At 37.0% G+C, this 96,157-nt stretch carries 90 protein-coding genes, 1 tRNA gene and 4 pseudogenes; 49 read left to right on the forward strand and 46 right to left on the reverse strand.

Annotated features, from left to right (window positions below; all coding sequences use genetic code 11):
- A pseudogene (locus H6F47_RS03265) lies at window positions 1–546 on the reverse strand (hypothetical protein); the annotation flags it as partial.
- Between the two features lie 81 nt (window positions 547–627).
- Between H6F47_RS03265 and H6F47_RS03270 the strand changes: the two are divergent.
- Window positions 628–1,383 carry a SprT family zinc-dependent metalloprotease gene (locus tag H6F47_RS03270; protein WP_190647661.1) on the forward strand — a complete coding sequence of 252 codons (756 nt, stop codon included), beginning with the start codon at window positions 628–630 and terminating at the stop codon, window positions 1,381–1,383.
- A gap of 159 nt (window positions 1,384–1,542) precedes the next feature.
- On the forward strand, window positions 1,543–2,289 hold the full coding sequence (locus H6F47_RS03275; RefSeq protein ID WP_096568019.1) for an SIMPL domain-containing protein: 747 nt from the start codon (window positions 1,543–1,545) through the stop codon (window positions 2,287–2,289).
- 156 nt (window positions 2,290–2,445) lie between these two features.
- Here H6F47_RS03275 and H6F47_RS03280 read toward each other — a convergent pair whose 3' ends face one another.
- On the reverse strand, window positions 2,446–2,808 hold the full coding sequence (locus H6F47_RS03280) for a single-stranded DNA-binding protein (RefSeq protein ID WP_096568017.1): 363 nt from the start codon (window positions 2,806–2,808) through the stop codon (window positions 2,446–2,448).
- A 405-nt stretch (window positions 2,809–3,213) separates the two neighbouring features.
- Here H6F47_RS03280 and H6F47_RS03285 point away from each other — a divergent pair, with 405 nt between their 5' ends.
- The 4 genes from H6F47_RS03285 (at window position 3,214) to ribD (ending at window position 7,489) form a co-directional block, all read left to right on the forward strand.
- Entirely contained in the window at window positions 3,214–4,218 is a 1,005-nt protein-coding gene (locus H6F47_RS03285) for a rod shape-determining protein (RefSeq protein ID WP_096568015.1), read from the forward strand.
- A gap of 402 nt (window positions 4,219–4,620) precedes the next feature.
- Entirely contained in the window at window positions 4,621–5,400 is a 780-nt protein-coding gene (gene mreC / locus H6F47_RS03290) for a rod shape-determining protein MreC (RefSeq protein ID WP_190347465.1), read from the forward strand.
- 77 nt (window positions 5,401–5,477) lie between these two features.
- Entirely contained in the window at window positions 5,478–6,116 is a 639-nt protein-coding gene (gene mreD / locus H6F47_RS03295) for a rod shape-determining protein MreD (RefSeq protein ID WP_190347464.1), read from the forward strand.
- A 263-nt stretch (window positions 6,117–6,379) separates the two neighbouring features.
- The gene (ribD, locus tag H6F47_RS03300; RefSeq protein ID WP_190347462.1) at window positions 6,380–7,489 is read left to right on the forward strand and encodes a bifunctional diaminohydroxyphosphoribosylaminopyrimidine deaminase/5-amino-6-(5-phosphoribosylamino)uracil reductase RibD; all 1,110 of its coding nucleotides are present in this window, start codon (window positions 6,380–6,382) and stop codon (window positions 7,487–7,489) included.
- A 108-nt stretch (window positions 7,490–7,597) separates the two neighbouring features.
- On the opposite strand, the gene H6F47_RS03305 is transcribed toward ribD, so the two are convergent.
- A complete protein-coding gene (locus H6F47_RS03305) occupies window positions 7,598–7,816 on the reverse strand; it encodes a hypothetical protein (RefSeq protein WP_096568007.1) in 219 nt (72 codons plus the stop codon).
- Window positions 7,817–8,361: 545 nt separating this feature from the next.
- Between H6F47_RS03305 and H6F47_RS03310 the strand changes: the two genes are divergently transcribed.
- The 4 genes from H6F47_RS03310 to H6F47_RS03325 all read left to right on the forward strand — a co-directional run bounded on the left by H6F47_RS03310 (window position 8,362) and on the right by H6F47_RS03325 (window position 10,546).
- Window positions 8,362–8,844, forward strand: coding sequence for a hypothetical protein (locus H6F47_RS03310; RefSeq protein ID WP_096568005.1), 483 nt, complete (start codon window positions 8,362–8,364; stop codon window positions 8,842–8,844).
- Window positions 8,845–8,882: 38 nt separating this feature from the next.
- A complete protein-coding gene (locus H6F47_RS03315) occupies window positions 8,883–9,038 on the forward strand; it encodes a hypothetical protein (protein ID WP_190347461.1) in 156 nt (51 codons plus the stop codon).
- 256 nt (window positions 9,039–9,294) lie between these two features.
- Window positions 9,295–9,906: a cupin gene (locus tag H6F47_RS03320; RefSeq protein WP_096568003.1), complete on the forward strand. Its 612-nt coding sequence runs from the start codon at window positions 9,295–9,297 to the stop codon at window positions 9,904–9,906.
- 163 nt (window positions 9,907–10,069) lie between these two features.
- Window positions 10,070–10,546: an ArsC/Spx/MgsR family protein gene (locus H6F47_RS03325; RefSeq protein WP_137668413.1), complete on the forward strand. Its 477-nt coding sequence runs from the start codon at window positions 10,070–10,072 to the stop codon at window positions 10,544–10,546.
- 165 nt (window positions 10,547–10,711) lie between these two features.
- Here H6F47_RS03325 and H6F47_RS03330 read toward each other — a convergent pair whose 3' ends face one another.
- From H6F47_RS03330 to bchB, 4 genes are all read right to left on the reverse strand, one after another.
- The gene (locus tag H6F47_RS03330) at window positions 10,712–11,017 is read right to left on the reverse strand and encodes a DUF4926 domain-containing protein (RefSeq protein ID WP_190647663.1); all 306 of its coding nucleotides are present in this window, start codon (window positions 11,015–11,017) and stop codon (window positions 10,712–10,714) included.
- Window positions 11,018–11,043: 26 nt separating this feature from the next.
- Window positions 11,044–11,400 (reverse strand): hypothetical protein, encoded by a 357-nt coding sequence (locus tag H6F47_RS03335; RefSeq protein WP_190647665.1) that lies wholly within the window; start codon window positions 11,398–11,400, stop codon window positions 11,044–11,046.
- 131 nt (window positions 11,401–11,531) lie between these two features.
- Complete coding sequence (locus H6F47_RS03340; protein ID WP_190647667.1) at window positions 11,532–11,936, reverse strand: hypothetical protein; 405 nt, start codon at window positions 11,934–11,936, stop codon at window positions 11,532–11,534.
- A gap of 137 nt (window positions 11,937–12,073) precedes the next feature.
- Entirely contained in the window at window positions 12,074–13,624 is a 1,551-nt protein-coding gene (bchB, locus tag H6F47_RS03345) for a ferredoxin:protochlorophyllide reductase (ATP-dependent) subunit B (RefSeq protein ID WP_096567996.1), read from the reverse strand.
- Between the two features lie 334 nt (window positions 13,625–13,958).
- Between bchB and H6F47_RS03350 the strand changes: the two genes are divergently transcribed.
- Window positions 13,959–14,648, forward strand: a complete 690-nt coding sequence (locus tag H6F47_RS03350; protein WP_190347460.1) for a Uma2 family endonuclease — start codon at window positions 13,959–13,961, stop codon at window positions 14,646–14,648.
- Here H6F47_RS03350 and H6F47_RS03355 read toward each other — a convergent pair.
- From H6F47_RS03355 to rpmI, 7 genes are all read right to left on the reverse strand, one after another.
- On the reverse strand, window positions 14,626–16,614 hold the full coding sequence (locus H6F47_RS03355; protein WP_190647677.1) for an Eco57I restriction-modification methylase domain-containing protein: 1,989 nt from the start codon (window positions 16,612–16,614) through the stop codon (window positions 14,626–14,628). The genes H6F47_RS03350 and H6F47_RS03355 overlap by 23 nt on opposite strands.
- 104 nt (window positions 16,615–16,718) lie before the next feature.
- Window positions 16,719–17,288, reverse strand: a complete 570-nt coding sequence (locus H6F47_RS03360; RefSeq protein WP_096567990.1) for a peptidylprolyl isomerase — start codon at window positions 17,286–17,288, stop codon at window positions 16,719–16,721.
- Window positions 17,289–17,553: 265 nt separating this feature from the next.
- The gene (locus H6F47_RS03365) at window positions 17,554–19,497 is read right to left on the reverse strand and encodes a primary-amine oxidase (RefSeq protein ID WP_190647732.1); all 1,944 of its coding nucleotides are present in this window, start codon (window positions 19,495–19,497) and stop codon (window positions 17,554–17,556) included.
- Between the two features lie 331 nt (window positions 19,498–19,828).
- Window positions 19,829–20,353 carry a tetratricopeptide repeat protein gene (locus tag H6F47_RS03370; protein ID WP_096567988.1) on the reverse strand — a complete coding sequence of 175 codons (525 nt, stop codon included), beginning with the start codon at window positions 20,351–20,353 and terminating at the stop codon, window positions 19,829–19,831.
- A 132-nt stretch (window positions 20,354–20,485) separates the two neighbouring features.
- Window positions 20,486–21,271: a transporter substrate-binding domain-containing protein gene (locus tag H6F47_RS03375; protein ID WP_137668409.1), complete on the reverse strand. Its 786-nt coding sequence runs from the start codon at window positions 21,269–21,271 to the stop codon at window positions 20,486–20,488.
- Between the two features lie 152 nt (window positions 21,272–21,423).
- Complete coding sequence (gene rplT, locus H6F47_RS03380; RefSeq protein ID WP_096567984.1) at window positions 21,424–21,780, reverse strand: 50S ribosomal protein L20; 357 nt, start codon at window positions 21,778–21,780, stop codon at window positions 21,424–21,426.
- 21 nt (window positions 21,781–21,801) lie between these two features.
- The gene (gene rpmI / locus H6F47_RS03385) at window positions 21,802–21,999 is read right to left on the reverse strand and encodes a 50S ribosomal protein L35 (protein WP_096567982.1); all 198 of its coding nucleotides are present in this window, start codon (window positions 21,997–21,999) and stop codon (window positions 21,802–21,804) included.
- Between the two features lie 109 nt (window positions 22,000–22,108).
- Here rpmI and H6F47_RS03390 point away from each other — a divergent pair, with 109 nt between their 5' ends.
- Window positions 22,109–22,249 carry a hypothetical protein gene (locus H6F47_RS03390; protein ID WP_190647738.1) on the forward strand — a complete coding sequence of 47 codons (141 nt, stop codon included), beginning with the start codon at window positions 22,109–22,111 and terminating at the stop codon, window positions 22,247–22,249.
- On the opposite strand, the gene H6F47_RS03395 is transcribed toward H6F47_RS03390, so the two are convergent.
- Together H6F47_RS03395 and H6F47_RS03400 are read right to left on the reverse strand one after the other, a co-directional pair.
- A complete protein-coding gene (locus H6F47_RS03395; RefSeq protein WP_137668738.1) occupies window positions 22,220–23,188 on the reverse strand; it encodes a hypothetical protein in 969 nt (322 codons plus the stop codon). The genes H6F47_RS03390 and H6F47_RS03395 overlap by 30 nt on opposite strands.
- A gap of 148 nt (window positions 23,189–23,336) precedes the next feature.
- Entirely contained in the window at window positions 23,337–25,694 is a 2,358-nt protein-coding gene (locus H6F47_RS03400) for an ATP-dependent helicase (RefSeq protein WP_096567976.1), read from the reverse strand.
- A 110-nt stretch (window positions 25,695–25,804) separates the two neighbouring features.
- Here H6F47_RS03400 and H6F47_RS03405 point away from each other — a divergent pair, with 110 nt between their 5' ends.
- The gene (locus H6F47_RS03405) at window positions 25,805–25,999 is read left to right on the forward strand and encodes a hypothetical protein (RefSeq protein ID WP_190647740.1); all 195 of its coding nucleotides are present in this window, start codon (window positions 25,805–25,807) and stop codon (window positions 25,997–25,999) included.
- Here H6F47_RS03405 and H6F47_RS03410 read toward each other — a convergent pair.
- Window positions 25,937–27,022, reverse strand: coding sequence for a RuBisCO accumulation factor 1 (locus H6F47_RS03410; protein WP_096567974.1), 1,086 nt, complete (start codon window positions 27,020–27,022; stop codon window positions 25,937–25,939). The two genes, H6F47_RS03405 and H6F47_RS03410, sit on opposite strands and share 63 nt — an antisense overlap.
- A gap of 213 nt (window positions 27,023–27,235) precedes the next feature.
- On the opposite strand from H6F47_RS03410, the gene H6F47_RS03415 reads away from it, so the two are divergent.
- The 3 genes from H6F47_RS03415 to H6F47_RS03425 all read left to right on the forward strand — a co-directional run bounded on the left by H6F47_RS03415 (window position 27,236) and on the right by H6F47_RS03425 (window position 30,388).
- Entirely contained in the window at window positions 27,236–28,180 is a 945-nt protein-coding gene (locus H6F47_RS03415) for a response regulator (protein WP_137668740.1), read from the forward strand.
- A 118-nt stretch (window positions 28,181–28,298) separates the two neighbouring features.
- Complete coding sequence (gene ubiE, locus H6F47_RS03420; RefSeq protein WP_137668743.1) at window positions 28,299–28,988, forward strand: bifunctional demethylmenaquinone methyltransferase/2-methoxy-6-polyprenyl-1,4-benzoquinol methylase UbiE; 690 nt, start codon at window positions 28,299–28,301, stop codon at window positions 28,986–28,988.
- A gap of 164 nt (window positions 28,989–29,152) precedes the next feature.
- Window positions 29,153–30,388, forward strand: a complete 1,236-nt coding sequence (locus H6F47_RS03425) for a DUF445 family protein (protein ID WP_190347456.1) — start codon at window positions 29,153–29,155, stop codon at window positions 30,386–30,388.
- Window positions 30,389–31,264: 876 nt separating this feature from the next.
- Here H6F47_RS03425 and H6F47_RS03430 read toward each other — a convergent pair.
- Window positions 31,265–31,477: a hypothetical protein gene (locus tag H6F47_RS03430; protein WP_096567966.1), complete on the reverse strand. Its 213-nt coding sequence runs from the start codon at window positions 31,475–31,477 to the stop codon at window positions 31,265–31,267.
- A gap of 233 nt (window positions 31,478–31,710) precedes the next feature.
- On the opposite strand from H6F47_RS03430, the gene H6F47_RS03435 reads away from it, so the two are divergent.
- Window positions 31,711–32,850: an SGNH/GDSL hydrolase family protein gene (locus H6F47_RS03435; protein ID WP_190647679.1), complete on the forward strand. Its 1,140-nt coding sequence runs from the start codon at window positions 31,711–31,713 to the stop codon at window positions 32,848–32,850.
- 98 nt (window positions 32,851–32,948) lie between these two features.
- Here the strand turns inward: H6F47_RS03435 and larE are convergent, their stop codons facing one another.
- Entirely contained in the window at window positions 32,949–33,782 is an 834-nt protein-coding gene (larE, locus tag H6F47_RS03440) for an ATP-dependent sacrificial sulfur transferase LarE (protein WP_096567962.1), read from the reverse strand.
- Window positions 33,783–33,938: 156 nt separating this feature from the next.
- Here larE and H6F47_RS03445 point away from each other — a divergent pair, with 156 nt between their 5' ends.
- From H6F47_RS03445 to recJ, 3 genes are all read left to right on the forward strand, one after another.
- Entirely contained in the window at window positions 33,939–34,307 is a 369-nt protein-coding gene (locus tag H6F47_RS03445; protein ID WP_236104142.1) for a hypothetical protein, read from the forward strand.
- A 155-nt stretch (window positions 34,308–34,462) separates the two neighbouring features.
- Entirely contained in the window at window positions 34,463–35,197 is a 735-nt protein-coding gene (locus H6F47_RS03450; protein WP_199291046.1) for a ribonuclease T2, read from the forward strand.
- Between the two features lie 447 nt (window positions 35,198–35,644).
- Window positions 35,645–37,717, forward strand: a complete 2,073-nt coding sequence (recJ, locus tag H6F47_RS03455) for a single-stranded-DNA-specific exonuclease RecJ (RefSeq protein ID WP_190647681.1) — start codon at window positions 35,645–35,647, stop codon at window positions 37,715–37,717.
- 113 nt (window positions 37,718–37,830) lie between these two features.
- On the opposite strand, the gene H6F47_RS03460 is transcribed toward recJ, so the two are convergent.
- Window positions 37,831–37,950, reverse strand: a complete 120-nt coding sequence (locus H6F47_RS03460; protein ID WP_009342523.1) for a photosystem II reaction center protein Ycf12 — start codon at window positions 37,948–37,950, stop codon at window positions 37,831–37,833.
- Between the two features lie 255 nt (window positions 37,951–38,205).
- Between H6F47_RS03460 and H6F47_RS03465 the strand changes: the two genes are divergently transcribed.
- The 3 genes from H6F47_RS03465 (at window position 38,206) to H6F47_RS03475 (ending at window position 39,342) form a co-directional block, all read left to right on the forward strand.
- Window positions 38,206–38,562, forward strand: coding sequence for a YkgJ family cysteine cluster protein (locus H6F47_RS03465; protein ID WP_190647683.1), 357 nt, complete (start codon window positions 38,206–38,208; stop codon window positions 38,560–38,562).
- An 86-nt stretch (window positions 38,563–38,648) separates the two neighbouring features.
- Entirely contained in the window at window positions 38,649–39,023 is a 375-nt protein-coding gene (locus H6F47_RS03470; RefSeq protein ID WP_096572676.1) for a TMEM165/GDT1 family protein, read from the forward strand.
- A gap of 31 nt (window positions 39,024–39,054) precedes the next feature.
- Window positions 39,055–39,342, forward strand: coding sequence for a TMEM165/GDT1 family protein (locus H6F47_RS03475; RefSeq protein ID WP_096572675.1), 288 nt, complete (start codon window positions 39,055–39,057; stop codon window positions 39,340–39,342).
- Between the two features lie 46 nt (window positions 39,343–39,388).
- On the opposite strand, the gene H6F47_RS03480 is transcribed toward H6F47_RS03475, so the two are convergent.
- On the reverse strand, window positions 39,389–40,615 hold the full coding sequence (locus tag H6F47_RS03480; RefSeq protein WP_137666950.1) for a DUF4336 domain-containing protein: 1,227 nt from the start codon (window positions 40,613–40,615) through the stop codon (window positions 39,389–39,391).
- A gap of 142 nt (window positions 40,616–40,757) precedes the next feature.
- On the opposite strand from H6F47_RS03480, the gene H6F47_RS03485 reads away from it, so the two are divergent.
- A complete protein-coding gene (locus tag H6F47_RS03485) occupies window positions 40,758–41,312 on the forward strand; it encodes a Uma2 family endonuclease (RefSeq protein ID WP_190647685.1) in 555 nt (184 codons plus the stop codon).
- A gap of 31 nt (window positions 41,313–41,343) precedes the next feature.
- Here the strand turns inward: H6F47_RS03485 and H6F47_RS28365 are convergent, their stop codons facing one another.
- Window positions 41,344–41,466, reverse strand: coding sequence for a hypothetical protein (locus H6F47_RS28365; protein ID WP_277877124.1), 123 nt, complete (start codon window positions 41,464–41,466; stop codon window positions 41,344–41,346).
- 53 nt (window positions 41,467–41,519) lie between these two features.
- Between H6F47_RS28365 and H6F47_RS03490 the strand changes: the two genes are divergently transcribed.
- Together H6F47_RS03490 and H6F47_RS03495 are read left to right on the forward strand one after the other, a co-directional pair.
- Complete coding sequence (locus tag H6F47_RS03490) at window positions 41,520–41,705, forward strand: hypothetical protein (RefSeq protein WP_190647687.1); 186 nt, start codon at window positions 41,520–41,522, stop codon at window positions 41,703–41,705.
- On the forward strand, window positions 41,705–41,866 hold the full coding sequence (locus H6F47_RS03495) for a hypothetical protein (protein WP_236104025.1): 162 nt from the start codon (window positions 41,705–41,707) through the stop codon (window positions 41,864–41,866). Before H6F47_RS03490 ends, H6F47_RS03495 begins: the two co-directional genes overlap by 1 nt.
- 32 nt (window positions 41,867–41,898) lie before the next feature.
- Here the strand turns inward: H6F47_RS03495 and H6F47_RS03500 are convergent, their stop codons facing one another.
- Window positions 41,899–42,879, reverse strand: coding sequence for an aldo/keto reductase (locus H6F47_RS03500; protein ID WP_190647689.1), 981 nt, complete (start codon window positions 42,877–42,879; stop codon window positions 41,899–41,901).
- Window positions 42,880–43,246: 367 nt separating this feature from the next.
- Here H6F47_RS03500 and H6F47_RS03505 point away from each other — a divergent pair, with 367 nt between their 5' ends.
- The 4 genes and pseudogenes from H6F47_RS03505 (at window position 43,247) to H6F47_RS03515 (ending at window position 46,311) form a co-directional block, all read left to right on the forward strand.
- Window positions 43,247–44,932, forward strand: a complete 1,686-nt coding sequence (locus tag H6F47_RS03505) for a Mu transposase C-terminal domain-containing protein (RefSeq protein ID WP_190647690.1) — start codon at window positions 43,247–43,249, stop codon at window positions 44,930–44,932.
- 3 nt (window positions 44,933–44,935) lie between these two features.
- Complete coding sequence (locus H6F47_RS27735) at window positions 44,936–45,184, forward strand: hypothetical protein (protein ID WP_242027324.1); 249 nt, start codon at window positions 44,936–44,938, stop codon at window positions 45,182–45,184.
- A gap of 27 nt (window positions 45,185–45,211) precedes the next feature.
- Window positions 45,212–45,772: pseudogene (locus H6F47_RS27740) on the forward strand (TniB family NTP-binding protein); the annotation flags it as partial.
- Window positions 45,772–46,311 carry a TniQ family protein gene (locus H6F47_RS03515; protein ID WP_190647692.1) on the forward strand — a complete coding sequence of 180 codons (540 nt, stop codon included), beginning with the start codon at window positions 45,772–45,774 and terminating at the stop codon, window positions 46,309–46,311. The pseudogene H6F47_RS27740 and the gene H6F47_RS03515, both read left to right, overlap by 1 nt.
- A 48-nt stretch (window positions 46,312–46,359) precedes the next feature.
- Here the strand turns inward: H6F47_RS03515 and H6F47_RS03520 are convergent, their stop codons facing one another.
- Together H6F47_RS03520 and H6F47_RS03525 are read right to left on the reverse strand one after the other, a co-directional pair.
- Window positions 46,360–50,196, reverse strand: coding sequence for an N-6 DNA methylase (locus tag H6F47_RS03520; RefSeq protein ID WP_190647694.1), 3,837 nt, complete (start codon window positions 50,194–50,196; stop codon window positions 46,360–46,362).
- 128 nt (window positions 50,197–50,324) lie between these two features.
- On the reverse strand, window positions 50,325–50,747 hold the full coding sequence (locus H6F47_RS03525; RefSeq protein WP_190647696.1) for a MerR family transcriptional regulator: 423 nt from the start codon (window positions 50,745–50,747) through the stop codon (window positions 50,325–50,327).
- Window positions 50,748–50,816: 69 nt separating this feature from the next.
- Here H6F47_RS03525 and cas12k point away from each other — a divergent pair.
- Window positions 50,817–52,731 (forward strand): annotated as a pseudogene (gene cas12k, locus H6F47_RS03530) (type V CRISPR-associated protein Cas12k).
- Window positions 52,732–53,532: 801 nt separating this feature from the next.
- Here cas12k and H6F47_RS03535 read toward each other — a convergent pair.
- Window positions 53,533–53,604, reverse strand: a tRNA-Thr gene (locus H6F47_RS03535).
- A 281-nt stretch (window positions 53,605–53,885) separates the two neighbouring features.
- On the opposite strand from H6F47_RS03535, the gene argF reads away from it, so the two are divergent.
- The 3 genes from argF to H6F47_RS03550 all read left to right on the forward strand — a co-directional run bounded on the left by argF (window position 53,886) and on the right by H6F47_RS03550 (window position 57,356).
- Window positions 53,886–54,806 (forward strand): ornithine carbamoyltransferase, encoded by a 921-nt coding sequence (gene argF, locus H6F47_RS03540; protein WP_096567943.1) that lies wholly within the window; start codon window positions 53,886–53,888, stop codon window positions 54,804–54,806.
- A gap of 343 nt (window positions 54,807–55,149) precedes the next feature.
- Entirely contained in the window at window positions 55,150–55,761 is a 612-nt protein-coding gene (gene lexA, locus H6F47_RS03545; protein WP_096567941.1) for a transcriptional repressor LexA, read from the forward strand.
- 107 nt (window positions 55,762–55,868) lie between these two features.
- Window positions 55,869–57,356, forward strand: coding sequence for a DNA phosphorothioation system restriction enzyme (locus H6F47_RS03550; protein ID WP_096567939.1), 1,488 nt, complete (start codon window positions 55,869–55,871; stop codon window positions 57,354–57,356).
- Window positions 57,357–57,746: 390 nt separating this feature from the next.
- Here the strand turns inward: H6F47_RS03550 and wecB (H6F47_RS03555) are convergent, their stop codons facing one another.
- From wecB (H6F47_RS03555) to H6F47_RS03575, 5 genes are all read right to left on the reverse strand, one after another.
- Complete coding sequence (gene wecB, locus H6F47_RS03555; RefSeq protein WP_190647698.1) at window positions 57,747–58,835, reverse strand: UDP-N-acetylglucosamine 2-epimerase (non-hydrolyzing); 1,089 nt, start codon at window positions 58,833–58,835, stop codon at window positions 57,747–57,749.
- 100 nt (window positions 58,836–58,935) lie between these two features.
- Window positions 58,936–59,694 (reverse strand): class I SAM-dependent methyltransferase, encoded by a 759-nt coding sequence (locus H6F47_RS03560; protein WP_199291048.1) that lies wholly within the window; start codon window positions 59,692–59,694, stop codon window positions 58,936–58,938.
- A 111-nt stretch (window positions 59,695–59,805) separates the two neighbouring features.
- Window positions 59,806–61,002, reverse strand: a complete 1,197-nt coding sequence (locus tag H6F47_RS03565) for a glycosyltransferase family 4 protein (RefSeq protein WP_190647701.1) — start codon at window positions 61,000–61,002, stop codon at window positions 59,806–59,808.
- 27 nt (window positions 61,003–61,029) lie between these two features.
- A complete protein-coding gene (asnB, locus tag H6F47_RS03570; protein WP_190647702.1) occupies window positions 61,030–62,952 on the reverse strand; it encodes an asparagine synthase (glutamine-hydrolyzing) in 1,923 nt (640 codons plus the stop codon).
- Window positions 62,952–64,094 carry a hypothetical protein gene (locus tag H6F47_RS03575; RefSeq protein ID WP_190647704.1) on the reverse strand — a complete coding sequence of 381 codons (1,143 nt, stop codon included), beginning with the start codon at window positions 64,092–64,094 and terminating at the stop codon, window positions 62,952–62,954. Before H6F47_RS03575 ends, asnB (H6F47_RS03570) begins: the two co-directional genes overlap by 1 nt.
- 213 nt (window positions 64,095–64,307) lie before the next feature.
- Between H6F47_RS03575 and H6F47_RS03580 the strand changes: the two genes are divergently transcribed.
- The 5 genes from H6F47_RS03580 to H6F47_RS03600 all read left to right on the forward strand — a co-directional run bounded on the left by H6F47_RS03580 (window position 64,308) and on the right by H6F47_RS03600 (window position 71,675).
- Window positions 64,308–66,236, forward strand: a complete 1,929-nt coding sequence (locus H6F47_RS03580) for an ABC transporter ATP-binding protein (protein ID WP_190647706.1) — start codon at window positions 64,308–64,310, stop codon at window positions 66,234–66,236.
- Between the two features lie 34 nt (window positions 66,237–66,270).
- A complete protein-coding gene (locus H6F47_RS03585) occupies window positions 66,271–68,031 on the forward strand; it encodes a class I SAM-dependent methyltransferase (RefSeq protein ID WP_190647708.1) in 1,761 nt (586 codons plus the stop codon).
- Window positions 68,032–68,159: 128 nt separating this feature from the next.
- Window positions 68,160–69,242: a UDP-N-acetylglucosamine 2-epimerase (non-hydrolyzing) gene (wecB, locus tag H6F47_RS03590; RefSeq protein WP_190647711.1), complete on the forward strand. Its 1,083-nt coding sequence runs from the start codon at window positions 68,160–68,162 to the stop codon at window positions 69,240–69,242.
- Entirely contained in the window at window positions 69,239–70,255 is a 1,017-nt protein-coding gene (locus tag H6F47_RS03595; RefSeq protein ID WP_190647713.1) for a glycosyltransferase, read from the forward strand. The genes wecB (H6F47_RS03590) and H6F47_RS03595 overlap by 4 nt, the downstream gene beginning before the upstream one ends.
- Window positions 70,245–71,675 carry a glycosyltransferase gene (locus H6F47_RS03600; protein ID WP_190647715.1) on the forward strand — a complete coding sequence of 477 codons (1,431 nt, stop codon included), beginning with the start codon at window positions 70,245–70,247 and terminating at the stop codon, window positions 71,673–71,675. The genes H6F47_RS03595 and H6F47_RS03600 overlap by 11 nt, the downstream gene beginning before the upstream one ends.
- A gap of 263 nt (window positions 71,676–71,938) precedes the next feature.
- Here the strand turns inward: H6F47_RS03600 and asnB (H6F47_RS03605) are convergent, their stop codons facing one another.
- The 9 genes and pseudogenes from asnB (H6F47_RS03605) to H6F47_RS03645 form a co-directional block, all read right to left on the reverse strand.
- A complete protein-coding gene (gene asnB, locus H6F47_RS03605) occupies window positions 71,939–73,843 on the reverse strand; it encodes an asparagine synthase (glutamine-hydrolyzing) (protein WP_190647717.1) in 1,905 nt (634 codons plus the stop codon).
- Window positions 73,844–73,909: 66 nt separating this feature from the next.
- The gene (locus tag H6F47_RS03610) at window positions 73,910–74,659 is read right to left on the reverse strand and encodes an ABC transporter permease (protein WP_242027325.1); all 750 of its coding nucleotides are present in this window, start codon (window positions 74,657–74,659) and stop codon (window positions 73,910–73,912) included.
- 174 nt (window positions 74,660–74,833) lie between these two features.
- On the reverse strand, window positions 74,834–76,003 hold the full coding sequence (locus H6F47_RS03615) for a DegT/DnrJ/EryC1/StrS family aminotransferase (RefSeq protein WP_190647721.1): 1,170 nt from the start codon (window positions 76,001–76,003) through the stop codon (window positions 74,834–74,836).
- Window positions 76,000–76,755 (reverse strand): DapH/DapD/GlmU-related protein, encoded by a 756-nt coding sequence (locus H6F47_RS28370; RefSeq protein WP_190647723.1) that lies wholly within the window; start codon window positions 76,753–76,755, stop codon window positions 76,000–76,002. Before H6F47_RS28370 ends, H6F47_RS03615 begins: the two co-directional genes overlap by 4 nt.
- A gap of 116 nt (window positions 76,756–76,871) precedes the next feature.
- A complete protein-coding gene (locus H6F47_RS03625) occupies window positions 76,872–77,663 on the reverse strand; it encodes a Uma2 family endonuclease (RefSeq protein ID WP_190647724.1) in 792 nt (263 codons plus the stop codon).
- A 278-nt stretch (window positions 77,664–77,941) separates the two neighbouring features.
- Window positions 77,942–78,461: pseudogene (locus tag H6F47_RS03630) on the reverse strand (hypothetical protein).
- Between the two features lie 269 nt (window positions 78,462–78,730).
- Complete coding sequence (locus H6F47_RS03635) at window positions 78,731–79,477, reverse strand: Uma2 family endonuclease (protein ID WP_137667685.1); 747 nt, start codon at window positions 79,475–79,477, stop codon at window positions 78,731–78,733.
- A gap of 35 nt (window positions 79,478–79,512) precedes the next feature.
- Window positions 79,513–80,184, reverse strand: coding sequence for a Uma2 family endonuclease (locus tag H6F47_RS03640; RefSeq protein ID WP_190647726.1), 672 nt, complete (start codon window positions 80,182–80,184; stop codon window positions 79,513–79,515).
- Window positions 80,185–80,476: 292 nt separating this feature from the next.
- The gene (locus H6F47_RS03645; RefSeq protein WP_228051718.1) at window positions 80,477–80,653 is read right to left on the reverse strand and encodes an Rpn family recombination-promoting nuclease/putative transposase; all 177 of its coding nucleotides are present in this window, start codon (window positions 80,651–80,653) and stop codon (window positions 80,477–80,479) included.
- Window positions 80,654–80,843: 190 nt separating this feature from the next.
- On the opposite strand from H6F47_RS03645, the gene H6F47_RS03650 reads away from it, so the two are divergent.
- From H6F47_RS03650 to H6F47_RS27745, 6 genes are all read left to right on the forward strand, one after another.
- Window positions 80,844–81,035: a DUF2862 domain-containing protein gene (locus tag H6F47_RS03650; RefSeq protein ID WP_096567904.1), complete on the forward strand. Its 192-nt coding sequence runs from the start codon at window positions 80,844–80,846 to the stop codon at window positions 81,033–81,035.
- 69 nt (window positions 81,036–81,104) lie between these two features.
- A complete protein-coding gene (locus tag H6F47_RS03655) occupies window positions 81,105–82,205 on the forward strand; it encodes an ArsA family ATPase (RefSeq protein ID WP_096567902.1) in 1,101 nt (366 codons plus the stop codon).
- Between the two features lie 20 nt (window positions 82,206–82,225).
- Entirely contained in the window at window positions 82,226–82,357 is a 132-nt protein-coding gene (locus H6F47_RS28375; protein WP_277877125.1) for a hypothetical protein, read from the forward strand.
- Window positions 82,336–83,370, forward strand: coding sequence for a chlorophyll synthase ChlG (chlG, locus tag H6F47_RS03660; protein ID WP_096567900.1), 1,035 nt, complete (start codon window positions 82,336–82,338; stop codon window positions 83,368–83,370). Before H6F47_RS28375 ends, chlG begins: the two co-directional genes overlap by 22 nt.
- A gap of 181 nt (window positions 83,371–83,551) precedes the next feature.
- On the forward strand, window positions 83,552–83,845 hold the full coding sequence (locus H6F47_RS03665) for a hypothetical protein (RefSeq protein WP_096567898.1): 294 nt from the start codon (window positions 83,552–83,554) through the stop codon (window positions 83,843–83,845).
- Window positions 83,846–84,109: 264 nt separating this feature from the next.
- On the forward strand, window positions 84,110–84,235 hold the full coding sequence (locus H6F47_RS27745) for a hypothetical protein (protein WP_307722522.1): 126 nt from the start codon (window positions 84,110–84,112) through the stop codon (window positions 84,233–84,235).
- Window positions 84,236–84,427: 192 nt separating this feature from the next.
- On the opposite strand, the gene H6F47_RS03670 is transcribed toward H6F47_RS27745, so the two are convergent.
- The 4 genes from H6F47_RS03670 to H6F47_RS03685 form a co-directional block, all read right to left on the reverse strand.
- The gene (locus H6F47_RS03670) at window positions 84,428–85,381 is read right to left on the reverse strand and encodes an alcohol dehydrogenase catalytic domain-containing protein (RefSeq protein ID WP_190347433.1); all 954 of its coding nucleotides are present in this window, start codon (window positions 85,379–85,381) and stop codon (window positions 84,428–84,430) included.
- A gap of 45 nt (window positions 85,382–85,426) precedes the next feature.
- Complete coding sequence (locus H6F47_RS03675; RefSeq protein ID WP_137667689.1) at window positions 85,427–86,044, reverse strand: hypothetical protein; 618 nt, start codon at window positions 86,042–86,044, stop codon at window positions 85,427–85,429.
- Between the two features lie 181 nt (window positions 86,045–86,225).
- Window positions 86,226–87,032 carry an inositol monophosphatase family protein gene (locus H6F47_RS03680; protein ID WP_190647728.1) on the reverse strand — a complete coding sequence of 269 codons (807 nt, stop codon included), beginning with the start codon at window positions 87,030–87,032 and terminating at the stop codon, window positions 86,226–86,228.
- An 84-nt stretch (window positions 87,033–87,116) separates the two neighbouring features.
- Window positions 87,117–88,544, reverse strand: coding sequence for a BCD family MFS transporter (locus H6F47_RS03685; RefSeq protein ID WP_190347432.1), 1,428 nt, complete (start codon window positions 88,542–88,544; stop codon window positions 87,117–87,119).
- A gap of 247 nt (window positions 88,545–88,791) precedes the next feature.
- Between H6F47_RS03685 and H6F47_RS03690 the strand changes: the two genes are divergently transcribed.
- Window positions 88,792–89,736: an aldo/keto reductase gene (locus tag H6F47_RS03690; protein WP_096567890.1), complete on the forward strand. Its 945-nt coding sequence runs from the start codon at window positions 88,792–88,794 to the stop codon at window positions 89,734–89,736.
- 113 nt (window positions 89,737–89,849) lie between these two features.
- Here the strand turns inward: H6F47_RS03690 and H6F47_RS03695 are convergent, their stop codons facing one another.
- Window positions 89,850–91,412 carry a DEAD/DEAH box helicase gene (locus tag H6F47_RS03695; protein ID WP_096572669.1) on the reverse strand — a complete coding sequence of 521 codons (1,563 nt, stop codon included), beginning with the start codon at window positions 91,410–91,412 and terminating at the stop codon, window positions 89,850–89,852.
- A gap of 290 nt (window positions 91,413–91,702) precedes the next feature.
- Complete coding sequence (gene rimO, locus H6F47_RS03700) at window positions 91,703–93,028, reverse strand: 30S ribosomal protein S12 methylthiotransferase RimO (protein ID WP_187038296.1); 1,326 nt, start codon at window positions 93,026–93,028, stop codon at window positions 91,703–91,705.
- 822 nt (window positions 93,029–93,850) lie between these two features.
- Between rimO and btpA the strand changes: the two genes are divergently transcribed.
- The 3 genes from btpA to H6F47_RS03715 all read left to right on the forward strand — a co-directional run.
- Window positions 93,851–94,699 (forward strand): photosystem I biogenesis protein BtpA, encoded by an 849-nt coding sequence (gene btpA / locus H6F47_RS03705; RefSeq protein WP_096567886.1) that lies wholly within the window; start codon window positions 93,851–93,853, stop codon window positions 94,697–94,699.
- A 150-nt stretch (window positions 94,700–94,849) separates the two neighbouring features.
- Window positions 94,850–95,842: a vitamin K epoxide reductase family protein gene (locus tag H6F47_RS03710; protein WP_190647736.1), complete on the forward strand. Its 993-nt coding sequence runs from the start codon at window positions 94,850–94,852 to the stop codon at window positions 95,840–95,842.
- 166 nt (window positions 95,843–96,008) lie between these two features.
- Window positions 96,009–96,157 (forward strand): helix-turn-helix domain-containing protein (locus H6F47_RS03715; RefSeq protein ID WP_190647730.1); only part of this gene is annotated, 149 nt, incomplete at its 3' end.

The following is a 96,157-nucleotide window of genomic DNA, read 5'->3' on the forward strand; positions in this document are numbered from 1 at the left end:
GATTATTTCCTGTAGGGGCGAAGCATTCGGGCGATCAATTCTCAATTTGACGACAAGATTATTTTCCGAATGCTTCGCCCTATGACTATTGATTCCTGTACAGGTGTTCAGCATTCTGGGGATTGATGATAAATTTGATGACAAGGTTATTTCCTGTAGGGGCGAAGCATTCGGGCGATCAATTCTCAATTTTATTACAAGATTATTTTCCGAATGCTTCGCCCTATGACTATTGATTCCTGTACAGGTGTTCAGCATTCGGGGGATTGATGATAAATTTGACGACAAGATTATTTCCTGTAGGGGCGAAGCATTCGGGCGATCAATTCTCAATTTGACGACAAGATTATTTTCCGAATGCTTCGCCCTATGACTATTGATTCCTGTAAGGGTGTTCAGCATTCGGGGGATTGATGATAAATTTGACGACAAGATTATTTCCTGTAGGGGCGAAGCATTCGGGCGATCAATTATTAATTTGATGACAAGGTTATTTTCCGAATGCTTCGCCCTATGACTATTGATTCCTGTAAGGGTGTTCAGCATTCGGGCGATCAATTATTAATTTGATGACAAGGTTATTTTCCGAATGCTTCGCCCCTACGACTCCTTACTCCTTTAAAAACTATGCAAACCTATCAAATAACTATCGGAGAATTAACTATAGATGTCGTCAGAAAAGACATTAAAAATCTACATCTAGCAGTTTATCCCCCAGATGGAAGAGTAAGAATTGCCACACCTTTACATATTAATGATGAATCCTTGCGATTATTTGTAATTGAAAAATTAGCATGGATTAAAAAACATCAAATTAAGTTTCAATCTAATAATCAATCTAATAAATCTAATAATCAACCTAATAATCAACCTAATAATCAATTTTCCAACCTACCGGAAAAAATAGCATATTTATCAGGAGAAAATCACTACTTTCAAGGTAAAAGCTATATATTAAACGTGATTGAAAAACCTGGTAATGCACAAATAGAAATTAGAAATAACACATATATTGATTTATATATTAAAACAGGAAGTAATACAGAACAACGGCAAAAAGTCTTAAATAATTGGTATCGTCAACAATTAAAAATACAAATTCCCCCATTAATAGCTAAATGGGAAAAAATCATAGGTGTAAATATTAACGAATGGGGAATAAAAACCATGAAAACAAAATGGGGAACTTGCAATGTACAAGCTAAACGCATTTGGTTAAATTTAGAACTCGCAAAAAAACCTATTCATTGTTTAGAATATGTAGTAGTGCATGAAATTACCCATCTGTTAGAACGCACCCATAACGCTAAATTTCAAGCTTTAATGGATCAATTTATGCCAAAGTGGCGAGAATATAAAAAAGAATTGAATAACAATAACTAACTAACTAATTTGTTACCAAAAACGTAACCAACCCAAACTTGTATTTAGACAATGCCAAACTATCAATAGGAGTTAAATCTCCCAGATGTTTTAGTAACTGTTAACTGTTAAAAGTTGACAGTAGATAATTGATTGATTTTTTTGAGGAGTGTGCATTTTATGTCTAGAAATACCTTATCAATTTCTTCCCTTCATATCAAGAACCTGGGAAAAATTCTTTATTCCACCTTATTAATATGTATGATATTTGCCCTACCAGCATCAGCCGAAGAAAAAGCCAAATTATGGCGCACCTTAACCGTTAGCGGAAGTGGAGTAGAAAGAATTGCTACCACCTTATCACAAGTTAGTTTAGGTGTAGAAGTGCAAGGAAAAACAGCCGAAGAAGTACAAAAAGAAGCCGCCCGCAAGTCATCTGCCGTAGTCGCCTTACTTAAAAGCCGCAATGTCGAGAAATTAGAAACCACAGGAGTGCGGCTAAACCCAGTTTATAGTTATACCAACAACGTCCAAAGAATTACAGGTTATGCAGCCAGCAACACCGTGAGTTTTCGCTTTCCCACCGATAAAGTCGGTACATTATTAGATGAAGCAGTCAAAACCGGAGCAACCCAAATTAATGGTATTAGTTTTGTCGCCACAGATGAAGCTATTAGCAACGCCCAAAAACAAGCATTAAAAAAAGCTACCCAGGATGCCCAACAACAAGCCGATGCAGTTCTTGACACCTTGGGTTTTCAACCAAAAGAAATAGTGAGTATTCAAATTAATGGGGCAAGTGCGCCCCCACCACCAATGTTACAACGGGTTGAAATTGCTAAAGCAAACCTCGCCGATGCTTCCACCCCCATAGTCGGCGGTGAACAAGAAGTACAAGCATCTGTTACTTTGCAAATTAGTTATTAGGAACAGGGAATAGGGAACAGGGAACAGGGAACTCTTAACAGGGAACAGGAAATATTTATCTTTATTCTGACTCCTGACTCCTGACTCCTGACTCCTGACTCCTGACTCCTGACTCCTGACTCCTGACTCCTGACTCCTGACTCCTGACTCCTGCACCTAAAAATTCTCTGGAGACATATCCCCCATAGCCGCCTCAGCATCACGCTTAGAACCGAGTAATTCTAGTTGGTCTACATAAATGACTGGCTTTGAACGATTAACACCTGTTTGGCGATCGCTCCAACTATCAAATTTCAGAGAACCTTTAACCCCAATTAAACTTCCTTTACGTACATAATTACCTGCTACTTCCGCAGTTTTTCCCCACAGTTCCAAATTAAACCAGTCTGGTTGATCACTATTTTTTGTTTTTCTATTAACCGCTAAAGTTAACTCACATTTAACCTTTCCCGACTCAAAATACCTGATATTTGGATCGCCACCTACACGTCCAACAAGAGTGACAACATTAATGCTCATGGGTCTTACCTTAGTCTTCAATTACTGTTAAACTTGAGTACGATTGTACTGATTAATTTTTGATCTTATAATAACCAATTGTAAAAACCTGGAAAATATGTTAAGTAATTAACAATCATATATGTTAATTGTCCCAGATGCTTTAAAAGTTACTGGTAATTATTGCCATTATACGGTTAAGTTCAGTAAATATGAGAAGAGAGAAAATAAGATGACTGCTACAGCCATCAACATTGACAAAAATTATAGAAAAAAATAGTCTGATTTACTGGAGTCAGGCAAAGAAATATCATAAAATCCAGGGAAATTAAATCTCACTCTTATCAATTAACACTCACAAATTAGCGCATATAGGGGGCATAGATACGCGTGGGTCTTTTTCGTAACTTTCGCTCATCATGGGATATGGGTATCGACCTCGGTACAGCCAACACCCTAGTTTATGTATCTGGTAAAGGAATTGTACTACAAGAACCGTCAGTAGTTGCCATTGATCAAAATGAAAAAATAGCACTAGCAGTAGGAGAAGATGCCAAAAAAATGCTCGGACGGACACCGGGTAATGTAATAGCGGTTCGCCCCCTGCGTGATGGTGTCATTGCTGATTTTGAGACGGCCGCACTGATGCTAAAAAGCTTTATCCAGCGAGTAAATGAAGGTAAGTCACTGATTTTACCACGGATAGTCATTGGTATTCCCAGCGGTGTTACAGGGGTAGAAAGACAAGCTGTAATGACTGCCGCTTCTCACGGAGCCAGGGAAGTATATTTAATTGATGAACCAATAGCAGCAGCCATTGGTGCTGGTTTACCAGTCGCCGAACCCACCGGTAACATGATCATTGATATTGGAGGAGGAACAACAGAAGTAGCTGTACTCAGTTTACAAGGAACAGTCATCAGCGAATCAGTACGTATTGCCGGAGATGAATTAACAGACTCAATTATTCAGTATATGAAAAAAGTTCATAACCTGGTAATTGGTGAAAGAACAGCAGAAGACATCAAAATTCGCATTGGTTCTGCCTATCCTACCGACGATGATCACGATGCTATTATGGAGGTTCGCGGTTTGCACCTGCTTTCTGGATTACCAAGAACTGTTATAATCAAAAGCCCAGAAATTCGAGAAAGTATGTTGGAAGCATTATCAGTAATTATAGAAGCTGTCAAACGCACACTAGAACGGACACCACCAGAACTAGCAGCAGATATTATTGACAGAGGAATTATGTTAGCAGGTGGGGGCGCATTACTTAAAGGGATAGATACCTTAATTAGTCATGAAACAGGTATAGTCACTCATATTGCAGCAGATCCTTTAAGTTGTGTTGTCCTGGGTACAGGTCGTGTGCTAGAAAACTTCAAGCAGCTAGAAAGGGTATTCAGCGGACACTCTCGCAATATGTAGGCAAAAGCGAAAACAAGATAATGGATTCTGTAGCTATAGCTATAAAATAATATAGCCACCACTATTTTAATATAGCAGTTAGCAGTTAGCAGTCAGCAGTCAGCTTTTAAAACTCCTATCTGTCATACAGCAGATTACAGAACAATGAGGTACAAAATCTAAATTGAAACCTATACACTTTCACCAGTCTTACTCCTGACTCCTGACTCCTGCAAGGGCGAAGCATTCGGGCAATCAATGATCAATTTTTCTCACAGCTTATTTTCCTGCAAGGGCGAAGCATTCGGGCAATCAATGATCAATTTTTCTCACAGCTTATTTTCCGAATGCTTCGCCCCTACGACTCCTGACTTCTTAATTCTGCTCTATCTTAAATAATTTATCAAATATAAACAGGCATAAATGTTTACGGCACGCCGTTGGTGGGAAAATAAAGGATTACAAATCGTTTTGTTAGCACTAGTCTTTGGTAGTGCTTGGACACTACGACAGACTCAAGGGGCGCTAGTGATGGAGATATATCTAGGTATTGCCACTCCATTAAAGACGTTGCAGCCAGGAAACACTCCTGAAAATCGCATCCGTGAAGCCAAGTTATTGGAATTGCAAACCCGGATAGTAGAGCTAGAAAGCCAAAATCAAAAACTACAAAGTTTATTGGGATACGTAGAGAAAGAACCACTTGCAAAACGCCCAATAGTAGCCAGGGTAATAGGACGCAGTGCTGGCCATTGGTGGCAGCAAGTAACCTTAAATAGTGGCACAAAAGCAGGTATTCAGAAAGGTTTTGTGGTCAAAGCAGAAGGCGGTTTAGTGGGTTTAGTAGAAAGCGTCACTCCCAATACTAGCCGTGTATTATTAGTTAGCGATCTGAAAAGTCAAGTAGGTGTCACTATTAGCCGTACATCTGCTAAAGGAGTTTTACGAGGTGATTCTTCCGGCGAAGGAGTGCTAGAGTTTTATGAAAAAGTCCCCAATGTCAAAGTTGGAGATTTAGTTTCTACCTCTACTTACAGTCAGAAATTTCCCGCTGGTGTACCAGTAGGCAGAATCAAATCTTTAGATTTAAAGAAACTCCCCACCTCAGTAGCCAAAGTTGAATTATTCCCACCAATACGCTATTTAGATTGGGTAACAGTATATCCAGGTTCAGAAAATACAGATCCGGAACAACCAAACTAAGAGGTGACTGGGGACTGGGAAAGAAAATTGTATCACCAATCACCGATCACCAATTACCTGAAAAATTGAGCAAAACCATGAAAATTCCTGGATTTCCTGGCAGCACAAGCAATAAAGCAAGAAAGCCAGTCCGCAAATCCAAATCCTTAATTCCCCAACTAACAGATTGGCATCCCTGGCTACGTCAAGTCATGGATTGGACAGTGACATCTGGCTCAGTGCTGTTATGTTTATTGATGTTGCCAACTCGATTCCCAGGCATGGAATTATTGGGTATTGGACCTAACTGGTTACTGATTTGGGTAGTAGCGTGGAGTGTGAAACGCTCTATATTTGCAGGTGCATTGGCAGGTATCATTTTAGGTCTACTGCAAGATGCTTTGACAGCGCCTCACCCGTCCCATGCCATCAGTTTAGGAATTGTAGGAATGCTGACCAGCCTAATTCAAAAGCAACGTTTTATTCAAGAAGACTTTATTTCTATTGCTTTAATTGTCTTTGGCATGGCGGTGGTGTCAAATACTATTTTGGCATTGCAATTTTCTTTGATGGGTGGTAGCTGTGGTGCAGAATGTTTCCGCAAAGCGGAAGACATCTGGATATATTACCAACGTGTGGCCTTAGCTTCTGCTATTCTTAGTAGTCTATGGGCTCCTGTGTTTTATTACCCTCTCAATCGTTGGTGGCAAAAAATGAAATTAATTCATAATTCATAAAACAGGGAACAGGAGGCAGGAGGCAGGAGGCAGGAGGCAGGAGGCAGGAGGCAGGAGCAAAATAAATATTTCTTGCTCCCTGTTCCCTGTTCCCTATTTTTTGACTTTTGACTTTTAATTTTCTTCCCCACTCACCAGTCACCAGTCACCAGTCACCAATCCCCAGTCCCCAGTCCCCAATCCCCAATCCCCAGTCACCAATCCCCAATCCCCAGTCCCCAGTCCCCAATCCCCAATCCCCAATCACCTCTTCCCCAGTCACAATGTCCTCAAATATGGTAAGTAGTGAATTTGATTCCCTGATGATGCAACGGTGTTTGCAATTAGCCCGGCGTGCTTTGGGACGCACTTCACCAAATCCATTGGTGGGGGCGGTGGTTGTCAAAGATGGGGAAATTGTCGGGGAAGGTTTTCATCCCCGTGCAGGTGAACCTCATGCCGAAGTTTTTGCCCTCCGAGCCGCAGGAGAAAAAGCTCGTGGCGCTACAATTTATGTCAGCCTCGAACCCTGTAACCATTACGGACGCACTCCTCCCTGTTCCGAAGGCTTAATCAAAGCAGGTGTATCTAAGGTAGTTGTGGGTATGGTCGATCCTAACCCTTTGGTAGCAGGAGGTGGTATTGCTCGTTTACGTGATGCGGGAATAGAAGTAGTCGTAGGGGTGGAAGAAGAAGCTTGTCAAAAACTAAATGAAGGTTTTATCCATCGCATTCTCTACAAACGTCCTTTAGGCATTTTGAAATATGCTATGACCCTGGATGGCAAAATTGCTACTAATTCTGGTCATAGTGCTTGGATCACAAATCCCGATGCCCGCAGCGAAGTACATCAACTCAGGGCAGCTTGTGATGCTGTCATTGTCGGTGGTAATACCGTTAGACAGGATAATCCTTATTTAACAACTCATCAGCAAGAAGGACATAATCCTTTGCGGGTGGTGATGAGTCGCAGTTTGAATTTGCCAGAAAATGCCCGTCTGTGGGAAGTGGCGGAAGCTCATACTTTGGTGTTAACAGCAGTGGGCAGTTCCCCAGATTTTCAACAGATGTTGCTTAACAGGGGTGTGGAAGTGGTGGAATTTCCCTTGCTCACACCAGATCATGTTATGGCTTATCTATATGGGCGTGGTTTTTGCAGCGTATTATGGGAATGCGGAGGAACTTTAGCCGCAAGTGCGATCGCTCAAAATGCAGTCCAAAAAATTCTGGCTTTTATCGCTCCTAAAATCATTGGTGGTCGTCATGCTCCTACACCCGTAGGTGATTTAGGTTTTACTTCTATGACAGAAGCTATACCCCTAGAAAGAGTTAATTGGCGTGTCGTCGGTTCTGACTGTTTAGTTGAAGGTTATTTACCACAAAAAAGTCAGTAGTTATTAGTTATTAGTCATTAGTTATTAGTCATTAGTTATTAGTCATTAGTTATTAGTCATTAGTTATTAGTCATTGGTTATTTTTCCCAATCACCAATCACCAATACCCTATGACTGTTGACGTTCATAAGCAAGATCACGGATAAGACTGAGCCGAGCGCGGATGTAGTCACAAAGAAAATCTATTTCATGGGGATCTAATAGGGCTTGTTTTGTGGTCTGTTTGACTAACCACTGTACCAAGCTGGCATCGTCCAGCTGCAAAAGAGTTACAGTTTGAGCAGCTTCAACTATAGACCAAAGCTGACGCATAATTGTAGGAGTCATTAGACCTCTATTTAATTATTTAGCTTAGTTTTTTCCAGATTACACAATTTCGATATTAGCTGACTGAATAAATGTACAAGTTGAGATAACTATTATTAAAGGCTTAACAAACTGATTTATATCTTGATAAAGTTTAAAAAATATTAATTATCAAAAATTAACTTTACAATAGTTTACCTAACTTAGATAAACTTTATAGCAGAAGTGTTGAATGTTAAGATTTTGAGGATATTGTCCAATTTGTGCATTGGTATCAGTGATACCAAATTTGAGCAATTAATGACTCTATTCTCAATAGACAATAGGTTTTACCTGGGTAAAACGCCAAGATTGTAAAGTTGTATTCCAGGATTCAACACTTGTGATATTTAGATAATATAAAATTTTACATAATTACTTCTAGTCCATGCTATAAAATAAATTAGAGTGGGAATTGGTAATTGGTAATTGGTAATTGGTAATTGGTAATTGGTAAATTTAATCCTGAAAATCCTCACATCCTGAAAATCCTGATTCTGACAATCAATTTATATTTTTGAGTTCTTATGCAAACCAAAAACAAATTCTCCTGGTTTGATGTATCTGATGAAGTCAAAGAACTATTAATATTAGCCGCCAAAACATGGGAAAATACAGAAGAATCAGCCAAATATATGCAGCAAGCTTTAGCTAAAACCGGAGAAAATACAGATGTTTTAGTTGCAGCTTACAGATATTTTTATTACAAAAATAATTATAGTTTAGCACTGACAACAGCCGAAAAAATAATTGCTAAAATCAAAGAAATAGAGAATTTACCTCATAATTGGGAAGAACTGCAACCAATCCTACAGCAAAGAAAAGAAGAACCCAATATCAGATTATTCTTAAATGCTTATGCTGCTTCTGGTTTAGTTGTAGCTAAACTAGGAAAGTTAGAACAAGCTAAAGAAATCAGTACCAAAATTCAAGGTATTGATAATAAAAATGATTTTGGTGCTAGTATTCTTTTCGATATTTTAACCCGTCCCCCAGAAGAAGACGAATAATTCTTAATTCGTAATTACAGATCACAAAATTACTAATCATGAAAAATTGGTTTTCTCTCAACCCAATATCTTATCAATTTTTGTCATTATCTACACCTAATACCATTATTTTACCAGGACAACCGGAAAAGCCTCCAATTCCTGAAATTAGAAATCCTCAAGCTAATCCTCCTATGGTTTTTTTACCTAAATAGGGTTTGCTGAATAAACCTAAAACCTTGATATATCAAAGGTTAGAGGCTGATAAACACAGAAATTAGTGCAAGGGTTTTGAAGGGTATACCGGAAAAAGTGTGCATTTTTTGGGATTTCAAGAGATGGCAAAGAAATTTTCAAATCTTCTCCTGACTCCTGACTCCTGACTCCTGACTCCTATGCCCTCACGGAAAGACTTTCTCAGCAACCCCTAAATATTCACAGTTTACACTCTAGATTGATACGATATAAATTATGCAAGGTCAGGATTGGTTTATCTCTGGAGATGGAAAACATCAAATTTGTAAATCCGCGAGAGACTGGGATTTATTACGTGATAATTATCGCCTTTATCGCTTTCTTACGGAAGTAGAAGATGTTCTCAATCAAGTTGAGGATGAATCAACTTTTCTTCCTCAACTGAGAATGTTAGTGAGGCGATTAATTATTAATTCCTATTGGGTACAAAGTCAAGTTTTAGAACCAGATCCGAAAACCGGAACATCAGTTTTATTATTATACGATGAATTGGGTTTTCCCTTAACAGTGCAAACAGTCACATTTGCACCAGGAACAACTTCTAATATTCATAATCATGGAACTTGGGGAATAGTCGCAATATTAAAAGGTCAGGAGAAAAACACATTTTGGCGACGTAATCCCACAGATGAATTTCCTGATAAAATTGAAAAAGTGGGAGAACTAAATTTACAACCTGGTGATTTAATTAGTTTTACACCTGAGACAATACATCAAGTTCAAGCTGTGGGTAATGAACCTACGGTTACATTTAATATTTATGGTGAAACCGATCCTAAAGAAAGATTTGAATTTTATGTAACTAATCACATTGCTAAAAAATTCTAATTTTTTTAAATTGTAGTGGCAAAAAGAGAAATAACACATTATTTTGATAAATATAGAATCCTAAATGAATGATTTATTTTTTCATCTGCGTTTATCTGTGTTCATCTGCGTTTAATGATTTCCCATCCAAAAATCAAACTTGAAACCTATAGGAGAAACAACAATGGCCAGAGTAATTTTCTATGAAAAACCAGGTTGTAAAAACAACACCAGACAGAAAGTATTACTCACAGCAGCAGGTCATCAAGTGATAGCATATAGCTTATTAACAGAACCTTGGACAAAAGAAAGATTAAAATCATTTTTTGGCGATCGCCCCGTAATTGAATGGTTCAACAAAGCTGCACCTAGCATCAAATCAGGAGAGGTAAACCCGGAAAAAATTGACGCAGAAACCGCTTTAATGATGATGTTGAGAGATCCCCTATTGATCCGTCGTCCTTTATTAGAGGTAGGGGAGCAAAGAGAAGTAGGTTTTGATGTCGAAAAAATTGACGCATGGATAGGTTTAAAACCCGTGGATGAGTCTTTTAAAGCAATGAGTGAAAATTTAATGCAGCAAGACTTACAAGGTTGCGCTCATGGAAATAATCACGAACACCAACATCATGGGGAAGGTAGTTGTAAAAATCACGGTTAGAGGTTGTTTGAAAACTTTTTCGTGTGGGATTTGACACCCGCAGATCCCCCTAAATCCCCCTTAAAAAGGGGGACTTTGAGGAATTGAGTTGTTTGGTTGGACAGACAATTTCATTTGTCACTAACCATACACTACGATTATTTGCTTCTGCTTTACGAATTAATTCTAAAGATGCTGATATCTCATTAGTACAGAGCGATGAGTTTGATTTTTTTGGCTTGAAGCTGTTTGTCTTGTTTCATGTTCAATACTTCCCCAAGTTTCAGGAAGAGGGTTAACCCAGGAAATAGGAACAGATACTACATCTAGAGTTTCACCATCTTCAAAGACTTCTAAAATATATCCTGGTTCTGGCTGGGTTGTAGTAGGATTGAGATGATCCAAAACAACCCCCCTATTACCAGCTTTTACAGGGCTGTTAGGAACATCTTGTTTTAGTTCTACCCATTGGAATAAGGTGGCTGTTGTCATCGGTTACTTTTTTTATTGACTATCAGTTAAGCATAGATAGCAAGCAAAGAGTCTAATTCATTCATGTCAGTAACAACTTTACCTAATAACTCACTGAAATAAATAACTTCATAATTAGGTGCGAGTTCTTTTTGCAGTTGTTTCCATAAACTAATACCTTCTTTTTCAAAAGTGGCTTCTTCTTCTGGACTTAAATCTGGTGAATTACCAGGATCTTGCCAATTTAATGTTGCATTATAATCAGTCGCCCATTTTTTCAAATGGTTAATGGTTTCTTGGCTGAGGGGCAATCTTGCTGGGTCAATGTTACCAACTTTATCAGCATCTGCCCACCATAAAGGATCACATCCATAATCAGCCATTAGTTTGATTTTTATTGCCATAGCTATACTCAACAAGGTTGGGACATGAATTTTTGCATTACGAAAACCTAGATTTTTAGGGTTTTAGCAGTGCTAAACCCCTACGTAATAGAATCAAATGATCAAGCTGTTTTGATTATTCTCAGGTGGAATCATGGTAAAGAGGCAGGATTCGCTCCAACTATATAACCATTATCACCTACCGTCACTGCTATAAGTTGCTTTTTTCCATTAAAAATTAGTTCATATATTTCTCGTCGAGGTTCTACTGTTCCTTGATAACCAAGAAAAGTTCCACTGGTTACAGCAGCGATTACAGCATCCGGGATTTCCTCCTCAGAAATTCCACGTCTAGCAAAATCCTCTTTATGCTCCTTCAAAATGTGTGCTAGTCCACTTGCCCTTTTAGTAACTTTACCTTTTTCTAAAAATACGATTTTACCATCTGCTTGTTTGGCAATCTTCACTATTTTGTCTGGGGTATGTTTAATGCCAGCCTCAGTGAGTTCTGCTAACAATGCTAGTCTGTCTTGTGGTGTATTCAGTTTTTCTTTCATTATAGTTTTTTTAATAGTTTTTTTATAATAACCCTATTATACCATCAGTATTTTTCAATTCTTTTGACTGACAAAATTAAGAGGTAAAGATTATCAGTTAATCCTTACCCCTTAATATTATTAATTCAACCCCAAACCTAAGCCCCTACAGCCTCCTTAGCTGCATATAAAACTTCAGCAGAAATATCCTTAACTCCCCGTTCACGGGCAAACTTTTCCGTATTTCGCTTTACTTTCCCCCGCACAAAACCAGGAATTTTATTCAATTCTGCTAACCCATCTTTTGTCCAATGCAAATCAGATTCCGCAGAAATTCCTTTAGTAATTACCTCTTTTGTATCGTGTCCACCAAAGATTTCTAACAGATGATCTTCCATTCCCAAAGTGAAGGAATTGTAGATTAAATCGGTGATTTGATTTGTACCTTCATAACCCATAAATGGTTTGTAACCTATGGGGAAATTTTGCACATGAATAGGTGCTGCAATGACTCCGCAGGGAATATCTAAACGTTTACCTACATGGCGTTCCATTTGTGTTCCGAAAATGGCAGATGGTTCAACACGAGCGATCGCATCACCAATTTCTCCATGATCTTCGGTAATTAAAACCTCATCGCAATATTCGCTTACCTGTTCTCTAAACCAGTCAGCATCATATTTACAATAAGTACCCGCCCAAACTACATGAATTCCCATTTCTCTGGATAAGATTTTAGTAATAGCCGCAGCATGGGTACTATCACCAAAAACCACCGCTTTTTTACCTGTTAAATTCTGACAGTCAATAGAACGGGAAAACCAAGCAGCTTGGGAAACATATAAAGTTTGTTCGTTGATAAATTCCTCATAGTCAACATTTGCACCTTTTGTATTGAGCGAAGTCGAAATATGTTGATTAATTACTTGTTGAATTTTGCGGATACATCTAGCAGTTTCCACCACTCCCATCGGGGTAATATCTACAAAAGGTGTACCAAATTCTGCTTGTAAATAATTAGCAGTTAATAACCCCAATTCCCGATAAGGAACTAAATTAAACCATGCTTTTGGTAAATTCTTTAACTCATGAACAGAAGCACCTTCAGGAATCACAGCATTAACTTCAATTCCTAAATCAGCCATTAATTTTTTCAGTTCTGTGCAATCATGATTATTATGAAAACCCAAGGTGGAAATACCAATAATATTTACTGAAGGATTTTCAGTTTTTGAAGTTGGTAATTCGTCTTTTTTCCGCGCTTTTTCAATGTAATATTTGACAATTTGATGTAAAGTTCTATCTGCTGCTTGCAGTTCATTCACACGATAATGATTGACATCTGCTAACAACACATCACCTTTTGCATCCATTTGCGCCCGATCTACAAAGTTTTGTAAATCTTCTTGTAAAATACTCGATGTGCAAGTAGGAGTTAAAACAATTAAATCTGGGTGTTCTTCTGCATCCTTGCGGGTGATATTTTCTACTACTTTTTCTTGAGAACCACGCGCTAAAACATGACGATCTACAATACTAGCTGTAACTGGTGTAAAATCACGTTCTCTGGATAACATCGAACGCATGACGTTAAAATAGTCATCTCCTAAAGGAGCGTGCATAATAGCGTGAACATTTTTAAAGGAACTAGCAACCCGTAAAGTACCAATGTGAGCAGGTCCAGCATACATCCAGTAAGCTAATTTCATTCAGTCTTCTCCCTTTATCACTCAAGTAACTATGAGTTTTTGATTATTATTTTGATGATTAACTTGGATTGTCGCAAAACTTTTGGCTATCAACAAATAAGCTTTTTTAAGTAAGTGAAGTTAACTTCTCGGTGTTAGCAAATCTTAGCATTGCTCAAAGGTAGTCATAGATAGGATTTCGGGGATTAAGTGCTAAAATTTTTCCATAGTTTAAGTAAAGAAGTCTTAATATTTTGATAAATATTTTGATAAATATTTTTATCAGTTTTTAGAGATATGTAAAGTGTTTTTTTGTTATCATGTATTTATGGTGTAATTATCCAGTAAAAAAATAATGGTTAAACTACCCTTTCCTTCTACTTTTATTCTTCCTTTAACTAACGGTGATAAACTTAATCGTTATGAATTTGAGCGCCGTTATGATAGTACAAGTGATATAAAAAAGGCTGAACTAATCGAAGGAATTGTTTATATTATGCCTGCTGCTTTACGTTTACAAAGTCATGGAGAACCTCATGCTCACATATTGATATGGATGGGGAATTATAAGGTTTTTACTCCTAGTCTAAAATTAGCAGTTGAACCTACAGTGCGTTTAGACTTCGATAACGAACCTCAACCGGATGCAGTTTTGATTATTACACCAGAAGCAGGTGGACAAACTAGAATTAGTGAAGATGATTATATTGAAGGTGCGCCGGAATTAGTAGTAGAAATTGCTGCTAGTAGTGCAGCTATTGATTTACATGGTAAAAAACAAGCTTATCGTCGTAATGGTGTGAAAGAGTATATTGTTTGGCAAGTTTTAGAGCAAAAATTAACTTGGTTTTGTTTAGAACAAGGTGAATATTTAGAATTAGTTGCTGATGAAAATGGTATTTTAAAAAGTCGTGTGTTTCCAGGTTTATGGTTAGCAGTAAATGAGTTGTTAACAGGTAATATGTCTGAGGTTTTGCAGGTTTTACAAGCAGGTTTACAGTCTGTTGAACACGCGGATTTTGTTAGTAAGTTAGGTAATGGTTAGAGTTTTTAAAAACTTTTGTTTTGATATTTGCAATAGCATAATTACGACGGGATTCCTCCCACAGTTCAGAATTATAGGATTTGATTAATGATAGTGCTGTTGGTTGTAATTGATAACACCATTTAGGACTATTAATTGGTCGGTTTGGTTGATCTGGATTTTCCACCACCAAACCCATTTGTACAAACTGGTGCATTGTTTGTCGTCTTACTGTTTCTCGTGTATTTGGTGCGTATTGTTTCCCATAAAAATCACGAAACCAATCCATCATTTCTGTAATTCTGCGTTTAGGTGCTGTTGCTTGATTCCAAGAAGTTTCTGGTCGAATATCTGCTAATGCGAGTAAACATAATGCGGATCTTTCGTTTTGTTGTTCTTTGGGTGCAGCAATTTCTTTCAGAATATTCATTGCTTCTTGAATACGTTTACTAGCTGCAATTGCGTTGATTGTTTCACTCATAATTGATAGATTTTTATTGACAATATCATCTAATTTATCTTGATCAAATCCAGATTCATTAATTTGTTTTCCCAGTTGAATTAAATCATCTTTACATGGATATTTAACTTTGCGTAAGTCTGTAGCATTAACTTGTGTGTTACCGCTAAAAAGTCGAAAGTATTGATCAAATAAAGTTGAATTGAGAAATGCTGTTAAACCCTTTGCTAAGTTGATATTTATTCCCTTTCCTTGTGCATGATAGTAGTTAATATGATTCTCTATACCCAATACTGGGTAATCTATAGGGTAGGATACAGCAGCAACAACACGACGTTTTTCTTCTTTAGCGGAAAACCTTTTAGTTAAAACATAACAACCTTGGGGAATCAACCATTTTTGTGTTTCTTGAGTGTGAACAATAGCAATTGATTTTTTTGGATTTTGGGGAGGAAATAAAACTTTTCCTGGTTTAATAGATTCTGGATAAATTAGGGGAACTGTTTGATCATTTAAAAAATTTCTCAAAGCTGATTTGAGACGAAAATCTACAACTGGACCCGTGGATATTTCTAGACCTAATTCTTCTAAGGTAGATGGAAATTTATCCATTTGCACTTTTAAAGTATCTTCTAAATAGTTAGTAATAATATGGATAAAATTCTCAGGATTATCTTTTTCTATAATTTGATGATATGGAACAAGTCTAATTTCGGAAACTTGATCTAGTTCTATTTCTGAATTAATACTGATTTGAATATAATTATCTTGATATTCTGTTTTGATAGCATGAAAAATAATATTTTCTTGAATAATATTATCTTCTGCAAAGACTAAATCACGACTATCAAAAACATGAATTTTTTGCAGTGACATTTTCTGTAAAAACGCTTGACGAAATGGGCGGAAATAAGCACCATTACAAAAACTTCTGGGAGTAATTGCCACTATTTCACCATGTTCTGCAAGCTGTAACATTGTCAGCCAAACAAATGCACTATATAAATTTACTGTTTCAATTCCTAGTTTTGATAATTGTTTTCTTTCAATCGATTGACTGTTGATTTTTTTGTATGGTGGATTGATAATTGCATGGGTAAAATTTTGAGAAGCATTATTAAAAAGCGGTAAATTATTTGCTGTTAGACTATTAATAAAGCTTTCCTGTTTTACACTATAATCGGCTTTAATTCCTTTGTTTTCTAAAGCTCGACAACATTCTATCAGACATTTTTCTAAGGATGATATAAATGTTGATTCTATTTCATAAGCTGTGAGAAAACAACTTTCAACCTGATGGGAATTTAGCAACAGTTGTTCTACAAACGCAGCAGTTAAAGTCCCCACACCAGCACCAGGATCAAGTAAACTAATATGACCCGATAAATTATTAAATTGTCCTGCCATAAATTTCGCAACTGTAGCAGGAGTGAGAAATTGACCTAATTCACTTCTTTGAATTAAGTTCAATTTTGCAGATAAATTTACCCCGGTTATATCTGTTAAATTTGTGATATGACTGATCATTCCTCATACATAGATAAATGATTAGATAAATAATTAGATAAATAATTTAAGTTATCAGACCCCAACTTGATTAAACAAGTCAAGGATCTGAAAAAATTACTTAATTACTTGCGGAAAATTTCCACTTTTTCTAACACGACATCTTGATTAGGGCGATCGCGTTTTGTAGGTACATTAGCGATTCTATTGACGATATCCATACCTTCAACTACTTGACCAAAAACACTGTGTCTTTTGTCAAGATGAGGTGTTGGTCCTTCTGTAATAAACCATTGAGAACCATTAGTTCCAGGTCCTGCATTAGCCATTGACAAAATACCTGGTTCATCATGCTTCAATTCAGGATGAAACTCATCCTCAAATCTATATCCTGGTCCACCAGTACCCCAACGATGAGACATATCAGGATAACGACTTAAAGGATCACCGCATTGAATCATAAAATCGGGAATGACACGGTGAAAGCGAACGCCATCATAAGCGGGAGTACCAAGCATAGATGCACCGGTTTTAGGATCTTTCCAGTCAATGTTTCCGGTAGCTAAACCGACAAAATTTTTAACAGTATTGGGGGTTCTATCTTCCTCCAATTTAACCACAATTTCACCCAAGGAAGTCGTTAAGCGGGCGTGAAGTTGTCCATCACCGGGAATATTAATATCTGGAAAGTTCATTAGTTTTTAGCTATCCTGTTTTCAAAACTGCGCGTGTTTGATATATCGTAGGCTAATTAACACTCACATTGCAAGTTTACATATCAAAAAATTTCTCTAGGGATTTGTCTATTAGACATCGACCGAATTTAAATATGTGTAGCCTGAAACCCTTGTAGGGACAATTCATGAATTGTCCTTACATTCATTTTCATCAAATGTCTATTGAGGCAGAACCTCATATATTTCATTACTTGTCAGAGACAGGTAACGAGAAATAAGGAATTTATTCACCTAAATTAATCGCTGGATTTCTCTTAAAAAATCCCCTTGGCATCAGTTTAAAACTTACTTGATGTCGTGGCATTACAGGGCAATCTTCTGGACGAGGAACATGAGTCATACCCATTGTGTACCACACAACAATATCTTCATTTTCCAAAGATTCATTATCAGCAATATATTTCGGTAAACCTTCTCCGAGTGATGTTTGATTTGGATAATCACCACCTGCATACATTTCATCGGTTTTATATTTTGTCACCCAAAAATGATGAGTTGCAAAACCGGCTTTTTCTCTGATCTTTGCCCCTTCTACTGCATACAAAATGGTATTTGCTCCTGGCATTAATATATATGCAGGTGCAACCCCTAAATGATTCTTTTTATCTGCACTGGTAATCATCCATTCTCGACTATGTTTAATATCTGCATCACGCACTGCTTCTGTTTCGGTTTTTAATAATGTATCTTCAACTGTAATGGCATTTCCTAAAGGATTTTGTTCACTGATAGGTAAATTATTAACATTCATTTCCATAACATTATTATTTTGCCCATCAACATCTAAATCTAAGCGATAATTGAAAAAGTGCTGATGATTGACACCAAAGATATTTTTAGCTAATAATCTTCCCAAAGAATTGCTAGATTGTTTTTGGTCAGATGTGCCTTGAGCTAACACAATTCCCGATAATTCATTTTTTATTTCTAAACTTCCATCTTGGTGAAATATCCAATTCAAAGTATAATCATAATTATCAACTGTTGTAATCATTTTCATGACTAATTCACGATTACGACGGACATAATTTTTTTGACTGTTAAAATCAAAATGTTTCCAAAGTACGCCGTTATCTCTTTCATAAATACCTATGACTCCCGGCATAGTATAAGGTTCACCTTCACCATTAGCAAAAGTGGCATTTAATAAAACTCCATTTTCAGGAATTTCTTGACCTAATTTTAGTTGATTTGCTAATAAACCAATATTGTATTCTCCCACATCAAAGGCGTTACGAAATGACCAATTTGGATTTGGATCACCGTAAGGAACTGCCATTTCTGAAAGACTTCCACGATATAAAACAGGTCTGATTTTTTCGCCATCGTTATATTTAACAAGATACAAAACCAAGCCTTCACGGGGGTGCATTAAATAACGAAATTGCCAACCTTGCCAAGTAATTTCATTACCTTGAATTTTGAATGTTGTACCTTCTGGTTGAATGATTTTTAAAGGTTTAGGTGGTGGTGTTAATTTATTGAAAGCTTTAATATCATAGTCCCAGTTTTCTTGGGAAATAGGAACTACACCATGATCTACAAAACTAGAAACTTCTTCTTTATTTAAATCAACAGTGACTAAAACACCTTCGATGGGGCGTGAGAAATAATTCCAATGTTTACCTTGATAATAGGATAAGGCACGGCAAATTCTATGACCATTTTTTGCTTCTGCTGAAGTTAATATTCCTGCTCCCCAACAACTTATTTGTATTTGGTTAAAATCTTTAATTCCTCGTTTTTTCATTGCTTGTTGCCAGCGCGGATCAGATTTCACAACTTCTCTGGCTATTTCATAATCTGCGGGTAAAATAGCAGGTTGAACATGAGGTATTTCTTGCCAGTTAGTTAGGGTTTTGGTTATTAAATCAACTGTCGCTGTAAAAGTTTTATTGTGTTCCCGTTCATAAACTTGCAAAAAAACACGGCGGGTAAATTTTTGCCCAGGTTGAAAATTCAAGACTTGGCTTTTATCTGGTTCTTGTAATGTAATCATGGGAAAAAATGTTGTGTTGCTTAATGGTTTTTCCCGTTTTAATACTTCTACTGCGGTGGTAATTTCTGTCTCTGTTAAGGGGTTGAGGGGATGGGTAATAAATGATTTTTGATTTAATTCTTGAGCAAATGTAATATGAGGAAATATCAGGGTTAGAGAAATGATCATCAATAAGTTAATAGCCAGTTTTAACAGGTTTTTTGGGCGGGCAGGATGCCCACCCCACAAATATGTATTTTTTGTTGCTGGAATGTGGAAAAAATAATTGAGTTTTTGCATCATACTGTTTGAGAAGTCAGTAGAGTTAATGAATATCTATTGATTTCAAAACTATTACTCATAAACAGTATAATTAGCAGAAAATGAATATAAAGAATAAAAATATCCCCAACTTCTTTAAGAAGTCAGGGGTATGGATTATACAATATCTTGTTGGTAATTTAAAAGCCTTGTAGCACAAGAATTTTATTGCTGATAGCTGATAGCTGATAGCTTTTTACTATGCAGAAACTAATCTCCGCAAAGATTCGGCACGACGTTTAGCTGTGGCGTTATTAGGTGCAATTTTGAGTGCGGTTTCATACATTTCCAACGCCTGAGCAGTTAATTTTTTCTTTTCGTAAGCATGGCCAAGATTATTCAACGCTACTACATAATCTGGTTGCAATTTTAATGCTTCTTTGTACTGCCGAATCGCTAAATCATATTGTTCTTGGGCAAAGTAAACATATCCCAAACCATTGTAAACTGGGGCAATGTTTTCTTCTCCCTCTTCTTCGGCAGCTTTGATAGCTTTTTGAAATAGGGGTATTGCCTGGGTAAAAACTTTTTTTTCAGAATAAATACTAGCTAATTCGTAATATTCTTGTGCAGTACCTTTTTCTTTTGTCAATTTGGTTTTCAACTGGGAAAGAGAATTTTCAAGTTTACGAGTTTTGAAAATCTGACGAAAAACACTCACTCCCGCAAATAGGAGCAAACCGACGAAAACTGAAAGATAAATGATTACTAGATTGTTATCCATTGGTTGCAAATACAAATATTAAACTTGCTTTCTCTATCTATTATCAACTTTCTGGGAAAATGAGAAAATAAATAAATTAAGAATTAACAATAAAAATTTCTCCCTTATCAATTATCAATTATCAATTATCAATTATTCTAGTCCCCAATAGTTTGTTCGTTCTTTGAGCCAACCTGTGGTTGTGTAACGAGCGATCGCTTCATTTATTCCTCGCCTTAATTCATCGTACTGCAATCCTTTGGGCATGACTACAGATAATGGTTCTGTTGATAATTTGGTTGGCAATATTTGATATTGGGGATATTCTTGTACCCAACCACTTAAAACGCTGACATCAGCCGCAAAAGCATCCACTTTACCGCTTTCTATTTGCTCTCTTCCCTGGGCGTAGGAATTAACACCGACTAATTCAGCATTAGGTATAAAGTATTTTATGTATGAGATAGTGCTGGAGTGATTGAGTACAGCAATTTTACGTTTTGCTAAATCCTGAAGTTTTTTGATAGCGGTATTTTTTGTAACTATTGCTGTACCATCGTAATAGTAAGGAACACTGAAGCTAACTATGCGGGAGCGTGATTCAGTGGCGGTAACTCTGGCGATCGCCATATCAACTTGATGATCAAAAACAGCAGGTAAGCGATCGCTATTAACTACAGATTGCAATTTCACCGCATCCGGTTTACCTAACAAATCACTAGCCAAACGCTTGGCTAAATCAATCTCTAACCCTTGTAAATTGCCGTTTTCATCCCTAAATCCCAAAGGACGGATGTTATCCTTAACCGCCACAGTTAAATAGCCTCGTTGCTGAATTTCTGCCATAGTCGCCGCAGAAGCAACCAAATCTATCTCCCCATAGAACAGGCAACAAATGATCATAAAGGTAGCGGATAATACCAGATGTAACTGATTCATAATTGACCTTCGCTTCTTTACGAGACGCTGCTATTAACTTTTCAAAACGTTTAACAACTTTTCACAAAACGTTTAATTTTGTTTAATTCTGTTTAATTTTGAATTTTCAGCAGAATTTATCTGTTACATCCGTTATTCATCCGTTGCCACCTTTATCCTTTGGCAGAGTTTGCCAGTTCAGCCACTTTAGCGAAGCTTGCAGGATCAAGAACTGCCAACTGTGCCAACATTTTACGGTTTAGGTCAACATTAGCTTTTTTCAGATTACCAATTAACTGGCTATAGCTCAAACCATGTTGTCTAGAAGCCGCATTAATACGGGTGATCCACAGACGACGAAAATCGCGCTTTTTCTTTTTGCGATCGCGGTACGCACTGCGAAGCGCCTTCATCACCTGTTGGTTAGCGGTTCTAAACAGAGTAGAGTGAGAACCACGAAAACCCTTAGCTAATTTGAGAATTTTATTGCGGCGTTTACGAGCTACATTACCGCGTTTTACACGAGTCATTTTTTACAGTACCTGAAGGATTTACAAATAAGGAAGCATTAAACGCACGTTTTCTTCGTCGCGTTCATGAACAACTGCCATTTTAGACAAATTGTTCTTTTTGCTAGAGGACTTATGCTCTAACAAGTGATTTTTGAAAGGTTTACGACGCACGATTTTACCGCTACCAGTGGCGCGGAATCTTTTCGCTGCTGCCTTGCGAGTCTTGAGTTTAGGCATGGGATGGCTTTGAATCAACACAATCTACAATTATATACCAATAAAACTCAAATTAACCAACATTTGTCAATAATTACAGCAGTTATCAGAGGGAACAGGGAATTGGGAATTGGGAAAACTCCTACCCAGTCACCAGTCCCCAGTCACCAGTCACCAGTCACCTGTCCCCAGTCCCCAGTCACCAGTCCCCAGTCCCCAGTCACCAGTCCCCAGTCACCTGTCACCTGTCACCTGTCACCTTGGGATCTAAAACAATGCGTGAACCTGTACGATCTACATGATAAGTCCAAAATTGATTGTTCACTTTGAGAACCACTGCCCAACCCTCAACAGGATCATATTGTTGAGTACAGATTTCACCAAAATTAAACACACAGGAATTACTAAAAGTTTTTTGCACAGTACGAGTAATCCTGATACCTATAGTTTGTAACCGAGAACGTTGATAAGCATCATTCAAAACTTTTTCCGCAATTTTTTCTGGTAGTGGAGAACCCTCATTAGCTTTAATTTTCGGATCAATGACAATTTGCGAACCAGACTTATTGACATGATAAGTCCAAGACTCTTCTTTTACCTTCACAACTACAACCCAACCTTCTACAGGTTGATAAATTTCAGCACAGACTTCACCAAAATTAAACACACAAGAATTACTAAAAATTTTAGATGTGGAACTATAAATTCTCAGAGAATTTCTGTTTACACCAGAACGATTAGCCACATCATTTAAAACCTTACTAGCAATATTTCTTGGCAGTTGAGAAGCATTAAAAAAATTAATATTTGGCTCAATCACAATTTGCGAATATTGACTAACATGATAAGTCCAAGATTGCTCTTTTACCTGCACAACTACAACCCAACCCTGAATTGGTTTATATTCTTTAGTGCAACCCTTTTTAAACTCAAAAATACAACGGTTACTAAAAGTAGTCTGAGTCACCTGAGAAATTTTCAAATCAGATACTTGTACCCTAGAACGCACAGAAGCATCTCTTAACACCGCCTCAGAAATATTTCTAGGTAACGTATTTTGGGCTATTTGTATTTGTTCTCCGCTAGGAATAGCTCCAGATGTATGATTATTACTAATATCAACTCCACAGGCCAGCAGACTGCTTAAAGCCAAAGTTAAAACAATTGCTTTCGATAATTTACCGTTATTCTTTAGATGAGAAAGTAACATAATGTGTTTGCTACCTAATTATTGACAAGATATACCAAGTTATTTACTATTTTTAGTTTAATTTTGTTCCCCATATTCCCACCCAGTGCAGTTAACATTTTTTCTTTTCTCTGTGTACTCTGTGCCTGGAGTGGTTGGTTACAAATGTTTAGTTTCCCGCAGTTAATACAGCTAAATTCATCACATTTTCAGAAAACTGACGTTTTAAAGCTGCAAATACCGGACAAGGTGCAGAAGCTTGTAAATTATTCGGTTTACTCCATGTAAAGGGTGCTTGTTGAGCCGCAGACATCCATAACAACTTTTTAGCCCTAGTCATAGCCACATAAAGTAAACGATATTCTTCCGCCATTTTCAGATATTTTGCATCTTCCCAAGCTTGACTAACATGAGGTATTTGAGATGGTATTTGGGATATATTTTCTCCTTTGTGATGGAGTGCTGCACGAATTTGGGCGCGTGCTACTTCTGATAATGTAAAATCACCTAAAAATTGACTTTGGGGAAGAACCCAAAAACTTCCAGGAATTAAATTTTCATGTAAAAAAGGCAAAAATACATAATCCCAGTCTAGCCCTTTGGCTTTGTGCATAGTGATAATTGTTAGTTGTCCTTTTTTGGTATATTGTTCTTCTAAATTGTCTGTATCTACTGGCTCAAATCGTTCAGAATTTACAATTTCACTTAAAGCAGAAAGCATTGCACCCATTGAATTATTACCAAACATTTGCAGGTTTACTCGTTCTGCAAGTTTGTCTGCTGTGGCTAATTCTGCTTGATCATATTTTAATGTTAAAGCTAAAAAAGAAATGATTTGATAAAGTGGTAATTCTAAACGAGCGCGAAGTAAACTTCGACATAAATGAGCAGCTTTTTGTACTGTTTCTGTTTGGGGAGTTGCTAATGGTCCAGGATATAAAAATTCTTCTGGTAAAATAGCAAGGGTGTTAATATCTTGGGTGGGAATTAATTGACGTTGTACTAAAACATCTAAGGTAGCTTTTAAATAATCAGGAGAATGGGGGCGATCGCAAAATTGCAATAATGATAAAATCTCTTGAGGTACATGAGAACGCCTTTCTTGTTCTCCTACATCATAAAGTTTAATTTTATGTTCTTTACATATCGGTTCTAAAGCTGCTGCTAACCATCTACCTTGGCGATTTTCTCGCACTAATACCGCCGCACGAGCTTGGGAATTTTCCTTAAATAACTCTACAACTCTCTGAGAAATTAACTCAACTGTATGATAAATGTCACGAGGACTATATAATTCTAACCCTTTTCCCACTGGTGTGGGATTCGCATCTGGTTGAGGATCATCAAAATTAACAGCCTCAATTTTTTGATCTAAAAATGGTGTTTGTCTGTTTTTATTTGTGGCTAACCAATGACTATTTACCCATTCTAAAGCAAAGTTAGCAGCATCAATAATAATTCTGCTACTACGCCCTGCTTGATTCATTGTTGCTAGTCGTTTATCAACATTACACTGTTCACAAAATTCTCGGAAATAAATTGGATCAGCAGGGGTAAAAGTTGAATTAATCGCTTGGTTAGGATCACCAACTCTGACTAAATTCAATTTCGATTTATTTAAATTATTTTCATTTTCATCTTCCTCACTTGCTAATTTTTCTAAAAGTTGCGTTTGTAGTTGACTAGAATCTTGGGCTTCATCTTCAAAAACTGCGAAAATTTTGTTTTTTTCAATCTGTAAAGCGCTCTTATTTTTTAATACCTGCAATGCCCCTAAAATCATATCATCATAGTCAATGAAATCCTGTAATTTCATGATTTTTTGATATTGTTCATACAGTCCCGCAGCAATACGTAAAATTTGATAAGAATCTTGACTTTTTTCACTCCATAAATAAAGTTTTTCCGGTAATATTCCCGAGCTTTTAGCTTCATGAATCACGGTATAAGCTAAATCTGGTAATACTTCCGTTCTCAGCACTGACTGACGACGCAATTTTTCTGTTTCTTCTCCGTCAAATTGCTGACCTTCTAACAAGCGGCGATATAGGGCAGGATGGTTATTTATCCATTGTTCCACTGCTAGTCTAATAAAGCGATGACTTTGATTAGGAGTAATTAATTTGACTTCATCTAACTGTAAACCTGATAACTCAGGATGACGACTGGCAATATTTAAGGCTAAACCGTGTAGGGTATAAACAACAAAGCCAGTTTGTGGTAAGGATAATTCTTTTAACTTGTCGCGGATTTTTAATTTTAGGTTAGCAGCAGCAGAACGGGTAAAAGTAACAACTACCAACTGACGGCGATAATTTTTATCATTATTCACAGAATGCTGATATTGACGTGCTATGGCAATTGCAGCAGCAGCGGCCATCCCCGTAGACTTACCAGCACCCGGAACAGCAGATACAGCTAAAGGTCCTGTTTCCCAGTTTGCCATTTGTGTTTGTCCAGATCGCAAACTTTCACGAATTTTGTTAATATTTTCTCTTAATTGGTTGATAGATGATATGTAATTCATAATTCATAATTTATAGTTCATAATTGGTGATAGTTGATAGTTGATAGTTGATAGTTGATAGTTGATAGTTGATAGTTGATAGTTGATAGTTGATAGTTGATAGTTGATAGTTGATAGGGAATCATAAAATTGATTACCCAATCACCAATCACCAATCACCAATCACCAATCACCAATCACCAATCACCAATCACCAGTCCCCAGTCCCCAGTCCCCAGTCACCAGTCACCAATTATCAATTTTTACTCATCAATTTGCCAAGCATCTTTGGTAAATTCTTCATCGAGAACTTTCTTAGGACGTAAAATGATAATAACTTTACCTAACAAAGTATTTTCTGGTGCAGTTTCAAACCATTGAAAATCAACTTCTCCAGAATTATCAAAGGCAAAATAACTAGAAGCATCCCAATCTCTTTGATTGCGATCTATCACAACTAAAACAGGTTCTATTTTCGTTTGATTTGGGTTAGGGAAAATATCGCTACTAGCAATAATGACTACTGGATCTTCCGCAGATCGTAACACTTGCCAACCTGGTAAAGCTACCCAAGCTTGTTCCCCTGCAAATTTGACAATTTTAAATGGTTCAATTTCTGTAACTATTGGTACAGCTTTTACAGCTTGTGGTGTCAATGGTAATTCACCCACTACAGGTACAAGCCGGGGTAGTTCTTCATCTGACTCTAACCGGAAAAAGGGTAGAATGGGGGCGGGACGTTGGGGAACTACGGTAAAATCAGTTAATAGTTGTTCGATTTGTTTCCTAGCTGTGGGCGAGTGAACAAAACGCAAACCCTTAGCAATTAAGCGCGATCGCTCTTGTAAATCCGAGTTCTGTCTGGCTAATTTCCAAGCTTGATAAGCGACTGCATCCCCTGGATCGTTCGTAAAACCTTGTGGTGGGGTAGAAAAGCGAGAAAAATCTTTGATTGCTTTAGCAACTTCCCGCGCTTCGTCTACATCAAGTTTATGTAAAAAAATCAAATCAGCCGCTGCGGCTCGATCCTCTTGAGTCAGTAAGCGCAGTTCATAAAGAATATCACTAGCTCTTGTACCATAGTATACCCGTGTTGCTTCCGATGCACCAAACTTTTCTAAAGAACTGTAAACTTGAGCGCCAACAATCACCTGATTTTGTTGGATTGGCTCAAATCCAGTGGACTCAAAGATTTCTTGGGGATTGTAACCGTTTTTTTGGAGGTAGGCGATCGCTACTCCCCATTCCACCCAGTTACCTTGTTTTTGTCTCAATTTTACTAATAATTCTTGTGCTGTATCATTAGCAGCATTCCCTGTATCTTGTGTGTTGGATGGTAGTTCAGTCATAATCGGAAGAGCAAACTTCAATTTAATATGGTGATTAGTAATTAAGCTCTTAATTATCCCTTAAATGTGCGAATTTTAGATTATGGATTTTGGATTTTAAATTGAGGTTGTTTGTTTCACAGCTTGGTTGATGTTGAATTGCTAAAAATCAGGATTTTCAACTCTGCTGTGTATGGAATATAACAAAATTGTGAAGAACATATAAAGAAATTTATGGGTAACACAAATCTCGAAATTGAGCAAGTGCGCTCTCAATTCAGTAGTCGTGAACGTGCAAAAAAACTCAAAATCCTGGTAGTGGATGATGAACCAGATAATCTGGATCTACTTTATCGTACCTTTCGTCGTGATTTTAACGTCCTCAAAGCTGACAGTGGTGTAAATGCTTTGCAATTGCTCGAACAAGAAGGAGAAGTAGCAGTCATTATCTCCGATCAGCGAATGCCAGAAATGAAAGGAACTGAATTTCTGAGCCGGACTTTACCACAATTTCCCGATACCGTGAGAATTATCCTCACTGGGTTTACAGATATTGAAGACCTTGTAGAAGCAATTAATAGTGGTCAAGTTTTCAAATACATTACCAAACCTTGGGACTCTGGAGAACTTAAGGAAGTAGTCCAAAGAGCAGCAGCAACTTATGATTTACTGAAACAGCGAACAGAAGAACTGCGTCGCGCTAATGCACAAATGCAGTTGTTGACTGTGCTGGTGGAAGTCACCCAAGCTGCTTCTAGCATAGAGGAAATTTTAACTTCCATTGCTAAAGCCTTTAGTGAAACTTTTGCTGCTGATGGTTGTATTGTACAACTTATAGAAGAAAATACTCTGGTAGCAACCCAGGGAGCTTACAGTGTGACAGGAGGAGTTGAAAATTGGCTCTGTGAAGATCCACTCGCCAAAGCAGCGATCGCCACTGCTCAAATCCAATCTTGTTTAAATATCCCTAAAGACCCTAATCTCAATACTCTTACTCATTACCAAGCTGCTGGAGTCCAAGCACATTTAATTATCCCAATTATTTATCGTCAGCAGATGTTAGGAGTATTATCGCTCCAGTGGCAAAAACCTTGTAATTTAAGGGAAGATGAACTTAACCTCATTCATCTGTCAGTGCAATTAGTGGCGATCGCTCTTTCTAGTAGTTGCAGTAGGTGACTGGTGACTGGGGACTGGTGATTGAGGACTGGTGACAGCAACAAAAGTCTTTTATCAATCCAAAATCTAAAATCTAAAATCTAAAATCTAAAATCGGATGACCAACTACCAAGCACCCATAAACAACGAAATTCGTAACATTTTTGACCGTATTGCCCCAGTTTATGATCAATTAAACGATTGGTTAAGTTTGGGACAACACCGGATATGGAAAGAAATGACCGTTAAATGGAGTGGAGCTAAACCCGGAGATACCTGTTTAGATTTATGCTGTGGTAGTGGTGATTTAACCTTTAGATTGGCACGACGCGCAGGAATGACGGGAAAAGTTTATGGTGTAGACTTTTCCTGTAACTTACTCACAACTGCCAAAGAACGTTGCCAAAGCCATTACCCCCAACCTCCTATCACTTGGATAGAAGCTGATGTTCTTAATTTACCCTTTGACGACCATCAATTTGATGCCATCACAATGGGCTATGGTTTAAGAAACGTGAAAGATATTCCCCGCAGTCTCCAAGAAATATATCGCGTTCTCAAACCTGGTGGTAAAGCAGCAATTTTAGATTTTCATCGCCCTAACAACGAAACATTCCGCGCTTTTCAGCAGTGGTATTTAGATAACCTCGTCGTTCCCCTGGCAACTAATTTAGGTGTTAAAGAAGAATACGCTTATATTAGTCCCAGTTTAGACCGTTTCCCCATTGGTAAAGACCAAGTAGCAATAGCACAAAAAGTAGGTTTTGTCAACGCCACACATTACCCCATTTCTAACGGTATGATGGGAGTGTTGGTAATTGATAATTGATAATTGATAATTGATAATTGATAATTTGTAATTACTAACTAATGTTAAGTTGCTAGTTGGGAGTCAGGAAACAGTGAACAGTGAACAGTCAACCTCGATAACTGTCACCCGTCACCTGTCACCTGTCACCTGTCACCTGTCCTCTTTCCCTAATCCAAAATCCTGTGGATTGGTCACATCTTTGGCTTTATGTATCACCCCCAATTCTGGGTGGAATTATCGGCTATTTCACCAATGATATAGCCATCAAAATGCTATTTCGCCCCTATCGGGCTATTTATATTCTGGGGCGCAGAGTGCCTTTTACTCCTGGGTTGATTCCCCGCAATCAGGAGCGGTTGGCAAAAAATATTTCTAATACCATTATGGGATCGCTGTTAACGCCAGAAGAATTGCAAAAGCTGGCGAAGCGTCTCTTACAAACAGAACGGGTACAAGGTGCGATTCTCTGGTTATTGAAGTTGGCGCTGGAGCAAATTCAAGGTGATAAAAACCAGAAAAGTGCCAAAATTGTGGCGGGAATTTTACGGGATTTGCTGGGAGAGTCTTTACCCCGTCTCCTGAAGGTTTTGGCCAGACAGGAAAATTTTTTAGAAGCGCAAATCAACCAAATTTTTGACCAGGTATTACTGGAATTTCAACTCAGTGAAGAACAATCTACACGGTTAGCTGATTGGTTGTTGCAAGTTGTTTTACCATCGGATGTTTTAAGACAGGCAATAGTTGATTTTTTAACAGATAGGACTATTCAAACTATTGATGATAGCTTTCGTGAAAAAACCAGCGGTACTTATTGGGTAGTCGCTAATTTATTTGGTTTACGTAATACTCTGACCCGGTTAAGGACTTTTTGTTTAGATGAAAAAGAGGCTACAAATAAACGATTAGAAGAATTAATCCAAGATTTGCAAATGCGCGATCGCCTCAAAAAATTATTCCAAGATTTATCTTTACAAAATTTACCCGTTGGTACAGTTCGTCAACTCAGAAAAACCACTAGGGAAAGTGTACGCCATTACTTACAAAAGAGTGGTAGCAATTTGTTACAGGAATTAACTGAATCAGCGGACTGGGAAAATATTGCTGTCTTGCTGTTAAATCGTTTGCGAAATTCACCAGTGGTTAATACTTCCTTAGAAGTAGTGTCTCAAGAGTTAGCTTTAATTTTAGAAAAGTATTTAGAAAAAGATTTAGAAGCAATTGTCGCCCAGGTAATTCCCATTTTATCTATAGATCAAGTGATTGTTGACCGAGTAAAATCAACTTCACCTGCTGATTTAGAAGCAGCAATTGAAGGAATTGTCAAGAATGAATTACAGGCAATTGTGACTTTAGGCGGTATTTTAGGTTTTGTTGTCGGGTTATTTCAGGTAGGATTTTTGGTTGTCAGTCGATATTAGGGACTGGGGACTGGGGACTGGTGACTGGTGACTGGTGACTGGGTAATCAATTTGATGTTTCCCAATCAACTATCAACTCAGAAGTGTTGAATGTTAAGATTTTGAGGATATTGTCCAATTTGTGCATTGGTATCAGTGATACCAAATTTCAGCAATTAATGACTCTATTCTCAATAGACAATAGGTTTTACCTGGGTAAAACGCCAAGATTGTAAAGTTTTATTGCAGGATTCAACACTTGTGCTATCAACTATCAACTATCAACTATCAACTATCAACTATCAACTATCACCACGAAAAACTATATCTATATCTATTGTAAAAAAATTTTGATTCGGGGATCTAGAAACCCCCGTACTCAACATAAGATGTTGGTGTATTTTATCGCTTTATAGCGAGAGTACATGAAATTGACTCAAGAAGTGCTATAAAACCGATATTCGTCCCGATGGACACAAGATATCAGGGAAATAATCAAAGGATAACCAAACCAAAGGGCAATCTAGCCGAATTTGCTATAAATTGTCAATTTGGATTTGGTAGTGCTGATTTACTTTTTGTTTGTAAACCAGCGGTAATTAAAATCAATCCAGTTGGTTATCCTCAGAGTTTCGCTGAGTTCTTTATTAAGTTGTTAACCGATGAAGGGGATCTATTTTTAGACCCCTTCGCTTTTTCCAAAAGAACGGGTTTTGTTGATATGACTCAACAACACCACTGGGTATCTTTGGAATTGAATGAGGTTGATGGACAGGAGAATTTGCTTTTGACTTGGCTAAGAATCAATTTTTGATCAGTCGTGGTTGTTCTATTGTCCTCAAAACAGTCAATTATGCTGCACTAAAGACTTTAGAGTTTAGACTTCTCAATATAGATTCATATTTCGCCGTCTACTTGCATTTTATGCACTTTATCAGCTAACTCTTGACGACCTTGATCGTCTAGCTTATCAATTGCCATCATCCCCATGAGAATAACCTCTTTTAAGGTCAAACGTGTGGAATGTGCCTGTGTTTGCACTCTTTCTTTGATGATTGGACTTACGCCAATTGCGGTACTAGCTCTAGCCACGGAAATAAAAGGAAACATTAATGACTTCGCATAAATCTTAGCACTTTAAACGACGTTATTGTATATAGAATAAAATTTAACAATATTTTTTTAACATTTTGTAATCTGTGATTTTTTATACTTATATGTTGTAAACTACATTCTCATGGGGGATCTTGATACCGCGTAAGGAAAGTAGAATTTTCCTGAATTCAGCCAAATATGGCTGTCATAAGGAAAAGCAGTGAGTCCTTACAAGGAAAGAAAAAACGATGAAGGAACCTTATCTGTTGGCAGCAGGCTTGTTAACAGGATTGGCAGTACCAACATCGGCTCTCCCAAAGATGTCGAGTCTCCCACCTGAAAATACTGGATTTTTGGAGGATTTAAATCCAAGTTCACCATTACCAGGAGTAGATGAAAAAGTCACTTATCAAGTTGACATTTCTTTACCGGAATTCAGTAATCAAGCTATATCCAAACCAGGGAGTTCACAGTTAGCAGTACGCCAGAAAAGTAACTCCTTGCCAGAATTTAGTAGCCAAGCTGTATCAGCATCAAAGACTTCCCCGGTACGAGTTGAGAAAATTAGCCCCAGGGTGGAAATTTTGTCAGGGGAATTAGCAAACAACTTTTTAGCAGCACCGATAAAAACATCTTTAAACTTGAGTTCTCAAAAAACTAAGCGGACTCCTGTATCTGGGATTCAAATGTACTATTTAAGATTAGCTTCCCTGAAAACTAGGCAAATTTACACTCGTGTAGATGATGAAGATTTACAGTCATATTGGAAGTCAAAGAAAAAAGAGAAAGTCAGTTATCAAGATTGGAAAAGCTTATTAGCGATGGAAGCGAGAGCAATTTCCCAAGTTCAAGGTACAAATCGTTTGAGTATCTTGGTGGGTGATTCTTTGAGTATGTGGTTTCCTAAAGAAAAATTACCTGTTGGTAAATTGTGGTTGAATCAAGGGATATCTGGAGATAGTTCCGCTGGAGTTTTCAGGAGGTTATCAGCTTTTTCCCAGACGCGGCCAGAAGTTATTTATATGATGGTTGGGATTAATGATTTGCTCAAGGGTGCTAGTGATCAGACGATTTTACTCAATCATCGGCGAATTATTCGCAGTTTGCGGCAAACTCACCCCAAAAGTCAAATTATGGTGCAGTCGATTTTGCCTATTCGCCGCCCTCAAATAGCCAATAGTCGTATTCGTCATATCAATGCCCAAATTGCCTTAATTGCTCGTCAAGAGGGGGCTAATTATTTAAATATTCACAATTGGTTTACAGATTTTGATGGTAGTTTACGTCCTGAATTGACCACAGATGGTTTACATTTGTCACCCGCAGGATATAGTGTATGGCAGTCTGCCCTGCAAAAGATAGAGTATATAGTCGCTCAACGATTGTGAGGCAGGTGATTGGTGATTGGTGATTGGTGACTGGTGACTGGTGATTGGTGACTGGTGACAGTAAGAAGAGAATAGTAAGAGTCAATCAATTGTTGATTTTATGTAGCTGGAATTTGTTGTAAAACTTGGTTTAATTTACCACTGCGATAACCTTCTAAATCTAAGGTGACGTAAATAAATCCTAGATTTTGAAATGTGCTGACAAGGGCAGGTAAATCTGTTTTTAAGACAAAATCTGCTATTTTTTCTGGTGGTAGTTCAATTCTGGCTGTGTCTCCTTCGGAACGTACCCGCAGGTTATCCCATCCTAAATTTCTAAGATAAATTTCTGCTCTACCAACTCGCTGTAATTTGGCTATGGTAATTTCTTCACCGTAGGGAAAGCGAGAACTTAAACAGGGTTGGGCGGGTTTATCCCACCAAGGTAGGCCGAGTTGTTGGGAAAGTTGACGAACTTCGGCTTTTGTGACACTTATTTCTGCTAAAGGCGATCGCGCACCTCGTTCTTTTGCGGCTTGGATTCCAGGACGATAATCATGTAAATCATCGGCGTTGACTCCATCTACCACATAAGGATATCCTAACTCTAAAGCGAGGGGCTTGAGTGTGTCGTGCAATTCACTTTTGCAAAAATAGCAGCGGTTAACTGGGTTTGATGTGTAGTTGGGATTTTCCATTTCGTGGGTATGAACGATTTTATGGGCTATCCCAATAGTTGCTGCTTGTGCTGTTGCGTCTGCTAATTCTTCTGGTAGTAGGGAAGGAGAAACTGCTGTTACAGCTAAAGCGCGATCGCCTAATACATCATAAGCAATCTTGGCAACTAATGTACTATCAACTCCCCCAGAATAGGCTATTAATGCCTGATCCATTTCCGCAAATAAGGCTTTTAACTGTTCTAGTTTTGCTTCTAGTTTTTTTGCTATTGTCATGCTGCTAAAACCCCATAACACCTGATCAATACCTATTATAGAAATAATGTCTGAATCAGGATTTACAGGATTTACAGATTTGCTGGATGGGATTTCCTAGATTTTAGGGTTTTTAACAGTATTTCCAGTCAGAGACTGGAAGGAATAAATTGGTATATGCTTGTATATGTTACATTAGCTGGAACTTGTGCTTCTAATTGCGGTCAAAAACCACTGCAATTTAAACCTGGTCAATATCTTCGTGTACAAGTGGTTAACCGCACGCCTAGAGTATTAACATTAGATCAATTACCAGAAATGCGACGTATTTCTTTAGCACCTGGAAAGGAATATACTGTAGATATGGAAAATGCTACAGCCCCTAATTTTTCCCTGTTGTTTTGGGATGATACGGGTAGGTCTTTAGATGCTAATGTTTCTAAACCCAATTTTGGGACTTTGCGTTTAGAACTGCGTCCTAGTGAAAAGTTTCCTGGTTATCGCTCTCTTTATATTCTCAATGATGGCAAGGTACAAGTATTTTAAACTTCAATTTTGCTATCAGAAATTCATAAAAATTAATATCCCTGATTTTTTTGCAGTCAGGGATATAACATCAATTATAAAATTGAGCTTAAAAAACTTAGATATAATTACAGTTGTGATAAATTTATTCTGTAATTTTATAGACCATCAGCTTTATGCGGTTTATCATAGCATTTCTACTATCTTTTTTACTGCTTGGCCAACAAGTCACTTATGCTGACATTTGCCCCACTAAAGGATGTGTAGAAAAATACTTATTATCACTTTCTTGGCAGTCTGCATTTTGTGAAACCCACCCCAATAAAATAGAATGTATGGCACAAACAGAAAATGGTTATGATGCCAGTAATTTTACTTTACATGGTTTATGGCCTGATAAACTGGCTTATTGCGGTGTTTCCCGTGATGATATCAACAACGATAAAACAGGAAATTGGGCAGCTTTACCTGTGGTAGAGGTTGATGCAGAAACCAGCAGTGAACTAATTGAAGTTATGCCTGGTGTAGTATCTAATCTTGAGCGTCACGAATGGGTTAAACATGGAACTTGTGACGGTAGAAATGCAGATGAATATTATGATATTGCTGTTGATTTACTCAAAGAAGTTAATGCTTCTGATGTCAGAGATTTATTTGCTCAAAACATCGGCGAAACCATTTCTTTATCTGAAGTAAAAACAGCATTTGACAGAACTTTTGGACAGGGGGCTTCTAGTAGTTTAAGTCTCAAATGTAATCCAGACAGTAAACTCGCTACAGAAATTCGTTTGAAAATTAAACGTCCTCAACCTGGACAAAAATTAGCAGATGTTTTAATTCCCAGTGGTGCATTGTCTTGTGACAAAGTTTTAATTGATGCCGTAGGTATTGGTAGTTTAAGCCAATCTTAGAGACAATTAGAGACAAATTTAATGTTGGGTGCAGCAAACGCTCAACCCAACATAATTTTATAATTTATTGTATAATTTAAACTTTCAAGTTTTAGCGAAAGTCTCCAATTTAGAACCAGAAGATGATGACAAATTGTAATAAGTAGTCGTGCCAAATAAATTGTATATTTGGGAGAAGGAACAGGTAATAGGAAATAAGGAATACAGTAAGCATTCAGCTATCAGTAATCAGTAATCAGCTTAAACCCATAATTTAGACAGGTTTGGTATCAAATTAAAAGTTTGCCCAATTCCACGCTAGATATTTACAGACTGGCATTAATCTTTTTTTAACATCTGTAATATCTATTATGTAATATCTATTGATATTATCTTAGGTGTTTTCTGCATCTTTTATTATAAAATATTCCTAATCACCAATCCACAATCACCAATTACCTATTACCGATGACTAATGACCAAAATATTAAACGTTTACCTAACCAACGTTGGCAAATTGCGCCCGCAAATATAGAATTAGCTGCAAAATTAGCTAGTTTAACGAATATTTCCCCTATTATCAGTCAGTTATTGATTAATCGGGGAATGGAAACACCAGAAGCAGTAGAAAAATTTATCAATCCTGAAAGTTTAAATTTACCTTCTCCTTTGGAAGATTTCCCCGATTTAGCGGTAAGTGTAGAATTGTTAGAAAATGCTATTAAAAATCAAGAAAAAATTGCTATTTGTGGTGACTATGATGCAGACGGGATGACTAGCACTGCTTTATTATTGCGAAGTCTCCGCGCTTTGGGTGCTGATGTTGATTATGCTATACCTAGTCGGATGCACGAAGGTTATGGAATTAATAAACGTATTGTTGAAGAATTCAAGAGTGAAGGTGTGGGTTTAATTCTCACGGTAGATAATGGTATTGCTGCTTGTGAACCTATTGCTAGAGCTAGAAAATTAGGTTTAAAAGTGATTATTACAGATCATCATGATCTTCCCAAAGAATTACCACCAGCTAATGCTATTCTCAACCCAAAGTTAATAGATGAATCTTCTCCTTATCGGGGTGTTGCTGGTGTGGGTGTAGCTTATATTTTAGCGGTGTCTTTAGCTCAACAAATGGGAGAATTAAAAGGTTTAGTTCACCCCATGTTAGCTTTATTTACATTAGGAACTATTGCTGATTTAGCTCCTTTAACTGGTGTAAATCGTCGTTGGGTAAAACGTGGTTTAAAGTTATTATCTAAGTCTACTTTACCAGGTGTTCAAGCTTTAATTCAAGTTTCTGGAGTTCAAGCTAGTGAAGGAGAAACAGAAAGTAATTCAAAATCTGATCTGAAATCCAAAATCCAAAATTCAAAATCTTTAAAACCTGATGATATTGGGTTTCGTTTGGGACCTAGAATTAATGCTATTGGCAGAATTGGCAACCCGCAAACTGTGATAGAATTGTTGACTACTGATGATATGGGAATAGCTCTAGAAAGAGCGATGCAGTGTGAACAGATTAATGCTGAACGTCAAAAAATGTGTGAGGAAATTGAACAGGAAGCAATATCATTAGTGGAAGATTTGTATGTAGAAGATTTACCTAAAAACCGGGTTTTAGTAGTTATTAAGGAAAATTGGCATCATGGTGTAATTGGTATTGTTGCTTCTCGTTTGGTTGAGCGTTATGGTGTTCCGGTTTTTATTGGTACTTTTGAAGGTGACGGTGTAATACGTGGTTCTGCAAGGGGAATACCTGAATTTCATGTGTTTAAAGCTTTAGAAGATAGTGATGATTTATTAAGTAAATATGGAGGACATAAAGCAGCAGGTGGTTTTTCTTTACCAGCAGATAATTTAGCAGATTTTAGATTACGTTTATCTGATTTTGCCAATCAATGTTTAGAAATTCAACATTTGAAACCTTTACTAAAAATTGATGCTCAAGCAAATCTCTATCAAATCAATCAAGATTTATTCCAACAGTTAAATATTCTTCATCCTTGTGGTATTGAAAACCCTAGTCCTCTATTTTGGACTCCTAATGTTCAAGTTATTCAACAACAAATAGTTGGCAAAGGTCATATTAAATTAGTTTTGGGGCAAGTTATAGATAATCAAAGATATGAAATTCCAGCTATAGCTTGGCGGTGGGGTGATTATTTTCCCTTACCATCCAGAATTGATGTTGCTTACAAATTGGGTGAAAATAATTATAATGGTAATAATAATCTGCAATTAGAATTAGTGGGGGTGAGACTCCCGCAACAGGTGGAAAAATTATTTACTACATCAAAAATTTCTAAACCGACAAAGTTTGAATACAAACAGCGTCAATACACCTGTGGTATTTATCAAAATGGTGTAGGTGCAGAATTAAGAATTAAAAATAGTGAAGGTAAGGTATTAGTCATGCAGCCTGAGAATAAAATAGGTATGTTAGGGTTAAGTCGTGAAGATGCTAAACAGGTTGATTTATCTTTACCCCAATATGATGGTATTATTCAAGCTGCGATGCAGGCTTTGGTAGGGAATAGGTGACTGGTGACTGGTGACTGGTGACTGGTGATAGGAAAGAGCTTTTCCCAATTACCCATTACCAATTACCCATTATCCATTACCAATTACCCATTACCCATTACCCATGACCTAAATTATAGGTCGCCGTTGCGAAACGCGAGTACAAAAATTACTGCTGGTCCTGCAAGTACAATTAATGCTACACAGGTTAATTGAAACACAACTTCCCAATTAATATTGGCTAAAGCTTCCATTTTTCCTCCAAACGGTTTTAAAAAATTCAATAACTTAAATGCAAAGCCCGCATTAGATCATATCTGGATAGGGGCAGCAAGTTTTAAGTTACTTAACAAAATTATAGGAAAGTACATAAAAATGTAAACAGGGAATTGGTGACTGGGGACTGGTGACTGGGGACTGGGGTATTAATCTTCCCCCACCTCCCCATTTCCCTGTTCCCTACTGTCACCTGTCACCTATCACCTGTCACCTACTCCTAGAGGTATATTATGGCTACCTGGCAATGTATAAAACAATGTGGTGCGTGCTGTCATCTTGATCCTACAGAACGCCCAGACTTAGAAGAGTATCTTTCACCAGAGGAACTGGGACTTTATCTCAGTATGGTAGGTGAGGATGGTTGGTGTGTGAATTTTGACCACGAAACGCGAGAATGTACTATTTATGCTGATCGTCCGCGTTTTTGTCGGGTTCAAGTTGATACTTTTCAGGATATGTTTGGTATTGAAGCAGAAGAACTAAATGATTTTGCGATTGATTGTTGTCATCAGCAGATTGAAAGTATTTATGGCGATCGCAGTTTGGAAATGATCCGGTTTGATCAAGCTGTGGGTTTTATACTTTAATTTTCTGTTCACAAGTTGCCATTTATGACAACATTATGAGAAAATGAAAAGAATATGAAAACCACTTAGTGAAAAGACTAACACCCGTGAAACTTGACACTCGACCTGTAACCATTACCGAACCTGAAACCCAGTCACCAGTACCAGAAAATACTGCTCAACCTGCAAACAAAAAACAGCAATCAGTATGGATGGTGTTGGGAACTACCTTCATTACCATATTTTTAGCGGAAATTGGTGATAAAACCCAATTATCAACGTTGTTAATGAGTGCGGAATCTCATGCACCTTGGTTAGTGTTTCTGGGTTCGGGAACTGCTTTAGTTACTACCAGTTTATTAGGTGTGCTGCTTGGTGGTTTTATTGCGAGTAAACTGAGTCCGAAAACTGTGGAAAAATCAGCAGGGGTAATGTTGCTGTTGATTTCTGTAATGTTGTTTTGGGATGTGTTTGTTGGTTAATTTTCAGTTGTTGGTTGTTATAGAGAAAATTATGGATTGGAATCTTTTAGGACTAAGCTTTATTACAGTGTTTCTCTCTGAGTTGGGAGATAAAAGTCAGTTAGCGGCGATCGCTCTTTCTGGTCAAGGTCAATCACGCAAAGCTATATTTTTTGGTACAGCAGGTGCTTTAGTATTAACCAGTTTACTAGGAGCATTAGCTGGGGGTGCAGTTGCAGAGTTATTTCCTACAAGAATTTTAAAGGCGATCGCTGCTGTGGGGTTTGCGATCCTCGCTATTCGTCTGCTTTTACCTAGTAGTGAAACCGAATCTGATTAAATTAGACCTCTCCAAAATAGAATGTATTAATTTGTCAGGGGACATCCTACACCTTCTCCCTCGCAGGTGGCACAATTTTAAACCTATTCAAACCCTGATCAATATCTCGCAAAACCTGAAAATCATCCTCCGGTAAAGGATAACTATTACTATTCACTAAACCCCCACTGGGATATTTTTCCAAAAAAGAAAACGCTTTTCTAAATTGTTGCGGTTCCGCTTTAATAGGTGCATCAAAATGACAGGGAATTATCCATTGAAAATCCCATTGTGCCACTTTATCAGCCCAATTTATTGTTTCCTGGGGTTCGCGATTTAATATTAAACTCTGTAAAACCGGTGCCACAAATATCCGCCCATCTCCTCTTAATGCTTCATAAGACCTTTCCCAGTCTTTTCGCCATTGGAAGGGGAAAAAGCCAAAATATGTTTTTAGGCTGCGTTCTGGTGCTTTCCAGGCATCTCTAAATACATCTTTCCACTTGGGTACATCCACTACGCTGGGACGGAAGTAAAAGGCAAATAATGTAATACGTTGCCACCCTTTGCGGCGGTTTTCTGCTGTATCGGCTATGATATTGTATGCTTGATCTTTGGCGTGGTACAGCAACGGATAGGGATCAAGTTGAACTATTGCTGGTGGTTCTGCGGGTACGGAAACTATGGTATCTGTGAGCAAGAGATTGTGCGATCGCCTGTGGAAAAATGCCACTTCTGCAAACTTCCCAGGACCCAAATCAATGGGTCCCAATATCTCATAATCAAACTCATCAGCAAACGGTACTTGACTACTATCTGCGGGTAATATCTGCGTCCGGTTTGATGGTAAACCCAACCAACTTAAAGGTAAATTTACGGGAAAACTCCATTGTTCTGGTGCTACAAATATCTGTGCTGTAGGAAAATATCGCGCAAAGGGTCCGACAAATACTTTATGTTCTATTCCTGAGATGGTGGGCAAAATTATATACTTTACTTCCCCGTGTTCTGCTACCAACTCATTTACTAACCGGATACATTCTTTTGTGGGTGCGACAGGTGCATAAACCAATAAACCGCCTTTTTCTAACTTTACCACCGTCATGCGGATGGGTACAACTACATAGAAAACCCCTTGCATCTGATCAAAGATCCAGATAGTATCCTTAACTACTTCTTTGCGAATAGTGCGACGTTTTCCGTAGGGATAAAGGGGGACAACTGGCCAGAACTTCCATGTATAATCCTGGGGGTTGACATTTTCTACATTGATTGTACCTTCACCTTGAATCACTGTGCGATCACTCCCAATAACCAATATTTTAATCTTTCCCGATTTTGGAGTTTAGCAAATTTTGGAGCTAATAATTTAATCTGGGAATTTAATTTTGTCATCAATGAAGTTACAATGGGAATAAAGCAGATGGAGAACTGCTATGAATGTAACTACTGTAAAATGGACTATTAAAGATTATCATCAAATAATTGCCACTGGTATTTTAGCAGATCGTAATGTTGAGTTAATTAATGGGGAAATAGTAGAAATGGCTCCCGAAGGAGAATATCATGCTTATTCTAGTGATGAAGCAGGAGAATATTTAATTTATTTACTTGGACAAAAAGCAAAAGTTCGTCAAGCTAAACCAATTACTATCCCAGAAACTAATTCCGAACCAGAACCAGATATTGCTATTGTTCAACGTTTAGGAAAAGATTACCGCGAACATCATCCTTATCCAGAAAATATATTTTGGGTAATTGAATATTCAGATTCTAGTTTAAGTAAAGATTTGGAAGTTAAAACTAAAGTTTATGCTTCCGCAGGTATTCCCGAATATTGGATCATTAATTTGCGGAATATGGAATTGATTGTTTTTCGAGTTCCGACTGATGCAGTTTATCAAAGTCGAGAAATTTTCAAAGCTGGTGAAATTCGTACTTTAGCTTTTCCTGATGTGGTTATTTCGGTGGAGAGGTTATTGGGGGTGTAAGATTAATTTTAAATCATACTAAATGATAATTTTATATTCCAGCTTGATTTAATACTTCACTAAACTCATCAACCAAATCTAAAAATTCTGCCCATTCTACTAAATAACCATAATCAAAATTATCTGCTTGTAACTTAAAACAGTTTACCTGCAATGTTTTGAGATTTATTCAACATCCCCGAATTAGGATTTATGAGGATAAAAATTATGACAACCAAAGAATTACTAATACAAGAAATTAATTCAATGTCAGAAACAGAGCTTAAAGAAACACTGAAGATTATCCGGTCACTTAAACAAAAAGAGTCTAAACCTCCTCATCGTCCAGGATCAGGAAAATCTATTCTTCGTCATGCTGGAAAATGGGTTGGTGATGATCTGAAGGAATTTTAATGATATACCTTTTGGACACAAATCACTGTAGTTCTGTCATTTTTGGGGATTCTGCTATTGAAAATTATCTCACAGTTGTTTCCGCAGATACAGATTTTCAACGTATACAACAAGCTTGGGATTTCCCTTTAGAAAATTGGCATGATTTGTTGGATAGTTGAGTAAATTGATATATCAATAAACATCATTATTACTATCTTGTCTGAAAAATATTCTGCACCATCTTCTTCTGTGACTTAGCAGCAGCACTATCCAACTCTGCAACTTCCCCATCACTCAACAACCAACCCAAAGCACCGATATTTTGTTGTGCTTGTTCTAAATTTTTCGCTCCAGGAATAGGAATTGCACCTTTACAAATACACCAGTTAATAGCAACCTGTGACATGGTTTTATTTCTCTGAGTTGCTATTTCTCTTAAAGTTCCTAAAACTCCTTGAATCCCTGGTAAAATTTGTTTAAATAAAAACCCCCTTACACCTTTAGGAAACTTGCCATTTTCCGAAAATTTACCTGTTAATAAACCCAAAGCTAAAGGACTATAAGCAATGAGTTTAATTCCTAAATCATCACATACATCTTTTAAACCTAATTCCGTCACTGGATAGGTAGATAATAAAGAATATTGTACCTGCAAAGTTTTTAGCGGTATTCCCCTTTCCTGAAATCTTTTATGTACCCATAATAATCTTTTTGTACCGTAATTAGATAATCCTACACCTTTAACTAAACCTTGTTCATATAAATCAGCTAAACCGTCTAATAAACCTACTTCTTGCCAAGGTGCATAATTAGCTGTAGACCAGTGCATCTGCACTAAATCAACGTTTTTTCCTAATCTTTTCGCAGAAGCATGACAAGCAGAAATAATTGATTTTCTTGTCCATCTCCAAGGATAAGCTGCTAATTTTGTCGCAATACAAATATGATCTTGATTTAATCCTTGATATTCTTTGCTAAACGTACCTAAAAGTGACTCACTACGTCCATTTAATCTTCCTGTACCATAGGAGTCTCCTGTATCAAATAAGGTGACACCATTACTCACACAAAGACTAAATACCTGTTGTAATTGGTCATCCATGCTTTCATTATATCCCCACAGGAGTTGATTACCCCAAGCCCATGTTCCACATCCCATACTGGGAAAAGATAGTGATTGATTTGTTTGCATATTGCTTTCCTATAAAAAGTATGATGTTAGCATTTGATAATACCTAAATTGGATTTAGGCAGGTTAAACAATAAAACACTAAATTCGTTTCTATAGTTTCTTGTCACTTGCCAAATTATTTGACCACTTGACAAATTAATGTCTACAAAAATATCAACCTCTAAACCCTTACACAGTAAGGGTTTTGTTATTTTACCCTATCTTTAACCAGTAGGACAATAATTGACAAAATAACTGTCCGAATTTAGATATTTGACAAATTAACTGTCCTGTATTGAAAATTGCTGTTTTTCCAACTTTTCCCAGACTTGACAAATTAATTGTCCTCCGATACAGTACAATACAACTATGTTTGTAAAAGACATATATGCTGGAAATACAAGATGATCAACCCAATGATAATGAGGTAGAAGGTAGTGACATTATCACTGAACTATCCGCAAGTGATAAAGAAGTATTGGAATTAATCCAAAAACTACTTGAACCGTGCGATCGCCAAACCTATGGAGAAAGACAAAGAGAGGTAGCAGCCAAGCTAGGTAAATCAGTCCGAACAGTACGCAGACTGGTTAAAAAATGGGAAGAACAAGGTTTAGCTGCACTGCAAACCACTCAACGCGCTGACAAAGGTAAACACCGCATAGATTCTCAGTGGCAAAAGTTCATTATCAATACATATAAGGAAGGAAATAAGGGTAGCAAGCGAATTACCCCTCAACAAGTTGCGATCAGAGTACAAGCAAAAGCAGCAGAATTGGGTGATGAAAATTATCCCAGTTATAGAACTGTTTATCGAGTTCTACAACCAATTATTGAAGCACAAGAGCAAAAAGCTAGTGTTAGAAGTCGTGGTTGGCGAGGTTCTCGATTATCACTGAAAACCCGTGACGGACTAGATTTATCCGTTGAATACAGCAATCATATCTGGCAGTGTGATCATACTCGTGCCGATATTTTACTGGTGGATCAACATGGCGAACTTTTAGGTCGTCCTTGGTTAACAACAGTAATAGATACTTACTCTCGTTGCATCATAGGCATTAACTTGGGCTTTGATGCACCCAGTTCTCAGGTAGTAGCTTTAGCACTGCGTCACGCCATATTACCCAAAAAATATGGAGCAGAATATGGACTACATGAGGAATGGGGAACTTATGGGAAGCCAGAACACTTTTTTACTGATGGAGGTAAGGATTTTCGATCCAACCATGTGCAACAAATAGGTGTTCAGTTAGGATTTGCTTGCCATTTACGCGATCGCCCTAGTGAGGGTGGAATTGTGGAACGTCCTTTTGGCACTTTAAATACTGATTTATTTTCTACCTTACCAGGATACACAGGTTCTAATGTTCAGGAACGCCCAGAGGAAGCCGAGAAAGAAGCCTGTCTAACTTTACGAGAATTAGAACGTCTGCTAGTACGCTATATCGTAGACAAATATAACCAAAGTATTGATGCTCGTTTAGGTGATCAAACTCGTTATCAAAGATGGGAAGCTGGGTTAATTGTTACACCTGATTTAATCTCTGAAGAAGATTTGCGTATTTGTTTGATGAAACAAACTCGACGTTCAATTTACAGGGGTGGATATCTGCAATTTGAAAATCTGACATATCGAGGTGAAAACCTGGCTGGTTACGCAGGGGAAAACGTTGTGCTGCGATATGACCCTAGAGATATCACAACTATTTTGGTTTATCGTCAGCAGGGTTCTCAAGAAGAATTTTTAGCCCGTGCGTATGCTCAAGATTTGGAGACAGAGGAATTATCTCTAGATGAAGCAAAAGCCATGAGTCGCAGGATTCGACAAGCGGGTAAAACCGTTAGCAATCGTTCAATTCTGGCAGAGGTACAAGATAGAGAAACTTTCGTTAAGCAAAAGAAAACCAAAAAGGAACGCCAAAAAGAAGAAATTGTTGTAGTTGAAAAAGCTAAAAAACCTGTGGTGATTGAACCAGAAGAAGAAATGGAAATGGAATCTGTGGAAAGTTCTTCAACAGATATGCCGGAAGTTTTTGATTATGAACAAATGCGCGAAGATTACGGGTGGTAAATTATGACTTCACAACAAGCTCAAAAGGTTGCCAAAGAATTAGGTGAAATTCTCCCCAATGATGAAAAATTACAAGCAGAAATTCAACGATTGAATCGGAAGAATTTTATTCCTTTGGAACAAGTAAAAACGCTCCATGATTGGTTAGATGGCAAGCGACAATCACGCCAATCTGGTAGGGTGATGGGGGAGTCAAGAACTGGTAAAACAATGGGTTGTGATGCCTATAGACTCAGGCATAAACCTAAATAAGAACCAGGAAAACCTCCACAAGTTCCCGTTGCCTATATCCAAATACCCCAAGAATGTAGTGCTAAGGAGTTATTTACAGCAATTATTGAGCATCTCAAATATCAAATGAATAAGGGAACGGTAGCAGAAATTAGAGATAGAACGCTACGAGTTCTTAAAGGTTGTGGTGTGGAAATGCTGATTATTGATGAGGCTGACCGTTTGAAGCCTAAGACTTTTGCAGAGGTGCGGGATATTTTTGATAAGTTGGAAATTGCGGTGATTTTGGTAGGTACTGATAGATTAGATGCTGTGGTGAAGCGGGATGAACAGGTTTATAACCGTTTTCGTGCCTGTCATCGGTTTGGTAAGTTCTCTGGTGAAGATTTTAAAAAGATTGTGGAGATTTGGGAAAAGCAAGTTTTAAAACTACCAGTTGCTTCTAATCTTTCTAGTAAAACGATGCTCAAGACTTTGGGTGAGGCTACAGGGGGTTATATTGGTTTGCTAGATATGATTCTCAGGGAGTCGGCTATTCGGGCTTTAAAGAAGGGATTAGCAAAAATTGATTTGGACACTTTAAAAGAAGTAGCTGCGGAGTATAAGTAATGGAAGTTGGGGAAATTAACCCTTGGTTTTTTCAGGTAGAACCTTTTGAGGGGGAAAGTATTAGTCACTTTTTGGGACGGTTTCGACGGGCTAATGAGTTAACACCTACTGGGTTGGGTAAAGCTGCGGGAATTGCTGGTGCTGTTGCTAGGTGGGAAAAGTTTCGTTTTAATCCCCCTCCTTCTCGGCAACAGTTAGAGGCTTTGGCTAAGGTTGTGGGAGTTGATGCTGATAGGTTAGAGCAGATGTTACCACCTGCTGGGGTGGGGATGAATCTTGAGCCGATTCGGTTATGTGCTGCTTGTTATGTGGAGTCGCCTTGTCATAGGATTAAATGGCAGTTTAAGGTAACTCAGGGGTGTCAGCATCATCATTTAAGTTTGTTGTCGGAATGTCCTAATTGTGGGGCTAGGTTAAAAGCCCCGGCGTTGTGGGTTGATGGTTGGTGTCATAGGTGTTTTTTGCCGTTTGCGGAGATGGTAGAACATCAGAAAATCAATCCTTTTACAACTATGGCTAGACGGCGAAAGCAAGTTTGAGGTAGAGGGCGATCGCTACAGGACTGCAATAAAATCGCCCCCATTCTATTATTCTGACTCTGACTCAGAATCAATTTCACCTATATCTGTTGTCTCAGTTTCATCATCTGTGGTTTCAGCGTCCTCATCAGTTGTTGGCGCACTCCCCAAAACGCGCTGTCGATCTGTTGGATCATTAATACCGTAGAGGTTTAACACTTTTTCGTCAATTTCTGCATCAATTTGAACAACTTCATTCAATAAGGTTTCAATAGTTTGGCGTTTTTGGTTTTCTAAAGCAAAGAAAGCATTGAGGTCAGTGACTTCTTCTGGAATTTGTGCCTGATTTTTGATCGCGTCCCAGGTTTTACCCTGCCATTGGGGAGTCTTTAGGTAGCCCAACAGATAGCGACGGATGCTGTCATCTGGGACTTCAAACCAGAGTTTGTTGTTACGCAACACTACATTGTTTGGATACTTGGGTGAAATAAAGACGTTACTGCTGATGGTTTCTTCTTCGAGTTTGCAGGATTCAGGAATGCTAAACAACTGCGAGGCTCTAGCATCAAAGAAATTCAATGTTGAGAAATTGGGGTTTTGCTGTTGAATCTCGCTCAAAAGGCGATCATAGGGAATTTCGATCAGGGTATTGCCATTTCGTTGGCGTTTAATGATGTAACCCTGTTCTCGCAGTTGATTGAGTTGGGCGTTTTTGGCAAGGATGCGATCAACGAGTTCTACAAATTCAGCTTGGATGCTACCATCTGCGGGATAAATGGGAAGCTGGCGAATAGTATCAGGGTTGATATTAACATTCAAGTATGTTCTCGAATACCAATAATTCAAAAGTGAAGAGTTAAAAAGCGCCAGAATAAATTTCAAATCATAGCGTGAATTTTCAGCAGTAATGACGTTATTATAGTTATCTCGATTGTAGAACCCTGTATCATCGAATGTTGCTACTAGCCTCCTTTTGAGTGACTTATTTCTTAAACGTACAAGTATGATTTTAGGGGAATCAAAATATTTTTCCTCCCGCTTACGGCAAAGCCAATCACCATATTTTAAGTAAGGCTGTGTTTTTCCCCACCTTAACTCATAGCGTCCAACAAATCCGCTACCATCAAGTAACGGCTTCCAATCATCTTCATTTAGAGGTAAATCTTTACGAGGTTTTACATACATATTTTTGGTACTACTCGCTTTCGTTTCATATACAATAATCCCTTGATTACTCTCCGTAACATCTTCCAGCCGTAAAACTTTCGTTAAAGTAGTGCTTCCGTTTACGGAAACTCGGCAAGCTTCTTCAACTTGCTGTATCAGACTGTTATAGCGAAGTTTGAACTCAAACCTAGAATTATCTAGCCAACTTTCTTGTGAAGGTTCAAGCGTTTCATACCACGTTCTTGTTGTCAGTTTATCCAGAGTATCCTTAAAATCTAATAAGTTAACTTTTACTTTTTGAGCTTTTCGATGCGCTTCGTTATCTTCTTGGCTCAAAAAGAGAAGCAAACAATCAACAGTAGCATCTGACCAAATTCCTTGAGGCAAATCTACTATCTGCTCAATTCGCCCAGCATTCAGTAACTCGCTACGCAAAGAGGTAGTATTTTTACCTGTTAAATAAGTATTAGGTGTAATAAACCCAAGCTTACCATTTTTTGCTAGTAGTTCAATCCCCAGTTTAAAGAAGAAAACATAAGTATCAGGTTGACCATAAAAGACATCGGCATAATCAGCCCGAAGGATGTTTTTGTAATCATCACTGAGTGACGCGCCATAGGGAGGATTGGCAACTACAAAGGCGAAACCATTTGTATAGGGCGTATTGGGAGAGCGGCTTTTAATTTGGTCTACCTGATCGCTTTCCTCTGCAATTAATGTATTAAACAACGCAAACCTATAGCTTCCCGATGGACGAGCTAGGGCATCAACATTATAAATATGAAAGCGTTGAATTTTAGGATGTTGCTGCTTTTCATGTGCCAGCTTCACCAAATCCAGAACTTGAATCAATAAATTCACCTCTGCCAAATAGCAAGCAAACGGATTAAGATCAAAGCCAAACAAATTAGCTTGCACTCTTTCCAATACTGTTACAGGATCATCAATTTGATCCGCATTATTCTTGTAAGCCGATACTAACCGTTTTGTTGCCGCCACCAAAAACGAACCACTGCCACAAGCTGGATCGATCAAGCGTTTGTTTTTACCAATAATTCCTGTACCCGATACATAGCCCACCTCATCCAGAATGTAATTTACTATTTCTGGAGGTGTGTAATACTGTCCTTTTTCCTTTTTCTCTTTGCGGCTAACATAGGTGTTGTATACCGTCCCCACAATGTCAGAATCTACCTCAGCAAAGTTAAAGCGACTAAGTTGATGCAGGGTCATGATCAACTGCTGCTCATTCAATTGATACCAGTTAAACAGTTCTCTTCCAGTAAAAAAGTGAGCATAAATATTTTGGGCGTTGTTATATGCCATATCCAGCAACGGACTGTAGGGATTGCCTGTTGCAAAGATCCAATAGCGTTTGATCGTTTCTTGCCATTGCTTCATCCCCCCATCAGACACAAACCGATGGGCAACCCGATCCTCGCCCTGAAAAATCTCCTTGTCTTCGCAAACTCGAATCAACAACAGCCGGATAAACACCACATACGCAGCCTGTAACGCAAACTCATCTCGTCGCTGTTCTTCGTTCAGTCCACCGAGCATGGTTTCTTGTACCAGAGCAGTCCAAACCGTGTAGTCATCAAACACACGAATATTCGTCTGATAAGTTTGGCGCAGGGTTGCCTGTCGTTGATGCCAACCAAAGACCATATTGACATAGGGATTTAGTGCATCATGAAGCGGGGTATAGTCCTTTTCCAACGATGATGGAGTTTTTGGCGGTTTGGCTTGATTAGCGTGTTTACGCTGAAATGCCTGATTTAGTACCTCAAGTATCTGATCAAACAATTCTTTGGGGCTAATAAACGCCCTAGCATCCTTTTCTAGCCGAATCAATATTTCCTGAATCGTTCCGTGATCTTCTGCACTGAGATTTACTAAGTTTTGTATGCCCGCTAAACTAGACAATACCCGTTCTCTCAACTGTTGAATCTGTTGTGTCGCTGATTCAATAGCATCATCTGTCAGCCGATTGGCCTTGTTCAAGTATTCATTATGTAACGTGAGGTGATGATTAAGCGATCGCCTTGCATCCGCTTTTAGCTCTTCCAGTAACGACTGCAACGACTCCACTAAAATCGGCTCATTCCCACTACCATTGCCCAATGGTAACGCCTGTTGCTGCCACTCATTCAGATCAAGTGCCAGTTCATCCTTTAACCGATCCAGACTGGTAAATGCTGCTTTACGAAACATATCAAATATATCCCGTAATTCTCTTGTCGTACCATTAGAAAGGGTTGCGGCTCCTCCCTGATTCCATTCCTGAATAGCAGTTGGAAGATCCAAATCAACAATAGGTCTAGGTTGATTGGGATTGGAAAAATCCCAAACCATAAACTGTATACCATTTGTCAGCCATCCGAACCGCAATCCACGGATATAACTCCGTAACTGCGATAGATGACTGTCCGGATCATTCAGATCCAACGTTAGTGTCAGCGATGTATTTTTGTTCTCTACAATAAAACAAGTTCCATATACTCTATCGCTTGGAGCAAAATCAGGACGACTGCTTTGTTTCTGCTGGTTATAGCCTTGTTCTCCTGGTGCAAAACCCAATAACTCAAGCAAAGGACTGATAATTGCATTGTCAACAATAGAAGCTTCATCTCCAGTACGTTTAGAATTTGGGAGATTTAGGTAGCTGAGAAAATCACTTTGTTTTTTGAAGCTCTTTTGAAATATCCCAAAAAAGGCAGTTAGAAACTCATCAAACATAGGTAAATCAGTAATTATGCAGGAATTTTATAGAACTTAGTAGACAGAATACAGAACAGATTAAATTTTTAAATACAGTTTACCCCACACAGGAATAACAGGTTTACCTTCATCCAAAGATGCGATCGCTACCTGAGCTTGCTTGCTAACCCCTGATAAATAACATCTAACCACACGGGAATCACAGGTTTACCTTCATCCAGAGATGCGATCGCTCGTTTCCTGTCAAATTCTACCAAAGAAAGGGAATCATCCTGAGATAACAACAACATAAACCGCTTCCCCTGACCAGAAATAAACAACTCCGGTTCTTGTTCCTTCAGTTGTTTGAGAATAAAACAAGCAATATCAAAACTGATACCCGTAGACAGCCAATATACCATAGCTGCCAACTCCACCAAATTAGACCTTGAATAATAAATACTGCGTCCCGTACCCGTATCACTAATTACAGGTACAACAATCCCCTTCTCTCGCCAATACTGAATCTGGCGAAGGGTACAACCTGTCAATTGAGCCGCGTCCTTACTTGTGAAAAAAGTTTCTTGCATAAAAAACTATTTTACAGAAAGCGGCTATAATACAAATATGGTTTTATTAGACAAAGTTGTTTAAAAGGTATGAGCCAAATTACCATTCAGTGTCGTTTAGTAGCCAGTGAAACTACCCGTCAACAGCTATGGCAATTGATGGCAGAGAAAAACACGCCACTGATTAACGAACTACTGAGTCAAATTGGTAAACACCCAGAATTTGAAACATGGCGACAAAAAGGTAAACACCCCACAGGTATAGTCAAAGAACTGTGTGAACCGTTGAAGACTGATCCGCGCTTCATCGGGCAACCTGCAAGGTTTTACACCAGTGCCACAGCATCAGTAAACTATATTTATAAATCCTGGTTTGCCTTAATGAAGCGTTATCAATCCCAACTGGATGGTAAATTGCGCTGGTTAGAAATGCTCAATAGTGATGCTGAATTAGTAGAACAAAGTGGAGTTTCATTAGATACTCTTCGTGCTACATCTGCTCAAATATTGGCTCAATTTGCACCACAAGAAACCAACGAAGATACACCCACCAAAAGTAAAAAGTCCAAAAAACGGAAAAAATCTGAAAATATAGATAGTGAAAGAAATTTATCAAAATACTTATTTGATACCTACAAAAATACAGAAGATAATATAACTCGTTGTGCTATTAGTTATTTACTTAAAAATGGCTGTAAAATTAACGATAAAGAAGAAAAATCCGAAAAATTTGCTCAACGTCGCCGTAAATTAGAAATCCAAATTCAACGCCTCACAGAAAATTTAGCAGCTAGAATACCCAAAGGACGGGATTTAACTGATACACAATGGATAGAAAATCTGATCACTGCTACTCAGACTGTTCCTGAAGACGAAACAGAGGCGAAATTATGGCAAAACTATCTTTTAAGAAAATCCAGTCAAGTACCTTTTCCAGTAGCTTACGAAACCAACGAAGATTTAGTTTGGTTTAAAAATCAATTCGGGCGTATTTGTGTAAAATTTAGTGGTTTAAGTGAGCATACATTTCAAATTTATTGTGATTCTCGCCAACTCCCCTGGTTTCAACGTTTCTTAGAAGATCAGCAAATTAATTAAGAAAAATAGTAAAAATCAACATTCTAGTGCCTTATTTACCCTGCGAAGTGGTCGTATTTCTTGGCAAGAAGGAGAAGGAGGCAATGGAGAACCCTGGAATATTCACCATTTAATCCTTTATTGTTGTGTAGATACTCGTTTATGGACACAGGAAGGAACAAATTTAGTCAGGGAAGAAAAAGCAGAAGAAATTGCCAAAACTATCACCCAAACTAAAGCTAAAGGTGAACTAAATGATAAACAACAGGCACATATTAAACGCAAAAATTCCTCTCTATCCAGAATTAATAACCCCTTCCCTCGTCCAAGTCAACCTTTATATAAAGGTCAATCTCATATTTTAGTCGGTGTCAGCTTGGGTTTAGAAAACCCTGCCACTGTTGCAGTTTTAGATGGAACTACAGGCCAAGTTTTGACATATCGCAATATCAAACAACTACTTGGTGATAACTACAAACTACTCAACAGACAGCGACAACAAAAACACCTATTATCCCACCAACGCCATATTGCTCAAAGGATGTCAGCACCAAATCAATTTGGAGATTCAGAGTTAGGAGAGTATATAGATAGATTACTGGCAAAAGAAATTATTGCGATCGCACAAACTTATAAAGCTGGCAGTATTGTCCTACCAAAATTAGGTGATATGCGAGAACAAGTCCAGAGTGAGATTAAAGCCAAAGCTGAAGAAAAATCAGATTTAGTAGAAGTCCAACAAAAATATGCCAAACAATACCGAACCAGTGTTCATCAATGGAGTTACGGCAGATTGATTGCAAATATTCAAAGTCAGGCCAATAAAGCAGGAATCGCTATAGAGGAGGGAAAACAACCAATTCAAGCGAGTCCATTAGAGAAAGCCAAAGAATTAGCGATAAACGCCTATCACTCCCGAAAAGCCTGATCTGATTGACAAAACACCGAACCTTGATAATAGAATAGTAATTAACAATAGCGCCGCAGTTCATGTTGTTGATCAACCTCTGAACTGAGATAAATGTGGGTTAGTTTGACTGTTGTGAGACAGTCTTGCTTTCTGACCCTGGTAGCTGCCCACCTTGATGCTGCTGTTCCCAGTGAACAGGAATAAGGTGCGCCCCCAGTAATAGAGGTGCGGGTTTACCGCAGTGGTGGCTACTGAATCACCTCCGAGCAAGGAGGAATCCACCTTAATTATTTATTTTTGGCGAACCATAAGCGAGGTCAAAAACCCTGGGGTTCTGCCAAAAGTCCAAATCCCTTGTCTAGTCTGTATTTCAGATTTTGCGATGCTTCGATAATTCTCCCTTGAGAGGGAAATTAAGAACAGATTTCGGACATTCGCCAAAATTACTTTTGGAAGTGTCTTCAGATAAGGGTTTGGTCGGGCGGAGTTTCAACACCCCTCCCGGAGTGGGCGGGTTGAAAGAAAAAATGTCCCCAGCAATTAAGTGAACTGCTGGAGAGCCACAGTTTCAACACCCCTCCCGGAGTGGGGCGGGTTGAAAGACGTTCGTACAATAATTATGAAAAAAGTTTTAGGTGGGTTGAAAGATCGGAAGGTCGTCGGTTTAATTGGGACGGAGCTTATAATAGTAAAAAAACTATTGACTGTGAGAGACAATAATTTGTCAACGGGGACAGTAATTTGGCAATACGGACAATAATTTGTCAACGCGGACAAATAATTTGGCAAGTGACAAATATGTGTTTATTTAAATAAAAAAGCCAGCAGTCAGGATTGAACTGACGACCTTCCGATTACAAGTCGGATGCACTACCGCTGTGCTATGCTGGCGTGTTGGAGCTTTTGAATTGCCCACCGATTTATAATAATAGCATAAATAAATTATTTGTCTAGTAGTTTTCCGAAAAAATTTTTTTCCCTGGTTTTTTACCTGAGTTAACTGTCAAGTCTATCCAAAATCCAAAATCCCATAACTGCTGATGTATCACCAAGCTAACTACAATCCAGTAGATTCAGGTAACAATAATTTGGTAGAGTTTTAAGACTGTATTCCTGTTGACGCGGCTGAGTGAAGACACAGAAAACATCACCATAATATACAAATCATCAGCATGGCAGCATTGATCGGACGAGATTTATTAGGTTTGGCGGATCTGAGTTCCCCAGAACTGCAAGAACTTCTAGAAATGGCAGCTTTACTCAAGTCACAAAAGCTAACGTTACATTGTAACAAGGTTTTGGGTTTGTTATTCTCCAAGGCTTCCACCCGCACCAGGGTTAGTTTTACTGTGGCAATGTATCAACTGGGTGGCCAGGTTATTGACCTGAACCCTAATGTTACCCAAGTGAGTCGGGGTGAACCTGTACAGGATACCGCTAGGGTATTGGATCGTTATTTGGATATCCTCGCTATTAGAACTTTTGCCCAGCAGGAGTTGGAAATTTTTGCTAATTATGCCAAAATTCCGGTAATTAATGCTCTGACAGATTTAGAGCATCCTTGTCAGATTTTAGCTGATTTATTAACTATTCAAGAATGTTTTGGCTCTCTGGCAGGTTTAACTCTGACCTATGTGGGGGATGGTAATAATGTGGCTAATTCTCTCATGTTGGGTTGTGCTTTGATGGGAATGAATGTGAGAGTAGCTTTTCCTTCAGGATATGCCCCAGATGCGGAAATTGTAGAAAAAGCTAGGGCGATCGCTGATCATAAAACTGAAGTTATTCTCACCCATGATGCAGCTGCAGCAGCTAAAGGCGCACAGGTTCTTTATACTGATGTTTGGGCAAGTATGGGACAAGAATCGGAAGCTGATAACCGTCTTCCTATCTTCCAACCTTATCAAATTTCCCAACAATTATTAAGTTTTGCCGATCCCGCAGCAATTGTTTTACACTGTCTACCAGCCCATCGTGGTGAAGAAATTACCGATGAAGTTATCGAAGGTTCTCAATCAAAAGTTTGGGATCAGGCAGAAAATAGATTACACGCCCAAAAAGCTTTACTTGCTAGTATTTTAGGGGCAAAGTGAAAGAATGGTGATTGGTGATAGTTGATAGTTGATAGTTGATAGTTGATAGTTGATAGTTGACAGTTGACAGTTGACAGTTGACAGTTGATAGTTGACAGTTGATAGTTAAGAGTTTTTTACCAATTACCAATTACCAATTACCAATCACCAATCACCAATCACCAATTTAAGGAAAAAATTGATAAATATAACTCTATTTCACTAAAATTACTGGTTAATAGTCGCAAGTGCTGAAGAAAGATATTGATTTATTCTTGAGAAATATTTAAATCAATCTTGTTAAGGGAAGATTTTTGTAGTACAAATGCTCTAGGGACATTTGTAATTACTTCCCGATAAAACAATGGAAAAACTAACAGCAGTCCAACAAGAATTGTATGAATGGTTGGTAGAATATATCCGTATTAATCAGTATTCGCCATCTATTCGCCAGATGATGCAAGCGATGAATCTCAAGTCACCTGCACCTATTCAAAGTCGTTTGGAACATTTACGCAATAAGGGATACATTGACTGGAATGAAGGGAAAGCGCGAACAATTAGAATTTTGCGGCCGACTAAGCAAGGTGTACCCATTTTAGGAACTATAGCTGCTGGTGGTTTAATTGAACCTTTTACCGATGCGGTGGAACATGAATATTTAGACTTGGCTAATTTATCTCTACCTCCCCGCAGCTATGCTTTGCGGGTAACGGGTGATAGCATGATTGAAGATTTAATTGCTGATGGTGATGTGGTGTTTTTGCGTCCCGTACTCGAACCCAATCAGTTAAAAAATGGTACGATTGTTGCCGCTAGGGTGGAAGGATACGGTACAACTTTAAAACGTTTTTATCTGGAAGAAGATACTGTCACTCTCAAACCTGCAAACCCAAAATATCAACCTATCGAAGTACCCGCTATGCAAGTACAGGTACAGGGTTCTTTGGTTGGTGTGTGGAGAAATTATAATTAGGGACTGGTGACTGGTGACTGGTGACTGGTGACTGGGAAAAATATTAATTCTTCTTCCTGAACTCCCAAACTACTGAACTACTGAACTACTGAACTACTGAACTCCTTATGTACCTCACGCGATCGCCAATACAGAAACAAAAACCTCCTGCTTTCTCTCTCAAGTTGCCTTTTGTCAGGGAAAATCAGGGTAGTTATCATGTTCAGTCGTCTTTACCAGGATGTCCAAAAATGCCTGTATCTTTGCAAATGCGGGGATATCAGCGTCAAGCTATTACTAGCTGGTTTGCTAATAATGGTCGAGGGACTTTGAAAATGGCTACTGGTAGTGGGAAAACGATTACTGCTTTGGCGATCGCCTGTGAATTATACCAACAAATAGGTTTACAAGTCTTGTTGGTGGTGTGTCCTTACCGTCATTTGGTTAGTCAATGGGGTAGAGAATGTGAGAAATTTAACTTACAACCGATTTTGGCTTTCGAGAATTTACGCACTTGGCAAAGTCAACTTTCAACGCAATTATATAATCTGCGTTCCGGTTCTCAAAATTTCGTCACTGTCATCACCACTAACTCGACTTTAATTAGTGAGGGGTTGCAATCTCAACTTAAATATTTTACACCTAAAACTTTAATTATTGGTGATGAAGCGCATAATTTAGGCGCACCCAGGTTAGAAGAAAGTTTACCTCGGAATATCGGTTTACGTCTCGCTTTGTCTGCTACCCCAGAAAGATATTTTGATGATGGAGGTACGGAGTCTTTATTTGATTATTTTGGTTCTGTTTTACAACCGGAGTTTAGTTTGCAGAATGCCATAAATCAAGGTGCTTTAGTTCATTATCTATATTATCCTCTTCTAGTGGAATTAACGGAAATTGAAAGTATTAATTATTTGAAGTTGACTAAAAGAATAGGGCGATCGCTACAATATAGAGAACGAGAAGAAGGGGGTATCGACGATTTTGAAAATATTGAAGATATTAAATCCTTATTAATAAAACGTTCTAGGTTAGTAGGTGCAGCAGAAAATAAATTAGTAACTTTGAAAGAATTAATGTTAAATCGTCTGGATACCAGCCATACTTTATTTTATTGTAGCGATGGTTCACAGGAAAGCGGACACCGTTCATCTTTGCGTCAGTTGAAGGAAGTAGCGAGAATTTTAGGAGGAGAGTTAGGTTACAAAGTCAGCACCTACACCGCACATACTTCTTTACAAGAACGGGAAATTTTAAGAGAACAATTTGAAAGCGGAGAATTACAAGGTTTAGTTGCTATTCGTTGTTTAGATGAAGGTGTGGATATTCCCGCTATTCAAACTGCGGTGATTTTATCAAGTTCTGGGAATCCCCGTCAATTTATCCAGCGTCGTGGTAGGGTTTTACGTCCCCATCCTGGTAAGGATAGAGCGACGATTTTTGATATGATTGTTTTACCTCCTGATTTGGATCGAGAAGCGATAGAGGTGGAACGCAATTTGTTAAGAAAAGAGTTAAGAAGGTTTGTGGAATTTGCGGATTTAGCGGATAATGCAGGAGAAGCAAGGATGAAATTATTAGATTTGCAAAAGCGTTACGGGTTATTGGATATTTAGGTGAATTGAGTTAATCCCAAATAAAGCCAAAAACCTCATAAATAAAGAGTTTCAGGGTAATAAAAAAGGAACAAGGTGCATTTAGTCTGGGTAGAGTCATGACTAAATTGCCTCATACTTCTTTAACTTCTATCTCGTATTTCTACGGGAATAGTTACTTGTCCTTTGGATGTGATTTTCATATTTTTATTGTCAGGTAAGAATTTTCTTACTTTTAGTATTACATATTTCCGAATCATCGGCAATAAATTATGATTGATTCGTAAATAAATGGTTAGTCAACAGATTGAATCAAAAAATAGTCAAAAAAGTATTAGAAAGTCAAGAGGAGGAAAAAGTAAAAGCAAAAAAGTCAGAAGTCGAGGATTGAAAAAGTGAGGCGACCTTGTGTTATTGAAAATAATGATTGAATGAATTAATATTTCTGCTAATTATATTAGCTATTTCTAAAGCAGCATCACCATTACCATAAAGAGATTTCCATTCTGATGGTTGAATAAAATTAGATATTGCTTGTGTTACTTCTTCTGGTGTTACCAGTTGATTCCATCCAGATTCTACAGTTTCTTTCCATTCGGTTTCACTTCGCAAAGTATAACAAGGACGTTGTAAAATATATGCTTCTTTTTGAATACCACCTGAATCAGTAACTACCCCTTTAGAAGCAGTTTGTAAAACTAACATATCCAAATAACTCACAGGAGGAATTGCTTGAATAGAAGGGTGATTTAAGTAATTATTCAAGCTCATTTTTTCAATACAACTGAGTGTACGCGGATGTACAGGAAAAACTACTGGATAATCTAAATTGATAAAACTCTCCAGAATAGCATGCAACCGTACAAAGTCATCCGTATTGCTGGGACGATGAATTGTTGCTAGGTAAAATTTTCCTTCTTGCAAGTTATATCTACTTAAAATATCAGAGGTTTTTTGGGCTTTTTCCTGATATTTTAAAACAGAATCCATCATCACATCTCCAACCAAGTGTACACCTTGATTAATACCTTCTTGTTGTAAGCAATTAACCGCTAAAGGTGTGGGAGCAAATAATAATTGAGATAGATGATCTGTCACAATACGATTAATTTCTTCTGGCATTTGACGGTTATAACTTCTTAATCCTGCCTCTATATGGGCAATGGGAATATGTAATTTTGCTGCTACTAATGCTCCTGCTATGGTGGAATTTGTATCACCATAAACACATACATACTGTGGTTTTTCAGCAATTAATAGTTCTTCGATTTTTTCCATCATTCTTCCTGTCATTGCCCCATGTTGGAGACTATGAATATTCAAATGATATTTTGGTGTAGGTAATTCTAAATCTTGGAAAAAAACATCAGACATTTTTGGATCAAAATGCTGTCCTGTATGAATGATTATTTCATTAATTCCCGCATTTTTGAAAGCGTTACTGACAACAGATGCTTTAATAAATTGTGGTCTTGCACCGAGAATAGTAGCAATTTTCATGTTCAATGTAACTCCTTTAAATTTCAATTTCACTTGACTAATATATTCTTACTATTAAACTTAATAGTTATCAGTATGCCAGTTGTCTAAGTCCTACTTTTTAAAAACATGAATTATTGTTTTCTCCTATGAAAAAGTTAGTTTCAAGAGGTGTTTTTATTAACCAATCAATAAACTCCGCTTTATAATCTTCAGTTTTTCTGATGAGGAAGAAAATCGAGAATGCCAATGAAGGTAATACATTGGATAAGGAACGAGCGATTTTTTTAGGAAAAGGATAAAATTGGGAACCTGAGAATTTTTCTATATGTGTAAACCTACCAGCAATATTTTTGTAAAAACTAATTGTATCATTTTTATAAAATACTCTTACATGAGCAGAAATTAATTTTGCAGAGGTCGGATGAACTCCAAAAAATCCCAGAAGACGATTATGAAATGAAAGTACATTTAGCACACCCAAATATAAATAACCACCAATTCGTAGAGTTCTAAAAATTTCGTGATTGATCCAAAATATTTCCTTAGTATGCTCTAAAACTTGGTTAGCTATAATAAGATCTATAGATTCATCATTAAAAGGAAGTGATTGATTCTCTATATTCACTGAGATAGGATTAATTCCCATTTGTATTAATTTTTCAAAATTCCAACTCCCATAATCTATACCAATACATTGTGCGTTTGCATGATGCTGTTGAACTATTAACAAATCTTCTCCACTACCACATCCTAAATCTACACATTTTGATATATCTATTCTTTTAATATGTTCTTGTAAAATATGTCTCCCATAGGTTTCATTATGATCAACAATTGTTAGTCTGCTTGCAGTACCAGGTGTAATATTTCTTAGCATAGATCCCTCCTCAATATATTTTTGCTATGTGTAGTGAGAAATTCTACTACTACTTAGTATACACATAAGTAGTTAAAAGTAACTAATAATTTCTAAAAAACTATCTGTAAATTACTTTGATTCATTCCTTAATTGCTTCTGCAAATCATAATTCTCAATTGCTTGAATAATTTTGTCTGTGACTAATTGCCATGAAAAATGTTTTTCGGCATATTCACGTGCTATAATACCCATCTGAGATAATTTTTCTCGGTTGGATATCATTTCTATTGCTTTTGCGGCTAAATCTTGAGAATTACCGGGTTGATGTAATACTAAAAACTTACTCGGTTCTAATTCTTTAATTCCTCTAATATCTGAAGCTAATATTGCTCTACCAGCAGCAGCATAAGCGTAAAGTTTAATTGGAGAATAACCAATCTCATCTAAACCTTGTTTTGGCAATAAGGCTATATCAAAACAGTTAATATAATCGTTAGATTGTTGGTAGGGAACTACTCCCATAAATTTAATATATTCTAAATTTCCATAAGTTTCTTTTAAATAGTTCAGTTGTCTTCCTCCTCCTATTAATAATAAACAAGTTTCTGGATATTTATCATAAATTTTAGACATGGCATTAATGGCAACTTCTACACCTTGCCAAGGTTCAAGATCACCAATAAATCCTAAGTAAAAACATTCTGGATTTAAGTTGAGTTTATTAAGTATTTCTTGTCGGTTTTTAGGCTGAAATAAGTTAATATCTGTGCCATTACCAGCGACGAATATTTTTTGACGATCTATACCATTTTCTATCAGTTTTTCTTTAATATTAGGAACTACTGTTCTTACTAATGTTGCTAATTTAGCATCTCTAATCTGTAGATACTTAATGACAATTTGTTGCCAATCAGAAACTCCCATCATGGTAAGTTCATCAACAAACCAACCATTATGTTCGCTGACAATTTTTTTAAATCCTCTCAATTTTAAGGCTAATAACACAAAGCATGATAATAAATTACTTCGCAAATATACCCAATCATAATCATTAGGATTTTGTTGTAATACTGTAAATATTTGTAATAAGCTATTAATACTAGTTTTACTGATGGGAAGTAATTTACTTAATTTATTACTAGAGAAAGTGACTTTATCAAAATATTTGGCAGTTATTTGCTGATCAATTGCTTGGTTATTGGTGCTAGGAATAATGGCATCTAAAATATGTCCAGCACGGCGAAATTCTTGAGAAATAGATGTAAAATGTACTGTACCACCATTAGAATGAGATAAGTTGAGTGTGGAAATAATAAGAATTTTCATAAATTATGATATGTTATTTGGATGAATTTAGAGAACTTTAACATTAAAAACTTTTACCCAACGGCTAAAGTTAATTACGCGCCAAATAATGGGATTAAATAACCGTTTACCTGCAATTATATCTGCAAATATTTGGTTAATTAGTTGGGGATGTAACCAGATTTCAAGGGTGGTAATAGCTTCTTGAAGTTCTGACTGGAAGGTATTATACAATGTTTCGCGCATCCAAAGATATTCGGGAGTAACAAAACCCATTTTATCTTTTCTGTTTCTGACAGAATCGGGAATTATGCCTGTCATAGCGGATCTTAACACTGTTTTAGTTTCACCATTTTTAATTTTTAGACTGTCATCTAATCCATAGACAAATTCTACTATACGATAGTCTAAAAAAGGTACTCTTGCTTCAATTGAATGTGCCATTGAGTTGCGATCTTCCCAATGTAGTAACATGGGTAAGCTGGTATTTGTTAGTTGTAAGGCTGATAAATTTTGAATTGGTGTATCTGTTTGATGTAATTGATCTAATATTTTAAAAGGATCGTGAGGGTTAATGTCTAGCGATCGCATTTTATCTGAATTAATCCAAAAGGGAAAGTTGGTTGCTGATGGATAGCCTAAAATTTGTCTAATTACTTGACGGATGGTTTGAGGTAAAATAGATTCTACACTTTTGAGAAACTTAGTAGAACCTTGATAACGATAAGAAAATAGGATTTCTTTTGATAAGTTTATTAACTGCTTTTTTTGTAACAGATATTTAAACAAAGCCCCATAAAACCCATGATAACCTGCAAAATATTCATCTGATCCTTGTCCATCTAACATAACTTTTACTCCTGATGTATGGGCTTGTTGAAAAACACACCATTGGGCAAATATGCTAGTAGAACAAAATGGTTCATCTTGATGCCAGGTAATTTTATCAAGTAAATTGAATAGTTCCAATGGGTCAGGAAATATGTAATGGGGTTGAATATTTGTGCTTTCTACAACTGAATTAATATAGGGACGTTCATCACATTGGGGAATGTCAAAACAAGCGGAGAAAGTTTGAAAAGGATAGGATGTATTTTGTTTTTTGCGAATTTGATCAGCTAAACAAACTATAGAGGAAGAGTCTAGTCCACCGGAAAGACATGAACCGATAGTTACATCTGCTTGTAATCTTAATTTAACTGCATCTGTTAATAATTCTCTTACTGTATTTTTTCCTTGATCAAGAGGTAATTCTATAGAATGTTGGGGTAATTTATACCAGGATTTTACTTTTATCTTGCCAAAGTTATCATCATTTTGATCTAAAGAAAGTGTAAGATATTCGCCTCCGCGCAGTTGCCAAACTGATTGAAATAGGGTTTCTTGGGTATGATCAAATACTCCATAGGCAAGAAAATCATAGACTTTTTGGGGGTTGATTTCTGCTTGCCATTGGGGTAAGGTTGTAAATTGTTTAATTTCGGAGGCAAAGGCAATTAATTGATTCGGTTTTTGATAGATATATAAAGGTTTAATACCAAAGCGATCTCGTACTGCCCAAAGTAATTTTTTCCTGTCATCCCACAGCAAAAAAGCAAACATTCCATTAAAGCGGTTTACACAATCAAAACCCCACGTCTGGTAAGCAGCAATAATGATTTCTGTATCACAATGACTCTGAAAAGAGAAACCATGATTTGTTAATTCTGCTGCTAATTCTAGGTAATTATAAATTTCACCATTGAATACTAACCAGATTTTTCTATCTTGACTAGCCATTGGTTGATGTCCGGCTGCTGATAGGTCTAAAATAGCAAGGCGACGATGGCCTAAAGCTAAACCAAGATCATCAGCAAAGTAAAAACCGCTATCATCTGGTCCGCGATGGCTGGTAATATCAGTAAATGATTTGAGGATATCCCTATTGATGAGTTGAAGATTTTGATTCCAAATGCCTGTAATGCCACACATTATTTTAGTAAACTCTCTATAATATTTTGAATTTTTTGACTTTCAATTTCAGCATTTAATATTTTTGCTGCTGCGAGTGATGCTTGTTTTTTAGCATTAATATCTTCAGTAGAAAGATTGTTAATTACTGCTGCTAAACTTTCAGGTTGAAAATCACTAGCTACAACTCCGCATTGATAATGTTCTACTATTTTTTTCATTTCTATTGAGGGAGCAACAGCAACGCATAAGCCAGACATAATAAAATCAAATAATTTGTTAGGCATAGAATATATGTAATTAAATCCAATAGGAGGCAGTAAATAAAATCCTACATCATAATCAGATAATTTATTGCAAATTGTGTCTATAGCCACAGGTTTATGAAAAGTAACTCTGCCAGGAGCAATATCTTCAGCTAAATCTTGCAGTTTTCTAATATATTCAGATTTGCCTAGAAGCATAAAGTTTACATGAAATCTTGAATCTAAATAAGGGATCATTTCAATCATTTTTTCCATCTGCCTCTCAGGTGATGCACTACCATGATGAATTAATTTGATCTGATGAGAGTTAGCAACTTGATGATAAGGAATATACTGGTAAGGTGGAACATTAAGTACAACTTGAGAATCAATTAAGTATTTTTCTTGATATTTTTTAGCAATTCCATCACAAACAGTAGTCATCACATCTACTTGTGGTAAATATTGACAACACAAATATTCTCTAAAAGGTTGATGTAAGTATTTCCAGAACCACCTATTTTCAAACTCTAAAGGTGCATATTCATGGGCATCAAAAAAAATTTGAGATCCTGATTTTTTTGCCAGATAAATCGCCAAAGGTAAAGTTTCTAAGTCATTAGCAATAAAGATTTCAAAATTATAGCTTTCTAATTTAGAAATAACCTCTTTTACTATAGTTTGAGACCAATAAAATTGTTCATATCTATGAGCAAATAAGTATAGAAGAAACTTAATTTTAGTAAGGATATTTTTCCTTGTTTTTAGGATAACGGAGTGGACATTGCTATTATTAGACTGAGTAAGTGCAACAACTGTTACAATACCCTTAACAACAGATGCTTTTATTTGTCTAGTTACGCGAGCATCAATACTTAAATCAGAGAAAGCAAGAATACAAATATTAGGTTGCGACATTTTTATACCAAGTAGACTCAAGTAAAATATGTAAATGGAAAATGGAAGGGATTACTGCTCCTGATTGTAAATTTATACATAAAACTGCGTCATTATACAGCAGTTTATAAAGAAAGTCAAAAAAAAATTCATACTTAGCCGAAAGAATCTATTAGTCAATTACATACATCTATGATATAATTGCTGATCAACGATTATAGGTAAAATGTAAGGATGACAGAACCAACGATAAAGATCCATGATTTAGGTAAGATGTACAGATTGTACCAGAATCCAACTGACAAAGTGCTAGATGCTTTTGGCATAAATCGTTGGTTGTTCTGGCGCAAACAATATTACCAGGAATTTTGGGCTTTACGTGGTTTGAACCTAGAAGTAAAAAAAGGAGAGAGATTAGGACTAATTGGACGCAATGGTGCTGGTAAAAGCACATTACTGAAAATCATTACTGGTAATGTTGCACCCACAGAAGGTAGGGTAGAAGTTATGGGTAGAGTGCAAGCGCTAATGGAACTGGGAACTGGGTTTCATCCAGAATTTACAGGTCGTCAGAATATCCGAGCTTCTCTTGCTTATCAAGAGTTATCTCCAGCAGTGATTCAAGATTTGGAAGAAGAGATTATAGATTTTTCAGAACTAGAGGAATTTATTGATCAACCTATTAAAACTTATTCAGCAGGTATGTATGCTCGGTTAGCTTTTTCTACAGCTACATCGGTTCAGCCAGAAATTCTAATTATTGATGAAATTTTGGGAGCTGGAGATGCTTATTTTGCAGGAAAGTGTGTGGAAAGAATGAAAAAATTGACAGAACAATCAGGAGCAACAGTTTTATTCGTCAGTCATGATATATCCAGTGTTGAAATGCTTTGTGACCGATGCTTGTGGATAGAACGTGGAACAAAAAAAATGGAGGGAGAAACTGCACAAGTATCCAGAAAATACGCTCAAATGATTAGAGAGCTTACAGAACAGAGACTGCGAACTAAGAATGCTAGGTTAGCTGTTAGTTCAAATCAATCAACGATAAAATTGCGAGACAAATTACTTCAATTCATATTGCGTTTTATCTGGATAGAAGGCTTACCAATTGAAATAATTTCAGTGAAACTATCATTGCCAGAACAACAGCCATTAATTGTTAAAGTTGGTGAACCTCAAGACAATTCCTATGAATATGATAGCTTTATCTTAATTGATAAGTTTTCTAGTCTTTGGGGACAACCAATAAGAATTTCAGATGATACTCATAGTCGTCCTATTACGATTAATGCCGGCTATGGTTCAGCGATTGTGTTTAATATTGGTGGAATTTCTTCACCCAACACAGTAGAAATATCTATTAAAGGTAGAGGTTATAAGGGTTCTAAAGCAAAATTAGAAATCTTTGATGGCTACAATTATGTTTTATCAAAAGCAATAGACATTTCATCTATTGTTGATTCTTTTGATTCTGCTATTTTTGAATTGAATGAATGCGTAGACAAGCACATAATTAATAATTTCATGAAAGCTAATGATTTGGCGTATACAAACTTTAATAGTGAGAACTCACAGTACACAACTATAAATCAAGTCAAATCTCACATAGAAAAAAATGAAAATATTATAACGGATAGTTCAAAAGCAATAAATGAAAATGTTAAATATATACCACCTTTAAATTATAGCACTGATGCAGAGATATTCAAAGGAGAAGTATTACTTGAGAAAGTTTCATTGACTGATGATACAGGAGTAGAAAAAAGTTTTTTTCAGAGTTTTCAACCCTTATTGATAAATATAGAATATCTGATTTTAGCAGAATCCATAGAATCTGAGTTTGTAGTTTGTATTCATAGATATGGGATTATCGCATTACAAGCATTATCAGGAATACAAGGTGGAATAACAGCAATTTTGAAAAAAGGTGATAGAGGTCGTGTGACTTTGAGAATACCATATCTTCCTTTAGGTAAAGGAAGTTATTTAATAAGTATTGCTGTTTTCCCACCGCTTAACTATCAGTCTCAAGACACAGAGAGAACAGCTTATATTTTGCATGATCGAAAATACGAGATCGTTGTGGAACAGCCGGAAAAAATAGCTATTGATTTAGGAATGTGCAGAGCAGATGTAGAATGGATACACAATATTTATTAAAATAAGTTAAAATCATACTTTACCCTTGAAGATAATGACTTCAAATAGCAATGACAAACAATATTATGAAAATAGTGAATTGTGGGGAGACCGAGAACTAACCCTAGTTCAGTTGCAGGTATTAAATGTATTAGATTCTTTGTGCCAAGAACTTCCATCTGGATCGAGAATTCTTGATTTAGGATGTGGAGATGGAATTGTTTTAAAGCAGCTTATATCTAAATATCCATTTCTTGAAGGATATGGTGTTGACATCAGTCAAGAGGCATTAAGTTATCTAACTCCACCACTCAAAACATATCATAGTGACCTAGAATCCCTGCCTTTTCAAGATGACTTTTTTGATTTATGTTTTTCTATTGACGTTTTAGAGCATATCATACCAGACAAACTAACTACTGTGATTGGAGAAATTCACAGAGTTAGCAGGGGTGCTATTTTGTTAGTTAGTCCTTTTCTCGAATCAGATGCCGTAAGAACTATATGCCCATACTGTGGCTGTATATTTAGTCCCTATTATCACCTTACTCGATTCAACCTTAAAGTCTGGGAATCACTGCTATCCAACTATATGAGAGGTAGAAGCATGAGATTTTTACCTTTTGGTGATTCTAAACCTTATATTCCTCCAGGTGTGGGAAATCTGATGGTTGGAAGTGGTGCTTGTGTTTCTCATCAACATCAAACTATTTGTCCTCAGTGCAAAACTTCCTTTAGTCGTTCAAAACCTGCTGCCACACCCAATTTATCTCTACTTCTTAGCCCCTATGCTGCCCAAAACAGAAATTTATTTGGCTTGATCTCTGAAGAAATGGGAGTCTTGACTTTACCTATTTCAAACATGGAAGTGATGGAAAAACCACACATCTCTGATGGAATATGGGTATTTACAAAAGAAAATTGCAATTTAACACAAGAAGATTTTGTCGTTTTGAGTGTTCAATCAATTTATGAAATTGACTTTACAAATGCGAATGTTGTCCGCTCAGGAGCAGATTTATTTAGAAAAGAATCCTATGTGGTTGATAATGGCGAACTAATACTATCTCCTAATTCGGATCTCATTTGGAAACCAGATAAAAATAAGAACTTTAAATCTACCAATAACGCCACAACTTTAAGGTTTATATTCCCTCCAGAACCAAACAATCAAGTGGTCAACCTCGAACTATTTTTCACATCAAAGATAGATGGCACATTAAAAGCCATTGTTTACGCTGTTCCTCCCAATGACTCAAAAGAAATAGGATCTATTAAAGTCCGATCACATACTATTAATGCACTAATGCCTATTATCTTGTATCCAGATGATAAATTTATCACTCCTTTTGGAATTATAGTTGATTTGATTTGGATGCCGAAGATACCATCAAATACGAGTAATTATAATGTTGACTTACAACTTCATAAAATTATTGATTCTCAGTTATGCTCTCAATTCACTGCAATGAAATACAAAGATGTTGTAAATATTATACCATCTACTACGAAACGAGATAATAAAAAATATCATTTGAAAATTTCTCAAAAAACATTGGATAAAGTAAACAAAGTTTGGTATGTTGAACAAGGTAAAATATTTGACTTATGCTCAGGATTGTACCGTAACAACACAGAAGATGATTGTTCAAGTATTATCTTACCAATTCTTGATAATGTATACCCAGAGGATATCATTAATAATGTTGAAGATAATTCAGCACAAACAGAATCTAATTTAGGTTTTGGTTACTATCATGGTATATCTGTTTATGATGCAATTACTCAAAAACTTGGTAATCTTAAACTAAAATAGATATTAAAGTATATAATTTTGGTTATGCAAGTAAACTAGGGATATATCTTAATTATATCCATAAAGATGCGTTTTATTGTTAACCATTATTATCAAATTAATCAGCAATCAATATTAAATTAATAGGTATGAAACTAAAATTACTTCGTATCGTTGGTGCTAGACCTCAATTTATGCAAGCAAAACCATTGACACAAGAATTGAAAAAACGAGGACATCAGGAAATCTTACTTCATACAGGACAACATTATGATGATCGGATGAGTCAGCAGTTCTTTAGAGACCTCAATCTTTCTAAAGCTGATATTAATTTAGGAGTGGGTTCTGCAAATCACGGAGAACAAACAGCTTCAATGATTCAGGGAATTGAAAAGCATTTACTAGAAAATAAATATGATGCTGTAGTAGTAGATGGAGATACAAACTCAACTTTAGCAGGAGCATTAGCAGCTTCTAAGCTTCATGTTCCTGTTGTTCATGTGGAGGCAGGAATGCGCTCTTTTGACAAAAAAATGCCAGAAGAAATTAATCGTGTTTTAACCGATCATGTAAGTAAATTATTGTTTTGTCCTAGTTCTGTTAGTCAAAACAATCTTGCACAAGAAAATATTGTTAAGGGAGTTTATCTTTCAGGAGATTTATTGGCTCAATGCTTTTATAAATTCCAGAAAGAGGCATTAGCAAGAGTTGAACAAAATTTACAACAATATAATTTAAAACAAAATGAATATGTTTTGCTCACTCTTCATCGAGCCGAAAATGTTGATAATCAAAAAAGGTTATATGATTATCTCAAAGTGATAGCTACTTCTCCGTGGACAGTTGTATTTCCTGTACATCCACGAACATATAAAAAATTGGTTGAGTTTAATTTAGAACACATAATTCAACAAAAACCTTTTCAGTTAATCCCTCCTGTTGGTTATCTTGATATGTTAGCTTTAGAAAGTTCTGCTATCAAGATTTTAACAGATTCAGGAGGCGTACAAAGAGAAGCTTTTTATTGGCATAAACAAGGAGTTATTTTACGAGACAATACTGAATGGACAGAAATTGTGGATAGTGGATGGGCTTCACTGTATTTACCAGGAAATGATTCGTGTGATTTATGGAAAATTTGTGATGCGAACTTATTAACTGATCAACAATTTTATGGTTCAACAGATGTTGCTCAAAAAATAGTTGATATTATGGAGGCAAATTTGTTATGAAAATTTTACACTGTCCGCAAAATATTGGGGGAATGGCAGGTGTTATAGCAACAAAACAATCAGAGCTAGGACATCAAGCTTATTCTTATAGCTTTGCCAATAATGTGTATAATTTCCAATCAGATTTTAGTTTGGAAAATTATTATTCCCCAATTGAAAGATTACAAAAGACCATCTCTTTTATTAAAGATTTTGATATTTTTCAGTTTTATTTTGGCGAAAGTTTACTAGGTTCTAGTTTAGCTGATGTTCCTTGGTTATCTCGTTTAGGTAAAAAAATATTTTTCTATTTTTGTGGTTGTGATATCCGAGATGAAAAAGCGACCATTATGAAATATCCTATTTCAGCTTGCGCTAATTGTTTCCCTAAACTTTGTAGTAAAAATCGTCAGGTTGCTTATGAAATTTCTAGGGATTACGGTATTGTTAACTTTGTTTCTACACCTGATTTACTCGAATTTGTGGAACGGTCAATTCTACTTCCTCAAGTAGTAGATTTTGAGATTATTGATCAAATTTTAGTAGAGACAAAAAGCATTGAAAAAACAAAGAATAATTCTTTAATTATTGCTCATGCACCAAGCAATCGCAAAATAAAAGGAACTGACTTTATTTTGAAATGTATTGATAACTTAAAAAATAAAGGGTTGAATATTGAGTTAAAACTTATAGAAAATGTTCCTCATAAAGAAGCATTAAAAATATATAAAAGTGCTGATATAGCTATAGACCAATTGTTAGTTGGTGCTTATGGATTACTTTCTGCTGAAATGATGGCGTTAGGTGTACCAACAATAGTATATCTAAGAGAGAATTTACTAGATAAATATCCTGAAGAACCACCACTTATCAACGCAAATCCCGATAACTTAGAAGAAGTTTTAATGGATATATATGATAATCGAGACAAATTAGAGTATTATAGTAATTCAGGTATAAATTACGCCCGTAGTTTTCATCACCCTTCTAAAATAGCAATTCAGTGTTTGGAGTATTACGAAAATGTGGACTAATAAAATTCCCTCCCAAGGTAAAAGAGTATTAATGTTAACCCCCGATGTAATGATAGATCGGCGTATATTAATTGAAGCTGAAACTTTAATAGATGAAGGATATGAAGTTTATTTATTAGCAGGATGGGATGGAAAAAGTGAAGATTTATTTGAAGTTGAAGGAAGAGTAAAAGTTGAAAGAATCAAATATGAAGGAATAGATCAACGACTTACTGTTTTGTACAAGAGTCAAAATTACTTAATTAGTTCACTCAATCAAATTTCTAGTGGAGTAGATGTAACTGCAAGCAAAATATGTTTAGCTTTGAACAGTATTTATGGCTTATTAACTCAACTACTCTCCAAATTAATTTATATTCTTATTTTTAAACCTGTGTTATTGTTTATTAACATAACTCTTAAAACTAAAAACTTTTTCATTACATCTATAGCAAAAACCATTAATTTGTCTGTTCAATTTACAGTAAAAATGTATCCTATTTTTAGTGATTTGAATGGATATGAATACCTTTTTTTCAAAAAAGGATTATTTTATCGTCCTGATATTATTCATGTCCATGACTTACCTATGTTGAAAGCAGGAGTTGAGATCAAAATAGCTTTGAATGTTCCTTTGATTTATGATATGCACGAATTTTACTCTGAACAAGATTGTTTAACTCCATTACAGCAGAAAAATTTAAGAAAAACAGAATCTATAAATATTAAATATACCGATGCTCGTATTACAGTTAACCCAATGTTGGCAGATGAAATATCGAAAAGTTATAACAATATAAGTATAGAAGTAATACAAAATGCAATGATAATTAATTCAGATTTTCATAATCATCAATATGATAGATTTAGACAAGAATACTCAATTTCAAAAGAGGATATCATATTACTTTATCAAGGTTGGATTAGTCCTGCAAGAAATCTTCAGAACTTAGTCAAAGGATTAGCACAGGTAGATAAACCCATTAAATTAGTTATGATGGGATATGGTGATTTTAAGGAAGACTTAAAAAAAATAGCTGAGAGTTTAAATATCAAACAGAAAGTTATTTTTGTTCCTACAAAAAATCAAGCTGAGTTACTGTCTTATACAGCATCAGCAGACATAGGAATTATTCCTTACCCATTTAAACTTGATCCCAATACTAAATATGCTTCTCCTAATAAACTATATGAATTTATTGTGTCTAGGTTGCCTATCATTTGTAATAATCTTCCCTTTGTGAAAAGTATTATAGAAACTAATGGGTTTGGGATAGCATTTGATATGGATACACCTGAAAGTTTTGCTGAAGCTTTAAATAATTTCCCTTTTGATAAGCTAGAATATTTTAAGACAAATTTATCAGAAAAAGGACATAATTTTTTATGGGAAGCTGAAGCACTAAAGCTATTAGAAATTTACAGAAATATATCCAAATAGACATTTTCTGCACTAATTCTGGCGTATAATCTGATTATCTTTGCACTTAACCTTCATTTCCTCAAAAGCAGTCATGGTGAAGGTTAGATGGTTTTCGGAGATGTCTAATATTTGTACTTGTTCTACTATATTAGTGGCTAATCTGTTTGTATATCCTTTATTCCAACTGTTTCACGCTGCTATTGATGAAAATTGTTTACCCTTAATTTCTGTCAATTTACTTTCTCTACATAAAATCTACTCAAGAGTCGATATTTGTTTTCTTAGATATCATTAAAGCATTGGCTGATTCTTTTATCAAAAAATTCTTGTTGCCATAATTCTAAACATAACAATCCCCAAATCTTACGCCCAAACTTCCATTCCTTCTCTAAACCTGCTAATACTTTTTTATTATCAATTAAATCACGATTCAAGGCCTTTTGAGAAGAAAAAGTATCAAAGATAAAGTCCCTAATATCTTCCTTCATCCATTGTACTAAAGGTACAGGAAAACCCATTTTATCTTGACGGTTTGTAATCACATCAGGCAAACAATAACTCATGGAATCTTTCAATATCCGTTTCATTGTTCCATTAGTAAACTTAATATTAGCCGGAATAGTAGCAGCCAATTCAATCAAAGGATGATCTAAAAATGGAACTCTGGATTCTAAACCATGAGCCATACTCACTCTATCTTCTATTTGCAATAAAGCAGGTAATAAGGTTTTGAAATCAAAGTGAGTCATACTATCAAAATAACATTCTTGTCCTACATTTTCCGACAAGAAAACCTTTTTAAAAGACTCAAAAGGATGATATCCCTTCAATGCTTCCCAGTTAATTTCATCACCCAAAGAAGGCGCACGATTAATTAAGCGGAAATAACGATGTTGTAAATCTTCAAATAAACCTTCTTGCCAAAATTGTTTGAGCATAGGTTTATAATTTTTTAAAGCAGTTAAGTTAGGAATAATAGATTCATAGGTAACAATAAACTTTCCTGAGTTCATTGTTCCTTCAATCGCACCTTTAATACATTGTTCAAAATAAGCCACTAAATAGCGAGTATAACCGCCAAATATTTCATCTGCACCCTGTCCACCTAACACAACTTTACGATGGTTACTAGCCATTTTAGAAACCATATATTGAGGAAATGAACCGGGTCCAGCTACAGGGTAATCTAAATGATAAATAACCTGACGAATATTCTCGATAAAATCTGTAGATTTAATATCTAATTCATGTAAATCAAAACCACTCCATTCGGCTAATGCTCTAGCATATCTACTTTCATCGTAATCTTCACTTACCGAAAATTTACCTGTGAATCCTAAAAATTTACTTTCAGAGTTTTGATGAGCTAAAGCAGCAATAATACTAGAATCTAAACCTCCACTAACATAAGCTCCCAGTGGTACATCACTTCTTAAATGTAATTCCACTGATTCTGATAAAAGATGTCTGATTTGATCTTCAAAATATTTAGCTGTATGATCAAAATCTATATTGTAATAAACTTCCCAATAGCGGCGAATATTAACAATTCCATTATTTACTTGTAAAAGGTGTCCTGGTAACAGTTCATTTATACCTTTAAATAATGTTTTACCTTCCAAACAAAATTGAAAAGTTAAATAATCTTTGAATCCTTCTAAATCTATTTCTAAATTTTTGATAAAAGGTAATAGGGCTTTGGCTTCTGATGCAAAATATAATACTTTATCAACTATTGTATAGTAAAATGGTTTAATACCAAAACGATCTCTGGCTGCAAATAAAACTTGATTTGATTCATCCCAAATAGCAAAGGAAAACATTCCTCTGAGGTGGTTTACACAATCATTTCCCCATTGACGGTAAGCGTGTAAAATTACTTCAGTGTCTGAATTAGTAAGAAAGTTTTTAACTCCTAATTCCTGTCTTAATTCTAAATAATTATAAATTTCACCATTGTAAGTAATCCAATTACCAACGTTATCTCTCATTGGTTGACTACCAGTATTCAAGTCTATAATACTCAAACGACGATGAGCAAAACCAATGTGTTGATCAGGATGGGGCCAAATACCTTCGCCATCTGGACCCCTATGGCTTTGTAATTCATTCATTAATGCTAATCTGCGATTAAGATTAGGAATTGAATCATAATCAAGATTAATAACTCCCGCTACACCACACATAAAAAACCTTTTTTAACTTTTTAATTTTTTAAACTTAGCAAGATATTCCCACAATTCATGTATGAATTAAACATGATCACTAAACAGTTTTTTCATTTTACTAAAAAACCAAAAACCCACAATAAACATAAATAATGACATACTGACTAAAGGAATTAAAATCCTTCCTGGAGGTAACTGATTAAGCATTAATACTGATTGATAAGAAATGATGATGTAGTAAAGAGGATTAAGAGCTAAAAAGGGTCGCATTGCTGCTGGTACCATCGCTTCTGTATAAGCAATAGGACTGAGCATCATTAAAATTAAAGTCATTACAGCAACTAGATTTTGTATATCTCTGAGGTAAACATTTAAACTAGATAAAATCCAAATTAAACCTAGAGAAAAGGATAACTGACAAATCCAAACTATGATAAAAAATGGAGAAAATATGGAAAGTTTACCCAGTATTAACAATACTATTAATAATACGCCCATTCCTACCACTTGAGTTGCTTGACCAACAAATACTGCTTTTACAGGAACTAACTCAATGGGAAACAAAGTATTTTTGATCAGATTAGAACTGGCAACTACTGAACTTACACCATAACTTAAACCTTCAGAAAAACCCAAGAAAGGTATTAAACCACAAAAAATCAAGGCTATATATTCATTAGAACCTAATGTGGGAAACCTAACTTTAAAAATGTAGATGTAAACAATGGCATAAGTTCCTAAAAATAATAAAGGATATACTAATAACCATAACAGTCCTAAAACAGAACCTGCATGACGAGTTTTGATTTCATTAATAGTTGTTTGATACAACATAGAACGATGCCGCCATAAAGTATAAAATGGGGGCAGAATTATCTCAAAATATAGTAGATAGAAAGAATGTATTAACCTTTTGAGAAAGCTTACATAAAAAATCTTTTTGAGCATATTTTACCAATTAATTTTCTGACTGAGTTAGTTTTTTATTGATTGCAATACTCAACATGATTAGATTTCCAAACTCAGGCTTTTTTTAATATTCTCTACAACCTGCTTAATGGTGACTTCATCTAATTCTGTCCAAATTGGTAAACTTAGTACCTGAGTGGCTAATAGATCACTAACAGAATTAACTGGATATTTACCCTGATAAACTGGTAACTGATCTTGAGGAACTGGATAATAAATCATTGAACCAATACCCTGTTCAGTTAAATACTTCTGCACTGCATCACGTTTACCGTCTAAAACCCTAATTGTATATTGGTGGAAAACATGACCTTCGGATATTTGTGGTGTAATGATACCAGGAATATCCGCTAATAACTGATTATAGGTTTTAGCTACTGTCCTTCTGCCATTATTCCAATTATCAATGTGAGGTAATTTAACTCGTAAAATAGCAGCTTGCAAAGTATCCAGCCGAGAATTATAACCTAAAACTTCGTTGTGATATTTTTTCTTAGATCCGTGTACTCTGAGCATTCTGGCAGTTTCGGCAATTTGATCATCATCGGTAACAATTAAACCACCATCACCATAAGCACCTAAGTTTTTAGATGGAAAAAAAGAATAAGCTCCTACATTACCAATAGTACCAGTATGTTTACCAACTATTTGCGTACGAGTGATTTCTTGACATTTATCTTCACAACCTAAACAACTACCAAAATATTTAGCACCGAAAGACTGGGCGCAATCTTCAATAACTTTTAAGTTATGTGCTTGGGCAATATCTATAATCTTTGCCATTGCTGCCGGGTTGCCATAAAGATGAACTGGCATAATGGCTTTGGTTTGAGGTGTAATTTTTTCTTGTATTTTTTCTGGATCAATATTAAAAGTTTCGGGGTCAATATCTACAAATACGGGGGTAGCACCAACATTACTGATTGATTCTGCTGTAGCAAAAAAAGAGAACGGTGTAGTAATTACTTCATCACCTACACTAATACCCAAAGCCCTTAACCCAATTACTAGAGCATCTGTACCAGAATTGACAGCGATCGCGTGTTTAACTCCTAAATATTCAGATACTTCCTGCTCAAATAATTTTACATCTGATCCCATAATAAACTGACCAGATTCGAGAACACGATTAATAGCGGCTTGAATCTCCGTTTTCAAAGATTCATATTGTGGGTTTAAATCAAGAACAGGAATTTTATTTTGGCTCATGAGATTTTAATTACTTCTGTATCCGATATTTGTTGATATTTACTACCTGTGGAATCAATGGCATACCCATCAGCATCAAACTCTAACACATCACCGTAAGCACTCATCCAACCAATTATTTTTGCCGGTACTCCCGCTACCATAGCATAAGGTGGGACATCTTTTGTTACTACTGCTCCAGCAGCAACAAAAGCACATTCATGTAAGGTTACTCCACAAACAATAGTAGCATTTGCACCAATGCTTGCACCACGTTTGACTAATGTTCTGTGATAATCATTACTTGTATTACGGGGAAACTCGCAACGGGGTGTTTTCACATTCGTAAATACCATACTTGGTCTACAAAAAACGTAGTCTTCTAATATCACTCCTTCATATAAAGAGACGTTGTTTTGAATTTTGCAGTTGTTACCAATAACAACGTTATTAGCAACTAGGGGAGTGGGAACACAGATAACGATAACATCACTTTCTAAAACTTTTTCAAAATCTGTCACCGCCAGTAGTTTACCGCTACTGACAACTTTTTTTAAATCCTCATCTTTAACATCTGTAATGTAATTATCTGCCATGTTGATCCGTTCAACCCTCGCTGGGTTTTGTTCTATACCGAGAACTTGATAGCCAACTTTAGCTTTTTCCACAGCAAATGGTAAACCTACATATCCTAGACCTACTACCCCAACAATGGCTTGATGGTCAATAATTTTTTGTTTTAGTTTATGCAAGTTTTCAAGGGAATTATTCATTATTGCTATGATTGCTTTTTAAGCAGGTTTAGTTGTGATTTGATCACACAGCATAATACTGTCAAAGCGTAATCCGCTGAGTAACTTCGAGATTATATCCTATTTTTAGCATTAGTTTAACTTAAACTATCAGGTTCAATACCTAATTCTCGCAATTTTTGAGCTAAAATAGCGGCTTTATTCTCTGCTTCATCAGCACGTTGGCGTTCAGCTTCAGCCTTTTGGCGTTCAACTTCAGCTTTTTCACGTTCAGCTTCAGCTTTTCGTTCTTCAATTTCTGCTCTTTGGAGGGCAATTTCAGCTTTTCTAATTTCTTCTAAATTAGCTTCTTCTGGTGTAGGTACTAACTTTCCTTCAACTGTAAAATATCTTAACTTATCTTCCCACACCCCTAAGTATAAACCTAGCTCCTGACTCCAATACCAGTCATTTTCTGATGGGGAAATAGATTTATATTCACTGTTTGTTAATCGCCATCCTACTAATTCTAAAGTATTTGGGGAAAACCAAAAATACTCAGGAGTGCGGAATTGATTTTGATACAATTGTTTTTTCAATCCTTTATCTACTTTCGCTGTAGAATCAGAAAGTAGTTCAATGATTACATTGGGATATTTACCATCCTCTTCCCATATTACCCAAGACAGGCGCGGACGTTTTTCTGTATCCTTAACTAGAAAAAAGTCTGGTCCTCTAAAGTCTCGGTTTTTTAATTGTTGACGACTATAGTAAACGCTAAGATTTGCACCAATAAAAAAATCTTCTCGATCACGCCATAACCATTCTAAACAAGTTACTAATATTAATAATTGTGTATAATGTAATGAGCTTTCCATTTCTGGCTCGTCGCTTAGTAGTTGAGTGCAATCTGGCATTAATGCTTCTATTTCTTGTGCGGTTAAAGCCATAGATTTTCTTAGGATAAATTACTATCTTTAAGTTAATTATAAACTATCCGTATCTCATGGTCTGCAATTACAGCATATTCCATCTACACGATGTACATTATGAACAGGAAAGACTTGTACTGAGCGGTTAGTGAGCTTGTACTGAGCGAAGTCGAAGTGCGCAGTCGAACTATGTCGAAGTATGCCTGTGCTACAAGGGTTTTATCATTAATATCTGTACCTGATAATAATGGAAACTGCTGTATCAAATAATAGTTATATCAACAAAACAAGTCTATTTACAATAAATCCATAAACTGATGTCGCCACAAATGAAAATAAGTCCATCCTAAGGACAAAATAATTATGCCACTCAGTAACGCCCCCCATATTAAACCTAAATCTGGGTGTGAACCTGATAATGTAATCTGCCGCAGACTCTCAATTATAGGCGATAGGGGATTTCAACTCAGAAAAGGCTTAACTTGGGGTGGTACGATCGCTGCTGGATAAAAGATAGGGCTACTGATCCAAATCACAAACACAACTAACTCATAAAAGTAGGGTAAATCTCTAAATAAGACGTACAAGGCACTTACCATAGTTGATGATCGAGTTACCATAATATGATGCAAAAGTAACGCCAAAAATTGCCGTGTATAAACCTGTCATTATTAATGGGTTCAAAAGTGACCAATAAACACCAAGGAATGAACCCCGATAACGCACTTTTAAAGTTCGGGATACTAAAACTTGCAGCAGTTCCCAATAACGCTGGACTTGCAATTTTGTGAAATTGTCTTTGATAGATAGGATCATCCTCAAATACCACTACACACCACAGCCAAGATATTCGGGCATTTTATAGGATTGTCAGCATTAATTTTAGCCAATTTGTCAGAATTAGCTTTTCATGAACCATAGGAATAGTATTTATACCAAATATCCCCAACTCCTTGGAAAAGTCAGGGATATACAGCAGAAGTCAGGAGTCAGGAGTGAAACAGGCTTTGTGTATAGGTTTCAATTTTGATTCTGTACCTCATTGATCTGTAATCTGCTGTATTTACTGAGAAAGATTACTTTCATTACAAACTATCAGGTTCTATACCTAATTCTCTGAGCTTTTGAGCTAAAATAGCAGCTTTATTCTCAGCTTTATCTGCTCTTTGACGCTCAATTTCAACTTTTTGACGTTCAATTTCAACTTTTTGACGCTCAATTTCAACTTTTCTAATTTCTTCTAAATTCGCCTCTTCAGGTGTGGGTATTAATTTTCCTTCAACGCTAAAATACCTCAATTTATTTTCCCAAATTCCTAAATACAATCCTAATTCTTGACTCCAATACCAGCCATTTTCAGAAGGGTTGATTTTTTCATATTCACTTCCTGCTAATCGCCAACCCACTAATTCTAATGTCGTAGGTGAAAACCAAAAATATTCAGGTGTGTGAAATTGATTTGCATATAACTGTTTTTTCAAACCCTTGTCTACTTTGGCTGTAGAATCAGAAAGTAATTCAATGATTAAATTGGGATATTTGCCGTTTTCTTCCCATATTACCCAGGAAGCACGAGGACGTTTTTCAGTATTTTTTACAAGAAAAAAGTCTGGTCCTCTAAAGTCTCGATTTTTTAACTGTTGTCGGCTATAGTAAATGGTGAGATTTGCACCAATGAAAAAATCTTCTCTATCTCTCCACAACCATTCTAAACAAGTTACTAATATTAATAGTTGTGTATAGTGTAAGGAACTTTCCATTTCTGGTTCATCGCTAAGTAGTTCGGTGCAATCTGGCATTAATGCTTCTATTTCTTGTGCGGTTAAAGCCATAGATTTTAGGTTGATAATTTGGTATTGTTCGTTGATTATAAGGTATCAGGATCTATTCCCAAAGAGCGCAATTTTTCTGCTAATTTATCTGCCCGTTGGCGTTCACTTTCTGCCCGTTTACGTTCATTTTCTGCCTGTTCAGCAAGTTCTGTTGGTATCAGTAATTTATCCCCTGTATCTAAACGGTAAAATCTTAAAAGTTCCCCTTCTACTTCTAAACGCAAACCCAAAGGTTGACATAAATTATCTGTAATGGGTTGATAAATCTCATCCTGTAAACGATAACCTTGTAATTTTTGATTTATCCATTCTCCCTTGGGATCAAATAACCAATATTCTAAAATTCCTAATTGTTCATACAATAATTTCTTGTATTCTTGATCTTGTTTTTGAGTTCCTGCACTTGTCATTTCAAAAACTACTTGAGGAACTTGTCCTTCTTCCCAAATTTTATAGTTATCTCTACCACCAGAAGGCACATCAAAAATGATCATGACATCTGGTGCTATTCTTAATTTGGGAAAACCTTGGGCATAATATAAAAATTGATTTGCCAGTACCGTTGCTTGTCTACCTGTAAGGTATTGTTTGAGAACTTCTAAGGTTGTTAAAATTGCATAGAGATGTATATAAGTTTCTGCCACTGGTTCACCATCACTACTAGGATATTCAATCTTAAAATCAGTTAATTTTACAGTTGTAGTCATAGTTTTTTCCTAATTTACTAAACTATCAGGATCTATTCCTAAATCACGCAATTTTGCTGCTAGTTTATCTGCACGTTGACGCTGAGGTTTGATAATTGGTCGGTTGACAAGTTTCCGTCAGTAAATCCGCTTGTATACAATGAAATTCGTCCGGCAACCCTGATTCTCCTATTAATTCCCTAGGTAAATCATACATTGTGGGCATGGTTTCTTTGGGTGAAGGTGGGGTTGTATCATTAATTTGTTGGTTGGCTTGGGCAATTAACTGTTTTGCTAATTCTGGTGCTGTCTGTTATGTTTCTATTACCAGTTTAACAACTCCTACCCCTAAAGAAGTCTCTCCTAACTCATCTAAATAAATGCGTTTGACTCGCTCCAATAGCAAGATTTCACCAAATTGTACAGGCTGTTCTCTTTCTATGGTACGATTGGGATAAATCGGTAATTGGGTAATTTTATTGTCACTCATTTTAGGATTTATCTAGAATTTATAACATGATTATATATATTTGGTTGAAGTATAAAATAAATAAATATATTTAAACATACACAACTGTTAAATCCGATAAATATCAAAGCAACATTTCTGAAAGCTTAACTGCAAACTAAGTCGCAGATTCCGGTACACTGAGATTTGGATTATTGGATTCTAACTAGACATGGAAATCGGACAAAAGGTTAAAGTAGTTCGTTTGCGCGATCGCGTATCTGCTCCTATCGCTCAAAAACTAGGTAAAGTAGGTGTGATAGAAGGTTACAAAGTTACAGATGGTGCTGGTATTGGTGTTGTAGTCAAATTTGATGACAATACCTCCACTTGGTTCTTTGAGGATGAAATTAAAGCCATATAGGTAGATTAGCTGTTTTATTTAAGTGCTAAGTTGGAGTTGAACAAATAGGCGGTAATTGGAAATCACGTAATGGCCTTGATACTGACATTTTTAGGCAAAAACGGCATCGCTCGCAGTAAAATTGCGATCGCCGCAGCCAAGCTATTGGCAAGCCAAGGCAAACGGGTACTTTTAGCAGGATTAGCAGAACCAACGTTGCCAATTTTACTGGAAACTACTCTCTCTCCTGACCCCCAAGAAATCGCTCCCAACTTGCAAGCAGTACAGTTTCAAGCATCTGTACTGCTAGAACGCAACTGGGAAGAAGTAAAAAAACTAGAAGCGCAATATCTCCGTACACCAATTTTAAAAGAGGTCTATGGACAAGAACTGGTAGTGTTACCAGGCATGGATAACGCCCTCGCCCTCAATGCGATTCGTGAATATGATGCCAGTGGCAAATATGACGCGATTATCTATGATGGTGCTGGAGACGCTGCCACCTTGCGGATGTTGGGAATGCCCGAATCTCTTAGCTGGTACGTGCGAAGATTTAGACAATTGTTTGCCAACTCCGATCTAGGTAAAGCAATTTCTGAATCACCCCTCATTCAACCCCTGATTACCAGTTTATTTAATGTTAACTGGACGGCTGATAACTTCTCCCTACCCACTAACCAAGTTAATAATTTTCTTGATCAAGGTAAAGCAGCTTTAGGTGATCCTCAGCGAGTTGCCGCATTTTTAGTCACAACCCCAGATCCCATAGATGTGGTCAGTTCCCGTTATCTTTGGGGTACTGCCCAACAAGTTGGTTTAACTATTGGTGGCGCAATTTTAGTATCTGCTGATCAAAGCACCAATCTATCAGCAGAATTTTCACCCCTACCTATCAGCATAGTTCCTGATGTATCCAACAGTGAATGGCAACCTTTGATAGATGCTTTACCTAACTTTGTCGAGCAAGCATTAAAAGCACCCAAACCAATTGAAATAGACGTACATAATCGCCAAGTACGGCTATTTTTACCAGGTTTTGACAAAAAACAAGTCAAACTCACTCAATCGGGTCCAGAAGTCACAATAGAAGCCGGAGATCATCGCCGTAATATCTTCTTACCCCCTGCCCTCAGTGGTAAACCTGTTACCGGGGCAAAGTTTCAAAATAGTTATTTGATTATTTCTTTTTAGGGACTGGTGACTGGGGACTGGTGACTAGGGACTGGGTAATAACTCTTCTTCTTCCCAATCACCAATCACCAATCACCAATCACCAATCACCAATCACCAATCACCAATCACCAATCACCCATTACATCTTATGTCTGAATCAACTCCGATAAATCAAAATTCTCAACCAACTGAGGTTGTAGAAACAACAATTCAGGAAGCTACAAATAAAGAAGATCGTAATGCGAAAACTCGTCAACTTTTGGGAATGAAAGGTGCAGCACCAGGAGAAACATCAATCTGGAAAATTCGTTTACAGTTGATGAAACCTATTACCTGGATTCCCTTAATTTGGGGTGTTGTTTGTGGTGCAGCGTCTTCCGGTAACTATACTTGGACTTTGGAAAATGTCCTAAAAGCAGCCCTTTGTATGTTGCTTTCTGGTCCATTATTAACTGGTTATACCCAAACCATTAATGATTATTATGATCGGGAAATAGACGCTATTAATGAACCTTACCGCCCTATTCCATCGGGGGCAATTTCCGAAAAACAAGTAGTTACCCAATTTGTGCTTTTACTATTATTAGGATATGGTGTAGCCTACACTTTAGATTTATGGGCAGGTCATCCATTTCCTAATATTTTAGGATTGTCGGTTTTTGGTTCTTTTATTGCCTACATTTATTCTGCACCACCATTAAAATTAAAACAAAATGGTTGGTTAGGAAATTATGCTTTAGGTGCAAGTTATATTGCATTACCTTGGTGGGCGGGTCATGCTTTATTTGGTGAGTTAAATTGGAAAATTGTAGTTCTCACCTTATTTTATAGTTTGGCAGGTTTGGGAATTGCGGTTGTTAATGATTTCAAAAGTGTAGAAGGCGATCGCCAACTTGGTTTAAAATCCCTACCAGTTATGTTTGGTGTCCAAACTGCGGCCTTAATTTGTGTAGTCATGATTGACTTATTCCAAGGTTTAGTTGCAGGTTATCTCGTCAGCATCCATGAGAACTTGTACGCCGCAATTTTGGTATTATTAATCATTCCCCAAATCACTTTTCAGGATATGTATTTCTTACGTGATCCTATAGCAAATGATGTCAAATACCAAGCCAGCGCCCAACCTTTTCTAGTATTCGGAATGCTAGTTACAGGTTTAGCATTAGGACACGCAGGAATTTAACAGTTAGCAGGGAACAGGGAACAGGGAACAGAAGGCAAAAGGCAAGAGTTAATATTATCCCCAGTCCCCAGTCCCCAGTCCCCAGTCCCCAGTCACTTTAATATATCTTTAGCAAGAAGTGATCAATGAGGAGTTAGGAGTTATATTAGTTCCTAACTCCTCACTTGTATTGACTATTGCCATGTTAAATTTTGTATCTTTTCTCATTCATGGGATACAGCCATTTTTAATTCCCATTTGTTTTGTCGTCGCTTGGACTACCATAATTATGATGTTGTTGAATTTATGGACAGCGACAAAAGAAACTGTAAAAACAGCCAAAAAAATGCACCAAATTCCCTGTCATAATTGCCAATTTTTTACTAATAATTATCGTCTTAAATGTACTGTAAATCCTTATATTGCGAATACAGAAGAAGCAATAGGTTGTAAAGATCATCAACCCCATAAAAATTTTGATTCTGAAAAATATTAGACAATCAGCAGGTTATTTTTCCCAGATACACTAAAAATATTTGTAACAATTTTTGCCATTTTCACAACTTCCTCAACTTTGTCAGTTAAATTACAACCAGATAAATTACAACCAGACAGTAAAGGCTACTTAAAAACCTATCTGTTTGTAAAGTACGTATTTGTACGTATTTATTGGATAACTTGATAAAGTTTAAAGGATGGAAAAAAACTCAAAGCACAAGAAAAATCCGAGGAATTAAAAGATGCTTTAGGTAAAATTTGCATGATTGACCTAGCATTTATTGAACAATCATATATAGATGTTGCAACAACTGCTGTATTAAGAGAAACTGGTTCGTCAGCAGCTTTATTTAAACGTTTAGTTACCAAAGGTGCAGAATCAATGTGAGATTTTCCTTCAACAATAGACATCTCCAGAAATTAAATATGCGGTTTCCAGAACCCTTGTAGAGAATTTGTATGCAACGTCTCTACATTCTTTTTCGGAGAGGTCTAATAGAAAATTAACATTGGATAATTGACGATTTAAAACTTGAACAACATAATTATCAATTGTCAATTATCAATTATCAATTATCAACTAATTCATCTCTAACAACACCTTTAAAACTCCCTTAGTTTGTGCTTTTGCAAAAGCAGCTAAACCTTCACTCAAGGGATAATTTGCTTGAATCAAATATGTAACATCTATCTGATTTTTTGCTAATAATTCCAATGCTGGAGAAAAGGGACCACAACGAGAACCTATCAGGGTAATTTCATCTACCACTAAGGAGGACATATCCACACTTAAATCACCAGCGTAGGTACTTTTTAAAACTAGCTTACCTCTAGGACGTAAAGCGCGACGTGCAGTAGCAAAACCTTCAGGATTTCCTGTACAATCTACAGAAATATCAAAACTTCTATCTTTTATATCATCAACTAAACCTGTTTTTATTCCTCTATTTTCCAAGTTTGCTAATTTATCTTTGTGTCTTCCTACTACTAATAAATCACAACCAGTTAACGCTAAAGTTTGCGCTATTAATTGTCCTAATTTTCCATCTCCTACAACTAAAACTCTATCATCTGGAATGATTTTTACCTGTTCTTGAATTTCTAAAGCTGCTGCAATAGGTTCAGTAAAAGTTGCTGCATCTGTAGAAACATTTTCTGGGACAAGATGCAGGTTTTTTTCAGGTAAACACAGATATTCAGCAAAAGCACCATTACGATTAACAATACCTAAAACCGTGCGATTTTCACAGTGGGTAGGTTCTCCCCGCAGACAAAACCGACAATAACCACAAGCAGCGTTTATTTCACCAACAACTCTTTTATTTATTAAATGTTCTGAACCTTTTTCTACAATTCCTACAAATTCATGACCTAAAATACCTGCATAGGGATAATAACCTTTGAGTAATTCTAAGTCAGTGTTACAAATACCTGCACGTACAACCTTTACTAAAGCTTCTCCCTTTGGGGGTTGGGGAATGGGAATATCCGTTTTTAATTGTAATTCTTTATTTTCTAACCAAAGTGCTTTCATAATTTGGTAATAGGTAATTGGTAATGGGTGATTGGTAAATGGTGATTAGTTATTTATTTCTTGTAAAATACCGATAATTGAACTAACCAAAATATCTACATCTCCAGGAACTTTAAACAAATTAATATCTTGGGTTATTTGTTGTTGACTACTATCAATTTTACCAAATTGCCAAACATTACCAATAGTCACAGCACCATACAAAATACTCTTTTCCTGAATGTGAGATAATGCAATTAATTCCACAGCTAATTGTGTAAAACCTCTAGTCAAATCATCATTTTTAGCTTCGATAACCAAGAAATTATTATTTAACCGTAAAAGATAATCAAGATTCCCCTTGAGTTGATTATTAATAGCAAGAGGGTATTCAATTCGCATTTGACAATGACAATAACGAATTACCTCTAATAAAATTGGAGATACTAAAGTTTCCCTTCTTGCAGTTTCATTACTCAAACTAACAAAAGGTAAAATATCATCTATTCTTTGTTTGAGTGCTGGTAATTCTTGAAATTCCTGCTTGGTTTGTGGTAAAGATAGGTGCTTTTTAATTAGAGAGTAATTAAATTCAGCTAAAATATCATCTGCTTCATAAGGTAACTCAAAATAAGACCGAAAAGTATAAGATTGATCTTCTTGCAGAATTTTCATTTTAGCCATAGCACCTACCTTTTTTATTTTATTATTTCAAATCTTCATTTCTCTGTGTTCTCTGTGTCTCTGTGGTTCGTTATTTCTGATTAGAACTTAGGTAAAATTTAACTAAAAATCTGATTCTTATGTAGGGGTAATTCATGAATTACCCCTACTTTCGTTTTGTGTTGCGTAAGTCCTGCTAATACTACAATTTAACACCTTTAAGAAATGGTGTAAACACAAATTCCACCTTTGGATCACTGACAACCATTGTCGGAAAAGAGCGATCGCTATAATCAACACCTGTTATTAATGGAAAAGGTTGATCTTTCAAAGATATCCAACAACCACCAGCAGCTTGTAAAATTACCCAAGCACCTGCAATATCCCAAACTTTGGGAGTCGCTTCCACACCTCCCAAAACTGCACCAGTCGCAACAGTTAAAAAGTTGTAACTTGCAACTCCCAACATCCGCAACTTACAAGGAAAACCCGGTTGAATAATTCCCGTACTGCGAGAACAAAGATTAAAAAAATGATTTCCACTCGGATCATCCTTACTGGTATGAATGGGGTGGTTATTTAAAAATGCTCCTGTTGGCGTTTGTAACCCTGATGAACCAGCCCAAAAACCATGAAAGGTTTGATTTAATGGTGGTACATGAACATAACCGAAAATGGGCGTACCTTGATAAAGTAAACCTAAAGAAATTGCCCAGATAGGAATACCCCTGGTAAAATTTGTTGTCCCATCCAAAGGATCAATTACCCAACACCATTCTGTATCAGGAAAAGTTTTATCACTTTCTTCACTTAAAATTCCGTAACCTGAGAAAGTAGAAGCTATAGCATCTCTAATTTCTTGATCTGCCCATTTATCAGCTTGAGTAACTAAAGTTCCATCAGCTTTTTGAGATGCTTGAACTTTCCCAAAATCCTGCATTAATTGTTTTCCCACCCTGGTTGTAGTAGTTTGGGAAAAATCTAAAATCGTATTCCAAAAATCATTCATGTTTAATTCGTAATTCGTAATTATTTATTGGTCATTAGTCATTGGCTAATTATACCTAATCACCAGTCACCAGTCACCAATCACCTAATCTAAATCACTTTCTAAAACCGAAGCTAAAGCTTGTTTAGTATTGGTTTGAAATTCTGTCACATTTACCCGGTTTAAAAACCACAGAGAAATGATCATTCCCAAAGCTTCTAAAACAAAAACCATACCATAAGCTAATGGTAAATTATTGGTAAACAAATTGCGACCAATATCTAAAACAGTACCACCAATGACTACAGCTATTCCTCTAGATATAGATTGTGCTAATCCCCATGCACCGATAAAAGTACCTGCGGCTTCTGCTACTGTTAAATCTAACATTAAACTGACTGCGCCAGTGGTGACAAAACCGGTAGATAAACCAAATATTACTAAACCAAATTTTAAAAAGTTGGCATTACCAGAAAACCCGGAAAATCCTAATAATAAAGCGGAAAAAGCTACTAAAATACAGCCTAGTTTAATTGTTTTGCGTTTACCTATACGTGGCACAATGAAAAAGCCAGTTACACCATAAGCTATTAAAATTCCCGTACCATAAAAAACATTAAGTTTGGTACTTTCAGCCAAAGGCATTTTAAACACTTCACCCGCATAAGGTTCTAAAATTGGATCTTGCATAAATAAACTAATTGTCATTACCAATAAAAAGGTAAAAAACAAACCTGTTTGCGGACTAGCTGTTAATATTGACCAAGCTGCACCTAAACTAATGCTATCTTCTCGGTTTCCTGGTGTGGAACGTTGATAAAAGCGAGAATATTTTTTTTCTACACCTACAGTAGAAATAATAGAGAAAAGAAATACTACACTAGGAACAATTAGAAATAATCTATTAATGGCAGATTGTAAAGTCTCTAAAGGTGCATTTCCATCCAATTGTTTTAATAAACTAGAACTAACAATTGCTCCTACAACAATACCAACCATTAGCATTGACCAGACAATACCAACAACTTGGGAACGGTTATCTTCTTCGGAAATATCTACTAATAATGCGGCAAATGCAGTACCACTAACACAAATTGCTAAACCATAAATAGCAAAAACTAAACCTAAAACTCCTGTCCAAGCGATCGCTTGAGTTGTCCATACCCAACTATCACCACTGATAGCGTTTAACTGCCAAATTACTTGTACTGCTAAAAAAGCAGCGATCGCAAATATTGCCGCCCCGATCCACACATAAGCTGTACGATGATAACCCAACAACGGTTTAGCATCAGATATCTGTCCAAATAAAATTCGCGTCGGAGAGACAAAAGCAGGTATAGCTAACACTATAGCTACTATTGTCGCCGGAATGGCGATTTCTTGAATCATGACTCGGTTGAGTACCCCCAGAGTCAAAATAGACATCATACTCAACCCCATCTGAAAAAACCCTAACCTAAACATAGTCGGTATGTTGACCTTGGGTACGGTTAGGGAGTCTTTTGGGGTATCGAAAATATCACCTGCCATAACTACTGTTTTGTATTGTTTACAGAATTTAATTTCATTTAGGACTCATGCAAGATTGGAATAAAAATCTGATTCCTACGTAGGGGTAATTCATGAATTACCCCTACTTTCGTTCTGTTTTGCGTCAGTCCTGTCATTAATCAAGATAAACCGAAATGTTCAACCACTGTGGAGTCACCTGAACAAGTTTAGATAAAACGTTAAACTAAATCTGTAAAGAAATGTAACTAAAATCTATTTTAGCAAAATGGAAGCGATCGCATTAGGTAAAACTGGCTTAACCGTTCCCCCTTTATGTTTAGGAACTTGGGCTTGGGGTGATAAACTTTTTTGGAACTATGGGGATAATTACGGAGAAGAACAACTGCAAGCAGCTTTTACCACTGCTGTAGATGCAGGTGTCACTTTCTTTGATACTGCGGAAGTTTACGGTTTAGGACTTTCAGAACAGTTTTTAGGCAAGTTCATCAAACAAACATCCCAAAAAGTACAAATTGCTACTAAATTCGGTCCTTTACCTTGGCGTTGGGACGGAAAATCTGTTTCTGAAGCGTTAACAGAAAGTCTAAAACGTCTCCAATTAGAAAGAATAGAATTATACCAAGTTCACTGGCCATTTACATTCTTTCTCTCTCAAGAAACTTTGATGAACACTTTAGCAGATGAGGTACAGAAGGGAAGAATTGGGGCAATAGGTGTCAGTAATTATTCTGCCTCAGAAATGAGAAATGTACACAAAATATTATCCGCAAGGGGAATACCCCTAGCAGTTAACCAGGTGCGTTATTCTCTGTTAACAAGGCAAATTGAAAGCAACGAGATTTTACAGACAGCCCGTGAATTAGGTGTAACAATATTAGCTTATAGTCCCTTAGCTCAGGGATTATTAACAGGTAAATACACCACCTCTTATAAACCCACAGGTGCTAGAAGCATAGACCCGCGATTTAGTCAAGATGGTTTAAATAAAATTGCCCCAGTTTTATCTTTATTGCAAAAAATCGGTAATAAATATGATCGTACCCCTGCCCAAGTAGCCCTTAACTGGTTAATTGCCCAGGGGAACGTGATACCCATTGCGGGAGTCAAAAACCCCGAACAAGTAAAACAGAACGTTGGCGCTTTAGGTTGGAACATGACCAAGGATGAGTTTGACGAAATAGATCAAATTACTCAACCCTGGAAAAATTGAACTTTATTAACTGTGATGGGGAGGTGGGCAGATGGGGAGCAGGGAGAAATTATTTGTATTTTCCCAGTCACCAATCACCAATCACCAATCACCAGTCCCCAATCACCAATCACCTACACCTGTTTTTGATTACCTGGTAAAACAGGAGACTCATGACGGTCATAGCGTTCTTGGCGTTCCTTCCGTAGTTTGGGTTTGGGTGTAGGCCTTCCTTCATCGCCATTTCTGTCAGACTTAGACCAGGAACGTCCACGATTACCTCCAGAACGCTCGTTGTAGTCACCGCCAAAATTGCGTTCTGAGCGATCGCCATCACGACGTTTGTTGAGTTTGGGTTTGGGAGTAGGTTCTTCATCAGGAACATCTACACCATTTTGCAACCAAGCGGGACGGGTTTGATCGTAAGCCAGTTGTAAAGCTGCTGCTGCGATCGCCTGAGCATCATATTTTTCAGTCAATTCGCTAATAATGGGCAAGAATGAAGCCAACCGTTCACCTGCTAAAGCTTCAGAAACCTGATCTTTCAATTTCTGAATGTGTCGAGCTTCAATTTGCGCTCTGGTAGGAATTGTTAACACCTGCCAGCTTTGACGGTTATGGCGTTCAAATGCCTGTTGCTTACGACGTTCAAATGGTTGTACCAAAGAAATCGCAGTACCTTCTTTACCAGCGCGACCAGTTCTGCCGATCCGGTGCAGGTAGGTTTCTACACTATCAGGCAAGTCAAAGTTAATCACGTGGGAAAGCAGATCCACATCTAAACCCCGTGCCGCAATATCAGTAGCTACCACCCAGCGTACTTGGGCATTACGGAAACGAGTTAATAATCTTTCCCGTGCTTGTTGGGATAAATCACCATGATATTCATCTACACTGTGACCAGCAGCTTGCAATTGATTGGTCAATTCTGCGGCTGTGCGTCTGGTGCGGACAAAGATTAAAGCTGTGTCTGGATCTTCCATTTCCAAAATAGGTTGCAAAGCTTTAGCCTTTGTCCAGTGTCGAGGAATTAGGTAAGCTACTTGGTTGATTTTATTGGGTGCAGCTTTTGGTTGCTCAACGGTGACAGTCACCGGAGAGTTTAAAAACTTATTCACCAACTGGCGAATAGATGGGGGCATAGTTGCCGAGAATAAAGCCGTTTGCCGATCTTCGGGAGCTTGGGACAATATTTTGATGACATCATCAATAAAACCCATGCTCAACATTTCATCGGCTTCATCTAAAACAAACCATTTCACTTGGTCGAGCTTTAAACTACCACGTTCCAACAAGTCTATTACCCGTCCTGGTGTACCGACAACTACATGAACACCACGTTTTAGCTGCATCATTTGTCGGTCAATAGACTGACCACCATAGATAGCCAAAACACGCAAACCATCATCACCCATAAACTGGGAAATGGCATCATGAACCTGCATCGCCAATTCACGAGTCGGTGTTAAAACTAAGGCTTGTACTGCTCTTTTACTTACATCCAATTTTTCCAACATGGGCAAAGAAAAAGCAGCCGTTTTCCCTGTACCTGTTTGGGATTGACCCACTACATCACGACCCGCCAAAAGTTGGGGAATCGCTTGCATTTGAATGTTGGTAGGTGCGGTGAAGCCGATTTTTTCTAATTGTTCAACACGCTCTTGGGAAATGCCTAGTTCTTGAAAGGTAAGATTCATTAATTCTCCTAGATTTTCTTTATTGTGAATTTTGGACTTGTAAGCCGAATACTTAATACCAATTCGTAATATTTCCTTCGGTCCGGTTAGGGATACGTAATTCATAATTTATAATTATGGCAGTCCGACCGAATCTGGGTTTGAGGACTTTAATCAGTCGCCGAATTTTAGAGAATTGGTATATTTTGTAAGTTAGGTAATGGGTAATGGGTAATTGGTGATTGGTGATTGGTGATTGGGAAAAATACAAATAATTTTCCTCTGCTTCTTACCCAGTCCCCAGTCCCCAGTCACCGATCACCATTCACCACCTCACCATAGAGGTCGTAGGCATCAGCACTGGTGATTTTGACTGGTACGATTGTTCCTAGTCTGGCTTCGCCTGTAACATAGACTTGACCATCAACTTCTGGGGAAAATCTGGCGGAACGGCCAATTAACTCTCCACTTCCGGGGTTTTCTTGCTCAATCAGGACATCAACTATTTTCCCGACTTCCTCCTGATTTTTACGGAGAGAAATAGGTTGTTGTAATGCCATGATTTGATCGCGTCGTTCTACCATCAATTCTTGTGGTAATTGATTGGGTAGGTTATAAGCTGGTGTTCCTTCTTCTGGAGAAAAGGTGAACACACCAACATGATCAAATTCATGTCGTTCTGTAAACTCTAGTAAATGCTGAAAATGTTCCTCTGTCTCTCCAGGAAAACCAACTATCAATGTCGTTCGCAGCACTGCTGATGGTAAGGCGGTTTTGATGCGCTCAATAATTCCGTCATTGACTCTACCCTGCCAAGGACGATTCATGGCGCGAAGTATCTCTGGATGAGAATGCTGTAACGGCAAATCTAGATAAGGTAGGAAATTAGATGTTTCTTGAATTGCCGCAATTACATCTGGGCTTAGTCCCGTAGGATAAGCATAGTGCATTCTCACCCAGGGTATATCTACTTTCCCCAAGGCACGAATGAGTTCCGCTAACTTTGGTTTACCGTAAATATCTAATCCATAGTTAGTGGTGATTTGGGAAATGAGAATTATCTCTTGTACCCCTTGCGCTGCCAGCTGCTCTGCTTCGGCTACTATTGATTCAATTGTACGCGATCGCTGGTTTCCTCTCAAATGAGGAATTATACAAAATGCACAACGATAATCACATCCTTCGGCAACTCTCAGGTATGCTACTCCTTCGGTTGTTGTCCTGTAGCGTGGTGTGGTTTCATCAGCTATGTAGGTGGGTTCGGAGCTAATTTGTTTAACTCGCTCTCCCTGTTCTACTCGCTCAATCACATTGACTATTTTGTGATAATCTCCTGTGCCAACTACCGCTACTGCTTCTGGCAACTCTTCCAATAATTGTTCTTGAAAATGTTGCGCCATGCAACCAGTAATCACTACTTTTTTATTGGCTTCTGCCAGTTCTACTAATGTTCTTACTGATTCTTCCCTGGCAGCTTCGATAAAACTACAGGTATTTACTATTACATAATCTGCTAACTCTTCATTTGAATCTACACCATAACCTGCTTCTACCAACAGCCCTAACATATGTTCTGTATCTATTCGGTTTTTCTCGCAGCCCAGGTGTGAAATCGCAATCGTTGGCTTGTCACCCATATTTTGAAAAAATCTTCAATTTTTTTCTCTTTTCTTCAAACATTACAAACATTAAACTAGGTGCTTTTTCCCGCACCATAACTAGGATTTTACAGTGACTATTCGCCACTGTCAGCAAATGCCCATTGAAATATAACCCTATTCATGGTTCATGATAGTGGTTATGCTATGATGTCTTTGTTATTTTGTTTCCCAGGGTAAATTTAGGTGTCTTTGGGTAGTTTAGACACTGTTAATATTTTTTAACGATTCGCTTAATGGTATTTTACATTACCCCAGCGTGTGCGTTGTTAATTTACCCATCGGGAAGCCGCCCAAAGGGCTGTTGGTGAGAAGTCGCTACCCTCCGGGAAATCGCTAACGCGACTAAGCCCATAAAGCAGTATTGCTGCCCTACCTTCAGGCTAGTGCTGTAATGTACTGACAGCTATCAACCTAAACAACGGGAAGCGGCCTTGCGTCTTGTGAGTGGCAAACTCCTCTTGTAGCCATATTTTATCTTAACATATCTTATGAAAGGTTTAACGACAATTTACATCTTCAGCATGAGGAGATTTATTAAATCCTGAATAACACGCCAAAGCATATCAGTATAGCAATCAGCTATCAGCCTTCAGCTATCAGCTTTCAGCTTTCAGTCTGGAGATGAAATACAGAGAATGACAGGACTTGAGCAATAGTTGGCTTTTTTGTATTGGCGTAATTTGTAGCCAATTCAAAATTTTGAATCTTTGTTATTGGTATCATTTAGCTGATTACTGATTACTGATAGCTAAATACTAATTTTTCAACTCTGAACAATGCCATCTTCAAATTAAAGACGTGGACTTATATCAACTATTCAAAACTTGCAAACCGATTATTGGCGTAGTTCATCTGCTACCCTTACCTACCTCAGCCCGTTGGGGAGGTAGCCTGAAAGCGGTAATTGACCGTGCTGAACAAGAAGCTACAGCCCTTGCCAGTGGAGGGGTAGACGGCTTAATTGTAGAAAATTTTTTTGATGCTCCTTTTACTAAAAATCAAGTTGATCCCGCTGTTGTCAGTGCTATGACGGTGGTAGTACAGCGGATACAGAATTTAGTAACTTTACCTGTGGGTTTAAATGTTTTAAGAAATGATGGCAAAAGTGCAATGGCGATCGCCAGTTGTGTAAAAGCCCAATTTATCCGGGTTAATGTCCTCACAGGGGTAATGGCCACTGACCAAGGATTAATTGAAGGGGAGGCACATGAATTACTACGCTATCGTAGAGAATTAGGTTCTGATGTCAAAATTTTGGCTGATGTGCTAGTTAAACACGCCCGTCCTTTAAGTTCTCCTAACCTGACTGTGGCTGTGAAAGACACAATAGAAAGAGGTTTAGCAGATGGGGTAATTTTATCAGGTTGGGCAACTGGTAGCCCTCCCAATTTAGAGGATCTAGAATTAGCTAGTGGTGCGGCTGCTGGTACACCAGTTTTTATCGGTAGCGGTGCTGATTGGGAAAATGTGGGTACGCTAATGCAAGCTGCTGATGGTGTGATTGTTTCCAGTTCTTTAAAACGTCACGGGCAAATTTCCCAACCCATTGATCCAATTCGCGTCAGTCAATTTGTGGAAGCTGCTCATCGCACTTGGAATTCTAAAGGTGAAACTAAATCAAGTTCCTCAGTCAAGTTACATTCTTAGGGACTGGGGACTGGGAAGAAGCAGGTGAGCAGGGAGCAGGGAGCAGGGGGAAATTATTTGTATTTTCCCAATCACCAATCACCAATCACCAATCACCAATCACCAATCACCAATCACCAATCACCAATTACCAATCACCAATCACCAATTATGATTCGTCGTCGTTCTACTCCTTGGATTCATAAATGGTCGCGTCCGTTAATTGGGGCGATCGCCGGATTTGGTATTCTGAATACAGGTTATCTCACCTTTGAAAAGCTCACCGGAGGTAGTCCTCTTTGTAATACTCCTGAAGCTGTAAAAGGTTGTGCTGATGTACTTTCTAGCCCTTGGGGGACTGTTTTTGGTCAACCTTTAGCTTTGTTTGGCTTGCTGGCATACGTGGGTATGTTCGTATTGGCTTTAGCTCCCTTGGCATTAAAATCAGGGGAAAAAGACAAGATCAAAAACGCTAAACAAATAGAATTGCTGACTTGGTGGTTGCTGTTGGTGGGAGCGATCGCCATGACTGTATTTAGTGCATATTTAATGTATGTCCTGGCATTTGAACTCAAAGCTTTATGTTGGTACTGCATCGCTTCGGCTTTGTTTGCTTTGAGTATGCTTACCCTCACGATTTTAGGACGTGATTGGGAAGATATCGGACAAATCTTCTTTACCGCTATTATTGTCGGGATGGTGACGCTAATTGCCACCTTGGGAGTTTATTCTGGTATTAATGCCGATGGCACTGTAGGAGATGCGGATGGTCCTCAGCGAATTTCGGCCTTTGCTCCCAAGGAAAATCCTAACCCTGCATTTGGTTGGGAAATTACTACAACTTCGGGAGAGTCAGAAATTGCTTTAGCAGAACATTTAGTCAAAGTAGGCGCTAAGGAATATGTAGCTTATTGGTGTCCTCATTGCCACGAACAAAAGCTGCTCTTTGGTAAAGAAGCTTATAAGATTATCGACGATAATATAGCTGTGGAGTGTGCAGCAGACAGTCCTAAAGGTAAGCCAGCATTGTGTCAAGCTGCAAAAATTCAAGGTTTCCCTTCTTGGGTGATTAATGGTCAAATCTATAGTGGTGTACAAAATTTAAACGAACTTGCCAAAATTACTGGTTATACAGGACCGCAAAACTTCAAGTATTTTCGGTAAACTAGCGCAATAATTCATCTAAAATTTTTCCCTAACTAAGCTTAACGCTAAAGTTAGGGTTAGTAGCTAGTTAATGTTTTCTTAACCAATACTAACAAATACTCACATTTACTGAAAATTTCCTGTCATCTTTTGCTTTGTGACAGAATTACAGTAAAATCACTGTATGCTACTAGGATTCAAAACCCAACTCAAAGTTAACAAGCAACAACGACTACTACTGGCGCAACACGCAGGAGTAGCCAGACACGCTTGGAATCAAGGTTTAGCACTTTGTCAACAGGTATTATTACATAACAAACTGCAACCAGAAGA

It is taken from the genome of Sphaerospermopsis sp. FACHB-1094 (assembly GCF_014696195.1).
In the GTDB taxonomy this organism is placed as follows: domain Bacteria; phylum Cyanobacteriota; class Cyanobacteriia; order Cyanobacteriales; family Nostocaceae; genus Sphaerospermopsis; species Sphaerospermopsis kisseleviana.

Coding starts and splice junctions, on each gene's coding strand:
- H6F47_RS03270 (WP_190647661.1), top strand. CDS start 628: ATGCAAACCTATCAAATAACTATCGGAGAATTAACTATAGATGTCGTC.
- H6F47_RS03275 (WP_096568019.1), top strand. CDS start 1,543: ATGTCTAGAAATACCTTATCAATTTCTTCCCTTCATATCAAGAACCTG.
- H6F47_RS03280 (WP_096568017.1), bottom strand. CDS start 2,808: ATGAGCATTAATGTTGTCACTCTTGTTGGACGTGTAGGTGGCGATCCA.
- H6F47_RS03285 (WP_096568015.1), top strand. CDS start 3,214: ATGGGTATCGACCTCGGTACAGCCAACACCCTAGTTTATGTATCTGGT.
- mreC (WP_190347465.1), top strand. CDS start 4,621: ATGTTTACGGCACGCCGTTGGTGGGAAAATAAAGGATTACAAATCGTT.
- mreD (WP_190347464.1), top strand. CDS start 5,478: ATGAAAATTCCTGGATTTCCTGGCAGCACAAGCAATAAAGCAAGAAAG.
- ribD (WP_190347462.1), top strand. CDS start 6,380: ATGTCCTCAAATATGGTAAGTAGTGAATTTGATTCCCTGATGATGCAA.
- H6F47_RS03305 (WP_096568007.1), bottom strand. CDS start 7,816: ATGACTCCTACAATTATGCGTCAGCTTTGGTCTATAGTTGAAGCTGCT.
- H6F47_RS03310 (WP_096568005.1), top strand. CDS start 8,362: ATGCAAACCAAAAACAAATTCTCCTGGTTTGATGTATCTGATGAAGTC.
- H6F47_RS03315 (WP_190347461.1), top strand. CDS start 8,883: ATGAAAAATTGGTTTTCTCTCAACCCAATATCTTATCAATTTTTGTCA.
- H6F47_RS03320 (WP_096568003.1), top strand. CDS start 9,295: ATGCAAGGTCAGGATTGGTTTATCTCTGGAGATGGAAAACATCAAATT.
- H6F47_RS03325 (WP_137668413.1), top strand. CDS start 10,070: ATGGCCAGAGTAATTTTCTATGAAAAACCAGGTTGTAAAAACAACACC.
- H6F47_RS03330 (WP_190647663.1), bottom strand. CDS start 11,017: ATGACAACAGCCACCTTATTCCAATGGGTAGAACTAAAACAAGATGTT.
- H6F47_RS03335 (WP_190647665.1), bottom strand. CDS start 11,400: ATGGCAATAAAAATCAAACTAATGGCTGATTATGGATGTGATCCTTTA.
- H6F47_RS03340 (WP_190647667.1), bottom strand. CDS start 11,936: ATGAAAGAAAAACTGAATACACCACAAGACAGACTAGCATTGTTAGCA.
- bchB (WP_096567996.1), bottom strand. CDS start 13,624: ATGAAATTAGCTTACTGGATGTATGCTGGACCTGCTCACATTGGTACT.
- H6F47_RS03350 (WP_190347460.1), top strand. CDS start 13,959: ATGGTTAAACTACCCTTTCCTTCTACTTTTATTCTTCCTTTAACTAAC.
- H6F47_RS03355 (WP_190647677.1), bottom strand. CDS start 16,614: ATGATCAGTCATATCACAAATTTAACAGATATAACCGGGGTAAATTTA.
- H6F47_RS03360 (WP_096567990.1), bottom strand. CDS start 17,288: ATGAACTTTCCAGATATTAATATTCCCGGTGATGGACAACTTCACGCC.
- H6F47_RS03365 (WP_190647732.1), bottom strand. CDS start 19,497: ATGATCATTTCTCTAACCCTGATATTTCCTCATATTACATTTGCTCAA.
- H6F47_RS03370 (WP_096567988.1), bottom strand. CDS start 20,353: ATGGATAACAATCTAGTAATCATTTATCTTTCAGTTTTCGTCGGTTTG.
- H6F47_RS03375 (WP_137668409.1), bottom strand. CDS start 21,271: ATGAATCAGTTACATCTGGTATTATCCGCTACCTTTATGATCATTTGT.
- rplT (WP_096567984.1), bottom strand. CDS start 21,780: ATGACTCGTGTAAAACGCGGTAATGTAGCTCGTAAACGCCGCAATAAA.
- rpmI (WP_096567982.1), bottom strand. CDS start 21,999: ATGCCTAAACTCAAGACTCGCAAGGCAGCAGCGAAAAGATTCCGCGCC.
- H6F47_RS03395 (WP_137668738.1), bottom strand. CDS start 23,188: ATGTTACTTTCTCATCTAAAGAATAACGGTAAATTATCGAAAGCAATT.
- H6F47_RS03400 (WP_096567976.1), bottom strand. CDS start 25,694: ATGAATTACATATCATCTATCAACCAATTAAGAGAAAATATTAACAAA.
- H6F47_RS03410 (WP_096567974.1), bottom strand. CDS start 27,022: ATGACTGAACTACCATCCAACACACAAGATACAGGGAATGCTGCTAAT.
- H6F47_RS03415 (WP_137668740.1), top strand. CDS start 27,236: ATGGGTAACACAAATCTCGAAATTGAGCAAGTGCGCTCTCAATTCAGT.
- H6F47_RS03430 (WP_096567966.1), bottom strand. CDS start 31,477: ATGTTTCCTTTTATTTCCGTGGCTAGAGCTAGTACCGCAATTGGCGTA.
- H6F47_RS03435 (WP_190647679.1), top strand. CDS start 31,711: ATGAAGGAACCTTATCTGTTGGCAGCAGGCTTGTTAACAGGATTGGCA.
- larE (WP_096567962.1), bottom strand. CDS start 33,782: ATGACAATAGCAAAAAAACTAGAAGCAAAACTAGAACAGTTAAAAGCC.
- H6F47_RS03445 (WP_236104142.1), top strand. CDS start 33,939: ATGCTTGTATATGTTACATTAGCTGGAACTTGTGCTTCTAATTGCGGT.
- H6F47_RS03450 (WP_199291046.1), top strand. CDS start 34,463: ATGCGGTTTATCATAGCATTTCTACTATCTTTTTTACTGCTTGGCCAA.
- recJ (WP_190647681.1), top strand. CDS start 35,645: ATGACTAATGACCAAAATATTAAACGTTTACCTAACCAACGTTGGCAA.
- H6F47_RS03460 (WP_009342523.1), bottom strand. CDS start 37,950: ATGGAAGCTTTAGCCAATATTAATTGGGAAGTTGTGTTTCAATTAACC.
- H6F47_RS03465 (WP_190647683.1), top strand. CDS start 38,206: ATGGCTACCTGGCAATGTATAAAACAATGTGGTGCGTGCTGTCATCTT.
- H6F47_RS03475 (WP_096572675.1), top strand. CDS start 39,055: ATGGATTGGAATCTTTTAGGACTAAGCTTTATTACAGTGTTTCTCTCT.
- H6F47_RS03485 (WP_190647685.1), top strand. CDS start 40,758: ATGAATGTAACTACTGTAAAATGGACTATTAAAGATTATCATCAAATA.
- H6F47_RS03490 (WP_190647687.1), top strand. CDS start 41,520: ATGACAACCAAAGAATTACTAATACAAGAAATTAATTCAATGTCAGAA.
- H6F47_RS03495 (WP_236104025.1), top strand. CDS start 41,705: ATGATATACCTTTTGGACACAAATCACTGTAGTTCTGTCATTTTTGGG.
- H6F47_RS03500 (WP_190647689.1), bottom strand. CDS start 42,879: ATGCAAACAAATCAATCACTATCTTTTCCCAGTATGGGATGTGGAACA.
- H6F47_RS03505 (WP_190647690.1), top strand. CDS start 43,247: ATGCTGGAAATACAAGATGATCAACCCAATGATAATGAGGTAGAAGGT.
- H6F47_RS27735 (WP_242027324.1), top strand. CDS start 44,936: ATGACTTCACAACAAGCTCAAAAGGTTGCCAAAGAATTAGGTGAAATT.
- H6F47_RS03515 (WP_190647692.1), top strand. CDS start 45,772: ATGGAAGTTGGGGAAATTAACCCTTGGTTTTTTCAGGTAGAACCTTTT.
- H6F47_RS03520 (WP_190647694.1), bottom strand. CDS start 50,196: ATGTTTGATGAGTTTCTAACTGCCTTTTTTGGGATATTTCAAAAGAGC.
- H6F47_RS03525 (WP_190647696.1), bottom strand. CDS start 50,747: ATGCAAGAAACTTTTTTCACAAGTAAGGACGCGGCTCAATTGACAGGT.
- argF (WP_096567943.1), top strand. CDS start 53,886: ATGGCAGCATTGATCGGACGAGATTTATTAGGTTTGGCGGATCTGAGT.
- lexA (WP_096567941.1), top strand. CDS start 55,150: ATGGAAAAACTAACAGCAGTCCAACAAGAATTGTATGAATGGTTGGTA.
- H6F47_RS03550 (WP_096567939.1), top strand. CDS start 55,869: ATGTACCTCACGCGATCGCCAATACAGAAACAAAAACCTCCTGCTTTC.
- wecB (WP_190647698.1), bottom strand. CDS start 58,835: ATGAAAATTGCTACTATTCTCGGTGCAAGACCACAATTTATTAAAGCA.
- H6F47_RS03560 (WP_199291048.1), bottom strand. CDS start 59,694: ATGCTAAGAAATATTACACCTGGTACTGCAAGCAGACTAACAATTGTT.
- H6F47_RS03565 (WP_190647701.1), bottom strand. CDS start 61,002: ATGAAAATTCTTATTATTTCCACACTCAACTTATCTCATTCTAATGGT.
- asnB (WP_190647702.1), bottom strand. CDS start 62,952: ATGTGTGGCATTACAGGCATTTGGAATCAAAATCTTCAACTCATCAAT.
- H6F47_RS03575 (WP_190647704.1), bottom strand. CDS start 64,094: ATGTCGCAACCTAATATTTGTATTCTTGCTTTCTCTGATTTAAGTATT.
- H6F47_RS03580 (WP_190647706.1), top strand. CDS start 64,308: ATGACAGAACCAACGATAAAGATCCATGATTTAGGTAAGATGTACAGA.
- H6F47_RS03585 (WP_190647708.1), top strand. CDS start 66,271: ATGACTTCAAATAGCAATGACAAACAATATTATGAAAATAGTGAATTG.
- wecB (WP_190647711.1), top strand. CDS start 68,160: ATGAAACTAAAATTACTTCGTATCGTTGGTGCTAGACCTCAATTTATG.
- H6F47_RS03595 (WP_190647713.1), top strand. CDS start 69,239: ATGAAAATTTTACACTGTCCGCAAAATATTGGGGGAATGGCAGGTGTT.
- H6F47_RS03600 (WP_190647715.1), top strand. CDS start 70,245: ATGTGGACTAATAAAATTCCCTCCCAAGGTAAAAGAGTATTAATGTTA.
- asnB (WP_190647717.1), bottom strand. CDS start 73,843: ATGTGTGGTGTAGCGGGAGTTATTAATCTTGATTATGATTCAATTCCT.
- H6F47_RS03610 (WP_242027325.1), bottom strand. CDS start 74,659: ATGTTGTATCAAACAACTATTAATGAAATCAAAACTCGTCATGCAGGT.
- H6F47_RS03615 (WP_190647721.1), bottom strand. CDS start 76,003: ATGAGCCAAAATAAAATTCCTGTTCTTGATTTAAACCCACAATATGAA.
- H6F47_RS28370 (WP_190647723.1), bottom strand. CDS start 76,755: ATGAATAATTCCCTTGAAAACTTGCATAAACTAAAACAAAAAATTATT.
- H6F47_RS03625 (WP_190647724.1), bottom strand. CDS start 77,663: ATGGCTTTAACCGCACAAGAAATAGAAGCATTAATGCCAGATTGCACT.
- H6F47_RS03635 (WP_137667685.1), bottom strand. CDS start 79,477: ATGGCTTTAACCGCACAAGAAATAGAAGCATTAATGCCAGATTGCACC.
- H6F47_RS03640 (WP_190647726.1), bottom strand. CDS start 80,184: ATGACTACAACTGTAAAATTAACTGATTTTAAGATTGAATATCCTAGT.
- H6F47_RS03645 (WP_228051718.1), bottom strand. CDS start 80,653: ATGAGTGACAATAAAATTACCCAATTACCGATTTATCCCAATCGTACC.
- H6F47_RS03650 (WP_096567904.1), top strand. CDS start 80,844: ATGGAAATCGGACAAAAGGTTAAAGTAGTTCGTTTGCGCGATCGCGTA.
- H6F47_RS03655 (WP_096567902.1), top strand. CDS start 81,105: ATGGCCTTGATACTGACATTTTTAGGCAAAAACGGCATCGCTCGCAGT.
- chlG (WP_096567900.1), top strand. CDS start 82,336: ATGTCTGAATCAACTCCGATAAATCAAAATTCTCAACCAACTGAGGTT.
- H6F47_RS03665 (WP_096567898.1), top strand. CDS start 83,552: ATGTTAAATTTTGTATCTTTTCTCATTCATGGGATACAGCCATTTTTA.
- H6F47_RS27745 (WP_307722522.1), top strand. CDS start 84,110: ATGATTGACCTAGCATTTATTGAACAATCATATATAGATGTTGCAACA.
- H6F47_RS03670 (WP_190347433.1), bottom strand. CDS start 85,381: ATGAAAGCACTTTGGTTAGAAAATAAAGAATTACAATTAAAAACGGAT.
- H6F47_RS03675 (WP_137667689.1), bottom strand. CDS start 86,044: ATGGCTAAAATGAAAATTCTGCAAGAAGATCAATCTTATACTTTTCGG.
- H6F47_RS03680 (WP_190647728.1), bottom strand. CDS start 87,032: ATGAATGATTTTTGGAATACGATTTTAGATTTTTCCCAAACTACTACA.
- H6F47_RS03685 (WP_190347432.1), bottom strand. CDS start 88,544: ATGGCAGGTGATATTTTCGATACCCCAAAAGACTCCCTAACCGTACCC.
- H6F47_RS03690 (WP_096567890.1), top strand. CDS start 88,792: ATGGAAGCGATCGCATTAGGTAAAACTGGCTTAACCGTTCCCCCTTTA.
- H6F47_RS03695 (WP_096572669.1), bottom strand. CDS start 91,412: ATGAATCTTACCTTTCAAGAACTAGGCATTTCCCAAGAGCGTGTTGAA.
- rimO (WP_187038296.1), bottom strand. CDS start 93,028: ATGGGTGACAAGCCAACGATTGCGATTTCACACCTGGGCTGCGAGAAA.
- H6F47_RS03710 (WP_190647736.1), top strand. CDS start 94,850: ATGATTCGTCGTCGTTCTACTCCTTGGATTCATAAATGGTCGCGTCCG.